Raw genomic sequence first — 111,807 nt, forward strand, 5'->3', positions numbered from 1 at the left:
CCCGAGAAATTGTATTTGCCGGCCTTGAAGTCGTCGTCGCTGATGCCTCGGGTCGAAGCCACCAGGCCACCCACATTGACCTGGGCACCCTGGCCGAACACTACGCCATTGGGGTTGACCAGAAACACCTGGCCGTTGGCATTGATCCGGCCCTGGATATCACTGGCATTGGTTCCGATCACCCGGTTCAGCGCAACCGAGCTTTTACCGGGCTGGTTGAAGGTAACCCTCTCGCCCTTTCCGACGCTGAAGTCGTTCCAGTTGGTAATCAGCTTGTCGGTATGCTGGTTGATCGACATTTCCTTGTTATTTTCGAAGACCAGAATATCGCCGGTACCGTGTACCGCAGTTCCCCCCGTCGGCAGAGCGAAAGCCGAGGACATGGCGCCCGCTCCCAGCAGGCTGACAGCCGCAACGACCATCCCCTTGCGTGCACCCGACTTGCGCCGGCGACGTGCCCCTTCATGAGCCACATTCCAGCATGCCAAGGCCTGGTTCCAAACCAGTGCATACATTTTGTTCACGGTAACGCCCTCTTCACTAAAGAACGTTCTGCAAACCATTTGCAGAACGACACCACTCCTGCTACGAGCAGGTACTAGAAATATTGCGTCGCGTTCATCCAGACCTGGGGGCGGCGCTCCGGCTTGTCCCGGGTCTTGCCGTTGTCATGCAGCGGCCAGGCGAGCGTCAGGTTGACTTGCTGCGAAGGCCCCGCCCAGCTGGCACCGATGCCGGTCGACGTGATCCGGCGGGTATTGTTTTCGGAGGTCCAGGGTTGGCGATCGACCTTGACCGTGCCGTTGTCGGCGAAGGCGCTGAGCTGCCAGCGCGGGGCCAGGGCGTAGCGCAGCTCGGCACTGGCCTGCCAGCCCTGGTCGCCGCTGCCGGCGCCCAATGAATAGCCACGCACACCGTAGGGACCGCCAAGGCCGAGCTTTTCCGAGTTGTCCAGGTTGCTGTTGGCCCATTGCGCACTCAGCCGGGTATAGAGCTGGAAACGGTCGCTCAGGCGCTGCAGGCGCGCGGCGTTGAGATTGAGCTTGGCGAACCCGCCCGAGCTGCCCGCGGTACGACCATCGCGAACCTCTTCCGCGGGGTCGCCAAAACGCAACCGGCCGCTGCCGTAGGACAGATCGAAGAAGTTCTGGCCTCCCCGGAAAAAACGGTCCTGGCTATTGCCGCTGAGGCTCAGGGTCCATAGGCCGATCCGCTTGCGGTTACTGAATTCGAACAGGTCGATATCGTCGCGTAGCCGTTTGTCTTCGTATTGCAGTTGCGCAGTGAGGTCGAAGGTGCGGCTGCGCACCAGCGGCTGGGCGACGAAAAAACTGCGGAAGCTGGCGGTACCGTGGTAGTCGAGGACCTCGAAGTCCCTGTACAGGCGGTAGCTCATTTCCGAGTACGCACCGCCGATGCGGGTCGACCAGGGCCCGACCGGTAACTGGTAGGCCGCACGGTAATAGCGCTGCGATTCGTCGCTGCGCATCGCCCGCAGGCTGAGCTGGTCGCCGAGGCGCAAGGGGTTGTTGAGGTTGAGACTGCCGCCCAGGCGGTATTCACCGGTGTAGTAACCACCGAAGTTGTCCGCCTCCAGGGTGCCGTTCAGCAACGGCCCGGGCTCGGTATCGATCACCAGGTCGGTGGTCCCGTACTCCTGGCCAGGACGCAAGGTGCCGCGAGCCTGGACCCCGGGCAGGTCGCTCAACAGCAAGAGGCTACGCTCCAGGTCCGCGTCGTATACCGCCTCGCCGCTGTTCAACGACGACAGCGGCGCCCGCACCACCTGATCCAGCGCGCGCGAACGGTTCTGCACTTCGATGCGCCCGTAACGCCCCTCCACCACAGCGATCCGCACCAGGCCGTTTTCAATGTCCTGGGGCGGCAGGAAAGCGCGGGCCAGTACATAACCCTGTTTCTGGTAGTAGTCGGTAATACGCTGCGCGGCTGCGCGCAAACCGTTCAGGTCCAGCTCCTGGCCCTGCAGGTCAGCCAGCAGCGGCTGCAGGCGCTCGGTGGTGAAAACCTGGTTGCCCTCGATGGCAAACGCCTGGACCTGCACCCGGATCCCGGAGGTGTCCGGGGCCGCCGGCGCGGCGGGTGTCTCGGCCTTGGGCAGATCCAGCTCCAGCTCCGAAGGGACTGGCTGGACCGGCTGGACCGACTCGATGTCACGCATCGCCTGACCGGCGTTAGGCACCTGCAAGGCCAGGGCGATATCGGGCACCGCCAGGGGCAGCAGCGCTGCCAGGACGAAACACGACCCGCGCCGCCCCAGCCTCATGCCTACCGGTCGCGCACCCTCGGGCGCTCGACCGCAACCGCATGACGACGCACTCGCCGCGAATCTGTCCATCGCAAAACTACTGTTGTAACCGCGCACTTCCACTCAGCGTCTCCCCGCTGTCTATCGCCACCTGGTAACGAACGACCGTCGCATTGGCGACGGCTGCCTTTTTTGTTGCGGGCAGGGCGATACGTGTCGTGCCGAAAGGCTCGAGCGTGATCCCCTGCCAACTGATCGATTGAGCCCCGCTACCCAGTTCCAACTGCGGGATGGATACGTAGTAAGGCGCCCGGCTGGTGGCCAGCAACGCCATTTGCCCGTCCGCTCCGGGGGTCTTGTCGAGGCTCCAGACCACTTGCCCGATTGCCTCGTCCGCCTTGCCGGCAAGGCCCGAAGGGCGGTACAGCAGCTTCATGCGCATGCGATAGGCCAGGCGCAGCACATTGCTGTCGCTGGTCGTCACCGGCGGCACTTCAAGGAAATTGATCCAGAACACCGACTCGCGATCGCCGGGCAAGGGTTCGCCGGTGTAACGCACCACCAGGGCACTGCGCTGTTGTGGGTCCAGCCGTGAAATAGGCGGCGACAGTACGAACGGCACCGTCAGACGGCTCGGGTCGGCGCGCGTATCCCCCCGGTCCAGCCAGGTTTGGAGGAGGATCGGCGCATCGCCGGTGTTGCCGACCCTGACCGTCAACGCCGGGGTATTGGCCGGGTAAATGAAGCGCGTACCGGTAATGGCCAGTGCCGCCTGGGCGTCGGCGCAAAGCGACATCAGCAAGCAGGCAGCCATCAGGCTCCCACAGATCCACCGAGCCATGGCCGAGGGGCAGCACAAGCCGCCTGCTTGTCGCATCAGCCGTTCCTCGCCGGAGCAGGAGCCCCGGCAGTGTCGGGAGGCAGCGGTCGGCATGGCAGGTCGAACACCTCATAGCCCTTCGCCTCAACCGCCTTGGCAGACGCTGCATCGCGCTTGGGCAAGCGGTAGTCGATCAGGCATTGCTGCCCAGGCTGGTCACCCCATTCGACGCGGATCGAGCCCTGGTCCTTTTCGCTGCGCAGCACCAGGCGGCTGCCCTGGCCGACCGCGCCCATTTCCACCCCGCTCTCGGCGTCGGTGGCGATCGCGGCAAACGGCAGGAGCGCGCCATTGGGTTGCAGGCTGTTGATCAGGAAAGAGCGCGCCTTGCGGGTCGGGTAAGACAGCATCACCACGGCTCCCGCTACTGGTGCGGTGTTGCGCGAACTGACCTGCAGCTCGACGTCGTCGGGCATGCCCTTCGGGTCGATATCCACGGTGTTGAGCTGGAAAGGCGTCAGGCTGGGCACCACCGCGTAACCGCTGCCATTCACCCGCGCACCGCTGTAGCCGACCCCTGCGCCCTTGGCATGAGGCGCGTAGACCAGGCCGCTGGTCTCGCTCAGGGTCTGGGCAAACGTCAGGCCGCCGGGGTGCAGGATCATGCCGCCGGACGCACCGATGGAGCCCTGGCGGTAATCGCTGCCCTGGGAAAAACTGGAACTTAAGGCCACCTGGGGCAAGGAATAATTGAGACTGGCGTTGTGGCTGGTTTCCCGTTGCTTGTCATCACGGGAAACGGACACGGCATAGGAGGCTTTGCCCGCGTCGTCCACTGTCCCGGAAACGCCGCTGGTCAGATGAGTTCCGGTGCTCTGGTCGTGACTGACGAAGTTATTGAGCACCGTTGCGCCCCGGGTCTCACGGCCCAGCGGGATTGTAAGGGTCAAACTCAAGGTCGTATTGCTACTGACTGCCCGACGTCCTGAATACCGGTTCTGTCCCAACGTGCGCTGTACGGCGAAGGAATAGCTATTGCCCCGCCACTGATTGCTGTAACCCGTGGAAAAGCTCAGTGCCTTGCCTTGTCTGCTCCAGTAATTGAGCGCCGAACCACTGACATAGAAATTCCCGCCAGTGGCCTTCAACTGCTGACTGATATTCACATCCAGCCGGTCACGCATTCGGGAGAAGGCTTCCACCCGTTCGCCGCTCTCGACGAAGTCCTGCAACGCGACCGCGTCATGCAGTCCCAAATAACCACGGGTCGAGTAGCGATAAGCCAGTAACGAGAAGTTGGTACCGCTATTGGGCAGGTTCTTGCTATAGGACAGACGCAGGCTCGTCCCCTTCAGACGGCCCCTTCTGGGCACGTTGGTTTTGGCCTGGGTCACATCGAAGGCAAAGCCCCCCACATCGGTATTGAGCGCGCTCCCCATCAGCACCGACATATAACTGCCCGTGACAGCACTGCCGATGTATCCGGTAATGTCGTTATCCAGACCGTGCTGGGCTGTCCCTTGCAGCACATACTGGTTACTGCCACGCAGCCCAGGATCGATGATCTGGCCAGCGGTGAAGCCATATCGAGAGTTTCCAGGGCGCAGTAACTGAACAGTCGTAGCGAAGGGCACGGTGAAGCTGCTGCTCTTGCCGTTGGCCTCGGTCACGGTGACGCTCAGGTCGCCACCGAAGCTGGCGGCCTGCAGATCGCTGATCTCGAACGGTCCAGGCGCTACCGAGGTTTCGGAGATCAGATAACCGCGCTGATAAACCGACACCTTGGCGTTCGAGCTGGCCGTACCGCGTATCACCGGCGCGTAAAAGCGTTCGGTATCGGGGAGCATCCGGTCGTCGCTGGACAGCTGTACCCCACGGAACGATACCGAGTCGAACAGAGCAGCATCGGTGGCGCTCTCCCCCACCAACAGTTGCGAGCGCCAGGCCGGCAGTTCGGTCTGGGCATAAATTTGCCCGCGCTGATAATGGCCGCCCGATTGCGGCGACCAGGTCAGGGTGCCGTTATGCCGTAAGCGCACCGAACCGGCATTGATCCCCATGTTCAGCCCGGCATAACCATTGGTCATGGTGCGGCCGCTGTTTTGCACGCTGAACAGGTTAGTGTTGTAGTTGAGTAGCCCCGCGGAAACGCCATGATCCCAGTTGGCCGGGTCGACGTAGGTTTTCGACAGGTTCTTCTGCAGGAAATATTGCGGGACCGAAAGATCGATCGTCAGCTCCTTGAGATCGATCTTCGTGGTGAGACCAGGAATGTAGCGAGCCAGGTCCGCGCAATAGGTGCCCTCCGGCATGCTTTCTGCGGAAGGTTGCGCCGAAGCCGCCTTGTCCAGATCGATACCGGCGCGAACCAGCAACGAACGCTCATAACAAGGCTGGCCCCCTTGCGGCCCATGCGTGTCGCGAAACTCGATGTTCTGCGTGGCACGCCACTGACCGTTTACCAACAGGTCGATGCGGTAATTGCCCGGAATGAGAAAGCCCTGGCGCTCAAAGCGGCTGGTATCGATGGGGGCACCTTCGGTCTGAAACAACATCTGCGAATCGAATACCACGCCCTGCCCCGCGGACTCGGCAGTGGAAGTTCCAGCCCATGTCTCAGTCGCCATGACAATAGCCGCCGTAGAAACAAGACATAGAAAAAACCGGCCTGGGCTCAAACCGTACGAAACTAACGCACAAGCAAAAACAACCAGACAACTACGCTGGACGTTCAACATATTCGATACCGGCATGCAGCCAGGTCATAGAGATGACAAAAACTGCAGGGTGATAAAAGTTACAGGGGCAACGGTTTTTCAAGTACGCGCCGCCCACCGAAGTCGTTAATGACCTCGTAATGAACAGAGGCTTTGCGATAAGTCTGAGGAGACTGTTCAGGCAATGGAAAAAAACCACTACTGAAAGGCGCAATCATTTCATCTTTAACTGCAATCCGTCGCCCATCCAGAGCAACCTCGATCTTGCCGAAAGAAACGTAATACGCCGTCGGATTGTTTACTTGGATTCCAAGGCGGTGCTCGACCTTACCTTCTTTATCCGGATGACTGGCTTGTTTGAATTGCCAATCGAGTTTATTCGCCACCAAGTCCACATCCGACTTCAAGTTCCTGGGCCGAAAGAACACTTTGATTCGGGTTCTAAATGTAAACTGCAAGACATTTTCATCGACTTCCTTGCGCGGAGGCGTTTCCAGCACATTGAGCCAGAACAAGGACTCTCGATCCTCTGCAAGCTTTTCACCGGTATAGGAAACACGCAGTGAAGCTGAACTATCCGGATCCAGACGAATCACCGCAGGGGACACCAAGAATGGAACCTTTATTTCCTCGGGGCCTTTAGTTGAATCGCCATCATCGATCCAGCTTTGGGCCAATGAAGCAGAGGCACCGGTATTACTCATTTTTATTGTAACTTCCCGAGCATCCGATGGATAAACCAGCCGAGTACCCTCGATGACTACCGACGCCTGTACGGTGCCGGAACATACACCCAGGAACATGACGCCGAGAACGAAAGAAGAAAAAATACGCGTTTTCGGCGTCATGACGTACTCCTCGGACGCTAGTCTTTACTTATACGACAGGGTATATCGAACGAAGGAGTTACCCGAACCCGCGCCAACGCTAGCCGCGGTCGCAACATAGTTCGCCTTGAACTTCAGGGTTGCCGTGTTGCCTGCAACGGTGGCTTCCTGTGGCGCGGCTTCCGACTGACCGAGCGGGATCTTCTTGCCGTTGGCATCGTCGTTGTAAACCTGGATCTGCACACCGGTGGCAGGCGCCGCGCCGATCAGTTTCAGGTTACCTGTGAGTGGATCAACGTTACCCACCTGATCGAAATCAACCACGACCTTGGTGCCATTGGCACATTGGTCGCCGGACAGCACCAACTGGAAGGGTTTGAACGGAGAAGCATCGCCAATGGCCTTGAAGATCTTAGGAGAGATGCGTCCCAGCTCAACGTTGGTGATGTTGTTTTCACCCGGTGCCTGGTTGTTGATATTGCAAGTCACGTCAGTGATGCTGCCAGAGAAGTTAACCACACCATCAGTGGCATGAGATAACGATGGAACAAGTGCCGCAAGCATCAAGCTGGAAGTTGCCAGGGATAGTAAAGATGTTCGTTTCATGTGATTTCCTTGTTCACGTTGATCGGCAAAAGAAGTGCAATCTACTTTTGATCGTCCTCCCGGCTCAGCCATGAGCAAATCACGCCAGCCATGGCAGCCCATTAGCCTCTCTCATTCAAAGTCTAAGTTGATTGATCGACAACAATAGCAGCCCCCTTGCTGCCCCACGGAGGACACCCAAAGGAAGTCATAGCTTACCGATCAACCTTCGAATTTGAACTGAGAGACGGCCGATTAACCCATCAGAAATATCTTAACAAGCCACCCATTGATTTCATCTTTACTTATGAGGCAAGAGTGTGTACTTCTTCAACGCGTTGCGTTCGGCTGAACTCTGCCAAGTACTCGCATCAGAAGTAGCCTGAGCCAGACTAACTAGCCACTCGATAAAAATGAAAGGAGTCTACCCCGCCGGCCTGCGCGGTGAGCACCGACAAAAGGCCCAACCTCAATGAGCAGAATTGAATATAGAGAGTAAAAATATAAAACCTGCACACATAATCAATATAGAGAGAGCACACTATGGGATCCATAGTAATAGTCGACGACCATCCCCTGGTCAGAGTCGCATTGAAAGTCATACTTGAACGTAACGGTCACCATATCGCCGCCGAGGCAGACAATGGCGTCGATGCCATTCAAGTTGTTCGCACATATAAACCGGACCTGGTGATACTTGACCTCGATCTACCGCAACTGGACGGGTTATCGGTACTCAGTCACTTCAAGGCAAATAACTTCCTGGTAAAAACGCTGATATTGACTTCCAGCGACTCAAAAAATTTTGCCGTACGTTGTTTGCATGGGGGCGCAGCAGGCTTCATCTGCAAGGACGAAGCGCTGGATGAGGTGGGAGATGCAGTAAAGGCGCTGTTATCGGGGCATACCTATTTTCCTGAAAGTTCGTTACTCCTGTTGCAGGAAAGCATTCACACCAACCAGATGCAAAGCATTGCCGCCTCTCAGCTGACCAATAGGGAAATCACCACATTAAGATTATTGGCGCAGGGCCTTAACAATAGGGAGATTGCAGCGACTCTGCTTATCAGTCACAAAACGGTCAGTACTTACAAAGTAAGACTCTTGAAGAAATTCAATACCACCAACCTTCTGGCCCTGATTGAAATAGCCAGGCAGAAAGGAATCATATAGGCCTCTCGCGAAACCCAGCAGCACATGGACATCTGTCCTCTCCAGAATCAGCGTCTTATCGGTTTTACGACGAGACATCGAGCACGACTCCCTTTTAGAGCAGCAGAGGAATCAGCGCTCACGAGGCAGTTCTCTCAGATTGATTGGCCCATCATCCTGTATGGCTACAAGACAGATGTCCTTGAGGTTGAGCAACGCCTGCTCGACCAGCTGCGCCCTTTCCAACAGCACCGGCCAGGTCCCTGCGACACTGACATCCCTCAACTGCTGGCAGCTGGAAATCAGCGGCTGGTACTTCAACACACAAGCTGCACCCGCCATCTTGTGGCACAGCCTGGCAATGGCTTGCCGATCGTTTTGTTCGCAGTACGCCCGCAACAGCTCGAGGTCTTTGATCTGGTAGGTCCTTACCTCGTCGATGAGCCGTCGCGCGACTTGCTCATTGTCGCCAGCAAGGTCCATGAGCCTGCCAAGCACCTCTAGCAACGACACGGCGGAACCGACCCGAATAGCGTGAAACATCTCGTCATCCATGCTTACGCCAGTGTCGAAGCCTGCCGTCTCCAGCGTTGCGCCGGCCTGTGCATTCTGCCTATTCATATCCACCTCCTTGCTCACTTGAATATGCCGCGGCCCGTTCATTGAATACAGATCAGGCTAGGCAAAACTCCCGGAAGCGAATATCAGACGTTTCTCAAAGCGCTGAACAGCGCGGCCTTATTCAGGAAGGCCCCCTAGACATTGAACTCCGGACAGTATGAAAAAAGCCCGCCAGAAAAATGCTCTGGCTTTTTTTTAACAACTGACGCTGCAACTTGCAGGTATCCAAGCGCTGGAATGACCCACCCAGCCCTTGCCGCATAAGGGTTTCAGCTCATTGAGCCGCATCAGTGTTGGGTGCATGGGACTTCGTCCTGTCAGCAGGACCTGACGATTCTAAAAAAACATTCTCGGGAGAAAGACATGGCTACCACCACAACGACCAGCGGCGACACCGCAACTTCGTTTTCCAATACGCCGCAGGCGCAGGACGACATTTTCACTACCGGCGTCATTGGCACGAGCAGCGCAACCATCACTGAAGACCTGCTGGGGATCGTGTATCTGGACGTCATGTCCAATGACCTGGGTGGCAACGCAAAGACACTCTGGTCACTCGATAACGCGACCAGCCTTTCTACTGCCACCAAGGTTCACGCTCCGGCCGATCTCCTGGTCCAGGGTCAGACGGCTAGCGAAACTTATGTGGTCACCATCAGTGATGGGCATGGCTACCCACACCTACGCGAAGCCTTCGAACCGGAGCAGCAGCGCCTGGCCCGCGGCCAGAGCGAACAACCAGCGGAGGACGCAGCATGACCTGGCTACTCACCGCCAGCGGCCGCCAGTTCGACCTGCTAAACCCAACCGCCGCGATGGTCACTCCCTACGACATCGCCCATGCACTGGCCCACCTGTGTCGCTTCAACGGCCACACCCGCCAGCACTACAGCGTCGCCCAGCACAGCTTACTAGTGGCCGACCTGTGCCCCGAGAAACACCAGCTGGCCGCCCTGCTCCACGATGCGACCGAAGCGTACATCGGCAATATGGTCCGGCCACTCAAGCAAGTAATGCCGCAGTACCGCCAGGTCGAGGAAACCATCTGGCAGGCAATCTGCGACCGCTTCAACCTCGAACCCGGCCTGCCTGACTGCGTGCTACGCGCCGATATGGTGCTGCTGGCCACTGAACGCCGCGACCTGATGCCAGCCCACCCGGAGGACGAGTGGAAATGTCTGGAAGGCATCCCCGCCATGCCCAAGCGTATCACCCCGAGTCAGCCCAAGCGGCGAGCATGCAGTTCTTCAGCCGCCTTCAGGGCGGCCTAAGGCGGCCCACAGGCCAACCGCTTTTGCCCTAAAAATGCCCTAATAAATACCCCGGAAACGAAAAAGCCCCTGTAATCATCAATGATTACAGGGGCTTAGTCTTATTCAATAATGGCGGAGAGATAGGGATTCGAACCCTAGGTACCCGCAAAGGTACAACGGATTTCGAATCCGTCCCATTCGGCCACTCTGGCATCTCTCCAACGGCGCGCATCATAACAGCACCTTTGCCCGAAGCGAAGCCCCTCGGGCAAATTTTTTCCGTGCTATCAGTCGGTTGCGTCGATTACAGCGGTACGCCCAGACGATTGGCGACTTCTTCGTAGGCTTCGATCACATCACCGAGCCCCTGACGGAAGCGGTCCTTGTCCATCTTCTTGCGGGTCTCCTTGTCCCACAGGCGGCAGCCATCCGGGCTGAACTCGTCGCCCAGGACGATCTGGCCGTGGAATACGCCGAACTCCAGCTTGAAGTCCACCAACAGCAGGCCAGCGTCGTCGAACAGCTTGCTCAGGACTTCGTTGACCTTGAGCGACAGTTCTTTCATGCGCGCCAGTTGCTCGGCGGTACCCCAACCGAAGGCCACGACGTGGGATTCGTTGATGAACGGGTCGCCCTTGGCGTCGTCCTTCAGGAACAGTTCGAAGGTATAAGGGTTGAGCTTCAGACCCTCTTCCACACCCAGGCGCTTGACCAGGCTGCCGGCGGCGTAGTTACGCACGACGCATTCGACCGGGATCATGTCCAGCTTCTTCACCAGGCACTCGTTGTCGCCCAGCAGCTTGTCGAATTGGGTCGGCACGCCGGCCTCTTCGAGCTTCTGCATGATGAAGGCGTTGAACTTGTTGTTCACCATGCCTTTGCGATCGAGCTGCTCGATACGCTTGCCGTCGAACGCCGAGGTGTCGTTGCGAAACAGCAGGACCAGGCGGTCGGCGTCGTCGGTCTTGTAAACCGATTTGGCTTTGCCACGGTAGAGTTCTTCACGTTTTTCCATGATGGGCTCCGCTTGCTAAGTAGGTGGGCTAGGCGATGTGGCGCCAGTCGAGCCCTGAATCTTGATCGGCCAGTTGCAGCCAGTCCGGGTCGCACCCGAGGGTGTCGACAAAACATTGCCGGGCCAGCTGCGGCAGGTTGTTCTTGCTGCTGAGGTGGGCCAGTACCAGATGCTGCAGGTCCTGCCAGCCCAACTCGGCCACCAGGCTTGCGGCCTGATGGTTGTTCAAATGTCCCATTTCCCCACCGACCCGCTGCTTGAGGAAATACGGGTAGTAACCTCGGGCCAGCATGTCGCGGCAGTGATTGGCCTCGATCATCAAGGCATCCAACCCGCGATAGCGGTCGATCACCGTGTCGCAGTAGGAACCCAGGTCGGTCAGCAGGCCGAAGCGCCGCTGGCCGTCACTGAACACGTACTGCACAGGTTCCAGTGCATCGTGGGCGACGCGGGTCACGTCGATACTCAAGGCACCGACCTGAAGCGTCTCGCCCCCGGCGAGAAAACCCGCGGCGTCCACCGGTTTGCGCATCCCGCGCAACGTGCCGCGACTGAGGTAGACCGGTAAATTGTAGCGCCGAGACAGCAAACCCACGCCATGCACGTGGTCGGCATGTTCGTGGGTTACCAGAATCGCACTCAGCTGCGCAGGGGCTACCCCCAGACGCAGCAGGCGCCGCTCGGTTTCGCGCAAGGAGAAACCACAATCCACCAGGACGTAGGTGTCGTCACTGGCTATCAGCGTGCCATTCCCTTGACTACCACTGCCGAGAACGGCGAAACGCATCGGATCAGCCCAGGTTGTCCTGAATCACGGTCAACACTTTGCGCGCCACTTCAGGCGGCGCAACGGTGTTGATGTCTTTCTCGACGGTGACCTGGACGTTGTCGCCCACCTTGCTCAGGCGAACCTGATAACGCTCGGCGCGGGCCTCGATTTCTTCCTTGGCCGGTGCGCTGCCGAACAACTTGCCGAAGAAGCCCGGCTCGTCGTTTTTCTTCTCGGCTTTTTCCGCCAGGTTGATGTAGTACAGGCCCAGGCTGCGGTTGATGTCTTCAACGCGCCACTCGCCCTGTTCCAGGGCGCGGCCGACGCTCGACCAGGCGCGGTCGAGGTCTTCGCCGAGATTGAGCACCACGTTGCCGCTGCCGTCCTCGGTGAGGCTGACACGGCTAGGGGTATCGAAATCACGCGCGGCCAGCAGGGAGACCGAACCGCCCTTCTCGGCGCTGCGGCTCATGCTGGCGAGCATTTCGTCGACCAGCGCGGCATCCAGGCTGGTGTTGACCGAGCGGTTGGTGAAATCGACGCTGGACGTGCTGCCGGCAGGACGCTCGGCGCTCACCACGTAGACTTCACTGGTATTGCGCTGCACGCCTGGTTCGATACGCACCCGCACGCGGGTTTCGTTATCGGCCGAACCTACGCTGCCCAGGCGCTTGGCCATGGATGCGGAGAGCTCGTCGGAACGCTGCCAGGCGGTAGTGAACTCGCCGGTTTGCGGACGTTGTTCGTCAATACGGAAACCGTTGTCCTGGAAGAACTGCATGGCCACCGGCCAGACTTCGGCCGGGGCGTGCTGGGCCATGACCCAACGCGCATCGCCGCTCTTCTGCAGGGTGTAGTCGCTGGCATCGGCCACCGAGCCCAACGGCTGCGGACGCGGCACGATGTATTCGCCCTTGACGGTGTCGTCGGCCACGTTGCGCGGAATCGGCAGCAGCGGATCGAGGCGCTTGGAGGTGCTGACATCCGACGGCAGTTGCATCGGTGCGGTCTGTTGCGCTTGCAGGTAATCGCTGCCGCGGTCACGGAAGTAGCCTTCCGGCCCCCAAATCCAACCGCAGCCACTGGTGCTGGAGATAATCAAGGCAAGTGCGGAAAGTCCGGCCAATCGCTTCATGCGTAGTACTTCCTCAATTAAACCAATACGCCGGACTGGCGCATGGCCTGCCGCAGCGGTTCGTGACAGGCAGCACTGAGCCAGGTGAGCGGCAGACGGATACCGTTCGCCATCAAGCCCATCTCGCACAGGGCCCATTTCACGGGAATAGGGTTGGATTCGATAAACAGAGTCTTGTTGAGCGGCATCAGCTTCTCGTGGATCGCCCGGGCGGTGGCGGCATCGCCACGCATCGCGGCGGCGCACATCTCGCTCATGGCTTTTGGCGCCACGTTGGCGGTCACCGAAATATTGCCCTTGCCGCCCAGCAGGATCAGTTCGACGGCGGTTGCATCGTCGCCGGAGTACACCAGGAAGTCGCTGCTCACGCCGGCCAGGATGTCCTTGGCGCGCTGCAGGTCACCGGTGGCTTCCTTGATGCCGATGATGTTCGGCACGGTCGACAGGCGGATCACGGTCTCGGCCTGCATGTCGCAAGCGGTGCGGCCCGGCACGTTATAGAGGATCTGCGGGATATCGACGGCTTCGGCGATGGCACGGAAATGCTGATACAGGCCTTCTTGCGTCGGCTTGTTGTAATAAGGGGTCACCAGCAGGCACGCGTCGGCACCGGCGATCTTCGCATTGGTGGTCAGCTCGATCGCTTCGCGCGTCGAGTTCGCGCCGGTACCGGCGATCACCGGGATACGCCCTGCAACCTGAGCGACCACGCGACGAATCACTTCGATGTGTTCGTTCACATCGAGGGTAGCCGACTCACCTGTAGTGCCGACCGCCACAATGGCGTTGGTGCCCTCTTGCAGGTGGAAGTCCACCAGTTTGCTCAGGCTGTCCCAGTCGAGACGACCCTGTGCATCCATGGGTGTGACCAGTGCCACCATACTGCCCGCAATCATGCAACCGCTCCTGCCGGAAAAAGAGAGCGGTAATGGTACTGGCGCCAAGATGCTTGCACAAGCGAAGTACCGCGCTGCGAGCATTCCCCTGAGCGATGTATTTCGCTACCCTTCAGGCTTTGATCGGTACTGCTAAGCTTGTACGCCGGGTTCCAGCCTCCCTTTTCGGCATCCGAAGCCCCAATCCTGCGTTGCCGCCCTTCGCTCTCGCCTTTTATGGAGCTCGTCGCAACCTGGCGGTTCAGGGCTTCTGAAACCGCATCCGGACGTTCACCCAGTACTCGAGCCTGCAAAAGTATCGACCGCTCATCGCTTTAGGAATGCTGCATGTCCACCCCCACAGTCCGCGAACAATTCCTTGTCATCAGTGCCCTCGGCGCCAACCCCATGGAGCTGACCAACGTCCTGTGCCGCGCCAGCCATGAAAACCGCTGCGCCGTGGTGACCTCCCGCCTGACCCGCCATGGCGAGTGCAGTGCGCTGGTCCTGGAGGTTTCCGGCAGCTGGGATGCCCTGGCGCGCCTGGAGGCCGGCCTGCCGTCGCTGGCGAAGAAATACGCCTTCACCGTCAACGTGGTGCGCAGCGCGGCCCTGGAAAACCGCCCGCAGGCCCTGCCTTATGTGGCTTACGTCAGCGCCGCCTACCGCCCGGACATCGTCAATGAACTGTGCCAGTTCTTCATCGACCACCATGTCGAGCTGGAAAACCTGACCTGCGATACCTATCAGGCCCCGCAGACCGGCGGCACCATGCTCAACGCCACCTTTACCGTGACCTTGCCGGCCGGCACCCAGATCAGCTGGCTGCGCGATCAGTTCCTGGACTTCGCCGACGCAATGAATCTCGATGCGCTGATCGAACCCTGGCGCCCACAGAACCCAATGTAAGGAAGCCTCAATGGCCGTTGCCATCGACCAACCTGTTGCCCACTTCGAAGCCCCGGCCACCAGCGGTCAGACCGTCAGCCTGGCCACGCTCAAGGGCAAGCAGGTAGTGATCTACTTCTACCCCAAGGACAGCACCCCGGGCTGCACCACCGAAGGCCAGGGATTTCGTGATCAATACGCCGCGTTCAAGGCCGCCAACACCGAGGTGTTCGGCGTCTCCCGCGATGGCCTGAAGTCCCACGAGAACTTCAAGTGCAAGCAGGAATTCCCCTTCGAGCTGATCAGCGACAAGGATGAAGCCGTCTGCCAGCTGTTCGACGTGATCAAGCTGAAGAAGCTCTACGGCAAGGAATACATGGGTGTCGATCGCAGCACCTTCCTGATCGACAAGAATGGCGTGCTGCGTCAGGAATGGCGTGGCGTGAAAGTGCCAGGCCACGTGGATGCGGTACTGGCTGCTGCGCAGGCGCTGAACAAGGCCTGAGCACGGTAACCGACTAAAAGGTAACCGACTAAAAAAGGGGGGCGGCTGATTCAGCCGTCCCCCTTTTCATTTCCAGAACAGAACCGCTCTAGAGCAAGGGCGCCACAACCGGCTCCTTGCGCGGCCAGGCATCCAGTACCGCCTTGAACAGGGTGGCCAGGGGAATCGCGAAAAACACCCCCCAGAAACCCCACAGCCCGCCAAACAACAGTACTGCACAGATGATCGCCACCGGATGCAGGTTCACTGCCTCGGAGAACAGCAGCGGCACCAGCACGTTGCCGTCCAGGGTCTGAATGATCCCGTAGACCGCCATCAGATAGATGAACTGGTCGCTCCAGCCCCACTGGAACAAGGCAATCAGCGCCACCGGCACGGTCACCACCACCGCCCCGACGTAGGGCACCACCACCGAAATCCCCACCAGCAGCGCCAGCAGGGCCGCGTAGTTCAGCCCCAGGGCCACGAAGGCGATGTAGGTCACCCCGCCGCAAATGACGATCTCGATCACCTTGCCACGAATGTAGTTGGCGATCTGCCGGTTCATTTCCTGGGCCACCCGGGTGATCAGGGCCCGCTCGCGCGGCAGATAACCGCGCACCCACTGGCTGATCATCGCCCGATCCTTGAGGAAGAAAAACACCAGGATCGGCACCAGTACCAGATAGATCATGATGTTGACCAGCAGTGGCAGGCTGGACAGCGAGAAGGTCAGCGCCCACTGGCCGAACTTGCCGATCTCGCCGCGCGCCACCTCGATCGCCTGCAGCACCTGTTCGTCGGACACCAGGTGCGGATAACGCTCCGGCAACAACAGAAGCAACGATTGCCACTTGGCGAGCATTCCCGGCAGCTCGTTGAACAAGGTAATCAATTGATGCCACAACAGCGGCACGACGACCACGATGAACACCAGCAGCAGCCCCATGAACAAGGCGAAGACCAGGCCCACCGCCGCCCCGCCAGGCAAACGCCAGCGTTCCAGCGTGAGCACCAGCCCCTGCATCAGATAGGCCAGCACCATCCCCGCCAACACCGGCGCGAGCATGCCACCCAGGGTCAGCACCGCGGTGAAGGCCAGGAACAACAGAACGGCCAGTACCACGGCCTCTTCATCAGAGAAGTAGCGCTGAATCCAGTCGCGTAACACTTTGAACATCAATGATCCTTAGACAGAGGCGCGATGATTTCCGGGGCGGTTCAGGCCTTCTTCAGCCAGTAACGATAGACCCCGGCTTCGTCTTCCTCGCGAAGCAGGGTATGACCGGCCAAACGGGCAAAGGTGCGAAAGTCGCGCTGGGAGCCGGCATCCGTGGCGATCACCTTGAGCACTGCGCCGCTGGCCAGGCGATTGAGTTCCATCTTGGCCTTGAGCAGCGGCAGCGGGCAGTTCAGTCCGCTGGCATCGAGCTCGGCGTCGTGGGCTACAGCATCAGTCATTGCGTCACTCCGGGAGGGTCGTCGAGGTACCTAGAATATCTGGTCCAAGGCCTGGTGTCCGGCTACAGTAGACTCTTTGTCGACTAAGGCTTTGTGCATGACTTTTTTGCGCCCTACCCTGCTGACGCTCGCTTGCCTGCTCGCCTCACCAGGCTTCGCCGACGACCTGCCATCACTCGGTGACGCCAGTTCTGCCATTGTCTCGCCCCAACAGGAACACCAACTGGGCCGCGCCTGGCTGGCGTTGCTGCGCAGCCAGGTTTCGCAACTCAACGACCCGCAACTCAAGGATTACGTCGAAACCAGCGTCTACAAACTGGTCGAGACCAGCCAGGTCAACGACCGGCGTCTCGAGTTCATCCTGATCAACAGCCCGCAGCTCAACGCCTTTGCCGCTCCCGGCGGGATTGTCGGGGTCAACGGTGGACTGTTCCTCAACGCCCAGACCGAAGGCGAATATGCCTCGGTGCTGGCTCACGAATTGGCGCACTTGTCGCAACGCCACTTCGCCCGTGGCGTCGAAGCCTCGCAACGCATGCAGGTGCCAATGATGGCTGCCCTGCTGGCCGGGATCGTGATCGCCGCGGCGGGCGGTGGCGACGCCGGGATCGCCGCCATTGCCGGCACCCAGGCCGCGGCCATCCAGGAACAACGGCGCTTCTCCCGACAGAACGAGCAGGAAGCCGACCGCATCGGCATCCTCAACCTGGAAAAGGCCGGTTATGACCCGCGCTCCATGCCGACCATGTTCGAACGCCTGATGCGCCAGTACCGTTTCGACGCCAAGCCGCCGGAGTTCCTGCTGACTCACCCGGTCACCGAATCGCGGATCGCCGACACCCGCAACCGCGCCGAACAGGCCAAGGCCGGGGGCAAGGAAGACAGCCTGCGTTACCAACTGATTCGCGCACGAGTACAGCTGATCTACGAAGAGTCCCCCGGCATGGGCGCCAAGCGTTTTCGCGCCCAGCTCGACGAAAACCCGAAAAACGACATCGCCCGCTACGGCCTCGCCATCGCCCAGATCAAGGGCAGCCAGTTCAATGAGGCCCGGGAAAACCTCAAGCAGCTGTTGGCCAAGCAACCTAACGACATCACTTACAACCTGGCCCAGATCGACCTGGATACCGCTACCAGCCGCTTTTCCGACGCCCAGGCTCGGGTGGATAAAATGCTTGCGCAGTATCCGGGCAACTATCCACTGAACCAGGTCCGGGTCGATCTGCTGCTCAAGCAGAATCGCCCGGCGGACGCCGAAAAGGCCCTGGAAAGCCTACTCAAGACCCGCTCCGACGATCCGGACGTCTGGTACTCGGTGGCGGAAACCCGTGGCCTGTCAGGCAATATCATCGGCCTGCATCAGGCGCGGGCCGAATACTTTGCCCTGGTCGGCGACTATCGCCAGGCGATCCAGCAGCTGGATTTCGCCAAACGTCGCGCTGGCAGCAACTTCCCCCTGTCTTCACGGATCGACGCACGTCAGCGTGAGCTTATGGACCAGGAGCAAATGGTCAAGGACATGATGCGCTGAGCCCAACCGGCGCCCACAAAAAAGCCCGCCTCTTTCGAGGCGGGCTTTTTATTGCGCGATCAATCCGCTACACGAATTACTCGGCCAGCTTGAAGGTAATGAAGCTGGCACGTCCCTGACGCAGAACCCGCATCGATACCGAACGGTTCTTCGGCAGCGCCTGGGCGATTTCAGTGAAGTTCTTGGTCGAAGTGATCGCCTGATTGTTCAGATGAGTGATCACGTCGCCCGGCTGCAGGCCGATCAGCGCGGCTGGACCATCCTGAACTTCCTTGATCACCACACCGCCCTTGAGGTCGTAGGTTTTCTTCTGCTCATCGGTCAGCTCGACCACCGCAACGCCCAGACGGTTGCTGCTGCGCTCGACACCGGACTTGCCAATGGCGTCCAGGGCCTTGTCTTCGTCCGGAATCGCACCAACGGTCAATTCGACGTTCTTGCGCTTGCCGTCACGAATCACTTCCAAATTGGCTTTCGCCCCCGCCTTGAGGGCACCGACCAGATGCGGCAGGTCCGCCGACATGATGATCGGTTGACCATTCATGCTCAGGATCACATCACCCACCTGCAAGCCGCCCTTGGCTGCCGGACCGTCGTCCTGGATCTGGGCCACCAGCGCACCGGCCGGCTTCTCCAGGCCGAAGGACTCCGCCAGGTCTTTGTTCACTTCCTGGATAACCACGCCCAGCCAGCCGCGGCTGACTTTGCCACCGGCTTTCAGCTGGTTGGAAACATCCATGGCGACATCGATCGGGATAGCGAAGGACACACCCATGAAGCCGCCGGAACGGGTGTAGATCTGCGAGTTGATACCCACCACTTCACCGGCCAGGTTGAACAGCGGACCACCGGAGTTACCCGGGTTGATCGGCACGTCGGTCTGGATGAACGGCACATAGTTTTCGTTCGGCAGGCTACGACCGATGGCGCTGACGATGCCCTGGGTCACGGTGTGGTCGAAACCAAACGGCGAGCCGATGGCCACTACCCACTGGCCAGCCTTCAGGTCCTGGGACTTGCCCAGCTTCAGCACCGGCAGGTCCTTGCCATCGATCTTCAGCAACGCCACGTCGGAGCGTGGATCGGTGCCGATCAGCTTGGCTTTCAGTTCGCTACGGTCGGCCAGGCGGACAAGGATTTCATCCGCGTCGGCAATCACATGGTTGTTGGTCAGGATGTAACCGTCCGACGAAATGATGAAGCCAGAACCCAGGGACTGGGCTTCACGCTGGCGATCGCCCCGTGGCGAACGCGGCTGCGGCGGCATGCCACGCTCGAAAAACTCGCGCAGCATCGGCGGCAGACCTTCGAGGTCCGGCATCTGGGCGGAAACCTTGCGGTCCGGGAGCTTCTGCGTGGTACTGATGTTGACCACTGCAGGCGACGCCTGCTCGACCAGTTGTGTGAAGTCAGGCAAGTCCGCCGCCTGCGCGGTAACGGCCTGACCGAGCACCAACACAGTAGCGAAAATGGAGAGATAGGATTTCAAACGTGGTATCGACATACGGCTCCCATTACAACGAGCGTGGTTAAGCGATAGGGACAAGAAATACCAGGCGACTCGCGCAGTACTTTTGTCCCGGAAACGACAAACAAGGCCAGAACCTAGTGGCTCTGACCTATAAGAAAAAACAGGGGGTTTTGCAAATGAAAATGTTCACCGAACATTTAGATATCTCGATTGCAGAGCTGGCATTGCAGACCTCTTACACAACCAACATTAACGCTCGATGAACACCTGAGGCTGTACTCACTGCGCCTTGGGCGCAGCGGCGTCGGTACGCATCGACAAAGCGATCCGTTCGGCGGTACCGATAGGTATCTCACCCACCACCGTTACCATCATCTCGCCTTCAGGCGTGGTCAGGCGTCGGGATACCGCCACGGTCGGGCCCAGTTGAGTGCGGGTGTCGGTCACCGTCGCACCATTGAGCGGTTCGAGGAACACCGAGAAGCGGGCCAGGCCATCGTCATACATCAGGCTATTGACCATGGTCTTGGTGTCAGGATCTTTACGCGCACTGCTGCTGGTCAACTCGAAGCCTGGCGGCAGCCAGTCGGAATGCCAGGCCTGCGCAGCTTTCACCGCGGAAGCCTTGTCGCTGTCCAGGGCCACGGCCTTGCATTCGGCGCTGGCCTGCAGCTCGCTGTCCTTCGGCACATCCACCGTATCCAGGCGAGTGAACTGGAAGCGCTCGAGCAACTGCCCCTTATCGTTCAACAACAGCGATTTCAGCGGCAGGCCCGTCTCGCGATCCAGATGCAATTCAAAACCATAACGGTGCTGGTCCCGCGGGGTCAGGGAAACAATGACCGCGGAACGCCCAGCCACACGCGACTTGCCGATGACGGCAAGGTCGTACCAATTCTTGAGCTTTTCTGGATCGAGTGAGTGGGCCGAAGCGTTGGGGGCGTCCCCCAGTCCAGCCACCAGCGTACCGCTGACACATTGGGTACGCCCATCAACACGCACAACCTCTTGAGCGGAACCGTCGAGCTGAATCAGTCGCTCGCGGACCTGGCCATCCTGGACGCGATGCCAGATGTTATGGGTAGAAAAACTACCATTACGCTCGTAGACGAAAGTACCCTGAAAGCTTTGCTGCTGTTCGGCTTGCCCAAGACGTTTCAACCAATCCTGAGCTTCGTCGGCGTGGGCTGGAACAATGAACCAGCCACTGAGCAGAAGCGAGAGTAGAGGGATGGCGCGCATGATCCTCCTTAACGGTTTTCCAGGCTCGCCGCACGAGCGTAAGGCAGAGCGCTTTCAGTGCCCTTCAGTGCAGCTTGTTGAGCATGCTGACGCAGGTAGCTTGGCAGACGCTGATCGTGCCAGCCTGGCTGACCTTGCAATACGCCGTTGGCCATAGGGCCAGTGGCTTCCGAACTCTCATTGTAGCCGGCCAATACAGCTGGGCCTTTTACTTGAGGAGCGGCCAGGGTTGGCTGATTCGATTGCTGTGCCAGTTCGACACCAGCGATCTCGTCCTGGTTGTACAGGCGAACACCCGCCAATACGGCAACGGTCACCGATGCGGCAACAGCCAGGCGACCCAGGCTACGCCATGGACCACGAGTGGCCTTGGCCGGTACGGCTTCGTCAGCCAGCGCAGCAGAAACAGCCGCGGCGATGTCCAGACGCGGAAGCAGCAATTCCTTGTGCATGGCCGCCCGGGCAATCTGGTAACGAGCCCAGGTCTCACGGGTTTCCACTTCGTCGACGGCATTCAATACCCGACGTAATTCCAGTTCGTCCGCTTCGTTATCCATCACCGCGGACAGCGATTCCTGCAGGGCTTCACGACTCATGGCGGTTCCTCTCTTGGCTGTCGCCGCTGTCTCAGGTTTCCTGCAACAACGGCTGCAGGGCTTTATCGATGGCTTCCCGAGCGCGGAAAATCCGGGAGCGCACGGTACCCACCGGACACTGCATGACGCTGGCAATGTCCTCGTAACTCAGACCATCGAATTCACGTAAAGTTAAAGCCGTACGCAAATCTTCTGGCAGTTGCTGAATGGTTCGATGGACGGTGCCTTCGATCTCATCCCGCAGCAATGCGCGCTCCGGCGATTCGAGATCCTTGAGGCCATGATCGCCATCGTAGAACTCCGCATCCTCGGAACTGACATCGCTATCCGGCGGCCGGCGGCCGCGCGAAACCAGATAGTTTTTCGCCGTGTTGATGGCGATACGATACAGCCACGTATAAAACGCACTGTCACCGCGGAAATTACCAAGCGCACGGTAAGCCTTGATAAAGGCTTCTTGTGCAACATCCTGGGCTTCATGGGTGTCGTGCACAAAACGCACGATCAACCCGAGAATTTTGTGCTGGTATTTCAGCACTAGCAGATCGAAAGCTCGCTTGTCGCCGCGCTGAACGCGCTCGACCAGCTGCTGATCCTCTTCCTGGGTTAGCATGAACACTCCTCGATAAGCTCGGAGGAGGCTTGCATAACTAAACGATCAGGCTTGCAAACATAGACTCGGGCTTTTCGCAAAAGTTCTCCCCCTCCAAGCAAGTTTCCTGCGGGCTCTGATTTGGCACGCACGAAAAACGCAGCGCGGGCAAGGCCGGCTGCGCGAATAATCCTGTCGTCGAATTGAGTTGCATGACCACAACACAAGTCCTGCATAAAAACCGACGCTGTCCCTTCTATCAGGCAACCTTCTATTGAGTTTGGGGCCGTATCAAAAGTTCCCAATCTTTATAGCTGTGCAGAGCGAACATTGTGTAACCATGAAGAGAAAAAGGTTGCTACATCTTCGATACAGTCGCCAGCTCCCCGATTTGACGGAAAAATCGAGCCGCCCATCACTGCCTCGCAAGACCGCCTTTCCCGCCCCCATAATTTCATAATGCCACGAAGGCACCGCTATTGTGCCGATCCCCCCCTCTATATACTAGTGGGCTGCATGGCTGCTTTGACTCGCCGATCCAGGCGTCTTGCGCCAACCCCGACCCGGGTCGCTTTTGAGCGGAATCTTCCAATGAGCCAACAGTTTCAACACGATGTTCTGGTGATAGGCAGCGGCGCTGCCGGTTTGAGCCTTGCGCTGACCTTGCCTGGTCATCTGCGCATTGCCGTATTGAGCAAGGGCGATCTAGCCAATGGCTCGACCTATTGGGCTCAGGGTGGCGTCGCGGCAGTGCTGGACGACACCGATACCGTCGAATCCCACGTCGACGACACCCTCAATGCCGGTGGCGGTCTGTGCCATGAAGACGCCGTGCGGTTTACCGTCGAACACAGCCGCGAGGCGATCCAGTGGCTGATCGACCAGGGCGTACCCTTCACCCGTGACGAGCAATCGGGCAATGAAGACGGCGGTTTCGAATTCCACCTGACCCGCGAAGGCGGCCACAGCCATCGCCGCATCATCCATGCCGCCGACGCCACCGGCGCGGCCATCTTCACCACATTGCTGGAGCAGGCCCGGCAACGCCCGAACATCGAGCTGCTGGAACAGCGGGTCGCCGTCGATCTGATTACCGAAAAACGCCTGGGACTGGAAGGCGATCGCTGCCTCGGCGCCTACGTACTCAACCGCGCCACCGGCGAGGTCGATACCTACGGTGCGCGCTTTGTCATCCTCGCTTCCGGCGGGGCCGCCAAGGTCTACCTCTATACCAGCAACCCCGATGGGGCCTGTGGCGATGGCATCGCCATGGCCTGGCGCTCGGGCTGCCGGGTGGCCAACCTGGAGTTCAACCAGTTCCACCCGACCTGCCTCTACCATCCGCAGGCCAAGAGTTTCCTGATCACCGAAGCCCTGCGCGGCGAGGGAGCACACCTGAAGCTGCCCAACGGCGAACGCTTCATGCCGCGTTTCGACCCGCGTGCCGAACTGGCGCCACGGGATATCGTCGCCCGGGCCATCGACCATGAGATGAAGCGCCTGGGTATCGATTGCGTGTACCTGGACATCAGCCACAAACCGGAAGCCTTTATCAAAAGCCACTTCCCGACCGTGTACGAGCGCTGCCTGGAATTCTCCATCGATATCACCAAACAGCCGATCCCGGTGGTACCGGCCGCGCATTACACCTGCGGCGGGGTGATGGTCGACCAGCAGGGCCGCACCGACGTTCCGGGCCTGTATGCCATTGGTGAAACCAGCTTTACCGGCCTGCACGGCGCCAACCGCATGGCCAGCAACTCGCTGTTGGAATGCTTCGTCTATGCCCGCTCCGCGGCAGCCGACATTCTCGAGCAACTGCCGCAGATCGCCATTCCGATCGCCCTGCCCGCCTGGGACGCCAGCCAGGTCACCGACTCCGACGAAGACGTGATCATTGCGCACAACTGGGACGAACTGCGGCGATTCATGTGGGACTATGTCGGCATCGTACGCACCAACAAGCGCCTGCAACGGGCTCAGCACCGGGTACGCCTGCTGCTGGACGAAATCGACGAGTTCTACAGCAACTACAAGGTCAGCCGCGATCTGATCGAGTTGCGCAACCTGGCCCAGGTCGCCGAGCTGATGATTCGTTCAGCCATGGAGCGCAAGGAAAGCCGGGGCCTGCACTACACCCTCGACTACCCGAACCTGCTGCCCGAGGCACTGGACACTATTCTGGTGCCACCCACCTACGGCGACTGAACTTGAGCCGCACGCGCAGGCGCCGATGCACATCGGCCGCCTGCGCGTCCCGCGGCACACAGACCGACCTCACCCAGCGCTCGCCCGGCAGGCGAAAACGCAACACCACCAGCAATGGCAGCGCCAGGCTGTCAGGCCGCAGCTGCACCGGCCGCCAGCCCTGCCCGGCGCACCACAACTGCCAGCCATCGGCATTACGACGCAGACCGCTGAAAGCCGAGGGATGATTCAGCAGAATCCGCCGCGGCAACGCCCAGACTCCGTGGCCCAGGCACAGCAGAACCCCGAGCAGACGGGCCCAGAGCGGAATATCGAGCATCAGCAAGGCGCCCAGCGCGAACAGCTGGGCCAGGAGATAGGCCGCCAGCAATTGCCTGGAAGGCTGCCAGCGGCATTCGAAGGCGTTACTTGGGTTGGACACGATCCAGGATCATGCGGACCATGCGTTGCAGCTCGGGATCTTCGGATTCGGAGCGTTCCATGAACCAGCCGAACATGTCCTGATCTTCGCATTCGAGCAGCCTGACGTAACAGGCACGATCAACATCGTTCAGATGCGGATAGACTTCTTTCACGAATGGCACCAGCAACACGTCCAGTTCCAGCATGCCGCGGCGGCTGTGCCAGTAGAGGCGGTTCAATTCAACATCTTCGACCATGGAGCGCTCCTCAAATAGAGCGCAAGTATACAGCCCGACGGACACCAGAACAGTCGGCTTTGGTCGGTCACTACCCATCCTTTGTGAACTACCCATTTCAAGGGCGCCCCCTTATGATGTTCGCCAGACTTTTTACCCTGCGATGACCCATGGCTGATTCCGCTTTTTTCTGCTCCCTGTCCCACGAGGGCGTTCTCGCCGTCCGCGGCCCCGATGCCAGCAAGTTCCTTCAGGGCCAGCTGACCTGCAATCTCAATTACCTCAGCGATAGCCAATCCAGCCTGGGCGCCCGTTGCACCCAGAAAGGCCGCATGCAATCGAGCTTTCGCATCCTGCTCGAAGGCGATGGCTGCCTGCTGGCCATGGCCACCGAGTTGCTGGAGCCGCAACTGGCGGACCTGAAAAAATACGCCGTGTTTTCCAAGGCCAAGCTCAGCGATGAAAGTGCCCTGTGGGCGCGCTTCGGCCTGGGCAACGCCGATACGCTGCTAGCCGGTCTCGGGCTGGAACTGCCGCCGGAAGACGGCGCGGTCGCCCGCAACGACGGCCTGATCGCCATTCGTGTTTCAGCGGACCGGACCGAGCTCTGGGCCCCCGCAGATCAAGCTGAGGCCCTGCGCGAACAGCTGGCCGCGCAACTGCCCGAAGGCGATCTCAATCAATGGTTGCTGGGCCAGATCCGTGCCGGCATCGGCCAGGTCATGCCGGCCACTCGTGAGCTGTTTATCCCGCAGATGCTCAATCTGCAGGCCATCGGCGGCGTCAGTTTCAAGAAAGGCTGCTATACCGGCCAGGAAATCGTCGCGCGCATGCAGTACCTGGGCAAACTCAAGCGCCGCCTCTACCGCCTGGCCTTGAACGCCGAAGAGTTGCCGGAACCCGGCACCCCGTTGTTCTCCCCGACCCACGGCAGCTCCATCGGTGAGGTGGTGATCGCCGCGCGCGCCGAACAAAACATTGAACTCCTGGCCGTACTGCAAGCCGAAGCTGCAGAGGATGGCAATCTCCATCTTGGCGCGCTCGAAGGTCCCGGGCTGCACCTGCTGGACCTGCCTTACCAGCTGGATCGCGATCGAGAAATCCAGCGCTGATTGCCGCAACTTCCTGCAATACCCCTAGAGAACAGAAATGAGTGAGCTGGCGGAAAAGGTCCAACAGGATTTGGTTGAGGCCATCGACAACGATGACCTGGTTCTGCCAACGCTACCGGAAGTGGCCCTGCAGATTCGCCGGGCCGCTGAAGATCCGGAAATCAGCGTCAGTACCCTGAGCAAAGTGATTGGCCGTGATACGGCGCTGTCGGCGCGCCTGATCAAAGTGGTCAACAGCCCCCTGCTGCGCGCCACCCAGGAAGTCACCGACCTGCACACCGCGATTACCCGGCTGGGGGTCAATTACAGCAGCAACCTGGCCATCGGCCTGGTCATGGAGCAGATTTTCCATGCCCGCTCGGAGGTGATCGCGCAGAAAATGCACGACGTCTGGCGCAAAAGCCTGGAAGTGGCCGGAGTCAGTTATGCCCTGTGCCGCAGCCATACCCAGTTGAAGCCCGACCAGGCCGCCCTCGGCGGGCTGGTGCACCAGATCGGCGTGCTGCCGATCCTGACCTATGCGGAAGATCACTATGAGCTGCTGTCCGACCCGGTCAGCCTCAACCACGTGATCGAGCACATCCATCCGTTGCTGGGCGACAAGCTGCTGCAGGTCTGGGAGTTTCCGGAACAGCTGGCCAAGCTGCCGGGGCAGTACCTGGACTTCCAGCGCCAGTCCGCGCGCCTGGACTACGTCGACCTGGTGCAGGTCGCCAGCCTGTATTGCCACAAGGACACCGACCACCCACTGGCGAAGATCGATATCCTCAGCGTGCCAGCCTTCAAAAAGCTCGGGATCGACCCCGAGAACAAAGTGATGTGCAGCGATCTGGCCGAGTCGCGGTCAATGTTCTATTGAATCAATACTCTACTGAATCAAGGCTCTACTGAACCTGTACCACAGCCTCTAGCCCGCGTTAAAACTCACCCGCACCTTCAGCCCCGCCTGCGCGCCATCGTGCAGGCTGATCTGCGCCAGATGGGCACGACAGATTTCGCCGACGATCGCCAGGCCCAGGCCGGAACCGGCGACATGGGGGTTGCGCCGGTAGAAGCGCTCGAATACCCGGTCGCGGTCCTCCAGGGGAATCCCCGGGCCGTCGTCCTCCACCTCCAGCACCGCCGGCGCACTGACCCGCAGGATCACGTTTCCACCCGGCCTGGTGTGGGCCAGGGCATTGTCCACCAGGTTGCTCAGCAGCTCGTTCAAGAGGGTCGGCTCGCCGCGCAGCCACACCGGCTCATCGGCTTCCAGGGCCAGGGCGACACCCCGGGCGTGGGCCAAGGGCGCCATGGCCATGCCCAACTCGCGGGCCAACTGGCTGAGATCGAGCAATTGCGCGCCGCCCTCGGCAATCGCCCGGGCGCCGTTTTCGATCCGCGCCAAGGACAACAGTTGATTGGCCAGATGGGTCAGGCGGTCGGTGCCCTGGGCGGCGCTTTCCAGGGTATTGCGCCAGGTCTCGGGCTCCGAGGCCCGCAGCCCCAGCTCCAGGCGCGCCTTGAGCGCCGCCAGGGGGGTGCGCAATTCATGGGCGGCGTCGGCAATGAACTGCGCCTGACGCTCGAACTGGCCACGCAGTCGCTCGGTGAAGTGATTGAGCGCCCGCACCAGTGGCCACAACTCGCGTTGCACCTCGACCAGCGGCAAGGGCCGCAAGTCGTCGGGCTGGCGCTCCTCCACCGCGCTGCGCAAACGCTCCAGCGGGCGCAACGCGGCGCTGACCGCGAACCACACCAGCAGCAAAGCCCCCATGGCCAGCATGCCCAGGCGCAACAGGGTATCGGCCATCAGGCTGCGTGCCATGCGGACCCGCGCCTCGTCGGTCTCCGCCACGCGAATCTCCGCCATGCCGTTCATGTTCGGCTCGCTGACCGCCTTGAGCAGGCTCACCACGCGGACGTTCTGCCCTTGATAGGTGGCATCGTAGAACCGCGCCAGCGCCGGATAATCGTCGGTGCGCGGCGTGCCCGGCGGCGGACCGGGCAGGTTTTCGTAACCGGAAATCAGCTTCTGATGGATATCGTTGACCTGGTAATAGATCCGCCCGGCACTGTCGTAGGCGAAGGTATCGAGGGCGACATAGGGCACATTGGCGCTCAGGCCACCGTCACGCTGGGACAAACCGGCGGCGATGGTCCGGGCCGAGGCCAGCAAAGTCCGATCGTAAGCCGTATCCGCCGCCTCGCGGCCGTTCCAGTAGGCACTCAGGCCGCTGGCCAGCATCAGCACCACCAGCAGCAGCGCCAGGTTCCACAGCAGGCGCCAGCGCAGGCTGCTGGGCCTATGCATCGCGGCTTTCCAACAGGTAGCCAAGCCCGCGGAAGGTGACGATGGCCACCGGCTGGCCGTCGAGTTTCTTGCGCAAGCGATGGACATAGATTTCGATGGCGTCCGGGCTGGCCTCTTCATCCAGGCCGAACACCTGGGAAGCCAATTGCTCCTTGCTCATGACCCGCCCCGGCCGGGCGATCAGCGCCTCGAGCACCGCCTGCTCACGAGAGGTCAACGTCAGCAGTTCTTCACCCAGGGTAAAGCGCCGGGTATCGAGGTCGTAGGCCAGCACCCCGCAGCGCTGCACCCGCTCACCGCCGAGCACGCTGCGCCGCAGCAGGGCCTTGACCCGTGCTTCCAGCTCGGTCAGTTCGAAGGGCTTGGCCAGGTAGTCGTCCGCCCCCAGGTTGAGGCCGTGGACCCGGTCCTTGACATCGCTGCGCGCGGTCAGCATCAGCACCGGGAGGTTCTTGCCCCGGGCACGCAGGCGCGCCAGCACTTCGAAACCATCCAGACGCGGCAGGCCCACATCGAGGATCGCCATGGCGTAATCCTCGCTGCCCAGGGCCAGGTCCGCGGCGACTCCGTCGTGCAGCACATCCACGGTCAAACCCGTGCTCTTGAGCGCCTGGGCGACACTTTCAGCCAGCTGCAGGTGGTCTTCGACGAGAAGCACGCGCATGGATTTCCTACCTCGTTCAGGGGATCGACGGCACTTTTTATTGCCGCGGAGTTTACAGCCGAGACCGCTGCTGTGAAGCCCGAAAACCGTGAAAGTCTGCTGAAAGGTTAGCGAAAGGTTGGCCCTTTAGAGTCCTGTCACGGATTGTTTCGACTTCCGTGGCTACCCCCGGTGGCCTCCCGAAAAACGCCTCGAAGCGTTTTCGCCAATAAGAACAATAACGGAGTACAACACGATGCTGTCCATGCAGCCTCAGGCCTGCCAGCCTGTTCGTTTTTCCCGTCTCAGCCACACCGCTCTCGCCAGCGCCGCCGCCCTTGCCGGTTTCTCACCGATCAGCCAGGCCGCCTTCTTCGAAGACAGCAGCGCCACCCTCGAAACCCGCAACATGTACTTCAATCGCGATTTCCGCAGCGGCACCAGTGCCCAGCAATCCAAGCGCGACGAATGGGCCCAGGGCTTCATGCTCAATCTGCAATCGGGCTACACCGACGGCACCGTAGGCTTCGGCGTCGACGCGCTGGGCATGCTCGGCATCAAGCTCGACTCCAGCCCCGACCGCACCGGCACCGGCCTGCTGCCGACCCACGACGACGGGCGCGCCGCCGACGAGTACTCCAAGGTCGGCCTGACCGGCAAAGTGAAAATCTCCGCCACCGAACTGAAGATCGGCAGCCTGATCCCGGAACTGCCGACCATCAAGCCCAACGACGGGCGCATCCTGCCCCAGACCTTCGAGGGCGGCCTGCTGACCTCCAGGGAAATCAAGAACCTGACCTTCACCGGCGGCCGCCTGGAGAAAGCCAAGGATCGCGACAGCACCGATTTCGAGGACATCGCCCTCAACAACAAGAACAGCCGCTTCGCCGGCACCGTCGCCGGCAAGCACTTCGACTTCGGCGGCCTGGACTACAAGTTCACCGACAAGATCACCGGCAGCTACCATTTCGCCCAACTCGCCGAGGTCTACAACCAGCATTTCTTCGGCCTGCTTGCCTCGCAGCCGATGGGCCCGGGCACCTTCGCCACGGACCTGCGCTTCGCCGTCAGTGACGACCAGGGCCAGGCTCGCGGCGGCAAGATCGACAACAAATCCCTCAACGGCCTGGTGAGCTACGCCCTGAACGGGCATAAACTCAGCGCCGGCTACCAGCACATGTCCGGCGACAGCGCCTTCCCCTACCTCGACGGGGCCGACCCGTACCTGGTCAACTTTGTGCAGATCAACGACTTCGCCGGCGCCGAAGAACGCTCCTGGCAAGCCCGCTACGACTACGACTTCGGCAAGCTCGGCATCCCCGGCCTGACCTTCATGACCCGCTACCTGAGCGGCGACAACATCGCCCTGAAAAACGGCGATACCGGCAAGGAATGGGAACGCAACACCGAGATCAAGTACGTGGTGCAAAGCGGCACCTTCAAGGACGTCGCGGTGCGCCTGCGCAACGCCACCTACCGCTCCAACTATTCGGCCCGCGATGCGGATGAAGTGCGCCTGCTGGTGAGCTACAGCCTGGCGCTCTGGTAATCGACCGACCTTCGGCAGGCGCTGCGCCTGCCAAGGCCCCTGGCATGCAACACACAACAACAACTCCTGTGGAGACAAGCATGAACTCATCACTGCGTAAATTGGCCCTCGCCGCCGGCTGTATGCTGTTCGCCGGTCAACTGCTCGCCGCCAGCGCCGAACCCAAGCGCCCGGAATGCATCGCCCCGGCCTCTCCCGGAGGCGGTTTCGACCTGACCTGCAAACTGGCGCAGAGCGCGCTGGTCAACGAAAAGCTGCTGACCAAGCCGATGCGCGTGACCTACATGCCCGGCGGTGTCGGCGCGGTGGCCTACAACGCGGTGGTGGCCCAGCGTCCCGCCGACGCCGGCACGCTGGTGGCCTGGTCCAGCGGTTCGCTGCTGAATCTGGCCCAGGGCAAGTTCGGCCGCTTCGATGAAAGCGCGGTGCGCTGGCTGGCCGCGGTCGGCACCAGCTATGGCGCCATCGCGGTGAAGAGCGACTCGCCGTACAAGACCCTCGACGACCTGGTCAAGGCGCTGAAGAAAGACCCGAGCTCGGTGGTGATCGGCTCCGGCGGCACCGTCGGCAGTCAGGACTGGATGCAGACCGCGCTGATCGCCAAGGCCGCCGGGATCAACCCGCGCGACCTGCGCTACGTGGCCCTGGAAGGCGGCGGCGAAATCGCCACCGCGCTGCTGGGCGGGCACATCCAGGTCGGCAGTACTGACATTTCCGACTCCATGCCGCACATCCAGAGCGGCGACATGCGCCTGCTCGCGGTGTTCTCCGACAAGCGCCTGGACGAGCCGGAAATGAAAGACATCCCGACCGCCAAGGAGCAGGGCTACGACATCGTCTGGCCAGTGGTGCGCGGATTCTACCTCGGGCCGAAGGTCAGCGACGAAGACTACGCCTGGTGGAAAGACGCCTTCGACAAGCTGCTGGCTTCCGAAGAGTTCGCCAAGCTGCGCGACCAGCGCGAACTCTTTCCGTTCGCCATGACCGGGCCGGAACTGGACGCCTACGTGAAGAAACAGGTGGCCGACTACAAGACCCTGGCCAAAGAGTTCGGCCTGATCCAGTAATCGCCCCTGTCTAGCGGCCCTGCCCCTTTCGCGGGGGCGGGGCCCAGGAGTTTCCCATGCTCTTACAACGCCTTTTCGCCTCGCTGCTGCTCCTGGTCTGCCTGGGCCTGGCACTGATGGCCTGGCCCTACCAGGCCGCCTTTTCCTACGAACCGGTCGGCCCGCGCGCCTTTCCCCTGCTGATGCTCGGCCTGATGGGCCTGGCGCTGCTGTACATGGTGTTTCGCCCGGCGCCGATCAAGCACAGCGAAGACGAGCCGCCACTGGACCGTGAAACCCTGACTAAGATCAGCATCTGCGTGGTCCTGCTGCTGATCTTCGCCGGTCTGTTCGAACCCCTGGGTTTCATTCTCAGCAGCATCCTGATCGGCATTCCGATGGCGCGCCTGTACGGCGGCCGCTGGGTGCCCAGCGCCGTGGTCACCACGCTGATGGCCATCGGTCTGTATGTGCTTTTCGACCGGGTGATGGACGTGCCACTGCCCCTGGGCCTGCTCGACGTTCTGGAGAACTGATATGGATACGCTTGGCTATTTGGGCCAGGGTTTCGGCGTCGCGCTGAGTCCCTACAACCTGGTCACCGCCCTGACCGGGACCCTGATCGGCACCGTGGTCGGCCTGCTCCCGGGCCTGGGCCCGATCAACGGCGTGGCACTGCTGATCCCGATCGCCTTCGCCCTCGGCCTGCCACCGGAGTCGGCGCTGATCCTGCTGGCGGCGGTATACCTGGGTTGCGAATACGGTGGCCGGATCAGTTCGATCCTGCTGAACATCCCGGGCGAAGCCTCCACCGTGATGACCACCCTCGACGGCTACCCGATGGCGCGCCAGGGCCTGGCCGGGGTGGCTCTGTCGCTGTCGGCCTGGAGCTCGTTCATCGGCGCCTTCATCGCCACCTGCGGCATGGTGATGTTCGCCCCGCTGCTGGCGAAATGGGCGATCGCCTTCGGCCCGGCGGAGTATTTCGTGCTGATGGTGTTCGCCATAGTCTGCCTCGGCGGTATGGCCGGCGATCGTCCGATCAAGACCTTTATCGCCGCGCTGATCGGGCTGTTCCTGTCGTCGGTCGGTATCGACGCCAACAGCGGCGTGTACCGCTTCACCGGCGATAACATCCACCTCACCGACGGCATCCAGTTCGTGGTGCTGGTACTGGGCCTGTTCTCTATCAGCGAGATCCTGTTGCTGCTGGAAAAAACCCATCGCGGCCAGGAAGCGGTGAAAGCCACCGGGCGCATGATGTTCAACTTCAAGGAAGCGGCGTCGGTGTTCGTGGTGAACATCCGTTGTGGCCTGCTGGGCTTCATCATGGGCGTCTTGCCGGGTGCCGGCGCGACCCTGGCCAGCGCCGTGGCCTACATGACCGAAAAACGCATCGCCGGCGCCAGCGGCAAGTTCGGCCAGGGCGACAAGCGCGGCCTGGCGGCACCGGAAACCGCGATCGGCGCCTCGGCCTGCGGCGCCCTGGTACCGATGCTGACCCTCGGCGTCCCGGGTTCGGGCACCACTGCGGTGATGATCGGCGCCCTGTCGCTGTACAACATCACCCCGGGCCCGCTGCTGTTCCAGCAGCAACCGGACATCGTCTGGGGCCTGATCGCCTCGTTGTTCATCGCCAACATCATGCTGGTGGTCCTCAACATCCCGATGATCCGCGTCTTCACCCGCATCCTCGCCGTGCCGAACTGGGCCCTGGTGCCGGTGATCGCAATCATCACCGGGATCGGCGTCTACGCGGTGCACGCCACCACCTTCGACCTGTTCCTGATGGTCGGCATCGGCATCTTCGGCTACATCCTGCGCAAGCTGGACTTCCCGCTGTCGCCAGTGCTGCTGGGCTTTATCCTCGGCGGGCTGATGGAGCAGAACCTGCGTCGCGCGCTGTCGATCTCCAACGGCGCGATGGAAATCCTCTGGTCCAGCCCGATCACCGTCGGCGTCTGGGTGCTGACCGTGATCATGCTGCTGATGCCGATGATCCGCATCTGGCGCAAGCGTTCGGCCCTGCAACGCGCCGTGGCCGATGTCTGAGGTCAGCTTCAAACAGTGGTGGGGCACGCCCCTGGTCGGTCTGGCCGGCGGTTACCTCGCCAGCCAGATCGGCTGGCCGCTGCCGTGGATGGTCGGCTCGTTGCTGGCGATCATCCTGGTGCGCTGCCTGACGCCCTGGCAACTGGGGGAAATTCCCGGCGGCCGCAAATGCGGGCAATGGGTGGTGGGTATCGGCATCGGCCTGCACTTCACCCCGGTGGTGATGGAACAGGTCATGAGCCACTTCGGCCTGATCTTCTTCGGTGCCCTGGTCACCAGCCTGTCCAGCGTGGTCGGGGTCTGGCTGCTGCGGCGCACCGGTGAGGACCGGGCCACCGCCTTCTTCTCCAGCATGCCGGGCGGTTCCGGCGAGATGGTCAACCTCGGCGCGCGCAACGGTGCGGTGCTCAGCCGTGTGGCGGCCGGGCAGAGCCTGCGGGTGCTGGTGGTGGTCTTGTGTGTACCGGCGGCCTTCAAGTACCTGCTCGGTGAAGGCGTGCCCCAACTGCATCCGGCCAGCGTCGATTGGCGCTGGCTGGCCATATTGTTTCCGGCGGGCGCCCTGCTCGCCTGGCTCTGGCAACGCCTGCGCCAGCCCAACCCCTGGTTGTTCGGGCCGCTGCTGGTCAGCGCCGCGGTCAGTATCGGCTGGGACCTGCACATCGGCCTGCCGGACGGCGGCAGCCAGATCGGCCAGTGGCTGATCGGCAGCGGCCTGGGCTGTCACTTCAATCGCCAGTTCTTCCGCCGCGCCCCCTCGTTCATGGGCCGCACCCTGATCGGCACGGCGCTGACCATGCTGATTGCCAGCCTCGCGGCCGTGGCCCTGAGCGCCTTGACTCATCTGGATTTGCGTTCGCTGACGTTGGGCATGATGCCCGGCGGCATCGCGGAAATGAGCCTGACGGCCGAGACCCTGCAACTGTCGGTGCCGCTGGTGACGGCGATGCAGGTGATGCGCTTGCTGTTCGTGCTGTTTCTGGCCGAGCCGCTGTTCCGGCATTGGGACAAGAAACCGGACTGAAGCCGGTCCCCTGTAGCCGCTGCCGCAGGCTGCGATCGACCTCGAAGGGGGCGCGATGTTCAGCGTCGCCGAGGTCCTTCGGACCTATCGCAGCCTGCGGCAGCGGCTACAGGGTTTTGCGTTGATTCTGTAGGAGCGAGGCTTGCCCGCGATGGCGGCCTTCCCCCATCAAACCGGCGGCAACCGCCATTCGATCGGCGTCTCGCCATTCTGCTCGAGGTACTTGTTGGTCCGGCTGAAATGCCCGCAACCGATAAAGCCGCGGTACGCCGACAGGGGCGACGGATGCACCGAAGTCAGCACCAGGTGCTTGGTGGCATCGATCAGCTTCTGCTTGCCCTGGGCGTGGGAACCCCACAGCAGGAACACCAGGTGCGGCTGGTGCTCGCTCACCACTTCGATGATCCGGTCGGTGAAATGTTGCCAGCCCCTGCCCGCGTGGGAAGCGGCGTTGGCCCGCTGCACGGTCATGGTGGTGTTGAGCATCAGCACGCCCTGGTCGGCCCAGCTCTGCAGGTAGCCGTGGTTGGGCATGTCGATGTTCAGGTCGCGCTTGAGCTCTTTATAGATATTCACCAGGGACGGCGGCGCCGGCACGCCCGGCTGCACCGAGAAGCACAGGCCGTGGGCCTGGCCGGGGCCGTGATAAGGATCCTGGCCGAGGATCACCACCTTGACCTTGTCCAGCGGGGTCGAATTCAGCGCATTGAAGATCAGCGGGCCCGGCGGGTAGATCTCCTTGCCAGCGGCATGTTCCTGACGCAGGAACTCGCGCAACTCCGCCATGTAAGGCTGGTCGAATTCGGCACGCAGCGCCTGCTTCCAGCTGGGTTCGAGTTTGATACGGTCGTCATCGGTCATGGTTGCACCCGGAAAAATCAATGGGCGCACCCTAGGAAAGCCCACCACGCTTGTCAATTGATCTGACGCAGAACCGCCACTTTCGCCTATAGCGATCATACTGAACGCTCAAATTCCCGATCGAGGTCACGATGAATCTGCACTTCGAAGAACTCACCGGCACCGACGGCGCGCGCATCGCAATTGCCAGCCTGGATGCCGAACACTCCCTCAACGCCTTGTCCCTGCCCATGATCCATCTGTTGAGCGACCGCCTGGAAGCCTGGGCCAAGGACCCGCAAGTGGTCTGTGTGCTGTTGCGCGGCAACGGCGCCAAGGCCTTCTGCGCCGGCGGCGAAGTGCGCAGCCTGGTCCAGGCCTGCCTGGCCCACCCCGGCGAAGTACCGCCGCTGGCCGCGCAGTTCTTCGCCGCGGAATACCGTCTCGACTACCGCCTGCACACCTACCCGAAACCGCTGATCTGCTGGGGCCACGGCTATGTGCTCGGTGGCGGCATGGGCCTGCTGCAGGGCGCCAGTATCCGCATCGTCACGCCAAGCAGCCGCCTGGCGATGCCGGAAATCAGCATCGGCCTGTACCCGGATGTCGGCGCCAGTTGGTTTCTCTCGCGCCTGCCGGGCAAGCTCGGGCTGTTCCTCGGCCTGACCGGCGCGCACATCAACGGCCGCGACGCCATCGACCTGGACCTGGCCGACCGCTTCCTGCGGGACGACCAGCAAGAAGCGTTGATCAACGGGCTGCTACAGCTCAACTGGCAGGAACAGACGCCGATGCAGCTCAACAGTCTGCTCAAGGCCCTGCAACAAGAGGCCGTCGAACAAATGCCCGCGGCCCAGTGGCTACCACGGCGCCAGCAGATCGACGAGTGGCTGGACGTCAGCGACGTACGCTGTGCCTGGCGAGCCATCAGCCAGTTGCACAATCACTCCGATGCCCTGCTGGCGCGGGCGGCGAAAACCCTCAGCGAAGGCTGCCCGCTGACCGCCTGCCTGGTCTGGGAGCAGATCCAGCAGGCCCGGCACCTGTCCCTGGCGCAGGTGTTCCAGATGGAATACACCCTGAGCCTGAACTGCTGCCGGCATCCCGAATTCAGCGAAGGGGTGCGGGCGCGCCTGATCGACAAGGACCACAAGCCCCGCTGGCACTGGCCGGACATCAACAGCATCCCCGACGCCGTGGTCGAGGCGCATTTCCACAAGGCCTGGGAAGGCCGTCACCCCTTGGCGGATCTGTCGGACTTCTGAAAACCAGCCATGAAAAAGCGGCGCTCCAGGCGCCGCTTGTTGGTTGTGGGTAGATCAGCGGTTGTGGTGGCGGTCACGGCGGTGATCGTCGCGACCGCGATCGCTCCAGTCTCGACCGCCACGCCGGCCGTCATGGTCGCGGCGGCCGTCATGGCGCCGATAGTCGTTGTTCCAGCCCTGGCGGTGGCCATCCCAGCCACGGTTCGGGTAGGCGCGATAAACAGCCCGCGGCGCCGACTGGTAGTAACGCGGTGCCGGCTGGTAGTACCGGGGCTGGTAGTACCGCGGCGCTGGTTGGTAATAACGCGGCGCGTAATAGCCGCGGCCGGAAGAATAATAGGAACCGCCGTAGTAGACCGGCGCCGGCGTCGTATAGACCTCAGAGCGGTAGTAAGTGGAACCTCCGTCGTAGTCGTAATAGGGAACGCAGGCAGAAAGAGCCAAACCCAGGAACGCAGTGAGAAGAATTCGACGATACATGGCGGCCTCCTGGACCGCTGATGGGCCATGCCAGCGACGCTGGCCGGCGGCAGCCAAGGATGTTCTGGCTGACGAAATATCTGACCGCGAAAACCGGGTCTGGTGCGATTTTGGTTACACCTTGATACAAGTCGCCAGGCAAGGATTTTGGATCCGAAAACGGCCGGTTTTCGCGGGCTGTATGCCATTGCTGGCGAGCGATCAAATGGCGCAGCTACCCGTCGGCGCGGCCACTAGAATGCTTGCATCGGGTCACGGCCACGGAGTCGCCCATGCCGCTTAGCTCCCCGCTGTATTCGCAACGCTGGCTGATCATCACGCTCATCGCGCTGCTGGGCGGCGGTTTTATGGTCACCTCCTTGCTCAGCTATTACGCCTCGCGAACCTCGATCCGCGACAACATCGTCAACACCGAGCTGCCGCTGACCTCCGACACCGTGTATTCGGAGATCCAGAAAGACCTGGTACGACCGATCCTGATTTCTTCGATGATGTCCCGCGACACCTTCATGCGCGACTGGGTAATGGCTGGCGAACGCGATCCCGAGCAGATGACCCGCTATCTCAACGAGGTGATGACCCACTACGGCGCCTACACCGCGTTCTTCGTCTCCAACAGCAGCCTGACCTATTACCACGCCAAGGGCGTGCTGAAGAAAATCGCTCCTGATACCCCCCGCGACGCCTGGTACTTCCGGGTCCGCGACATGGCCACCCCGTATGAAATCAACGTCGATCCGGACCAGGCCAACCAGAACAACCTGACGTTTTTCATCAACTACAAGGTCTACGACTACCAGGACAATTTCATCGGCGCCGCGGGTGTCGGCCTGAAGGTCGAGGCGGTGATCAAGCTGATCGACCGCTACCAGCAGCGTTATCAGCGCAGCGTGTATTTCGTCGATACCCAGGGCCGGATCGTCCTCACCGGGGCTGAAGGCGGCCCGCAGGGCGCTCGGGCCGGCCAGTCGCTGTTCGAACTGGAAAACCTGCGCGACCTGCGGGCCAGGATGCCCAAACCCCACAGCGGCAACTACGAATACAGCGCCGCAGACCAGCGGCACTTCCTCAATGTGCGTTTCATTCCCGAGCTGAACTGGTACCTGTTCGTCGACAAGCGCGAGGACAGCGCCCTGGGCGATATCCGCCGCTCGCTGTACCTCAACCTGCTGATCTGCCTGGCGATCACCCTGATCGTGCTGACCCTGCTCAACGGCGTGGTCAGACGTTTCCAGCGCAAGATCGAAACCCAGGCCACCCTCGACAGCCTCACCGGCCTGCCCAACCGCCGCGGCTTCGACTTGCTGGCCGCCCAGGCCATGCTCGAAGCCCAGCGCGAGCCCAAGCCGCTGACCGCCCTGCTGCTCGACCTGGACCACTTCAAACGCCTCAACGACACCTACGGCCACCTCGCCGGCGACCAGGTGTTGAGCGGCTTCGCCCGGCACCTGGCAAGCTGCCTGCGCCAGTCCGATATCGTTTGCCGCTGGGGCGGCGAAGAGTTCATCGTGCTGCTCAAGGACACCGACAGCGCCACGGCGCTGAAGATCGCCGAGAAGATCCGCCTGCTGATCGAGCAACAGCGCTATACCTACGAGGGCAAGAATATGCGGCTGACCGTCAGCATCGGCGTGACCACACTGCAGGCGGACGATACCCTGCACAGCCTGCTGTCACGCGCCGACCACGCGATGTACCGTGCCAAGCAGACCGGCCGTAACCGAACCTGCGTGGAAATGCCTCACTCCCGTTATGAATGAACCGACCCTGAACAGCCCCAGCCTCTGCCCGGCCTGCGGCGCCCGCAACGACTGCAGCCTGGCCGACCCGCGTACCGCCGACCAGGCCTGCTGGTGCTACAGCGTGAGCATCGACCCGGCGGTGCTCGAAGCCCTGCCGCCGGAGCTGCGCGATCGCGCCTGCCTGTGCCCGCGCTGTGCCCGGGTCGACGCGCAACTGCAAGCGGCCGCCCGGCCGATCCCGTAAGATGCGCAGCCTTTTGCCAGCCTGCCGATAGCCATGCGCGTTGATCGCTTCCTCAGCAACCTGCCCCGCTTCAACCGCCAGCAGGTGCGCCTGCTGCTGGTGGCAAAGCGCATCCGTATCGACGGCCAGGTGGTCAGCGATCCCCATGCCGAGGTGCGCGAGTTCAGCCGGGTCGAGCTCGACGACGAAGTGCTGCAGGCCGGCAAGCCGCCGCGCTATTTCATGCTGCACAAACCCATGGGCTGCGTCAGCGCCACCCGCGATCCCGAACACCGCACCGTGCTCGACCTGTTGGACGAACCGGACAAGCACGAGCTGCACATCGCCGGTCGCCTGGACTACAACACCACCGGTTTGCTGATCCTCACCAACGATGGCAGCTGGTCGCGGCGCCTGACCCAGCCGCAGACCAAACTGCCGAAGCGCTACTACGTCGAGACCGAACAGGACATAGGCCCGGAGTACGCCGAAACCTTCGCCCGGGGCCTGTACTTCGCTTTCGAGGACCTCACCACCCTGCCCGCCGAGCTGCAGATCCTCGGCCCCCGGTGCGCGCGGCTGAGCATCGTCGAAGGCCGCTACCACCAGGTCAAACGCATGTTCGGCCATTTCGACAACAAGGTCTTGCGCCTGCACCGCGAATGCATGGGACCGCTGGCCCTCGACGAAAAACTGGTGCCCGGCGAGTACCGGCCGCTGACCGATGAAGAAATCCGCCTGGTCTGAGCGTCTACAATTTCCGTAGCCGCTGTAAGCCATCGACGATGCCATGACCATTCAGCCGAAGTTGTCGAACAATTTACCAACGGCACTTGCGAGACGGCGTTCTCCCTGCTTGAATCAGTCCGTCGGCCGAAATGTGACCGATGAGTCACGAACATACTTCTAAGAAATCCTTTGCCGTCCGAGCCGCCTGTGCTCACCCCGCATTCCGGCAAATTGCCCGCCTATAACAACACCCGTCGACCATCTGTTACGGATCGACATGGGCTAAACAATTCCAGGCGTATGCCTACCTGTCACAAATCTCGTGCACCCTCGGTTGCGCGCATACCCGCTTGCCAGGAGTCTTATGACATGAGGCCAGAAATCGCTGTGCTGGATATACAAGGTCAGTATCGGGTTTACACGGAGTTCTATCGCGCAGATGCCGCAGAAAAGACCATCATTCTGGTCAACGGCTCAATGGCCACCACTGCCTCTTTTGCGCAGACCGTGAAGAACCTGTATCCGCAATTCAATGTGGTGCTCTACGACCAGCCCTACGCCGGCCGTTCGAAAGCCCACAACAAACACGAGAAAATGCTCACCAAGGAAGTCGAGGGGCTGATCCTGCTGGAGCTGATCGACCACTTCGCCGCCGAGCACGTGATGTCGTTCTCCTGGGGTGGCGCGCCGACGCTGCTCGCCCTGGCACAACGCCCGCGGCGCATTGAAAAGGCGGTGATCAGCTCGTTCTCGCCGGTGATCAACGAGCCGATGCGCGACTACCTCGAACGCGGTGTCGATTACCTCGGCAGCCTGGACGGCGACCGTGTCGGGCACCTGGTCAACGAGACCATCGGCAAGCACCTGCCGTCGCTGTTCAAGCGTTTCAACTATCGCCATGTCAGCACCCTGGCCGAGCATGAATACGGGCAGATGCACTTCCACATCAGCCATATCCTCAACAGCGACCGCCAGTGCTACCTGAAAGCGGCGAAGAACATCGAGGTACCGCTGCTGTTCATGAACGGTGAATGGGACGAATACACCGCCGCCAATGACGCCCGGCTGTTCGGCAACCATGTCCGGCACTCGACGTTCAGCACCATCCAGGCCGCCGGGCACTTCCTCGACATGGAACACAAGGCCGCCTGCAGGGACAGCCGTAACGCGCTGATGGGGTTCCTCAAACCGACCCAGCACACCAGTCGTCCGCGCTATCACTACCTGCAGGACCACCATGCCCTGGCTATCTGAAGTGGCGTCATCGCGAGCAACTCGTCCCCTGCCCCAGAAGCGAGCTTGCCCGCGATAGACCGCAAGCCGGTCTTCGCCCCGTTGCCGCGATGACGGCGTAGAAGCGTGCCTGCGTGCATTTCCCGCCGCTTCGCAAACACAGGCCCGGCAAAGAAAAACTTCAAATCCGCGCGCACTTCTGGTACAAAGTCAGCCGCTCCGAGCGGGTGTCGTATAATGGCATTACTCCAGCTTCCCAAGCTGATAACGAGGGTTCGATTCCCTTCACCCGCTCCACTTCATTCGAGTCCAGCGTCAGGCCCTGCCGACGAGGGATGCAGAAACAAAAAAACCGGTCCTCGAGTGACCGGTTTTTTTATGGGCGCTTTATCAACCTGCGGCCACGATGAACGAGCACGGAAATGGCAATAGCCCCGAATAGCCCCGTGCTGTCCCCCAGCGCCTCGACCGGGCTTACTCATCTTCAAAGATGCTGACCAGGCCCGCTCATCTGTACTCCTGTCGACCCTCAACGAAATCAGCTTGGCCAGTACTTCGGCAGATATCACGGTTCGAGAAGGATCCTGCAACACAGCCAGCGCTCTTATCCGCCGCGTTCCAAACTCGCTCTTTCTACACTTCAGCCTACGGAGTTCCCCTGCCAACGACCGTCGGGCGGGCCAGGTATTGAACACATTTTTTTGGTAGGTATAGTAACCACCAAACATCACAAGGAGGTGATGTGGACAGTCGGTATTTGATCGGCCAAATCGTCGCAGACGGTTGGTATCTGGTCAGGGTCAGGGGCAGTCACCACCATTTCAAGCATCCCCATAAACCGGGGCTGGTGACCGTTCCCCATCCCAAAAAGGACCTGCTGAGAAAAACCGCCATCAGTATTCTGAAACAGGCGCTGCTCATGTGAAGGCGATTCACCGCGCCCTGGAGGTTCCGCACATGCTTTACCCGATTGCAATTTCAATGGGCGATGACGAACACGCCTGGGGGGTGGAAGTCCCCGATATTCCTGGCTGTTTCTCGGCCGGCGACGACCTCGACGACGCCATGGCCATGGCCCGCGAAGCCATCGAAGGGCACTTCGAGATTCTCGCCGAAGACGGTGCCCCCATCCCGCACGCCAACAAGGTCACCCTGCACGCGGCCAACCCCCGGTACGCAGGCTGCACCTGGGCGCTGATCGACATCGATGTCACCAAGTACCTGGGCAAGGCGCAGAAGCTCAACATCACCCTGCCCGGCTACTTGCTGAGCCGCATCGACGAATACGTGCTGCATCACCCGGAAGCCAAGAGCCGCTCGGGGTTTCTCGCTTCGGCTGCACTGAAGGTTTTGCAGCAAGACTGAACACGCCGCCCTGACCGAAAAACGTGAGCGGCCAATAAAGCTGTTGGTGGCCGCTCAACGCTGGACCGGCCGGGTCGAATTCGGCCTGAGCAACTCCCTGGGTTACCCGGTGCGCGATGCCGATGGCGAGGTGTTCGGCACCGTCTGCGCGCTGCATGAAAGCGCCAGGCAATACAGCGCCGAGGAACAGGCCGCGCTGGACGCGTTCCGGCAAAAGGTCGAGGCTTTGCTCGCCCGTTCGCCGCGGTGAAACTTTAGTCGTACAGGTCGCCCACAGGCACGCGCGGACGAGTACGGCTAAGCCCAGGTCGCATCCGGCGCATCGGCAACGCTCGAAACTTCTACGATGAGCCCTCGCCTTTCACCGTAGAGACCGACCATGCGCCAGATCCTGCTCACTCCCTTGCTCGCACTTTCGTTGGCCGCCGGCAACTGCCTGGCCGCCCCGTCGTTCGATCGTCTCTACGCCTTCGGCGACAGCTATTCCGATAACGGCGCCAGCGACCGCTTGACCCGGGACATGCTCGCCCACCAGTTCAAGGACGCCCAGCAACTGCCCGGCGAGCTGTATTGGCAAGGCCGCTGGAGCAACGGCCCGACCGCCGTGGAAGTGCTTGCCAAAAGCCTGCGGTTGCCCCTAACCGACCACGCCGTTGGCGGCGCGAAAAGCGGGCAGAACAATTACTACGCCTGGATGACCGCGTACCGCGACACAGGAGTGAGCGGGCAGATCGACGACTACCTGGCCAACGCCAAAGGCCAGGCCGACCCTGGCGCGCTGTACTTCATCTTCATCAGCGCCAACGACTTTTTCGAGCATGCCGACTTCGGCCACAAGGAACCGATCGACGAACTGGCCGCCAGCAGCAGCGCCCATATCCAGAATGCCGTCAGTCGCCTGGCCAAGGCCGGCGCCAGGCATTTCCTGGTGGTCGGCAGCACCGACCTGCGCCATGCCCCGGCGGTGGTGGCCAGCGGGCAGAGCGAACAGGCACAGCGCTATCAACAGATACTTGAACGGCAACTGCCGTCGCTGCTGGTGGCCGAGAGCAAAAAGCTCGATGTACAAATCACCTACTTCGACCACATCGCCTTCAGCGATCAGCTGCGCCGCCGGCCTGCCGAGCATGGCCTGGCCCAGCTCGACCGACCGTGCCAGCCGACCTATCCCGAGGTGAAACCGGCGTGCACCCATCCAGACGAATATTTCTATTGGGATGAATGGCACCCGACCCGCAAAGTCCATGCCCTGGCGGGCGAAGCCATGGCCAAGACCCTCGGCCAGGCCCGCTAAGGCATAGCCTCGCCGGCGAGCAGCAGGCCTGCCCTAGACGCAAAGCTGCAACGGGAACCGGTTCGCCCCGCTCCAGGCCAGGAAACGTTCCTGCAGCATCGGCCTGGCGAGGAAATAACCCTGGGCTTCATCGCAACCGAACGTGTAGAGCATCTGCAGGCATTTGAAACTCTCGATGCCCTCGGCCACGGTGCGATAACCCAGCTCGCGGGCCAGGCTGATGATCGAGCGGGTGATCTTCTGGTGCTGGGTGTTGCGCTCAAGGTCGGTGATCATCGACTTGTCGAGTTTCACCACGTTGGCCGGGATCTGGTGCAGGTAGGCGAAGTTGCTGTAGCCAGTGCCGAAATCATCGATGGCCACGTCCATGCCCAGGTCGCGAATGCGCGTCAATTGCGCCAGGACATTCGGGTTGGAACGCAGCCACTCGCCCTCGGTGATCTCCACTTCGAGCCGCCGTGGGTCGATGCCATGCAGCTCACAGGCGCGGCGGATCAGCTCGGCGATATCCTGGTCCTCGAAATCCTTGGGCGACAGATTGATCGACAGCTTGCAGCTCTCGGGCAGGCCCCAGGTGCGCAACTTGCTCAACACCGTGTCGATGACCCAGCGGGTCACCTGATGAATCAGGCCGTTGCGCTCCATCACCGGAATGAACTCGGCGGGCGAGATCGGCCCCAGCCACGGATGTTCCCAGCGCAACAAGGCTTCGGCACTGACCTGGGCCCCATCGGGCAGGGCGAAGCGTGGCTGGAACATCAGGTAGATCTGGCCGCTGCGCAAGGCGTCGTTGAGGTCCGAGGCCAGGTTGAACGCGCGGCGCTGGGCATGATCGCGCCCGGCATCGTAATGCGCCCAGAAACTGCGCCCGGCCATGGCCAGCTCCAGGGCGAACATGGCCTTGCGCAAGGCATCGTCCACCGACTGGGTATCGATCTCGAACTCCACGGTTCCGGCGCAGACCGTGGGAATCATGGGAAACCCCAGCCCGGGCGGCTGGCGGCGCAGGCGACTGACCAGCGCATCGAGCAGTCTATCGAGCCCCTCGGCCGGCGCCGGCAGCAGGAAGCCGAAGCGCTTGACCGACACGTGATAGACCCGCACATGCCGCCCCAGGCACTCCTGCAAACGCAGCGCGAGAAAACGGATGATGGTCTCGAAAGGCGCCAGCCCCAGGGCCAGGGTCAGTTCGTGGGCCACTTTCATGTCCAGGGCATCGATCAGCACCAGCACGCGCTGTTCGCCAATGTGGTGCTCGACCAGGTCACGCAGGTCGCTCTGGAACTGCTCGCGATTGGCCAGGCCGCTGACCGGGTCGCGACGACGCTGGCGCTGGCGCTGCTCGACCTGCTCCATGACCATCGCCGCCATGTCCCGCAACTGCTGGCGTTCGACGATGCTCAACTGCTGCTCGACCTTGTCGATGATGCACAGGCTGCCGATGGCATAACCGGATGCGGTCAACAGCGGCGCCCCGGCGTAAAAGCGGATGCCCTGCTCGCGAGTCACCAGCGGGTTGTCCTGGAAACGCGGATCGAGCGCCGCGTTGCGCACCTCCAGCACTTCGCGGCCTTGCACCGTGAAGGCGCAGAACGACTGGCTGATCGGTGTCTGCGGCTCATCGAAACCCACCCGCGACTTGAACCACTGACGATCACGGTCCACCAGGCTGATCAAGGCGGTAGGCACCTTGAAATACTCGGCCGCCATGCGGCAGATCCGGTCGAAATTCTCGCAACTGGCGGTGTCCAGCAACTCCAGGGCATGCAGGGCGGCCAGGCGCCGCTCCTCGGCAATCGCCTTATCGGGCATACACAACCTCGGGCCGGGATAACGCGATCATCACAATAAACAACCTATTCGCAGGGAGGCTGGGGGACGCGGCAGCCATGAATGCAGTAGTGGCACTAGGACATCTCGCCCTCCAGAATGACTGACGGGCAGGCGCTTGCCAAACCCATCCGTCGGACGAACGGTATCGGCTACAAAAAAGTGCGGTTCCCAAGACCTTCGGTCTAGAGCGCTTCGAGGGTTGGCGACGTTGCTCTCAGGCACCGAAACGAGCGATCGCCGCATCGACGAAGTGCCGCAGCTTGGCGGTCATCTGCCGGTCCGGCCGGTACAGCAGATGCATGGCGCGACTCGGCGCCTCATAGCCGGGTAGCAACTGCACCAATTCCCCCGCGGCCCGCGCCGGTTCGAGAAAATCCGCCGGCCCCAGGACGATGCCGAAGCCGTCCACGGCCGCCGACAGCAGGGCCTTGCTCTCGTTCACCTGCAAGCGGCTGCGCACCTGAACCTCCTGCACCTGGCCATCGCGGCGGAACTGCCATTGGTTGTCCGCCGGCCGCGACCAGTAGGCGTACCCCAGGCACTCATGCTGTTCGAGATCGGCCGGTACCCGTGGCGTGCCCCGGGCCGCGAGGTAGGCAGGTGCCGCGCAGGCGATCAGCCGATAAGGCGCCAGCGGCCTGGCGGTGAGGCTGGAATCGGCCAGTGGTCCGATACGAAACGCTGCCTCGTAGCCCTCCTCCACCAGGTCGATGTAGCGATCGGTGAGGTGCAGGTCGATTTCCACCTGCGGATGCTCGCGCAGAAACGCCGTCACGAACGGCATGAGGCTGTAGGAACCGAAGGTCACCGGCGCGCTGATGCGCAGCTTGCCCCGGGGCGTGGCGTTCATGATCTGCGCCAGGGAATCGGCGGCCTGGGCCTCGCCGAGAATGTGCCTGCAGCGCTCGAGGTAGGCACTGCCCAACTCGGTCAGGCTTTGCCGGCGCGTGGTGCGGTTGAGCAGGCGCGCGCCCAGCCGCTGCTCCAGCGCCGCCACATGCTTGGCGACCATCTGCGGCGACAGTCCCAGGCGGGTCGCCGCACGAGCGTAGGAACCGCTTTCGGCGGCCGCGACAAAGGCCTCCATGCTGGTCAGACGATCCATCATTCAATACTCCCAGTAACAAGACCAAATACCAGACGCTTATTTATCACCATCTAGTGTCGAATCATCATAGCCGCTCGACCCTTTCAACGGAGCATGGACATGCGTATCGGCATTATCGGAGCAGGTTTTATCGGGCGCGCCGTGGCGCAACTGGCCCTGGCGGCGGGGCATGAGGTGATGCTCAGCAACTCCCGTGGCCCGCAGACCATGAGCAGCGTGGCCAGCGGCATTCGCGGCAGCCGCATCGGCAGCGTCGAAGACGCCGTGCAGTTCGGCGAGCTGGTGCTGGTGGCCATCCCGCTGGCCCACTACCGTAGCCTCCCCGCGGCCCTGCTGGCCGGCAAGACGGTGCTGGACGCCAATAACTATTACCCGTCCCGCGACGGTCATATCGAGGCCCTGGACCGCTTCGAAACCACCACCAGCCAATTGCTCGCCGAGCACCTCGAAGGCGCCAGGGTGGTGAAGGTGTTCAATGCCATCCTCGCCCAGGACCTGCTGACCGACGCCCGCCCCAGTGGCGCCCCTGATCGCCGCGCCCTGCCAATTGCCGGCGACGATCCGCAGGCCAAGGCGCAGGTCGTGCAGTTGCTCGACGAGCTGGGTTTCGACACGGTCGATGGCGGCGGCCTGGCGGACAGCTGGCGTTTCGAACGGGCCAAACCGGCCTACTGCATCCCGCTGGATAAACCGGGGCTGCGCGCGGCCCTGGCGCAGGCGCAACGAGAAGTCGAACTGCCCGAAGGCTGGTGGCGCTCCTGACGCCAAGGCATGCAGCGTTCCGCGAGCGCAAAAAAAAACGACCCGTTCGGGTCGTTTTCATAGGTTTGCCTGTGTGCCGGTTCGCCTTCGCTCAACTGGCCCAGCCACCCGCATGCAGGTGCCAGCCATCGCCGCGACGCTCCCAGAACGGGTGCACATAATGGTACCCGGGACGCAACGCCTCCCAGTGACCATGGACCGCCACATACTGTCGGCCATCCCAGTGCCAGTAAGCCCGGGACCAGACATAACCCGGGCGATGCATGGGCTCGACTTCGATGACTCGCACCGGCGGTGGTTGTGGTGCAACCACCTCGACGTATTCCACCGGCGCCGCGCGTTCGACCACCCGCCGCTCATGCACCACCCGTTCCTGCACACACCCGGAGGCCACTACGACCACCGCCACCAGAGCCGTGTAACGTAACAACATGCTGCCTCCCCGGCGCTTGACGCCGACGCGTGAACTACTGACAACGCCCCCTGCAACCACCCGGCTCCTGCCAGGCGTAAGACGTGTTTTAACAGCTCGAAACTGTCTGCTAGCTGAACCTGATAGCAGCAGGCAGATAGCGGCAGCAAGGTGGCGATAAACGGCCAGTCAGCGGCGGCAGATCAGCGTCCTCGGGCGTCGAAATCCGCCCGGGTCATCTCGAAAAACTTGCTCGGCAGCCCCTCGAACTCGCCATCGCGCACAAAACGAAAACCCAGCTTGCGCGCCACCCCCAGCGAGGCCTCGTTCAAGGCATGGGCATCGGCGACGATGCGCTCGACTCCAGCCCCGAGAAAAGCGTGCTCGACAATGCGCCCCGCCGCCTCGGACGCAACACCCCTGCCCCACGCCCGGCGCACCAGGCGCCAGCCCATTTCCAGTTCCGGGCCGACAGCCTCGTAGGGAATGAACGACACCCAGCCGAGAAACTCCTGCGGCGCGGACTTGGCAAAGATCGCCCAATAGCCGCAATGCTCACCAAAATCGCGCTCCATACGCGAACGCACGAAATCGCGGTGCTCCTCGCCACCGTCCCAGGGGCCGGGAAGGTAACGGGTGACGTGCGGATCGAGGTCCATGGCGATGCACGCCTCGAAGTGTTCGAGGGTACGCGGGCGCAGCAACAGGTTGGGGGTTTCGAAGTGAAGGTTCATCAACTGGATATCCGTATTCGCCGAGGGTAAAAACGCCGCAGTGAAAGTAGCAGGCTGGCGTCGGAATCGCCGGATATCCGTAGCAGAACGTCCCCCTGACACGCAGATACCTGTAGGAGCGAAGCTTGCTCGCGATAAAGTCGTCACAGGCGCCACTGCGTCCAAGCAGTTACCTCGTCTTGGAGGCCACCGACGCTATCGCGAGCAAGCTCGCTCCTACAGATCGCGGTTACTGCACCAACAGCGCCTGGATATCGTTGAACAGCGCGCGGGGGATCTTTACGCCGTGTTGCGCGCTGCGGGCCCTGGCTTCGAAACGCCGCTGCGACGGCAGCCGCGCGCCCTGCCCCGTGATGGCTGCGAACAGTCCTTCGGCGCGTTCCAGACCTTTCTCGTAGTCCGGCCCCAGAAACACCTGCGGATCGAACGCCAGGATCAGCTCGCCATGGCAAGGCGCGGCGCCGACGCCGGCGTCGAAGGCCATGGACTCGGCGCTGGTGAGGTCGCCGATCAGCGCGCCGGCCAGCAGTTCGATCATCGCCGCCAGGGCTGAACCCTTGTGCCCGCCGAAGGTTTGCATGGCGCCTTGCAGGGCTGCCCTGGCATCTGTGGTTGGTTGGCCCTGGGAATCGATAGCCCAGTGTTCGGGGATGGCCTTGCCTTGGCGCGCGTGCAGTTCGATATCGCCGCGGGCGATGGCGCTGGTGGCGAAGTCGAACACGAACGGCTGGCCCCCCGGCCGTGGCCAGGCGAACGCCAGGGGGTTGGTGCCGAACACCGGCTTGCTGCCGCCGGCCGGCGCCACCCAGCTGTGGCTGGGATTCATGGCGATGCCCACCAGTCCCTCGGCGGCGATGGCCTCGACCTCCGGCCACAGAGCGGAGAAGTGAAAACACCGCTTGATCGCCATGGCCGCCAGCCCCTGGCTGCGGGCCTTTTCCGCCAGCAATGGCAAGCCGGTCTGGAACGCCAGCAGGGAATAACCGTAGTGCGCATCCACCTCCAGCACGCCCGCGGAAATAGACCGCAGGCTCGGCTCGGCCAGCGGGTCGACCTTGCCCTCGCGCACGGAGCGCACACAACCCAGCAGGCGGTACACCCCGTGGGAATGGCACTCGTCGCGCTGGCCCTGGGTGATGACCTCGGCAATGGCCCGGGCATGAGCATCGGACAGGCCGTGGCGGGTCAACACCTTGAGGGACAGATCATGGACTTCGGCGAGGGAAAGAGTGACGAGATCGGACATGGGGCTTGTGCTCCGATAAAAACCGTGGGGGCCGGGAAACCCGGCCCTATGGGGTTGAGGGTGAGAACGCCGCAGGCCTGCGGCAGCGGCTACAACGGGCGCTCGCCGTTGAGACGCTGTGGAACCTGCCAGGGGTTGTCGTTGCGCAAAGCCTGCGGCAGCAGTGCTGGCGGCAAGTCCTGGTACGACACCGGGCGCAGGAAACGCTGGATCGCCAGGCTGCCCACCGAAGTGGTGCGCGTGTCCGAGGTGGCGGGGAACGGCCCGCCATGGACCATGGCATGGCCGACTTCGACCCCGGTGCCAAAACCGTTGACCAACAGGCGACCGGCCTTGCGCTCCAGCAACGGCAGCAGTTCCCGGGCTTGCGGATGGTCGTCGTCACTCAGGTGCAGGGCGATGGTCAGCTGACCTTCCAAGCTCGCCAGCAGCGCTTTCATCTGCGCGGCATCGCAGCAACGCACGATCAACGAGGCCGGACCGAAGACCTCCTCGCGCAGCGCAGCGCGGGCCATAAAGGCCTCGGCCGATGTGGCGAACAGCGCGGCACGGGCCTGATAACGCTGGCCATCGGCGCCCTGCCCCAAGGGCTCCACCTCGGCATGCCGCAGCAACCGCTCGACACCCTGGCAGTAGCTGGCGTGGATGCCTGGCGTCAGCATGGTCTGCGCCGGCGCCACCTTGAGCACGGCTACCGCCGCGGCTTCGAATGCGCGCAACGCCAGGCTGTCGACCGCGAGAAGCAAACCCGGGTTGGTACAGAACTGCCCGGCGCCCAGGGTCAGGGAACCGACAAAGGCCTGGGCGATGGCTTCGCCGCGCTCGGCCAGCGCATTGGCCAACAGCAGTACCGGGTTGATCGAACTCATCTCGGCATAGACCGGGATCGGCTCCTCGCGGGCCGCGGCGATCTTCATCAACGCCACGCCGCCGCTGCGCGAACCGGTAAAGCCCACGGCCTTGATCCGCCTGTCCGCCACCAGCCCCTGGCCGATGCCGCGGCCGGCATCGAACAGCAGCGAGAACACCCCTTCCGGCAACCCGTGGCTGTGCACCGCCTGCTGGATCGCCTGGCCTACCAGTTCCGAGGTGCCGGGGTGCGCCGAATGCGCCTTGACCACCACCGGGCAACCGGCGGCCAGTGCCGAGGCGGTGTCGCCGCCGGCCACGGAAAACGCCAGGGGAAAGTTCGAGGCGCCGAACACCGCCACCGGCCCGATGGCGATCTGGCGCAGGCGCAGATCCACCTTGGGCAAGGGTTGGCGCTCCGGCTGGGCCGGGTCGATGCGTGCCTCCAGGAAGCTGCCGTCGCGCACCACCGCCGCGAACAAACGCAGCTGGCCTACGGTGCGCCCGCGCTCGCCTTCCAGGCGGGCACGGGGCAGGCCGGTCTCGCTCATGCAGCGCTCGATCAGCTCATCACCGAGGGCGAGGATGTTGCCGGCGATGCTCTCCAGCAACGCCGCCCGTTGTTCCACGCTGGTTTCCCGATAGCGGTCGAACGCCGCTTCGGCTAGGGCGCAGGCGCGCTCCAGGTCGTTCGGGCCGGCGCCGCCAAAACCCGGCGCCAGGGCCTCGCCGGTAGCAGCGACCAGCGCATGCACTTCGCCGTGGCCACCCCGCACGCGGGATTGGCCGATCAGCAGTTGTCCTGTTACAGGCATGGGTTACCTCTCTGAATAAATGGCGTGAGCTGAATGGATGCCTGGGCCGTGCTCATTCGTCTGCCCCTTCCAGCAGCAGCTTGCTGCCTGGCACCCCGGTATTGGCGCCCCAGTAGTAGATGCACAGGGCCATGAGGGTGACGACCAGGGTGTCGTAGGGGTGAGTGAGCACACCGATCCCGCCGAAGCTGCCCAGGTAGGAAATGACCATGGTCAAGGCGTAAAAAGCGATCAGCCACAGGGACGAGCGCACCTGTTCGGTCAGGCTCAGGTGGTCGGTGGGCACCAGGCGCTTGCAGCCCAGGTAGATGACGAACATCAGGATCTGCAGGCCCAGCAACCAGGACACCGTGCTCCAGCCGGACCAGTAGACGATCAGCGCAGCGATGACGAAGGACACCGGCCCCAACAGGCCGAAGCCACTGACCCGGAACGGCCGCGGCAGGTCCGGCGCACTCTTGCGCAGCGCCGCCACGCTGATCGGGGCAATCGCATAACTGAGCACCAGGGCCGCCGACACCACATTGATCAGCGCTTCCCAGGACGGGAACGGCAAGGTCCAGAACACCGACAGGCCGAAGGTCAGCCACAGCGCCGGGCGCGGGATGCCGGACTGCTCGTCGATGCGGGTGAAGATCTTGAAGAAGGTGCCGGTCTTCGCCCAGCCGTACACCACCCGTGGCGTGGCGTTCATGTAGATGTTGCCGCAGCCGCTGGGGGAAATCACCGCGTCCGCCACCACCAGATAGGCCAGCCAGCCGACGCCCAGGGTCAGGGCGATGTCGCGGTACGGCAGGGAGAATTGCTTGCTGATGCTGCTCCAGCCGTTGGCCAGCATATCGGTGGGAATGCTGCCGAGGAACGCCAGTTGCAGCAGGCCGTAGATCAGGGTCGAGAGCAGGACCGAAAGGATCAGCGCGATGGGAATGGTGCGCTGTGGATTGCGCACTTCGCTGGCCACCGAAATGATCGGCGTCAGCCCCAGGTAGGCGAAGATGATGCCGCCGGCTGAGACCGCCATTTCGATGCCGGACAGCCCAAAGGGAGCAAAGCCCTGGACGTGGAAATTCTCTGGTTTGAAGAAGGTGAACAGCACGCCGATGACCAGCAGCGGTACCACGAACTTGAACAGGCTGATGAGGTTGTTGGACTTGGCGAAGGTCTTGACGCTGGAGTAGTTGAGCCAGAAGAACAGGCACAACAGGGCGAACTGCACCAGCCAGCCGAGAAGGGTCGGGTTGCTGTTGCCGGCATGGGTCAGGCCCGGAAACCAGGCCGCCGCGTATTGCCGCGCCGCCACCACTTCAATGGCCACCAGGCTGGAAAACGCAATCAACGTGATAAAGCCCATCAGGTAGCCCAGCAGCGGCCCGTGGGAGAACACCGGATAACGCACCACCCCGCCGGCTCGCGGCAGGGCCGCGCCCAGTTCGCAGTAGACGATGCCCAGCAGCAGGACGGCGAAACCGCCGAGCAGCCAGGAGAAGATCCCCGCCGGCCCGGCGATGGCCGAGACATGGCTGGCGGCGAACAACCAGCCGGAACCGAAGATCGCCCCCAGGCCGATGAAGGTGAGGTCAACCAGAGAGAGCTGTTTCTTGAATTTGCCTTGGCCTGACATAGGCGCGCCTTCTTATTGAGTTATTGGAGTAGGCAGATCGAATGTCGCGCCGGCCTCCTGCGAGCAGGCGGCCGACGGGGTGAAACACGGCACTGCGCGAGTGCCTGATGGTTCTTCTCGTGGACCAGACCACCCCGCGAGCCACTGCGCGGGGCGGCCTGTCGGCTGGCTTACAAACCGACGTCCGGCAACTGCGGACGCTCGGCCAGGGCCTTGGCGACTATCGCCTTGACCTCGGCCAGGGTCTCGCCCTGCAGGGCCAGGCGCGGTGGGCGGGTGATCGAGGAGCCGCGACCGACCAGTTCTTCGCAGAGCTTGATGCACTGCACCAGGTCCGGACGCGCGTCCAGGTGCAGCAGCGGCATGAACCAGCGGTACAGCGCCAGGGCCTCTTCGAAGCGTTTTTCCTTGGCCAGGCGGAACAGCGTCTCGCCCTCTTTCGGGAAGGCGTTGGACATGCCGGAGACCCAGCCTTCGGCGCCGACGGCGATGCTTTCCACCACCACGTCATCCAGGCCGGCGAACAGCACGAAGCGGTCGCCCACGGCATTGCGCAGGTCGATGAAGCGCCGGGTGTCGCCGGAGGAGTCCTTGAAGCAAACGATGTTTTCGCAGTCCTGCAGGGCGATCAGCACGTCCGGGGTGACGTCGCTTTTGTAGATCGGCGGGTTGTTGTAGACCATCACCGGCAAGTCGGTGCCGGTGGCAATGGCACGAAAGTGCGCGGCGGTTTCATGGGACTTGGCCGAATACACCAGGGCCGGCATGACCATCACCCCGTCGACCCCGACCTTGGCCGCTTCGCGCACGGTGTTGCGGGCGAACTCGGTGGTGAACTCGGCGATCCCGGCGATCACCGGCACGCGGCCGCCGGCAGCGTCCTTGGCGACCTCGATCACCGAGAGTTTTTCCGCGGTGCTCAGCGAGGTGTTTTCACCCACGGTGCCGCACACCACCAGGCCCGACACACCGTCGGCCACCAGGTTGCGCATGACGCTGTGGGTGGCGTCCAGGTCCAGGGAAAAGTCGGGTTTGAACTGGGTGCTGACGGCAGGGAACACACCGCTCCAGTGGATGGCTTTACGGCTCATGGTCTTGTCCTTATGGGTTGAGTCGGTCGGGGCCGACAGGCGTTGGAAACGAAAAACAGATTCCGCCTTTCACCGCCCTGGAGCTTGAGGTTTTTCCCGCTCAAGCAAGACGAAATCGGCACATTTGCCCAATCGCCCACATACCTTTCCTGCGCTTTTTCCCGCAGAACCATGCCCCCTGTAGCCGCTGCCGCAGGCTGCGATCGGCTGCGCAGCAGACGCAGAACCTGTATCCCCGGTCTTTCTGTCACACCGCGCCGTCCGATCTGGCGGACGCTGTGCGTCCGTGCGCAGCCTGCGGCAGCGGCTACAGGGTTGGCGGAAAACCCCACTGTGCCGATTTCGTCATCCGCCGCAGAGAAAACCCACAAGCGATGCAGCCCTTTCACGAGCCAATCTGTAGGCCTTTTCCGTCAGGTGCTGCCATGAAAAAAATAACCGTCATCGATTCACATACGGGGGGCGAGCCGACTCGCCTGGTTGTCGACGGCTTTCCCGATCTGGGCAGCGGTTCGATGGCCCAGCGGCTGGCCGTCCTGCAAGAGCGCCACGATCGCTGGCGCACGGCCTGCGTGCTGGAACCCCGGGGCAGCGACGTGCTGGTGGGGGCCCTGCTGTGCGAACCCCAGGCGGCGGATGCCTGTGCCGGGGTGATCTTCTTCAACAACAGCGGTTACCTGGGCATGTGCGGCCACGGCACCATCGGCCTGGTGCGTTCGCTGTATCACCTGGGGCGCATCGAACCCGGCGTGCACCGCATCGAAACCCCGGTGGGCACCGTCAGCGCCACCCTGCACGACGACCTCTCGGTCAGCGTGCGCAACGTGCCGGCCTACCGTTACCGCAGCGACGTCGAATTGCAACTGGCCGGCCACGGCACCGTCCGTGGCGATATCGCCTGGGGCGGCAACTGGTTCTTCCTGATCAGCGAGCATGGCCAGCGCATCGCCCTGGGTAACGTCGAAGCCCTGACCCACTACGCCTGGGCCGTGCGCGAAGCCCTGGAGGCCGCCGGCATCAGCGGCGCCGACGGTGGTGTGATCGACCATATCGAGCTGTTCGCCGACGACCCGCAGGCCGACAGCCGCAACTTCGTGCTGTGCCCCGGCAAGGCCTACGACCGCTCCCCCTGCGGCACCGGCACCAGCGCCAAGCTGGCCTGCCTGGCCGCCGACGGCAAACTCGCGCCCGGGGCGATTTGGCGCCAGGCCAGCGTGATCGGCAGCCAGTTCAGCGCCAGCTACGAGCCGGCAGGCGAGCAGGTCATCCCGACCCTTCGCGGCACCGCTCATATCAGCGCCGAAGCCACCTTGCTGATCGAAGACAGCGACCCTTTCGGCTGGGGCATCGTCTCGTGAGCCAGCCGGCCGAAGCCGACGTCCTGGTGATTGGCGGCGGCATAGTCGGGGCCGCCTGCGCCCATGAAATGGCCCGCCGCGGCCTGCGGGTGCGGGTGCTCGACAACGCCCGCGGCGGCGCCACCGGCGCGGGCATGGGCCACCTGGTGGCGATGGACGACAACCGCGCCGAACTGGCCCTGAGTCACTACTCCATCGGCCTGTGGAACCAACTGCGCGCGCAGCTGCCGGCCACCTGCGCCTACCGCAATTGCGGCACCCTGTGGCTGGCCGCGGACGCTGCGGAAATGGACCTGGCCCGGGCCAAGCAAATCAACCTGGCCCAGCACGGCGTGGCGGGCGAATTGCTCGACAGCGCGACCCTGGCTGCACTCGAACCCCTGTTGCGCAAAGGGCTTGGCGGCGCCCTGAAGATCCCCGGCGACGGCATTCTCTACGCCCCGGCCACCGCCCACTGGCTGTTGCACAACACGCCGGGGATCAGCTGCGAGCGGGCCACGGTCAGCGCCATCGCCGACCACCGCGTGGAGCTGGATGACGGCCGCGTGCTGCGTGCCGAGTACGTGGTGTTGGCCAACGGTCTGGCGGCGAGGAACCTGCTGCCGGAGCTGCCGTTACGGCCGAAGAAGGGCCACTTGCTGATCACCGATCGTTACCCCCGGCAGGTGTCCCACCAACTGGTGGAGCTGGGCTACGCCGCCAGCGCCCACGCCAGCAACGGCACCTCGGTGGCGTTCAATGTGCAGCCACGGCCGACCGGGCAATTGCTGATCGGCTCGTCCCGGCAGTTCGACAGCCTCGACCCGGCCATCGAACCCGAAGTACTGACCCCAATGCTGCAACGGGCCGTGGCCTATCTGCCGGGGCTCGCGCAATTGAACGGCATCCGCGCCTGGACCGGCTTTCGCGCCGCCACCCCGGACGGCCTGCCGATCCTTGGCCAACACCCACGCCACACAGGCCTGTGGCTGGCGGTTGGGCATGAAGGCCTGGGCGTCACCACCGCCCCCGGCAGCGGCCGGCTGCTGACCCAACTGCTGCTCGGCGAACGACCAGATATCGACGCCCAGGCCTATCGCCCCGCACGCTTCGCCGAGCTGAACGCCTCCCTGACTGGAACCGCCCCATGATCATTTACCTGGACCGTCAGGCGCTGACCGTGCGCGATGGCCTGAGCGTCGCCGCCGCCGTCGCCGCCAGCGGCGACCCACGTACCCGAACCTCCTGCAGCGGCCAGCCCCGGGCGCCCTTCTGCGGCATGGGCATCTGCCAGGAATGCCGCATGACCATCGACGGCCGGCGCCAACTGGCCTGCCAGACCTTGTGCCGCGAAGGCATGCACGTGGAGCGCACGCCATGAGTCAACAGCGCCTGAGCTGCGACATCCTTATCGTCGGCAGTGGCCCGGCCGGCCTCGCGGCGGCCCGGGCAGCGAGCCGCAGCGATCTCTCCATCGTCCTGCTCGACGACAACCCGCGCCCCGGCGGCCAGATCTGGCGCAACGGGCCGGGCGTCACGCTCGCCGGCATCGCCCGCGACGCCTTGCAGGTGCTGGAGCATCCTCGGTTGCGTTACCTGCCGGGCACCCGGGTGGTGGCCGGCGCCGGCGCCAATGCCCTGCTGCTGGAAAATGCCGAGCAGGCTTTGCTGGTCCGCTATCAGAGCCTGATCCTGTGCTGCGGCGCCCGCGAACTGCTGCTGCCCTTCCCCGGCTGGACCTTGCCCGGCGTGACGGGCGCCGGGGCTTTGCAAGCCCTGCTGAAAAACGGCCTGACGGTCGCCGGCGAGCGCGTGGTCATCGCCGGCAGCGGGCCGTTGCTGCTGGCCAGCGCCGCCACCGCGCGCCAGGCCGGCGCCCGGGTGCAGGCGGTCCTGGAACAAGCCCCGCTGGCCGCCCTGGCGACATTCGCCGCAGGGCTCTGGCGCTGGCCGGCCAAGCTCGGCCAGGCCGCCGGGCTGGCCACTGCGGCCTATCGCTGGAATACCCATGTGCTCGAGGCCCTGGGCGAAGATCGCCTGCAAGCGGTGCGTATCCAGCAAGGCGAGCAGGTTCGGGAAGTACCCTGCGAACGTCTCGCCTGCGGTTTCGGGCTGGTGCCCAACACCACCCTGGCCAGCCATCTCGGCTGCCAGCTGCAAGCCAACGCGATTGCGGTGGATCATTACCAGGGCACCAGCCTCGCCCAGGTCTACGCGGCCGGCGAATGCACCGGAGTCGGAGGTAGCGAACTGGCGAGGGTCGAAGGCGAGATCGCCGGGCTGGCCGCCAGCGGGCAGACCCGGGAGGCCACCGCGCTGATCCAGCGCCGGGCCCATTGGCAGGCGTTCGCCGAGCGAGTGAGTGAAACCTTCGCCCTGCAACCGGCGCTTCTGCGCCTGGCGCGAGCTGATACGCTGCTGTGCCGCTGCGAGGATGTGCCCTACGCCGCCGTGGCTGGCGAAGCGAGCTGGAGCGAGGCCAAACTGCACAGTCGCTGCGGCATGGGCGCCTGCCAGGGGCGAGTCTGCGCCACGGCGGCACAGGCCCTGTTCGGCTGGGCCGCGCCGACGCCACGAGCGCCCCTGGTGCCGGCGCGGATCGAAACCTTGCTGATGGAATCGCCGACACCCGGCGCGAAGTGAAACGCAGACCGTTGCCGCGAGCCGCACGCCAACGACGCCGCGCAATTCAAGGATGAGCCAGTAGACCCAAAGTCGCGGGGCGCGCCCCGTCCCACAACAAGAGCAGCCCTTGATGATCGATACCGCTCAGCTGCACCGCCTGCCCGACGCCATCGCCAGCCAGGCGCCCGAGGATATTCACGGCCTGCTGGGCAGCATGGCCCTGGTGATCCCGCTGCTCGACACCCTGCCCAACGCGGTGTTTTTCATCAAGGACCTGCAAGCCCGCTACCTCACCGCCAACCTGACCCTGGCCCAGCGCTGCGGCTTCAAGAACGTCGCGCCGCTGCTGGGCAAGACCTCGGCCGAGGTGTTTCCCGCCGTGCTCGGCCCGGTCTATACCGAGCAGGACCAGCGCGTGCTGCGCCAGGGCGTCACCATCAAGGGCCAGCTGGAACTGCACCTGTACGGCAGCCGCGAACCCGGCTGGTGCCTGACCCACAAGCTGCCGCTGCACGGGCGCGACGGACGGATCATCGGCATGGCCGGCATCTCCCTCGACCTGCAGGCCGCCCGCGACGCGCACCCGGCCTACGAACGCCTGGCCGCGGTGGACCGGCATATCCGCGAGCACTACAACGAAGCCATCCGCCTCGACGACCTGACCCATATCGCCGACCTGTCGATCGCCCAACTGGAGCGCTACTGCAAACGCATCTTCCACCTCACCCCACGGCAGATGATCCACAAGGTGCGCCTGGAACACGCCTCGCGCCTGCTGCTCGGCGAACTGCCGATCACCGACGTCGCCCTGCAATGCGGCTACACCGACCACAGCGCCTTCAGCCGCCAGTTCAAGGCGCTGACCGGCGTCAGCCCACGGCAGTTCCGGCAGAACGCCGCGCATTGAGCGAAGTGTTTGCCCACCACCTGCTCATTCGCGGTAAAAGGTCGTGTACCCGAACAAAGTGTCGAACCCCGCCTTCCGGTAGATCGACAGCCCCTCCTGGGAGGCCTCCAGCACACACAGGCTCACCCCCTGTTTTTTCGCATACGCCAGCGCGTGTCGAATCAGTGCGCTGGCATAGCCCCGGCCCTGGTATTCGGGCCGGGTGCCGATATCATCCAGACGCGCCACCGCCTGCCCCAACGACAGGGTCAGCGAACTGACGGGCCGCGACTGCTCATACAGGGTGAAATGCCTCAACGGTTGGCCGTTTTGCAGCGCCACCCGATGCCGGGCCAGGTATTGCCCCGCTCCCGCATCACCCGACTCGAAGGCACTTTCCACGGGATCGGCCCAATCCTCGAGCTGCTCATCGGTACGGCGAATGTCGAAGCTCACCGCCACATCCGGTGGCAATTCATGGACGCTCAGATCGACCCACATCGACGTGGTTCTATCGCCTTCCAACAAGTGCTGCTCCAGCAGCAGCTCACGGACCTGCGCCACCAGGTTATCGTGCACAACCACACAAAAAGGCAGCCCCGCGCGTTCAAGAAATCCGATGCCTGCAAGCACCCCCACGGCCAGGTCCGGCCCTGTTCGCTTGACGAACAGCAGGTTCAGACTGCTGGCGACGACACCCGTGCAATACGCCGCAAGACTATCGTTAAAGTGCCAGTTTTCTTGTGAAATGGCCGAGAAAAAAAGGTCCTCTGCCTGATGATAGAGAGCGACCGTACGGGACTGCGTAACGCTGGACATCGTGTTCACTCCTAAATCTGCTCGCGCCCCCTGTGTCGCGCTCTTCAATCCACGGTAACCCCGAGCACCCGGGCCCTCCAGAAAAATTCTGTTTTAGAGTGTGAAGGTGTGTGTTCGTCGATAGAGCAACCGGATCCGCCGGCGCGAAACCAGCCTGTCGCAGAGCTTCGAAAGCGCGGTGGTGTTCTACAAGTTCATCAGTGGCCAGGGCAACGGCCCCCCACTCCACGCAAGGCCACCGCCTGAATGGCGGTTACCAACACCGGCAACCCTTCGGTGCCCAGCTGTCAGAAAGTGGACAACGACTACTGGTCGTCCGAAATCCTGGCCTGCGGCAGTTCCGGCAGAATGCCGCGCATTGACCCCGCCTACCGGCCTACTCGGTCCAACCCCGGCCAAAACAGGCTGTGGCCGGCCAGAGGTCCTTTTCCCTCGCAAGGGCACAGAAGGCACCCGGATGAATTTCGTGAACGCCAGGACTTGCGATGAATTATGATGCGCGCCCTTTCGGCTCGCGTTTCAGCGCAGGCTCACAGCGCCACCCTTCGTTCGCCATCCAAGGCCAGGAACCCTGCATGCTTCACCTCAGGAGCTTCACCCGAACGCTGCATCGGCAGCAGATCGATGGCGTGACCTTCCATTTCGATCCATCCCATCGGCACGAACTGGACCCGCTGCTACGGCGTTTTCTGGCCAAGCCCGAGCAATATCCCACGCTGGATATTCCGGAAGACACGCGGGGCGTGTTCCTGCTCGAAGGCGAACGCCAATGGGTGCTCAAGCACAACCGCCTGACTCACTGGAAAAAGCAGCTGCAGAACTTCCTCGGGCTCAAGCGCAGCTTCGGCCTGCACGACCTGACCAATGAATTCATCAACCTGTCGGTGGTGTCGGGCAAATCCGCCCTCTCGCCCCAGGTCTCGGCGTTTGGCTACAAGGGGCGTTTTCCATTCCTGCGCGAAGAGTACTTGCTGGTGGGTTTCTGGGCGGACCATTGCAGCGTCGACGAGCGCCTGCTGGCCCATCCCGAGCAGGCTGAAACCCTGTTGTCGGCGATCTTCCGGCTGTTCGGCCAGATGCTCGACGACGACTTCGTGCACATGGACCCCCACCCGAAAAACATTCTGGTCGCCGCCGATGGCCGCCTGCGCCTGATCGACTTCGAGTGCTGCGCCCACTCGGTACTCGATCGCGACTTCAGCCTGGGTTTCCTGCTGGGTTACTTCTACCGCTTCTGGTTCCGGCGCTTCATCTCGCAGCAGGATTACGACCGGCTTTGCGAGGCCTACCTGAACGCGGAGCACCCCAACCTGGATCGCACCGTCTTCCAGCCGGTGTACCAGCGCTTTCGCGACCAAAACGTCTCACGCAGCACGCGCTACCGCATCCTCACCTGCGCCCGGGCACAAGCGGCGTTCCAGCGCGAAATCAGCGGCTCCTGAAGCCAGTCCACTACCCCGCTCATACCGCTCTCGACAAGCGAAGGCGGGGAGTCAGGCTGGTAGAGAATTGACTGGCGGCCGAACGGATGCAGCCCCTGACTGCAGCCAGAGGGCCAATCATAAAAAAGAATTTTCCCTCTACCGCCGCTGTCTGAATTTCAGATGCCGCCGCACAGGGGAAACGTCAATGAAATTCGCCAAATTCTCGCAGAAGCTGTCGCTGTGGGCCGGCAGTCCCGGGACCTTTCTGATTGCGCTGGCATTGATTGCGATCTGGGGCATGAGCGGGCCGGTCTTTGGTTTCAACGATACCTGGCAGCTGGTCATCAATACCTCTACCACCATCATCACCTTCCTGATGGTGTTCCTGATCCAGAACACCCAGAACCGCGATAACGACATCCTGCACTTGAAGATCGACGAACTGCTGCGCGCCACCAAGGATGCGCACAATGCGTTGCTGAGCCTGGATGGGCTGGATCTCGAGCAGTTGGAGAAGCTACGCCAGGAATACAAGGAAATCGGCGAGGGCGAGCCCTTGAAGCTGGATGAGCTACCGCCGGAGCAACAGCAGAAGCCGAGTTGAATCGATGCTGAAAATGCCAGGGAGAGACAGCGACACCGGACGCGGTGCGCCTTCAGGTTAGGCCCGAAGGCGCATCGGTGGTGGGACGGCACTCAGCCATCCAACTGATCCAGGGGCCGGCCAGCCTTGAGGGCCTTGGCCATTTGCAGGTGATTCTGCAGTTTCGGCAGGGTCTCTTCGGCGAAGGCCTTGAGTTCGGGGACCTCGGTGATTTGGGCCTGTTGCTGGACTTTGGTTCGATCTAAACACTTAACAAAAGACCATATACTCAATCTGAAACATTCAGATCTATAACCTGGAGCACTGCGTACACTCCTGGGCAAGATACAAGCCATGGAAATTGTTGCGCTGGATAGCCTTACGGCCAAACAGGCGTTCAACAGCATAGAAGAACTCCAATCGTTCTTGCCTGCCAATATCAAAGCCCAGGCTGCGTGATACCGGGCATATAAAAAATTTAACGGATTAAATTTCTGTGCACACCTCTTTCAATTCAACGGCGCGGTCAGTCTGGTCCTTTGTGGCCTTGGGGGTATTACTCATACTTTCCGAAGCCATCTACGACCTGGTATTCGCCAACCTTGCCTACTCCATCAGCGGAACGACGCTGGCCGTTACCACCACCTACGCCATCGGCTATAGCGCTGAAATACTGGTGACCTTGCTAGGCGCGGGTTTTATCGATCGTTTCAACAAATGGAAACTGTTCATTGCCACGCAACTGGTAAACATCGCGGTGTTTGCCCTGGCCGTTCTTGTCCTTCGGGTCTACGACCGCTCCGTGGAATGGGTGTGGTTTTTTGCCTTCTTCGTCGACCTGATCCATCAGTATTCACGGCTGATCCTGTTTGCCTTGATCCCGTTCCTTTTCACTGCTGGCGACATCCCCAGAATCAACGGCCTGCTCGCCACCTTCAATGGCGTCGCCAGGACCCTGGGGCCGGTCATCGGGGCCCTGGTCATTTTCAACGTCGGCTTGTCGATCTCACTGCTGGCCTCCATTGCCTTCATGCTGGCCGCGCTCGCCTTGACGATCAGCCTGAGTACCTTGAATGGGCAAACCTCGCCCCTCGATATTGCCAGCACCTCGTTTGTCCAACGTTTCCAGGAAAGTGTCACCGGCGCTTCGAGAGCCACCATCGATCTATTGCGCGCTCCACGGTGGCGGTATTTCCTCGCATCTTATGCCACCTGCCTGCTGGTGGTCAGCGTGCTGGCGCTCCTGTGGGTCCCCCTGCTTCGGGGCTTTCATGGGTTTTCCGAAGTGCAGACCGGCTACCTGTTCTCCGTTGGAGCGGCAGGTGCCATAGCCGGCGGACTCGCCTTGCGCGCCAGTGGCCAGGCCTCCCGGGTGCCGAGCACGATATTGCTGTCGCACCTGATCATGATCTCGGGGGTCTGCATCACGTTATGCCTGCGCGGCAATATCTGGCTCGCGGGCACCGGCATGTTCGTATTCCAGTTCGGTACCACGCTGTATTTCCGTACCACGGCCAGTGCCATCCAGCTCACCGTGCCCAAGGAAATCATTGGTAGCTGGTATGGCTCGATAGACTTCATCAGCCGCTTTGCCGGACTCGTGGGCATCCTGTTGGCGGGCTGGGCCTACGACAGGCTCGGGACCTACGCCATCTACTCGATACTCTTACTCTTGCTGGCACTGAGCAGCTTCAACTGGCGCGGCAGTCGCCAGGCTCGCTGGCTGGTCAATACCTGAGGCGGCACACCGCCGCTCAACCATCCAACTGATCCAGGGGCCGGCCAGCCTTGAGGGCCTTGGCCATTTGCAGGTGATTCTGCAGTTTCGGCAGGGTCTCTTCGGCGAAGGCCTTGAGTTCGGGGATCTCGGTGATTTGGGCCTGTTGCTGGATCTGCTCGATGGCTTCTTCGGTGGCCTTGACCTGGCTCTCGGCATAGGCGGCATCGAAGGTTTCGCCTTCCGGAACCTCGGGGATCAGCGCCTTGGCCTTGCTGATCACTTCTTCCCGGGGCGCTACGGGCAAGTCGAGTTTCCTGGCGATTTTCGCCAGGTGCTGGTTGGCGGTGGTGCGGTCGTTGATGACCACGATGGTGTAGTCCTTGACCGCCTTGGAAGAGGTCTTCTGGTGGGCCAGGCGACTGGCCTCGATATCTGCCATGCCCTTGGCCGAAGCCTCATCGATAAACTCCGCGGGGGACTGGGCGAACGCCGCGCTGGCACTCAGGCCGAGCAGCAGCGCGAGGCAGGTGCGGGACAGATGGGTGGCCATGAAGCTCATGGTGTCGGCCTCCTTTGATCAGTTGACGGCGCACGGCGCCTGCACAGAGTGAGAGTTTTCAGGCCATCGAAGGTTTGAAAAAGTTGCATCGGCCACGACGAACGGTTGGCAAAAAAACGGTCTGATCGGCCGTTTCTTTCAGGCCCGGGACGGGCTCCGCTGGGCGCGCTTGGCCGCGTACATCGCCTCGTCGGCGTGCTTGAACAGCTGCTTTTCGTCATGGCCGTGTTCGGGAAACAGGCCGATACCGATGCTCGGCAGAATGCTCAGTTGATGGCCATCCAGGCGCAGCGGCTCGTCGAGCGCCCGGCGAATCTTTCCGGCGACGATGCCGGCATCTTCCGCATGCTGGATACAGCCGAGCAGCACCACGAACTCATCGCCACCGATCCGCGCCACGGTGTCGCTCTCGCGCACGCAGGCCTTGAGGCGGTTGGCCACCGCCTGCAACAGCATGTCGCCGACGGCGTGGCCAAGTGTGTCGTTGACCTGCTTGAACCGGTCCAGATCGACGTAGAGCAAGGCCATGCGCCCGGACTCGCGACGGGCACGGGCCAGGGCACTGCGCAGGCGCTCGCGGAGCAATTCGCGGTTGGGCAACTGGGTCAGCTGGTCGTACTGGGCCATGTACTGCAGGCGCACATGCAGCTGCTTGCGCTCGATGGCGGTGGCGAGCTGAGCGCAGACGTATTGCAACAACTCCTTGTCCTGCTCGGTGTATTGCTCGTCGCCCGGCGCGCTCTTGACGATCAGCGCGCCGATGGTGCCTTTCTGCGAATTGAGTGGCACCCCGAGCCAGCAGGGCGAGTACGGGTCGGCGGCATCCGACAGCGGTGACAGCGGCCCATAATTGCCGGGAGTCAGCAGCAACGGCTGGCCACTGCGGATCACCTCGGCGCACAGGCTGCCGGTCAGCGTGCCCGGCTGCTCCGGGCAGCGCTCGCGGTCGTCGACGTGATAGGGAAAGCTCAGCGCCTGGCATTGCTCGTCGTACAGCGCCACGGAGAAATTCAGCGCCGGCAGCCATTCACCGATGATCCGGTGCACGCGCCGGAACAACGCCAGCAGGTCCTCGGTGGCATGGGCCGCTTCGGAAATCGCATACAGCGCCGCCTGCCGCGACTCGGCCTGCTTGCGCTCGGTGATGTCGCGGGCCACGGCGATGCGCAGCTGGTCGACCTCGGACCAGCGCGCCGACCAGAGGATATGCGCGACCTGCCCGTCCTTGCGCAGGTAACGGTTCTCGAAGTTGGGCATGGATTCGCCAGCCATGATCCGCTCGGCGGCCTGCAGCGTGCGCAGGCGGTCCGCGGGGTGCACCAGCTCGATCATGCGCCGGCCGACCAGTTCGTCCGGCGTGTAACCGAAAATCCGCTCGCAGGCGGCGCTGACGAAGACGAAACGGCCTTCCACATCCACCGCACAGACGGCGTCCAGCAGAAGGTCGATGAAACTGGCCAGGGGCGCGGAGTTGTTGGTTGCCATCAGGGAACGACACTGCCTGTGAAGATAAAGCGCCGAGTATCAATCCCTGGTTCTGGCAGCGGCGCAGGGCCGCTGCGGGTCCGTGGCTGTCGCAACCTTGCGGACAGCCTTTATGCCTTGTTCGCCAGCAATCCCGGAACGGCATGCAGCAAGGCGTTGATGGCAAACCCGATGAACATCACGCCGCAAAGCCGGGTGATCGCCAGCTCGTGGCGCTGATACAGGGTCCGCACCCGCCGCGCACCGACGATGCCAATCAGAATAGCGTATGCGCCGATACCGCCGAGGAAACTGAGGAAGATCAGCCAGGGCAGCATCGACCAGTTGAGCAGCTCGGCGCGACTGGACAGCAGTGCGGTGAACGTCGCCACGGCCACCGGGTACGCCTTGGGGTTAGTCAGGCCGAACAGGATGCCGTGCCAGAACGGCTGGCGCGCCGGGCCCTGGGGTTCCTGCCCGTTGCTGCGCTGGCTGCGGATCGCCCGCAGGCCGAGCCAGAACAGATAAAGGCCGCTGAGCACGCCGAGCACATCGAAGGCCGTGCTGCCGATCTCCCGCGCGCCGACGATGGCGATCAGCGCGGTGCTGCACCAGATCACGTCGCCCAGCAGATGCCCGCAGAGAAAGCCGGCCCCGGCCCGCCGCCCGCGCGCCGCGCCGATACCGAAGACCGCCAGCACGCCCGGTCCGGGAGTAATGCCATAGATAAAGCCCGAGGCGAGAACGGCCAGTAACAGCGAAGAGGTCATGCCACACTCCGAAGCGCCGAAGGTGGCGCGGTTTTGATCGCAGGATTCTGCCGGCTTGTGCGCCCCCGCACCACCCCACCAGGGTCGCCATAACGACAGCCAGCCGTCTTGAAGCGGCGGCGAGCGGTCATTCGTCGGTAAAGATCGTCATCCCGGCATAGGGCTGCTGCCGGCAGGCGCGCAAACGCGAGGCCAGATCGCCGACATGGGCTTCCAGCGGGTGGCCGTCGGGGTCGAGGAAATAGAACGAGGCGCCTTCGCTGCGGTTGTCGCGCCACTCCCGCACGCCAGCAGCCCGCAGGCGCTGGACGAACGCCAGGAAATGCCCGGCCTCGATGCTGAAGGCGTAATGGGTGTAGTCCGGCACTTCGGCCGAGCGGCGCGACGGGTCCAACGACAGGCACAACCACAGGCCCGGCAGCGACAGATAGGCGCCGCTGTCCCAGCTGGCATCCAGGCGCAGGCCCAGCAGGTCGCGGTAGAACCCCAGGCTGCGATTCAGGTCGGTCACGGCGAGGGTCAGATGGTTGAGGCCGGTGAGCATGTCTTGGATACCTTTGAGTCCATCGCCTCGCCAGTGGCCAGCACGACTAACAGACGAGCCAACATCAGGAGATCAGGCAACGCATCAGAATGAGCGACCTTTCAGGCCTTCCGGTACCACGTATTGCTTGCCGTCGTAACGCAGGGTGGTCACTGCCGGCTTCTCGGCACGGGATACGGAAACGCACTCTTCGCCCTTGCGAACATTGGTCGAACCACTTGACTGGGTTTTGACGATCAGGTCGGCATAACCGTGGCTGCTGCTCTTGGCCATCTGAAGGGTGCGTTTGGTCTCATGAAATTCGCCTTCACAGTTGGTGTCCCATTCTCCCCCATAGGACTCGACAACCAACGACTCCAGCACCGGACGCAGGGTGTTGCCCTCTTTGACGTAGAGTGACAGCCAGGCTTCACCGAAAGGGTTGGCCCGTGACGACCCTCGGAAAGCAGCGCGAATGCCGAATGCACGTAACTGCGGGGTGAGACTATAACGGGCAGTATCAATACTCAGCCCATTGAAGCTGATCGCGTCGGAATTGAATGATGAGGCCTGAGAATATGTGGCCAGGGCGGCGCCATCTTCACTCGCAACCAGAGCCAGGCGGAGATCATAGGTGCCTTGGTCATAGGGATTTTCAGTAGCCGAGTGCGCCTCGAGCTGCGAACTCACAGTAATGCTCACTCCAGGATAGGCTGGCCACGCCTTGCACTCCGAGTATCCCACCACGCCGTCCTTGAGTTCGGGTGAGGCACATTGGGCATGGACATGAGTCGTGCCCAGCGACAGTCCGATCATGACCCAGCAACCCAGCGCACCATATCTCGATGTCATTGCTCCGCTCCCTGCGCCCATCGACGATCACCACGTTTAAGCCACGCACTATCCCCCGCCCAATCGACTCTTTCAACCCATTCAAGCCTGACTCCCGCGCCCTCATATGAACAAGCCTGCCGGTTTTCGACTGCATGCAAACTTGGGGGCTCGATTCGCAAACGCCAGTTATGCCCCTCTGTAGGAGCGAGCTTGCTCGCGATATTCGTCAGAACAACGCGGAACATCGCCCAGATCGCTGACGCGATCGATCGCGAGCAAGCTCGCTCCTACAAGGGATGGTTCAGAACGCGCTGCGGAAGATCTCTTCGATCTGGCGCTGGTCGGCGGTGCGTGGGTTGGTCAGGCCGCAGGCGTCTTTCAGGGCGTTGGCGGCCAGGACCGGAATGTCCGTCAGCTTGGCGCCCAGGTCGCGCAAGCCGCTGGGGATCTCGACATCCCGGGCCAGGCTGCGAATGGCGCTGATGGCCGCCTGCGCGCCCTCCTCCGGGCTGAAGCCACGGATGTCCGCACCCATGGCGTGGGCCACATCGGTCAGGCGTCCGGCGCAGACCATGGCATTGAAACTCTGCACATGGGGCAGCAGCACGGCGTTGCACACACCGTGGGGCAAGTCGTAGAAACCGCCCAGCTGGTGCGCCATGGCATGCACGAAACCCAGCGACGCATTGTTGAAGGCCATGCCGGCGAGGAACTGGGCGTAGGCCATGTTTTCCCGGGCGACCAGGTCGCTGCCGTCGTGCACCGCCTGGCGCAGGTTCTGGCTGATCATGGTCATGGCTTTCAGCGCGCAGGCATCGGTGATCGGGTTGGCCGCGGTGGACACATAGGCTTCGATCGCGTGGGTCAGCGCGTCCATGCCGGTGGCGGCGGTCAGGCCCTTGGGCATGGCGACCATCAGCGCCGGGTCGTTGACCGACAGCAGCGGCGTGACGTTACGGTCGACGATGGCCATTTTCACGTGGCGCTGCTCGTCGGTGATGATGCAGAAACGGGTCATTTCACTGGCGGTGCCGGCGGTGGTGTTGATCGCGATCAGCGGCAGCTGCGGCTTGGCCGAACGGTCGACGCCCTCGTAGTCGCTGATATGCCCGCCATTGGTGGCGCACAGGGCGATGCCCTTGGCGCAGTCATGGGGCGAACCGCCGCCAAGGGAAACCACGAAGTCGCAGCCGCTCTGCTGCAATTGCGCCAGGCCCTTCTCGACGTTGCCGATGCTCGGGTTGGGCTTGGCGCCGTCGAAGATCACCGAATCGATGTCCTGCATCGCCAGCTTCTCGGCAATCATCCCGGCCACCCCGGCCTTGGCCAGGCCGGCGTCGGTGACGATCAGCGCCTTGCGAAAACCGTAGTTGCGGATCGCGACCATGGCCTCGTCGAGACAGTCGATACCCATGATGTTCACGGCGGGAATGAAAAAAGTGCTGCTCATGGCGCGTCCTCCAGGCTGGGATTGGATCAGCCGTGCCGATCCGACAAATGCGCACAGGATCGACCCATCGGTCACGCGCGTTGTTGATCTGGCTCAAGGGTCGGTCGTGATAAAGTCGGCGCCCTGTACACCTTCTGCCTTGAGACGACGAACCGCGATGATGGATTTCCAGGAATTTGATGCCGACCTTGAAGACTGGAACGCCTTGCGCGCCAGCACGCCGATCGCCGGCCTGCTGATCGGCAACGGCGCCAGCCGCGCGGTGTGGGAAGACTTCGCCTACGACTCGCTGTTCGAGAACGCCCGCAGCGTTGAAGAAAAACCCCTGAGCCCCTCCGAACTGAGCGTGTTCGACGCCCTGCAGACCCGCAGTTTCGAGCAGGTGCTGGGGGCGCTGAAGACCACCAGCCGGGTCAACAAGGCCCTGGCTGTCAGCTCCGCGGCGCCGCGCAATCGCTACTACGCGATCAAGGAAGCGCTGATCAATACCGTGCACGCGGTGCACATTCCGTGGCGCCTGGTGCAGCCGGCGACGCTGTCGCAGATCAACCAGGAACTGCGCCGCTACCGCACGGTGTTCACCAGCAACTACGACCTGCTCAACTACTGGGCGATCCAGCACGATGCCCAGGGCATCGACGACCTGTTCCAGGGCGCCGACCCGAGCTTCGACATCAGCCAGACCGCCAGCCAACAGACCCGCGTGCTGTACCTGCACGGCGGCCTGCACCTGGTGCGCAACCAGGACGGCACCGCGCGCAAGCTGGGTTCCACCGAGGGCACGCTGCTGGGCAACTTCGCCATCAACAACACCCTCAAGACCCTCGACGATGTGCCGCTGTTCGTCAGCGAAGGCCCGGTGGCGGACAAGCTCAAGACCATTCGCGGCAGCGACTACCTGTCGTTCTGCTACCAGCAATTGCTGAATCACAGCGACGCGCTGTGCATCTTCGGCCACGACCTCGGCTCCCAGGACAGCCACCTGGTGAGCGCCATCCGCCAGTCCAAAGTGCGGACCCTGGCAATCTCGATCCAGCCGCGCAGCAAGGCCTTCATCCAGAACCAGAAGCGGCGCTACGCCAAACTGTTCGAGGGGGTGGAAGTGACGCTGCGCTTCTTCGATTCGAAGAGCCATGCGCTGGGCGATCCTGCGCTGTCGGTGCCGGTCGAACGCTGAAAGATCGCGGGCAGGCGTCTGCGGAGCGCCACCTCTGTAGCCGCTGCCGAGCCTGCGAGGCTGCGATCGACCCCGAAGGGGGCGCACGGTGTTGAGATCTCTGAAGGCCTTCGGCCTTATCGCAGCCTGCGGCAGCGGCTACATCGTGTCCCTTATTCCTCGCCGCTGTGTACCACCACCAGCAACTGCGCCTGCACCTCGCCCACCGAGCGCAGGCGGTGGGGTTTCTGCGCGTTGAAGTGCAGCGCGTCGCCCCGGTTGAGGATCACCCGCTCGTTCATGAAATCCACTTCCACCTGCCCTTCGTGGACAAACAGGAACTCCTCCCCCAGGTGTTCCTTGAAGCTCTTGTCGGTGAACTCGCTGGGCGGGTAGATGATGAACGGCAGCAGGCTGCGCTCGCTGACCTGATGCGCCAGCACCGCATAACCCGGCGCCTGGTCGTTGGCCGCCAGCGACTGGCGTTCGTCGCTGCGCACCAGGCTGTAGCTGTCCAGGCTGACCTTGTCTTCGGCGAACAGCTCCTCGACGTTCACGTTCAACGCCCTGGCCAGTTTCAACGCCGCGGCGATCGAGGGCGTGTTCAGGCCGCGCTCGACTTTCGACAGGTAACTCTTGGTCATGCCGGATTTCTCGGCCAGGGCCTCCAGCGTCACGCCAAGTTTTTTTCTCAATAATTTCAAACGGATAGACATGTAGAACGGTTAACCCATCAAGGAGGCGACGATTTGTCCTTGCCAATGACACAAAGTGTCATATAGCCTCTTTAGTGTCATTTGCTTTCACCCAACGACCTTGCGAGCAGCGGGAGCTGGCAAATCCGACGTCCATTGCAACGACCAAAGGACACCGATATGGCCAAGACATTAGCACTACCCAAAGAACAACTGGTCAGGCAAGCCCTGACCCAGATGCAAAACACCCTGGCGGATAATACGTGGACCGACCGGCAAAAGCTGGCCCTGACTTGCCGCATCCTGTTCGAGAACGGTCACGACTCCGGCCTGGCCGGGCAGATCACCGCCCGTGGCCCGCAGCCGGGCACTTACTACACCCAGCAACTGGGCCTGGGTTTCGACGAGATCACCGCGGGCAACCTGCTGCTGGTCAACGAGGACCTGGAGGTGCTCGAAGGTCACGGCATGCCCAACCCGGCCAACCGTTTCCACAGTTGGGTGTACCGCGCCCGCCCCGACGTGAACTGCATCATCCACACCCACCCGACCCACGTCGCCGCGTTGTCGATGATCGAAGTGCCGCTGGAAATTTCCCACATGGACCTGTGCCCGCTGTACGACGACTGCGCCTTTCTCGAGGCCTGGCCGGGCGTGCCGGTGGGTAACGAAGAAGGCGAAATCATCTCCGCGGCCCTGGGCGACAAGCGCGCCATCCTGCTCTCGCACCACGGCCAGCTGTCCACCGGCGCCAGCATCGAGGAAGCCTGCGTGATCGCCCAACTGATCGAGCGCGCCGCCAAGCTGCAATTGCTGGCCATGGCCGCCGGCACCATCAAGCCGATCCTGCCGGAGCTCGGCCGCGAGGCCCATGACTGGATCTCCAAGCCCAAGCGTCACGCCGCCGCCTTCAACTACTACGCTCGGCAGAACCTCAAGCAACACGCCGATTGCCTGAACTGAACCCACCTCATTCGCTAAAGGAGCGTCGCCATGTCGAACGCCAACATTCACGGCATCATCGGCTACACCATCACCCCGTTCACCGCCAACGGTGAGCAACTGGACCTGGACACCCTCGGCCGTTCCATCGATCGCCTGATCGACAGCGGCGTGCAGGCCATCGCGCCCCTGGGCAGCACCGGCGAAGGCGCCTACCTGAGCGACGCCGAGTGGGACCAGGTCGCCGAGTTCAGCATCCGCCACATCGCCAGGCGCGTGCCGACCATCGTCAGCGTGTCCGACCTGACCACCGCCAAGGCCGTGCGCCGCGCGCGGTTTGCCGAGGCCAAGGGCGCCGATGCGGTGATGGTCCTGCCGACGTCCTACTGGAAGCTCAGCGAAGCTGAGATCCTCGCCCACTACCAGGCCATCGGCGACAGCGTCGGCGTGCCGATCATGCTCTACAACAACCCGGCCACCAGCGGCACCGACATGTCGGTGGAGCTGATCCTGCGGATCTTCCATGCGGTGGAAAACGTGACCATGGTCAAGGAGAGCACCGGCGACATCCAGCGCATGCATAAGCTGCAACTGCTGGGCGAAGGCCAGGTGCCGTTCTACAACGGTTGCAACCCGCTGGCCCTGGAAGCCTTCGCCGCCGGCGCCAAGGGCTGGTGCACCGCCGCGGCGAACCTGATCCCGCAGCTCAACCTGGACCTGTACCAGGCGGTGCTGGACAACGACCTGGAGCGCGCGCGCGAATTGTTCTACCGCCAGTTGCCGGTGCTCGACTTCATCCTCAAGGGCGGCCTGCCGACCACCATCAAGGCCGGGTTGAACATGATCGGTCTGCAGGTCGGCGACCCGCGCCTGCCGGTGTTCCCGCTGAATGAAGCCGGGCGCAATCAGTTGCAGGCCATGTTGAACACAGTGCGCTAAACGCCCTGCCGCCCCCCTGTAGGAGCGAGCTTGCTCGCGATGAGGCCGGTAGCTGCACCGCCTGATCCTCGAGTTCTTATCGCGAGCAAGCTCGCTCCTACAGCACAGGACAGCGCCCAACAAAAAGCCCGGCAGGTTGTCCTGTCGGGCTCTTTTGTTTCAGAGCAGAAACTAAACGGTCTTGTCCTTGATGGTGGTGGTTGGACCGTTGGTCTTGACGCTTTCGATACCGCCGTCGCGCGCCGCCTCGGACGAATAGCGCTGGCTATTGCCGATGATCTGGTGGTTCGCGGCCTTGAGGTTGAAATAAGGCTTGCCGTCCTTGGAGACTTCCTTGGCGTAGCGGGCCTCGTTGGGACTGTTGGTCTGCACCGAAGCGATGCCGTTTTCGGCAGCGCTGCGGGAGGAATACAACTCACTCGTCAAAATGGTTTCAGCATTGCCAGCCTTGAGAACGAAGCGGAACTGCCCGTCACTGCTTTTGCTTAATTCATACCATCCAGCCATGGTCCTGCTCCTGAGTGTCCAAAGATGCGAATGCACTTCGGATTAAAGCCTGTCTTTGCCGGTTTACCAGCGTTTTGGGGTGTGTTGCTGAGGCACGCAGCATCAGACAGGAAAAACCGCATCCGGTTCATGACGCGAAACTCATGCAGACAAATAGTAATAATTCTCGATATCATTCGCGACCTTTCTGCCCGGCAGCCCTTGCGAAGGATTTTCATGTCTCGCTTCAAGCCCGACCCCACCTCGGCGGACCCCGTCCGCGGGTTCTATGCGGACATCCTGCATTACCTGCGTAAACGCACGGACAACGCCAGCGATGCGGCGGACATGACCCAGGACGTCTTCACCCAATGGCTCGACTACCGCGACCGGGCCAAGGTCGAACAACCCCGCGCCTTTCTGTTCCAGATGGCGCGCAACCTGCTGCGCGATCACTGGCGCCGGCAGAAGGTCAGGCACAAGGTGCACCACGAACAACAGGCAGCAGAACCCGAGCCACTGGCCGATGAACATCACGAGCCTCTGCCCGCGGCCCAGCGCCTGCAACGCCTGGAGCGCTTGAAGAGCGTGCTCGCCGAACTCTCGCCGCGCCGCCGCGAAGCCCTTATGCTGCACCGCTTCGAAGGCCTGAGCCAGGCGCAGATCGCCGAACGCATGGGCATCTCCCTGAGCATGGTGGAAAAACACATCGCCTTTGCCCTGCTGCACTGCAAGCAGCGCCTGGAGCAGGAACACGGCAAGGAGCAAGTCCAATGACCCGCCCCCGCGACCCTCAACATGAGCACGAGCACCCGATCGACAGCATCGATGCCCAGGCGGCCAGCTGGTTCACCCGCAATCGCGACGATCGCAGCCAGGCCACCCGCGACGCCTTCAAGATCTGGTCCCGCGAACCGGCCCATGCCCGGGCCTACGCCGAGTTCGAGCGCTTGTGGGCCGACCTGGCCGAACTCGAACCACTGAACCGACCGACGCCGCTGCCAGTGCGCAAAAAGCCGCGCTGGCGCCCGGCCCTGGCGGTCGCCGCCGCGTTGGTCTGCGCGCTGCTGGCCATCGAGCTGGGCGCCCCGCCGGCGATCCATTCGCAACAGATCGCCGCGCAGAGCACGGGCATGCGCAGCTTCAACCTGCCCGATGGCAGCACCCTGTACGTCAACGCCAACACTCGCCTGCGCATCGACTTCACCGCGCAGCAGCGCAACCTCTACCTGGACCAGGGCCAGCTGTACCTGGAAGCCGCCGCCGACAAGGAACGGCCGCTGTGGGTGCATGCAGGCAACGCCCGGGTGCGGGTGGTCGGCACCGGCTTCGATGTGCGCCGCGGCGAGAAACAACTGGTGGTCAGCGTCGCCCATGGCCAGGTGGCGTTCGTTCCCGATGCGCAGAAGCCCGATTCGCTGCTGCTCGGCGCCCGCCAGCGCGGCATCTATGACTACGCCAGCGGCACCCTGCGGGAACAGGCGGTGAACGTCGCCGAGGTCGCCGACTGGCGCGGCGGCCACCTGGCCTTTCGCAATCGCAACCTGGCCAGCCTGGTGGACGAGCTGAACCTCTATCGCCGCCAGCCGGTGTTGCTGGCCGATGGCGCGCTGGGCAACTTCAAGGTCTCGGGCAACCTCGATGTGCGGGATCCGGACGCCCTGATCAAGGCCCTGCCGGCGCTGATCCCGGTGAAAACCGTGGCCCTGGCCGACGGCCGCGTGCGCATCGAAGCCCGGCGCTGAAACCCATATGCGAATATTTTGCATTCGCATATGAGGTTTTATTTTGCTGACGCGTCTTCCTCCGGTCTGCGTTGTTTACGCACACCTTTTCTGGCCTTTGTCGCCGCTCCGGGGGATTTCATGTTTCGCGCGCCTTATCACTTGCAGCTCATCTGTTCGCGTCCGACCCTGCTCGCCACCTGCCTGGCGTTCAGCCTGCAGGCCCAGGCTCAAGTCGAATCGTTCACCTTTGCCCTGCCCGCCCAACCGCTGGCGGCCTCGCTGAGCCAGGTGGCGCAGCAGGCGAAGATCCAGTTGCTGTTCGACGAAGAGTTGCTGCGCAACGTGAAGGCCCCGGCGCTGAAGGGCGATTTCAGCCCCGAGGCGGCCATCCGGCAACTGCTGGGCGGCAGCGAGTTCAGCCTGGTCAAGGTCGACCAGACCTACGTGGTGCGCCCCGCGGAAAACAGCAGCACCCGCAGTTCGGCGCTGCAGCTGGGGGCCATGAGCGTCATCGGCAGCGGCCTGGAAGTGGACTCCGCGACAGTCGGCCGCTCGACCCTGAACCAGGCCGAGATCGATCGCCACCAGGCCACCAACATTCCCAGCCTGATCGCCACCCTGCCCGGCGTCAGCCTCGGCGGCTCGCTCAAGCCCGGCGGCCAGACCATCAACATCTGGGGCCTGGGCGATGCCGAAGACGTGCCGATGAGCGTCGACGGCGCGACCAAGAGCGGCTTCGAACGCTACCAGCAGGGCTCGATCTTCATCGAGCCGGAACTGATCAAGCGCATCGAAGTGGAAAAAGGCCCGCACTCGCCCGAGACCGGCAACGGCGGTTTCGGCGGCACCGTGCACATGGAGACCAAAGACGCCCCCGACCTGCTGCAGGAAGGCCGCGACAGTGGTGCCATGCTCAAGTACGGCTACAGCAGCAACAGCCATGAGCAGGCCTACACCGGCGCGGTGTACGGACGCACCGAGGACCGGCGTTTCGATGCTCTGGCCTACTGGACCAAGCGCGACGGCGACGACATGAAGCTGGCCAGCGCCCAGCCGGACCCGCGCAACGCCTACCCGATCAACCCCAAGCGCCTGCCCAACACCGCCCAGGACCTGGACGGCGAGCTGTTCAAGCTGAACATGCAACTGACCGACGAACACCGCCTGGGCCTGAGCTACATGCGTTCCAACAGCGATATCTGGGCGCCCTTCTCGGCCAAGAGCTACCCGACGCCACCGACCCAGAACGATATCGACAAGTACGGCTACGACGGCGCCACCCGGCGCTTCCTGGCCCAGCGCAATACCGTCGACACCACCTGGCAGGCCAAGTACCAGTACACACCGCTGGACAACCCGTGGATCGACTTCGAGGCCAAGTACTCCGATTCCAAGACCGACCAGACCGACGAGCGCGGCCCGAACGCCTACTTCCAGCCCGCCTCCGGTGGCCGCAAGATCACCGTGGGTTACGAGGACAGGATCCTCTCGCTGAAAAACACCAGCCGCTTCAGCACCGGCCCGCTGGAACATGCCCTGACTAATGGCATCCAGATCCGCAAGCACACCCGCGAGGTGGAAATGTGGATGCCGGGCAAGACCTACGAGGTGCCCAAGTACAACAACGGGCATTACCAGCCGGGCTTCATGCCCCATGGCAAGGTCGACAACAACGCCTTCTATATCCAGGACGCCATCACCCTGGGCAACTTCACCCTGACCCCGTCCCTGCGCTACGACCATGTGCGCAACCGTGGGCAGAAAAACGACGCGCCGATCTACAACAGCCCCGACCCGGTGGTCGGCCACGACTATGGCGACAAGACCTACACCGGCTGGTCGCCACGGCTGTCGGCGTTCTGGACGGTCACCCCGCAATTCGCCCTGTTCGCCGACTACAGCAAGACCTGGCGCGCGCCAGTGATCGACGAGCAGTACGAAGTCCAGGCGCCGGGCACCACCCGCTCGGCCACCAGCCGCGACCTCGACCCGGAGCGCATCACCGCATTGCGCGCCGGCAATATCACCAGCTTCGCCAATGTGTTCAGCGATGCCGATAGCGTGCAGATCCGCACCACGGTGTTCCGCAACCAGATCAAAGACGAAATCATGAAGAACCTGGGGATCGGCTGCCCCGAGCAGTTGAGCGGCGGCAAGAGCATTGGCCAGGTGTGCAACCAGCCGACCATCGGGGTCTACCGCAATATCGGCGACCTGACCATCAAGGGTTTCGAGGTCGAGAGCTTCTACGATTCGACCTACCTGTTCGGCTCGCTGTCCTACTCCTGGATCACCGGCAAGCATGAAGGCGCCTACACCAACCCCTGGGGGCCGAATGTCTGGGCGCGGGACATTCCGCCGCGCAAGTGGGTCGCCACCCTGGGGGTGAAAATCCCGCAGTGGGATGCGCAAGTGGGCTGGCAGGGCCAGTGGGTACGCCAGACCGACCGCGTGCCGAGCGACGTCTACCCGAGCGGCCCGGCCAGCGCCTTGGGCGACTCCTACTGGGACCAGTACGAGAACGACCGCTACAACGTGCAGGGCCTGTTCGCCAACTGGAAACCGCAGCAGCCGTACCTCAAGGGCACGGAAGTCAACTTCACCCTGGACAACATGTTCAACCGCGATTACCGCCCGCCCCTGAGCGGCGAAAACGCCTCCAGCCTGGGGCGTAACGCCAAGATCAGCGTGACGCGGTTCTTCTGAACCGGGGCGATGCCCCTGTAATCGCTGTAACCGCTGTAACCGCTGCAATCGCTGTAACCCCTGTAGCCGCTGCCGAGCCTGCGAGGCTGCGATCGACCCGAAGGGGCGCGGCGATCTTGCGACCGTCTGAGGTCCTGCGGACCTATCGCAGCCTCGCAGGCTCGGCAGCGGCTACAGGTCGTGTTTTGTCAGGGGATGCTGGTGAGAAGCGAAGAGGTTTCGCTTTGTTTTGTAAGGTATTTCCTAGAAAATCCCCAACGCCTTTGAGCGCCTTGTACCCCTCAAACCGATCAGGCAGTCTGCCTGGGTCGCTGCAAAAACAGCGGCCCGGATGTGGAAGTTCGGTCCTGAGTAAGCATGAGCGCTCGTAAGCAGGCGTCGACGTATTTTCGTCGACGGCGCCTTTTATGGCGGTTGTGCGCGGGACACCTTCGGGTGTGCCGGGTTACTCAGTCCCGGTCTTCCACACCCACGCACAACTGCCACCCCTCATGTGGAAGTGAGCTTGGCAGTCCTAGGAACTACTGAGTGAGTGACACACATGAAAAAGCTCGTCCCCGATCCACCCCTGCAATCCCCTCGCAAACTGCGCGACCCGGAACTGGATCGCGCCAACGCCAGCCTGATCGCCACCTTGCAAGGCACTCGCCACCGCCCCTTTGGCCTGCGCGATGGCCAGGGCCATCCGCTGTTCGCCGTGCAGCCCGGCGTCAATGCCGAAGACGCGCTGATGCACGTGTCCCTGCTGCTCAAATGTGCCGAGGAGGTGTCCGATGAAATCACCGAACGCGCCAGCGGCATCGAGCGCGGGCTGATCTGGTCCATGGTGCATTCGGTGGAAATGGCCCGCGCAGTGGTGGACGCCCTGCTCGACGGCACCCGCCCAACCTCCTGATCTGAAACGGCCCCTGTAGCCGCTGCCGAGCCCCAGCGAGGCTGCGATCGGGGCACAGCCCCGTAAAACCTGACAACGCGGTATGTCTGATACGTGGCGTTGCCTGGCTTGGCGCCCGCTACGCGGGCGATCGCAGCCTCGCAGGCTCGGCAGCGGCTACAGGGTGCAGGCTACAGGGTGCGGGGTTATTTGGTGGCGCTGCGCACCACGCTGAGTTCCGGCGTGGCGCTGCGGCGCTGGCTCAGGTAGCGGGTGCAGCTGACCCGCAGGAACGAGGCGAAATTCACCACTTCGCCGCGGTAGTCCATCACTTCTTCGTAGAGCTTGGCGATCAGCTGGTTGGTGGTCATGCCATCGACCTCGGCGATTTCGCTGAGGATGTCCCAGAACTGGTTTTCCAGGCGCAGGGTGGTGACCACCCCGCAGATGCGCAGCGAGCGCGAACGGGACTCGTAGAGGATCGGGTCGGCTTTGACGTAGAGCTCGCACATGCTGGGCGCTCCTCGGTTGAAGGTAGGACGATGGCGCTGCTTCCTGACAGAAAAGCAGCGCCAGCAAGTCATCCGTTTACAGGGTGATTTGGGTGCCCAGCAGGCCGAGGAAACCGGCCAGCCAGCTGGGATGCGCCGGCCAGGCCGGGGCCGTCGCCAGATTGCCCTGGACGTGGCTGTCCGTCACGGGAATATCGATGTAGGTACCGCCGGCCAGGCGCACTTCCGGGGCACAGGCCGGGTAGGCGCTGCACTCGCGGCCTTCGAGAATGCCCGCCGCGGCCAGCAGCTGGGCGCCGTGGCAGACGGCGGCGATCGGCTTGCCGGCCTGGTCGAAGGCTTGCACCAGTTGCAGGACTTTTTCGTTCAACCGCAGGTATTCCGGGGCGCGACCGCCGGGGATCAGCAGCGCGTCGTAATCGGCGGCCTCGACCTTGGCGAAGTCAAAATTCAGGGCGAACTGATGGCCCGGTTTTTCGCTGTAGGTCTGGTCGCCTTCGAAGTCGTGGATCGCCGTGCGCACGGTCTGCCCGGCCTTTTTGTCCGGGCACACCGCATGCACGGTGTGGCCGACCATCAGCAGCGCCTGGAACGGCACCATCACTTCGTAGTCCTCGACGTAATCGCCGACCAGCATGAGGATTTTTTTCGCGGCCATGGAGATGACTCCTCTTCAAGGGAAAACAGGAGTATTCAAGGTAGTCCCTATCCGCGGGGCCGGGTAATAACCCGGTACTACGCCTGCAACGCATCCGTACATCGCGTCATCGTTCATCGCGAGCGAGCTTCGCTCCTACGGAAGCTGCCGCAGGCTGCGATCGGCACCGCAGGGGCCGCAAAACCAGGCACCGCGGTGCATCTGCACGATGGAGTGGGCCGCTCTTGCGCCGGCTGCGCCGTCGTTCGCAGCCGGCGGCAGCGGCTACAGGGTCAGCCCAGGTAGCCGTCGGCCCGCAGCAGGGTTTCCAGGCAGTGCTCGCTGATGTGGTAGAACGCCTTGAGCTCGCCGATCTTCGCCAGCAGCTGCGCCGGGTCCTGGGGCTCGGCGCGCTTGACCGCGAGGATCATCTTGTTCTTGTTGGTGTGTTCCAGGGAGATGAACTCGAAGACCTTGGTCTCGTAGCCGCAGGCTTCGAGGAACAGCGCGCGCAGGCTGTCGGTGACCATCTCCGCCTGCTGGCCCAGGTGCAGGCCGTATTGCAGCATCGGCTTGAGCAGCGCCGGGCTCTGCATCTGCGGGCGGATCTGCTTGTGGCAGCACGGCGAGCACATGATGATCGCCGCGCCGGAACGAATGCCGGTATGGATCGCGTAGTCGGTGGCGATATCGCAGGCATGCAGGGCGATCATCACGTCCAGCTCGCTCGGCGCCACGCTGCGCACATCGCCGCACTTGAACTCCAGACCCTGATGGTCGAGGCGCGCCGCCGCGGCGTTGCACAGGGTCACCATGTCTTCGCGCAGCTCCACGCCGGTCACCTGACCTTGCGCCTGCAAGGTGTTGCACAGGTAGTCGTGGATGGCGAAGGTCAGGTAGCCCTTGCCGGAGCCGAAGTCCGCCACCCGCACCGGCTGTTGCAGGTCGATCGGCGACGAACTCAGCGCATGGCTGAAGACCTCGATGAACTTGTTGATCTGCTTCCACTTGCGCGACATCGCCGGGATCAGCTCATGCTGCTTGTTGGTCACCCCCAGGTCGGTGAGGAACGGCCGGCTCAGCTCCAGGTAGCGATTCTTCTCGCGGTTGTGCTCGGCGGACGGCACTTCGCGCTGCTGCTGGGCCTTGCCCTTGAACAGCGAACTCTTGCCCTTCTTGCTGTATTCGAGCTGCACTTCATCGGTGAGCGACAGCAGGTGCGCGTTCTTGAATGACGCCGGCAGCAGCCCGGCGATCAGCGCCACGCCTTCGTCCAGGGGGAAATTCTTGGTGATGTCGCGGGTCTTGTAGCGGTAGACGAAGGACAGGCACGGCTGCTCCTTGACCGTCAGTTGCTTGATGATCAGCCGCTGCAAATCCGCCTCGGCCCCCACATGCTTGGCCAGCACCAGTTTGATAAAGGCGTTCTGCGCCAGGCTGGTTTCCAGCAGTTCGAGAAACTGGGCGTGATGATCCGGCGCGAGGCTGGCGGGGGTTGCGGTTGCGGACATGTAAAAGGTGCCTCGGGCGATGCGGGGTGTGAATCGGGGAATGGCGGGTATTTTAGGGGGGATGGCCCGCCGGGGCACGGAGTTATTTACCCGGCGGCGCAGAATTCCAGGCGATGGGGCCTCCTGTAGCCGCTGCCGAAGGCTGCGCAAGGTCCGCAGGACCTCCAGCGATCCTCAGAACGCCACGGCCTTGCGGCCGATCGCAGCCTGCGGCAGCGGCTACAGGGACGGGGACGGGGACGGGGGAAATCAGGCCAGGACCACCAGGCGGTTGGGCAGTTCGTTGCGCACATGGGTCACCGGCACATGCACCTTGAGCAGTTCGCCGCAGGCCTCGATGCAGTTGATGAAGCCTTGCAGGGTCTGCCCCTGCTTCACCTGCTGGGTGAAGGCCTGGACGATGGCGTCCCAGGTCTTGTCGTCGAGGCGCCTGGAAATGCCCTCGTCCACCAGGATCTCCACATAGCGCTCGGCTTCGCAGACGAAGATCAGCATTCCGGTGCTGCCGACGGTGTGGTGCAAGTTCTGTTCGAGAAACTGGCGGCGGGCCAGGTTCGAGGCGCGCCAGTGGCGCACCGAGCGCGGAATCAGGCGAGTGGTGATCCGCGGGATGCGAAACACCAGGCAGAGCACGATAAAGGTCACCCATTGCACCAGCAGCAACAGGTGCATGCTCATCCAGCCGGTGGCGTAATGCACCACGCCCGGCACGATCAGCGCCAGCAGGCTGGCCCAGAGCAACGGGATATAGGCGTAGTCGTCGGCGCGGGCGGCCAGCACGGTGACCAGTTCGGCATCGGTCTGCTGTTCGACCCGGGCGATCGCCTCGGCGACCTGCCGTTGTTCGTACTCACTCAGTAGTGCCATGTCTTCCCATACTCATCGATTATTGTTAGTCACCAGCCGCCTGACGATCCGCCGCCGCCAAAACTACCACCGCCGCCGCTGAAGCCCCCACCGCCTCCGCCGCCAAAACCGCCCCCGCCAAAACCTCCGGAACCGCCACGCCCGCCGCCACCGCTGGGCAGGATGCCAAGCAACTGGCAGACGAAGATCGTCACGATAAACAGCAGCACCAGGAACACCAGCGCGCCGGGATGCCGCTCGAAAAACTCACTGCCGCGCTCGCCGCCACCGTCATAGGCAGCGCTCGGTTCGTCCAGTGGATTGCCGCCCAGCACCAGCAGCATGGCCGATACGCCATCGCTGATGCCCTTGCTGAAATGGCCGGCCTTGAAGGCCGGGGTGATGACCTGGTTGATGATCACCGAACTTTGCGCGTCGGTCAGGCGATCTTCCAGGCCGTAACCGACTTCGATGCGCAGCTTGCGATCGTCGCGGGCGACGATCAACAAGGCGCCGTTGTTCTTGTCCTTCTGGCCGATGCCCCAGTAGCGCCCCAGCTGATAGCCGAAGTCCTCGATGCTGGTGCCTTGCAGGTCCGGCAGGGTCACGACCACCACCTGCTCGCCGGTGGACTGCTCGTGGGAGGCCAGCTCCTGGGTCAGTTGCTGGCGCACCGCCAGCTCGATCATCTGGGCGTTGTCCACCACCCGCCCACTCAGCGCCGGGAACTTCAGCTCGGCCTGGGCCGTTATCGCCAACACCCAGAGCAACAGCACCACACCCACTCTCAACACGCGCATTGGAACCTCATCCGTGGTAACGCCGGGGCGGATCCCGCGGTCGCTCGCACGATCCGCGGGTAGCCGCTGCTGATCAGAACTTCACTTGCGGCGCTTTGTCGGCGTCGGGGCTGGTGGCCTCGAAGGTCTCGCGCACCTGCAGGTTGCTGTACATCACGCTGTGCCACAGGCGGCCGGGGAAGGTACGGATCTCGGTGTTGTACTTCTGCACCGCGAGGATGAAATCGCGACGCGCCACGGCGATGCGGTTCTCGGTGCCTTCGAGCTGCGACTGCAGGGCCAGGAAGTTCTGGTTGGCCTTGAGGTCCGGATACCGCTCGGACACCACCATCAAACGGCTCAAGGCGCCGGTCAGCTGGTCCTGGGCCTGCTGGAACTGCTTGAGTTTTTCCGGGTTGTCCAGGGTGCTGGCATCGACCTGGATCGACGTCGCCTTGGCCCGCGCCTCGATCACCGCGGTCAGGGTCTCCTGTTCGTGCTTGGCGTAGCCCTTGACCGTTTCCACCAGGTTGGGGATCAGGTCGGCGCGACGCTGGTACTGGTTCTGGACCTGGCCCCAGGCCGCCTTGGCCTGTTCGTCGAGGGTCGGGATGTTGTTGATCCCGCAGCCGCTGAGCAGGCTGCTGAGCAGCAGCAATGCCATCACGGGCCAGCTTGAGCGAAGGCTCTGTCGTACGTTCATGGTGGTGACGCTCCTTGCAACCTAGGGGATGGAACCTGTAACCCTTTGAATCGAGTGCATCGGGCATAATCTGCCGCCACCACTGGATTGCATCGGGCCAATCGGCTAAAAGATGCCCAGCGCGAAAAAGAGTTCAGAAGTGTGCTGCATTTATCCGAACAACAATAGTCGTTCCTTTATTAGCCGCTCTCCCAATTTTCGGCCGCTCGACGCGTACTGATCGCGTCTGTTTTAGGCCCTAGAGAACAATATTCATGAAGAAGCTGTGTTTGCTGGGTTTGCTGATCAGCCTGGCCAGTCACCCTGCCCTCGCCGCCGCCACGCCGGTATCGGCCCAGGAAAAACCCTTTTCGGACGCGGTCCTGCAGAACAAGGACGCTTTCATCGACAACCTGCTCAAGCAGATGACCCTGGATGAAAAGATCGGCCAGTTGCGCCTGATCAGCATCGGTCCGGAAATGCCCCGCGAGCTGATCCGCAAGGAAATCGCCGCCGGGCGCATCGGCGGCACCTTCAACTCCATCTCCCGCCCGGAAAACCGGCCGATGCAGGACGCGGCCATGCGCAGCCGGCTGAAGATCCCGATGTTCTTCGCCTATGACGTGATCCACGGCCACCGCACGATCTTCCCGATCCCCCTGGCCCTGGCGTCGAGCTGGGACATGGACGCCATCGGCCGCTCCGGGCGCATCGCCGCCCGGGAAGCCAGCGCCGACAGCCTGGACATCACCTTCGCGCCGATGGTCGACATCTCCCGCGACCCACGCTGGGGCCGCACCTCCGAAGGCTTCGGCGAAGACACCTACCTGGTCTCGCGCATCGCCAAGGTCATGGTCAAGGCCTACCAGGGCGACAGCCCGAAGAACGCCGACAGCATCATGGCCAGCGTCAAGCACTTCGCCCTGTACGGCGCGGTGGAAGGCGGTCGCGACTACAACGTCGTCGACATGAGCCCGGTAAAGATGTACCAGGACTACCTGCCGCCCTACCGCGCCGCGATCGACGCCGGTGCCGGCGGGGTGATGGTGGCGTTGAACTCGATCAACGGCGTGCCGGCCACCTCCAACACCTGGCTGATGAACGACCTGCTGCGCAAGGAGTGGGGCTTCAAGGGCCTGGCGGTGAGCGACCACGGCGCCATCGTCGAGCTGATGCGCCATGGCGTCGCCAAGGACGGCCGCGAAGCCGCCAAGCTGGCGATCAAGGCCGGCATAGACATGAGCATGAACGACTCGCTGTACGCCAAGGAGCTGCCGGGGCTGATCAAGTCCGGCGACGTCAGCCAGCGCGACCTGGACAACGCCGTGCGCGAAGTGCTGGCCGCCAAGTACGACATGGGCCTGTTCGCCAACCCCTACCTGCGCATCGGCAAGGCCGAAGAAGACCCGGCCGACACCAACGCCGAAAGCCGCCTGCACCGCAGCGATGCCCGCGATGTGGCGCGCCGCAGCCTGGTGCTGCTGAAGAACGCCAATGAAACCCTGCCGCTGAAAAAGGCCGGCAAAATCGCCCTGGTCGGTCCGCTGGCCAAGGCGCCGATCGACATGATGGGCAGTTGGGCCGCCGCCGGCGTGCCGGCGCAATCGGTCACCCTGTTCGACGGCATGAGCCGTGCCCTGGGCGATCAGGCGCAGCTGATCTACGCCCGTGGTTCGAACATCACCGCCGACAAGGCGGTGGTCGACTACCTGAACTTCCTCAACTTCGATGCCCCGGAAGTGGTGGACGACCCACGCCCGGCCCAGCAGTTGATCGACGAAGCGGTGAAGGCCGCGCAGCAGGCTGACGTGGTGGTGGCGGCGGTGGGCGAATCGCGGGGCATGTCCCACGAATCCTCCAGCCGTACCGACCTGCACATCCCGGCCAGCCAGCGCGAGCTGATCAAGGCCCTCAAGGCCACCGGCAAGCCGCTGGTGCTGGTATTGATGAACGGCCGGCCGCTGGCGCTGCTCGACGAGAACGAACAGGCCGACGCGATCCTGGAAACCTGGTTCAGCGGCACCGAAGGCGGCAACGCCATCGCCGACGTGCTGTTCGGCGACTACAACCCGTCCGGCAAGCTGCCGATCACCTTCCCGCGTTCGGTGGGGCAGATCCCGACCTACTACAACCACCTGACCATTGGCCGGCCGTTCACCCCGGGCAAGCCAGGCAACTACACCTCGCAGTATTTCGACGACACCACCGGTCCCCTGTTTCCGTTCGGGTATGGCCTGAGCTACACCACCTTCAGCCTGTCGGACATGGCCCTGTCGTCGACCACGTTGAACAAGAGCGGCAAGCTCGACGCCAGCGTGACCCTGAAGAACACCGGCAAGCGCGACGGCGAAACCGTGGTGCAGCTGTATATCCAGGATGTCGCCGGCTCCATGATCCGCCCGATCAAGGAACTGAAAAACTTCCAGAAAGTGCAGCTCAAGGCCGGCGAACAGAAGGTGATCCACTTCAGCATCAGCGAAGACGACCTGAAGTTCTACAACGCCCAGCTCAAGTACGCCGCGGAACCGGGCGAGTTCAAGGTCGAGATCGGCCTGGACTCCCGGGACGTCAAGCAACAGAGCTTCGAACTGCTGTAACCCTCCCTGGCTCGCTCCTATCGCTCTTGTAGGAGCGAGCTTGCTCGCGAAAACCATCGCCCAGCTCCAGCCTCTCCCCAGACAGGCCAACCCACCGAGTCGGACTCGCTCCAAGTGCCTGTCCGACGGACGAGCGCTGCGCGTCCGATCGCGAGCAAGCTCGCTCCTACAGAGTCGGCACAGTCTCCGCAGAAGCGTGCTTGCTCAGGCCAAGGCGGACTCAGTCGCGGCGATTGAGCAGGTTGACCACCAGCCGGTCCACCCAGCCCCAGATCCGCTGCTTGACCCGCCGCCACAGCGGGCGGTTCTTCCAGGCTTCGAGGCTGACTTCCTGGCTCTGGTCGAAGTCGGCGAGGAAGCTTGCAACCACCGCATCGGTGAGCGGCATGTCGAGGGCTTCGAGGTTGGCCTCAAGGTTGAAGCGCAGGTTCCAGTGATCGAAATTGCACGAGCCGATGCTCACCCAATCGTCGATCAGCACCATCTTCAGGTGCAGGAAACGCGGCTGGTATTCGAAGATCTTCACCCCGGCCCGCAGCAGGCGCGGGTAATAACGATGCCCGGCATAACGCACCGACGGGTGATCGGTACGTGGCCCGGTCAGCAGCAGGCGCACGTCCACCCCGCGCCCGGCGGCGCGGCGCAATGAGCGGCGGACCTTCCAGGTCGGCAGGAAATACGGGGTCGCCAGCCAGATTCGCCGTTGCCCGCTGTTCAGCGCGCGCACCAGCGATTGCAGAATGTCCCGGTGTTGCCGGGCGTCGGCATAGGCCACCCGGCCCATGCCCTCGCCCTGGGCCGGCACCCGCGGCAGGCGTGGCAAGCCGAAGTTCGACGCCGGCTTCCAGGCGGTGCGATGGCGGTTGGCGATCCACTGCCGGTCGAACAGCATCTGCCAGTCGAGCACCAGCGGGCCACTGATCTCCACCATGACTTCATGCCAGTCGCAGCTGTCCTGCAGCGGGTTCCAGAATTCATCGGTCACCCCGGTGCCGCCGACCACCGCCAGCTCCTGATCCACCAGCAACAGTTTGCGGTGGTCGCGATACAGGTTGCGCACCCCGCGGCGCCAGCTCAGGCGATTGTAGAAGCGCAGTTCGACCCCGGCGCCCGTCAGGCGCTGGCGCAGGCCCAGGGTGAAGGCCAGGCTGCCGTAGTCGTCGAACAGGCAACGCACCCGCACCCCGCGCTCCGCGGCCTGGGTCAGGGCCTGGACCATGGCTTCGGCACAGGCGCCCGCCTCCACCAGGTACAGCTCCAGTTCCACCTGCTCACGGGCACGGGCGATCGCCACCAGCATCCGCGGGAAAAAACTCGGACCGTCGATCAGCAACTCGAAACGATTGCCTTCACGCCAGGGAAAGACCGCGCCCGCCATATCAGCGCGCCGTGAAGATCAGCACCGCACCCACCGGCACCGACAGACTGATCGCCGACAGGCCGGCCGCCTTGCGCAGGGTTTCGAGCCCCGGCACCAGGTCGAAATCGGCGGCGTTGAGCACCAGCGGCTCCAGGGTCACCACCTGGAAACGCCGATCGTCCAGGCGCGTGGCCAGCAGTTCGGCGCTGTATTCATGCTGTTTGCCGTGCAGGGTGACATTGACCGGCAAACGCAATTCGATCTGCGCGCCAGGCGCCAGGTCGTTGATCGGGCGCAGGTTGATCTGTGCGTTGATCAGGGCATCCGGATGCCGCTCGATTTCGAACAGCTCCTTGCGCATGCGCTCGTCACGCAGCGGAATCCCGCTGTTGATCGAGTCCAGCTCGACTTCCAGCTGCGCCATGCCCTTGGCGTCGACCTTGCCGTGCAGGACCAGGAAACGATGGACTTCGGAAACATTGGCGTTTTTGGTGGTGACGAACGACAGGCGCGAGGACTCGTTGTCCAGGTACCAGTTGGCCTGGGCCGGCCAGGCCGCGCAGGCCAGCAGTAAAGCGCCCAGGGCTTTGGGGAAAGAAGCGTTGAACATGGAAGACTCATGGGGTCGAGAAATCTGAGCCGAACCTTAACCGGCCCGCGTGCGCTTGCAAACAGCGACCAGCCCCGAACGGTGAATTCCGTAGCCGCTGCCCCAGGCTGCGAAAGGTCCGCAGGACCTCCTGCGCCCGCGAGAATGTCACGGCCGTGCCGGCCGATCGCAGCCTGCGGCAGCGGCTACAGGCTGCGCTCGACATCGTGGACAGTCGCCGCGAGGCTGTCCAGGTGCAAACTCAGCACCCGCTCCACCGGCGCCTGGTCCATCGGCCAGTGCAGGGCCATGCTGCCCACCAGCCGGCCCTGGTCACGAATCGGCAAGGCCACGGCGCGGATCAGGAACGGCAGCCGCACCGGGTACTCCCAATACCCCTCGGTACGCTGGCCGAAACCCTGATGCTGGGATTGCTCGCAGGCGCGGTACTGGTCCTCCTGGGGCACCCGCTCGCGAACGGCCAGGCGCTGGACCTGCTCGTGATCCAGCTCGGCCAGGCACGCCTTGCCCATCGCCGAATGGAACAGGCTCGAATAGTGGCCGACGATCTGGCAGTTATGCGGATACCGCTTGCGCAGCACCGCCGGGATCGAACTTTCCATGACCTCCAGGCGCTCGCCGTCGAAACACGACAGGTCGACCACCAGCCCGGTGCGCTCGCTCAGCGCCTGTAACCAGGGCGCGGCGCGCTCCACCAGTTGCCGCTTGAAGCGTTGCTGCTGGTCGCCGAACAGCCGCCTGGCGCACAGCCGGTAGCGCCGGTCGCTCAGGCCGCGATAGATCCAGCCCTGCTCCTGCAACGTCAGGAGCATGCGCGACACCGTGGCCTTGGGCAGCGCCGTCAGGTAGTGCAGCTCCTCCAGGCCCAGGGCCTGGTGCTGGCCCAGCAATTCGACGATCGCCAACGCCCGTTCGACCGAACGCACACTGCCGGTTTCTACCTTGCTGGCCATATGCCGACCTCCCTGATAAGCGGATGGATGAGCGTTTTACGCAGCAAGATGCGGGCCCGATAAACCCGCACACCCCGGTTCGAGGGTTACAACGGATGACCCGGCGGCCGGCGCCTGACCCACTGCGTCAGTTGTTCGTGGGCATGACCGAGCTGCAACACCGCCCGGTCGGCCTGGGCCGGGCCGATGATCTGCATGCCCATGGGCAAGCCCGCCGGATTGAAGCCGACCGGCACGCTGAGGCTCGGCAGGCCGGCCAGGGTCGGGCCGATCACCACTTCCATCCAGCGATGGTAAGTGTCCATTTCCCGCCCTCCGACAAGGCGCGGCCAAGGCACCCCTGCATCGAAAGGGAACACTTGGGCGCTGGGCAACAGCAGGAAATCGTAACGCTCGAACAAACGCTCCAGGGCCCGGTACCAGTCGCTGCGAATCTGTGAGGCCTGGTAGACATCCGCCGCGCTCAGGCGCAGCCCGCCCTCGACTTCCCACTGCGCCTCGGGTTTGAGCAACTGACGCTTCTGCGGGTCGGCATACAGCGGCCCCAGGTTGCCCTGGACCAGCCAATGCCGGTGCACCAGCCAACACTGCCACAGCGCCGCCATGGAAAACGCCGGCTGGCAGGCCTCGACCTCGCAGCCCAGCTGGCGAAAATCCCCCAGCGCCGACTCACACAACGCCAGCACACCATCGTCCATGGCCAGATAGCCGTCGTAGTCTCCCAGCCAGCCCACACGCGTGCCGCGAAAGTCCCGCTGCAAAGGCTCGTTGAAGATCGCCGGGTCGTCCTTGAGCGACAGGGGCACCCGCGGGTCGTACCCGGCCTGGGTGGCCAGCAGGCACGCGATATCGGCCACGCTGCGGCCCATCGGCCCCTCGGTGGCCAGTTGCTGGACGAACAGCTCCGGCGCCGGGCCGTGGGGCACCCGCCCCTGGGACGGGCGCAGGCCGAAGACATTGTTGAAGGCCGCCGGGTTGCGCAACGAGCCCATCATGTCGCTGCCATCGGCCACCGGCAGCATGCGCAGCGCCAGGGCCACCGCCGCCCCGCCACTGCTGCCGCCGGCATTCAACGTCGGGTCGTAGGCATTGCCGGTGGTGCCGAACACCTTGTTGTAGGTCTGCGAGCCCAGGCCAAACTCCGGCACGTTGCTCTTGCCGACGATGATCGCCCCGCTGGCCCGGACCCGCTCCACGCAAATGGCGTCATGGACCGGGATCTGTTCGGCGAACAGCGGCGAGCCCAGGGTCGTGCGCAGCCCGGCGGTGGCCGCCAGGTCCTTGATCGCCTGGGGCATGCCGTGCATCCAGCCCAGGGACTGGCCCCAGTCCAGCTGGCGGTCGCGCGCCTCGGCCTCGGCCAGCAGTACCTGGCGCTCACGCAGGGACACCAGGGCATTGACCCGGGGATTGCAGCGCTCGATCCGGTCCAGGTAGGCCGACATCACTTCGCGGCAGGAAAACCTGCGGGCGTGGATCGCCCGGGACAGCTCGACGGCACCCAGTTCGACAATGGGTCCAAGGTCTTGTATTGCGATATCCATCAAGGCTTCACCCCGAAATTCAGTGTGCTCGGTTTCTTCTCTTTGGGTGCCTCATGCAGGCAATAAGTGCCCAGCAGCGTCAACACGCAGGCAAACAATACGTAAAACGCCGGAGCCACCGGGGTGCCCAGTACCTTGCTGAGCCAGGTCACGATCAGCGGGGCAAAACCGCCGAAGACCATGACCGCCACGTTGTAAGCCACCGACACCCCGGTGGAACGCACCTGCACCGGGAACTGTTCGGCCAGCGCCGTCGGCGCCGGGCCAAAGAAACCGCCGATGGCGCTGCACAGCAGCACCTGCATCACCAGCAGCCGCTCGATCGAGGGCGCCGCGGCGACCCAGACGTACAGCGGGTACACCATGACGAAAAACGCCAGGGTGAAGGCCAGCAACACCGGGCGCCGCCCCAGCCGGTCCGACAGGGCGCCGGACAATGGAATCACCACCGTCATCAGCGCCACCGCGAACATCTGCACCAGCAACACCTGGTCCAGCGGCAAGCCGAGGTTCTTGTGGGCGAAGGTCGGCATGTTCACCAGCACCACGTAGAACGACACCGTCGCCCCGCAGGCCAGGCCCATGGACACCAGGATGCTGCGCCGGTGCTCGCGCAGCACCTGCATCAGGCCCGGGCCGTTGCCGCGCACCTGCCTGCGGGCCTCGACGAAGGCTTCCGGCTCCTCCATGTACTTGCGGATCCACAGGCCCACCGGGCCGATCAGCAAGCCGATGACGAACGGCAGGCGCCAGCCCCACAGATCGAGGTCCTCGGGCGAGAACAGATGAGTGACCAACGCCACCATCGCCGCCCCGGAGAACACCGCCAGGCATTGCCCGACCAGTTGCCAGGAACCGTACAGGCCCTTGCGGTGCGCCGGCGCGCTTTCCACCAGGAAGGCCGTGGCGCTGGCGTATTCGCCGCCGGTGGCGAAGCCCTGCAGCATGCGCGCGACCACGATCATCAGCGGCGCGCCCATGCCGATGGCCGCGTAGTTGGGGGCAAAGGCGATCAGGGCGATGGAGACTGTCATCAAGCGGATGATCAGTTGCATGGCCGCTTTGCGGCCTTTGCGGTCCGAATACATGCCCAGCAGGATGCCGCCCACCGGGCGCATGAAAAAGCCCACGCCAAAGGTGGCCAGGGCCATCAGCAGCGAGGCGTACTCGTCGTCGGAGGGAAAAAACTGCCGGGCGATGATGCTGGCCAGAAAGCCGTAGACGATGAAGTCGTACCACTCCAGGGCGTTGCCGATCACTGCGGCGACCACTTGCCGGGTACGCGAAACACTGGATTTCGAGGTGTGCATGAGCGCTGTCCTTCTATTCTTGTCGGGCCTCTCGGGTAACGAGTCGGCCCCTTATGGGAAGTGCCGGGCGCCACGGCGCCCGATTCAGCGGCAGAAGAAAGGGAAAACTCAGGCCGGCTCGAGCCAGCTCTCGGCCAGCGCGGCCCAATAGGCGGCGCCGGTCAGCAGGATGTCGTCGTTGAAGTCGTAGCCGGGGTTGTGAACCATCGGCCGGGACAGGCCGTTGCCGATGAACAGGTAGCTGCCAGGGCAGCGCTGCAGCATCCAGGCGAAGTCTTCACTGCCCATCAGCTTGCGCGTGTTGCCGTCGACCGCCTGCTCGCCCAGCAGCGCCACCCCGACCTGGCGGGCGAATTCGGTCTGCTCCGGGCTGTTGACCAGCACCGGATAGGCCGGGCGGTGTTCGATGCTGGCCGAGCAGCCGAAGCTCTGGGCCTGGGTGTGGATGATCGTCCTGACCCGTTCGAGCATCTGCTCGCGCACTGGTGCGTTCAGCGCCCGCAGGCTCAGGCGCAGCAACGCCTGTTGCGGAATCACGTTGGCCGCCTCGCCGGCCTGCAGCGCACCGACCGTCACCACCGCCGCCTCCTGGGCATCGATGTTGCGCGCCACCACGGTTTGCAAGGCCATCACCACACTGGCCGCGGCTACCAGCGGGTCGACCGTCAGATGCGGCATCGAACCGTGCCCGCCCACGCCTTCAAGAGTCACGGTGAGCAGGTCCTGGGAGGCCATCATCGGCCCTTGGCGAAACCCCAGGTGACCGGCCGGCAGCCCCGGCATGTTGTGCATGCCGAACAACGCGTCGCAGGGGAAACGCTCCAGCAGGCCGTCGGCGAGCATCGCCTCGGCGCCGCCCTGGCCTTCTTCGGCCGGCTGGAAAATCAGGGTCAGGGTGCCGTCGAACTGGCGCGTGGCCGCCAGGTAACGCGCCGCGCCGAGAAGCATGGCGGTGTGGCCGTCGTGCCCGCAGGCATGCATGCATCCGCTGTGGCGGCTGCTGTAGGCCACGCCGCTGTTCTCGATGATCGGCAAGGCGTCCATGTCGGCGCGCAGGCCAAGCCGGCGCGGGCTGTTGCCATTGCGCAGCACAGCGACCACGCCGGTCTTGCCGATACCGCTATGCACTTGGTAGCCCCACTCCTCCAGGGAACGGGCGACCAGCGCCGAGGTGCGGTTCTCCTCGAAACCGAGTTCGGGGTGGGCGTGGATGTCCTGGCGCACGGCGCGCAGGTCGCTGGCGACGTCGTCGAGCCAGGCAAAGATATGCGGGAAACGGGTCATGACGTATCTCCTCGGGCCGGGTGTAATCCCGTTCTTTTTTTCGGAGCGTCTCACGGTGCGGCAAGGCGTGATCGCGGCGTGCCCTCAGATAACCGCGAGCCGCCTGCCGCGACAATCAAATGTGGTTCCACAGGGTGGAACCTTGTGCGGGGAGCCAATCAGCATGGGGGCTGGCAGCCCCGGGAAAGGATTACCGATCTTTACGCGGCGCCGTTCAGGGCTCCAGTCGACAGCCCTGGCGTTCGCCCAGCCAGACAGCGCTGTGGCTGCGTCCCAGGCCGCTGGCGCTGACCCGCTTGTGCTCGGCATCGTCCTGCAGGCTTTTGAGTGGCAAGTACTGCTGCACATAACCTTCGCAGTACTCGGCGGCGTTGTGCATCACGTAGCGGCAGGAGCAGTACTCCTTGGCGCTGTAGGCGCTGAGGATGTCCGGGAAGGCCCGCAGGGCGACCCGCTCGCTCCAGCCCCAGCCGAGCAAGGCCAACAGCGCCAGCAACAGCAGGCTGGCAAAGGGATGGCGCACGAGCCACGGACGCCGGCTCATGGCTGCACCTGCCGGGCGAAGGCCGCCAGGGCCAGCTTGAGCAATGCATTGTGGCTATAGCTGCCGTCGCGGTCGTCGGCATAACGCACGATCACCAGCCCGGCGCTGGGGATCACGTACAGCGCCTGCCCCCAATGGCCCAGTGCCGCGAAGGTATCGGCCGGCGCATCCGGCCAGGGCGACGGGGCGCCGCCAACGGCGCGGTTGAGCCACCAATGGCCGCCGGGCACCAACTCGTCCTGATTGGCCTGATAACCGGCGAACGGCGTGCGATTGAATTCGACCCAGTCCCTGGGTAGCAACTGGCGCTCGCCCCAGCGCCCGTCGCGCAGCATCAACAGGCCGACCCGCGCCAGATCGCGGGCAGTGAGGTAGGCATAGGAGGAACCGACGAAGGTGCCGGTAGCATCGCTTTCCCACACGGCGTGGGTAATGCCCAGGGGCTCGAACAGCGCCTGCCAGGGATAGTCGGCATAACGCTGGGCGCCCAGCATGCCTTTCAGGGCCGCCGACAGCAGGTTGCTGTCACCGCTGGAATAACGAAACACCTGCCCCGGCGGGCTGAAGGCCGGGTGCTCGGCGGTAAAGCTCGCCATATCGCCGTGGCCGCGGGTGTAGAGCATGGCCACCACCGAGGACTTGAGGGGCGCGTACTCGTAATCCTCCTGCCAGTCCAGGCCCGAGGCCCAGTGCAGCAGGTCGGCCAGGCTGATGTCCGGGTGCTGGCGCAGCGCCGGCAGGAAGCGCGCGGCCTTGTCCTGCAACTGGAAACGCCCTTCGCCATAGGCCACGCCCAGCACCGCGGCCAACAGGCTTTTGCTGATGGACCAGGTCAGGTGCGGGGTATCGGCGTTGGTCGGGCCGGCATAACGCTCATAGATCAACTGGCCATCGCGGATCACCAGCAAGGCGTCGCTGCGGATGCCCAGGCGGGTCGCCTCGTTGCGGGGCGCGAAGGCATAGGCCTCCAATGCCTCAAGGGCCGGGCCGCTGGCTGCGGGGCCCTTGCTCCATTGCGCGCCGGGCCAGTTCTCGGCCCAGGCGGGTGGGAGCATCAACAGCAACGCAAGCAGCAGGGTCGAGCCTTTGAGCATGGCGGGAACTCGGGCAAGGGAACCCGCTGAGGGTAGACCAGAGAGATGACAGTTTTTGTCCGGCCGGCGGTCCTGCGGACCTATCGCGAGCAAGCTCGCTCCTACAGAAAAGCGACCCTGCTTATGTAGGAGCTTGCTCGCGATGGGCCGCACAGCGGTCCCTCCTTCTATAGAGCCAGCGCCTTGGCCAGGCGTTTGCTCCGCGCCCCCGCCGCCAGGTCCAGCACCGCCCGATCGCGCTTCCACAATTCGGCCCACAGCTCCGGGCCATCGGCAAAGGCCTGCTCAAGGGCCGGCTTGAGCCCGTCGAACTGGGCGAACAGGCCACCCAGCAACACATGCCCGCTGCTCAGCGAGGGGTTCTGCCGGCTGACTTCCGCGCAACCGGCGAGCAAGGCCAGCAATTGCAGGAGCAGGGTCTGCGGCCAGTCGTTGTCCTGGCCGACGCCATACAGCCAGGCGGTCATGGCGCTGAGTACATAGATGTCTTCCAGGGTGCGGAAGGGTTTGACATAGGCATCCCAACCGTCGCCCGCCAGCCGTTCGCACAGGGCGTTATCCAATTGCAGGCGGCCGTGGCTGATGTCCGGCATCAGCGGGATCGCCGGCAGCTTGTCGACCTTGACCCCGGGCTCGCCGGCATGGACCACCGCCAGGCTCAGGCGCGGCGACTCGCCTTGCGCCTCGCAGCGGGCGGCGATCAGCAGCCAGTCGGCGGCATCGCCGGCGGTGACGAAATCCTTGCGCCCGTTCAGGTGCAGGTCCCGCAGCCGGGTCTGCATGTCAGCCGGGCGCAGGCTGCGCTGCTCGGTGGCGCACAGCGCGCCCAGGCTCAGCGGCGCGCTGGGCCAGAGCATGCGCAAGGCCGCCTGGTAGCCCACCAGGAAGGCCAGCCCCGGGGTGGCCATCAACCGCCCACCGCGCACCGCCAGCTCGAAGGGCGTCACCGGTCCCAGTTCCTGTAACAACACGGCATAACCTTCGGCCAGGTCCGGGTGGGCGGGCAGCCGGCGACGGCTGTGCAACAGGGCTTGCCAGGGCATAAGCGGGTCCTCAGGGGCTGTCATATAAGCATCACCAAAGCTTCATGGCGATGACACCGGGGCTACATAGCCTGACTTTGCACAACAAAGTCGATCGGCTGCAACCCAAGGCGGGTCAGTGGCCCGCACGGAGATTCACAATGACTCAGATCGCCCGCATCAGCGACACCGGCAATGAACGCCGCCTGCAAGCCGAGCGCCTGGTGGGCGCCGCGGCCCTGCAAGAAGCCCAGGCCCTGCGCTTCAACGTCTTCAGCGGCGAATTCAACGCCAAACTGAAAGGCGCTGAGCTGGGTCTGGACATGGATGACTATGATGTCCACTGCAGCCACATCGGCGTACGTGACTTGAACAGCGGCCGCCTGGTCGCCACCACCCGCCTGCTCGACCACCAGGCCGCCAGCAGCCTGGGGCGTTTCTACAGCGAAGAAGAATTCAGCCTGCACGGCCTGGTCCAGCTCAAGGGCCCGATCCTCGAGATCGGCCGGACCTGCGTCGACCCGGCCTACCGCAACGGCGGCACCATCGCCGTGCTCTGGGGCGAGCTGGCCGAAGTGCTCAACCAGGGCGGCTACAGCTACTTGATGGGCTGCGCCAGCATCCCGATGCAGGACGGCGGCGTGCAGGCCCACGCGATCATGCAGCGCCTGCGCGAACGCTACCTGTGCACCGAGCACCTGCGCGCCGAACCGAAGAACCCGCTGCCGAACCTCGATATCCCGTCCAACGTCATCGCCGAGATGCCGCCGCTGCTCAAGGCCTACATGCGCCTGGGCGCGAAGATCTGCGGCGAGCCGTGCTGGGACCAGGATTTCCAGGTGGCCGACGTGTTCATCCTGCTCAAGCGCGACGAGCTGTGCCCGCGCTACGCCCGTCACTTCAAGGCGGCCGTGTGATGCGCCGGCTACGGGTCTACGGGCGCATCGCCCGGGTGCTGCTGGTGGTGGCGCTGGGCCTGAGCATGGCCTGCGTGTTCGGCGTGTTCGAGCGCCTGGGCGTCGCCCATTCCATGGTCCGGCGCCAGCGCTGGTCGCGCTTTTTCATGGCGCGCCTGAGCAATGCCCTGCCCTTCGGCGTGACGGTGCACGGCGAGGTGCCGAAGCAGCCGATGCTGTGGGTCAGCAATCACGTGTCCTGGACCGATATCCCGCTGCTCGGCGCGCTGACGCCGCTGTCGTTCCTGTCCAAGGCCGAAGTGCGCACCTGGCCGGTCGCCGGCTGGCTGGCCGCCAAGGCGGGCAGCCTGTTTATCCGCCGCGGTTCGGGCGACAGCCAGTTGATCCGCAAACAGATGACCCGCCATCTGCAGCAGACCCACCCACTGCTGATGTTCCCCGAAGGCACCACCACCGACGGCCGCAGCCTGCGCACCTTCCACGGTCGCCTGCTGGCCAGCGCCATCGACGCCGACGTGGCGTTGCAGCCGGTGGCCATTCGTTACCTGCGCGATGGTGATATCGATCCGCTGGCGCCGTTCATCGGCGACGACGACTTGCTGTCGCACCTGATGCGTTTGTTCGCCAACGATCAAGGCCGGGTGGAAATCCATCTGCTGCAGCCGATTGCCTGCCAGGGCCAGGAGCGCGCCGCGCTGGCGTTCCAGGCGCAACAGGCGGTGCAGAAGGTTCTGTTTGGCGACATCGCCCAGCCAGCCGAGCCACGGCGTGCCAGCGACCTGATCGCCGCCTGAGCCAGGAGGAGCCGGCCTGCCGGCTCCTACCGCGGCTGCATATGTTGCGCGGCGAATGCCTGCAACTGCGGGTAGAACGCCCGGAAATCCTCGCTCAACGGCTGATACAGCCGCTCCAGCTCGCCCATCGCCGCCGCCAGTTCTTCCGGGCGTGACAGGCGCCGGGCAATCCCCCGCAACACCTGCTCCAGCACCTCGAACTCGCGGTAGGAACCCAGCCAGTCATGGGCGGCCATATGCGGCGCGATCTGCGCCAGGCGCCCGGGCAGCCGGGGTTCGGCCGCCAGCACCCGATATACGTCCGAAGTGAACAACTCCAACGGCCGGTCGGCATAGAGCATCCAGTCCCGGGCCAGGCAGTGGTCGAAAAACACGTCCAGGACGATGCCGGCATAACGCCGGCGGGTCAGGGAAAAACGCGACAGCGACTCGCCCACCAACGGATGGCGGTCGGTAAAGATGTCGATGCTGCGATGCAGCTGGATCGCCGCCTCGATTTCCGGGTCGAACTGGCCCTGCAGGCGCCCTTTGACGAAGTCGCCATACAAACTGCCGAGTAATTGACCGGGGCGCTGGCCGCCGAGATGCAGATGTGCGAGATAATTCATTCGCGCAGCTTAGCACCGCGCCTCACATATCGTTATAACCCGATATACCGATTAACGCTGATCTCAGATCAAAATCATATTGGTATATCGCGAAATAGCGATTTAAAGTTCGCCTCATCGCGATATAACGTTTTACGGAAAACGAGCACCGCCATGTCCATCGACCTCGACGAAATAATAAAAGCCCTGGCGCACCCAGTACGACGAGACATCCTTATCTGGCTCAAGGACCCGAAGGTCCAGTTCCCCGATCAGACCCACAACCATGAGTACGGCATCTGCGCCGGACAGATCGACCAACGCTGCGGCCTGTCGCAGTCGACCGTCTCCGCGCACCTGGCGACCTTGCAACGGGCCGGCCTGATCAGCAGCCAGAAAGCCGGCCAATGGCACTTTTTCAAACGCAACGAAGATGTGATCCAGGCCTTCCTCGAGAAGCTGACCGCAGAACTTCGCATCAAAGACTGACAAGGACCCGACAATGCCCCTCTCGCTCCTCATCCTGGCCTTGAGCGCCTTCGCCATCGGCACCACCGAGTTCGTCATCATGGGCCTGCTGCCCGATGTGGCGAACGACCTGGGTGTGTCGATCCCCGGCGCCGGCTGGCTGGTGACCGGCTACGCCCTGGGCGTGGCGATCGGCGCGCCGTTCATGGCCCTGGCCACCGCCAGGCTGCCGCGCAAGGCCGCCCTGGTGGCGTTGATGGGGATTTTCATCGTCGGCAACCTGCTGTGTGCGCTGGCCAGTGACTACGACGTGCTGATGTTCGCCCGTGTGGTCACCGCCCTGTGCCATGGCGCCTTCTTTGGTATCGGTTCGGTGGTGGCGGCAGGCCTGGTGCCCGCCAACAAGCGTGCTTCCGCCGTGGCCCTGATGTTCACCGGCCTGACCCTGGCCAACGTGCTCGGCGTACCGCTGGGCACCGCCCTGGGCCAGCAGGCCGGCTGGCGTTCGACCTTCTGGGCGGTGACCGTGATCGGCGTGATTGCCCTGATCGGCCTGATCCGCTTCCTGCCCGCCAAGCGCGACGAAGAGAAGCTCGACATGCGTTCGGAACTGATCGCCCTCAAGGGCGCCGGGATCTGGCTGTCGCTGAGCATGACCGCGCTGTTCTCCGCCTCGGTGTTCACCCTGTTCACCTATGTCGCCCCGCTGCTGGGCGAGGTGACCGGCGTCTCGCCCCAGGGCGTGACCTGGACCCTGGTGCTGATCGGCCTGGGCCTGACCCTGGGCAATATCATCGGCGGCAAGATGGCCGACAAGAGCCTGTCGGGAACCCTGGTCGGCGTGCTGATCGCCATGGCCGTGACCAGCTCCGTGCTGACCTGGACCAGCGTCGCGCTGATCCCCACCGAAGTCACCCTGTTCCTCTGGGCCACCGCCTGCTTCGCCGCGGTGCCCGCCCTGCAGGTCAACGTGGTGACCTTCGGCAAGGCCGCGCCGAACCTGGTGTCCACGCTGAACATCGGCGCCTTCAACATCGGCAACGCCCTGGGCGCCTGGGTCGGCGGCAGCGTCATTGCCCACGGCTACGGCCTGGTCAACGTGCCGCTGGCGGCCGCCGCGCTGGCGGTCCTGGCCCTGCTGGTGACGCTGATTACCTTTCGCCAGGGCGGCAACGCCGATCTGGCTCCTGCCACCAACTGATACGTTCATCTAAAGAAGGGTGTATTTCATGACGACTATTTTCGATCCGATCAAACTCGGCGACCTCGAGCTGGCCAACCGCATCATCATGGCGCCGCTGACCCGCTGCCGCGCCGACGAGGGCCGCGTGCCGAACGCGCTGATGGCCGAGTACTACGTACAACGCGCCTCCGCCGGCCTGATCCTCAGCGAAGCCACATCGGTGACCCCGATGGGCGTCGGCTACCCGGACACCCCGGGCATCTGGTCCAACGACCAGGTGCGCGGCTGGAGCAATGTGACCAAGGCCGTTCACGGCGCGGGCGGCAAGATCTTCCTGCAGCTGTGGCACGTGGGCCGGGTTTCCCACCCGAGCTACCTGAACGGCGAAGCGCCGGTCGCGCCCAGCGCCATCCAGCCCAAGGGCCACGTCAGCCTGGTGCGTCCGCTGGCCGACTACCCGACCCCGCGCGCCCTGGAAACCGCTGAAATCGCCGACATCGTCGACGCCTACCGCGTTGGCGCCGAGAACGCCAAGGCTGCCGGCTTCGACGGCGTGGAAATCCACGGCGCCAACGGCTACCTGCTCGACCAGTTCCTGCAAAGCTCCACCAACCAGCGCACCGACCAGTACGGCGGCTCCCTGGAAAACCGCGCCCGCCTGCTGCTGGAAGTGACTGACGCCGCCATCGAAGTCTGGGGCGCCGGCCGTGTCGGCGTACACCTGGCGCCACGGGCCGACTCCCATGACATGGGCGACGACAATCTGGCCGAAACCTTCACCTATGTCGCTCGCGAGCTGGGCAAACGCGGTATCGCCTTTATCTGCTCGCGCGAGAAAGAAGGCGCCGACAGCCTTGGCCCGCAACTGAAAGAAGCCTTCGGCGGCCCCTACATCGCCAACGAACGCTTCACCAAGGACAGCGCCAATGCCTGGCTGGCCAGCGGCAAGGCCGATGCCGTGGCCTTCGGTGTGCCCTTCATCGCCAACCCGGACCTGCCGGCCCGCCTGAAGGCCGATGCACCGCTGAACGACGCGCGTCCCGAGCTGTTCTACGCCAAGGGCCCGGTCGGCTATATCGACTACCCGACGCTGTAAGACGCTTCAATAAAAAAGCCCCGGACTCGCAAGAGCCGGGGCTTTTTACTGCGTCACGCAAACATGCCTCCATAGGAGCAAGGGGATGCCTGCCAAGGTGACACAGGCGCCAGGCAATCAACCGCGTTTGCGCTGGCCCCAGGCCACGGCCAGGCCGCTGAGGCAGATCACCGCGATCCCGACTATGCCGAAGCTGTCCGGGGTGTGATCGAAGATCAGGTAGCCGTACATGCCGGCGAACAGGATCTGCCCGTAACTGAATGGCGCCAGCATCGCCGGCGCGGCATGGCGGAAAGCCTGGGTCAGCAACAGGTGGCCGAGCATGCCGCAGGTACCGAGGCCGATCATGAACAGGGCGTGCCCCAGGGTCGGCGTGCTCCAGAAGAACGGCAGCGCCGCGCTCATGATCAGGCTGTTGAGAATCCCGGTGAGGAAGTTGCTGGTGGTGGGGCTGTCGACCCCGCTGAGCTTGCGGGTGAGCAACTGGTAGAAGCCGAAACACAAGGCCGAGCACAGCGGCAGCAGGATCGCCGGGGTGAACAAGGCACCGCCCGGACGAATCACTATCAATACCCCGACGAAACCGGCCAGCACCGCCAGCCACTGGCTGCGGGTCACCCGCTCGCCCAGCAGCGGCACGGACAAGGCGGTAACCAGCAAAGGCGCGAGGAAGTTAACCGCGGTGGCCTCGGCCAGGGGGATATAACGCAGGCCGGTGGTGAAAAACAGGCTGGTGCCGATCAGGCACAAGGCGCGCAACAGTTGCAGGCCCGGGCGCTTGGTGCGCACCACGGCGGAGAAACCGCTGCGTGGCACGAACACCACCAGCATCAACAGCGTGTGCACCACATACCGGGCCCAGACCACCATAACGATGGGGTAGAACCCGGACAGGTATTTGGACAGGGTGTCATGACTGGCGAACAGCAAAACCGCCAGGCAAATCAGTGCTATACCTTTGACCGGTTGCTCGGTGCCCTTATAAGCCGCGGTACTCACACTCATTCACATACTCGCAACAATTTCCCTACAAAATACGTAGCTCGCTATCTATCAAGATAAAGTCGGCACGTATATAAAGGCATCCCGGTGAGCCGTGACGAATAAAACATCGCGTTTTATAACGCGCAAACGTTGACATCTGCCGACGTAATTCCGCATTTTGTCTCAATTACGCAGGCTGGGACTCAGGCGCAGCATGTCCAATCCGGTATCGATCCAGCGCTCCGCTTCCTTATGGAGTTCGAAACTGTCCGGCGCCAACAGCCACTGATAAAGAATGCCATCAATATAGGCGTGGATACTGATGGCCGCCCGGGCAGTATCGAGGTTCTCGGGCAGTTGTCCCCGCTTCACGGCATTGCGCAACGCCAGCTCGATATGCACGTTGCAATCCAGGCTGGCCGCGCGACGCTGGCGCCGCAAGTCGCACATTTCATCGGTGAATTCGCACTTGTGAAACAAAATCTCATTAATGCGTCGGGTTTTCGGGTCCAGGGCAATTTGATGAAACAAATGAATCAGCAGCTTGCGCATGCACCCCAGCGGATCGACTTCCTCTTCGTCTTCACTGGCCCTGGCCATTTCATTCAGCGGCTCGCGCAAGGTATCGAGCATGGCCTGCACCAGATCTGCCTTGTTGCTGAAATGCCAGTAAATAGCTCCACGCGTGACACCGGCCAAAGTCGCGATATCGGCCAGGGTGGTACGCGCCACACCGCGCTCGTAGAAGGCTTTTTCGGCCGCCTCGAGTATCTGTTTGCGGGTTTCTTGAGCTTCCTCTTTGGTACGACGGACCATGGCAGTAAACCTCGATCAGGATGTTTCAGCGATGCATGAAGCTCATCTGAATAAATATGGAACGGCATCTCGGGTGCCGTTTGCCCAACCTACAATTCGACACTTGCAACGGCTTTTGTAACCGAATGGGTACGCCGCCAAGGTATTTACAAACAACCATGAACGTAAGTATATTCCTTAGCAAGCTACTTATCCACTCAGCACTCGTTTTTTACCCTTCCACTTTTCGAGTGCGCATTTTGCGCGCCTGACCCGAGGATCTTCATGCAACTCAAGCCAGCTGTTACCGCTCTGGTCACTGCCGTCGCCCTGGCATCGCTGCTCAGCGGATGTAAAAAGGAAGAGGCGGCTCCCGCCCCACAAGCCCCTCAGGTCGGCGTAGTCACCCTGCAACCTCAAGCCTTTACCCTGACGTCCGAGCTTCCAGGACGCACCACTGCGTTCCGGATCGCCGAAGTCCGTCCTCAGGTCAACGGCATCATTCTCAAGCGTCTGTTCAAGGAAGGCGGCGACGTCAAGGAAGGTCAGCAGCTCTATCAGATCGATCCGTCGGTCTATGAGTCGACCCTCAAGAGCGCCCAGGCCAACCTGCAATCGACCAAGTCGATCTCCGATCGCTACAAGCAGCTGGTCGACGAGCAAGCCGTAAGCCGCCAGGAATACGACACCGCCGTCGCCAATCGCCTGCAATCGGAAGCCGCGCTGCAGAGCGCCCAGATCGACCTGCGCTACACCAAGGTGCTGTCGCCGATCTCCGGGCGTATCGGCCGTTCTTCGGTCACCGAAGGCGCATTGGTCAGCAACGGTCAGTCCACCGCCATGGCGACCATCCAGCAACTCGACCCGATCTACGTCGACGTCACTCAGTCGTCGGTGGAACTGCTCGAGCTGCGTCGCGAGCTGGAAAGCGGTCGCCTGCAGAAGGCCGGCGACAACGCCGCCAAGGTCAAGCTGACTCTGGAAGACGGCAGCCAGTACAAGCTCGACGGCAAGCTGGAGTTCTCCGAAGTGTCGGTCGACGAAACCACCGGTTCCGTGACCCTGCGCGCGGTGTTCCCGAACCCGGAACACACCCTGCTGCCCGGCATGTTCGTGCACGCGCAACTGCAGGCCGGCGTGAATGCCGCGGCGATCCTCGCCCCGCAACAAGGCGTGACCCGCGACCTCAAGGGCACACCGACCGCCCTGGTGGTTGGTCCGGACAACAAGGTTGAACTGCGTCAGCTCAAGGCCAGCCGCACCGTCGGCAACCAGTGGCTGATCGAGGACGGCCTGAAGGCCGGTGATCGCCTGATCACCGAAGGGCTGCAATTCGTCCGACCTGGCGTCGAAGTCAAAGCCAGCGAAGCGACCAACGTTCCAGCAAAAAACCCGGCCACTGCACAGGCAACTGACAAAGCTGCAGGCGGCAAAGGGGAGTAAACCATGTCGAAATTTTTTATCGACCGTCCGATTTTCGCCTGGGTAATCGCCCTGGTGATCATGCTGGTCGGGGCTCTATCGATCCTCAAATTGCCGATCAACCAATACCCGAGCATCGCGCCTCCAGCGATCGCCATCTCCGTGACCTACCCAGGCGCTTCCGCACAGACCGTGCAGGACACCGTGGTCCAGGTCATCGAGCAGCAGCTCAACGGTATCGACAACCTGCGTTATGTGTCCTCGGAAAGTAACTCCGACGGCAGCATGACCATTACCGCGACCTTCGAGCAGGGCACCAACTCGGACACCGCGCAGGTTCAGGTGCAGAACAAGCTGAACCTGGCCACCCCGCTGCTGCCGCAAGAAGTGCAGCAACAGGGTATCCGCGTGACCAAGGCGGTGAAGAACTTCCTGTTGGTGATCGGTGTGGTTTCCGAGGACGGCAGCATGTCCAAGGACGACCTCTCGAACTACATCGTGTCCAACATGCAGGACCCGATCTCGCGGACCGCGGGCGTGGGTGACTTCCAGGTGTTCGGTGCCCAGTACGCCATGCGTATCTGGCTCGACCCGGCCAAGCTGAACAACTTCAACCTGACTCCGGTCGACGTGAAAAACGCCGTGGCGGCGCAGAACGTCCAGGTGTCGTCCGGCCAGATCGGTGGCTTGCCAGCCCTGCCAGGCCAGCAACTGAACGCCACCATCATCGGCAAGACCCGCCTGCAGACTGCCGAGCAGTTCAAGGCCATCCTGCTGAAGGTCAACGCGGACGGCTCGCAAGTGCGTCTGGGCGATGTCGCGGATGTGGCTCTGGGCGGTGAAAACTACTCCGTCAGTGCCCAGTTCAACGGTGCCCCGGCTTCCGGCCTGGCCGTGAAACTGGCCAACGGCGCCAACGCCCTGGACACCGCCAAGGCCCTGCGCAAGACCATCAGCGACCTGGAACCGTTCTTCCCGCAAGGGATGAAAGTGGTGTTCCCGTACGACACCACCCCGGTGGTGACCGAGTCGATCAAGGGTGTGGTTGAAACCCTGGTCGAAGCGATCGTGCTGGTGTTCCTGGTGATGTTCCTGTTCCTGCAGAACTTCCGCGCCACCGTCATCACCACCATGACCGTTCCGGTGGTGTTGCTGGGTACCTTCGGTATCCTTGCGGCCGCCGGCTTCAGCATCAACACCCTGACCATGTTCGGCATGGTGCTGGCCATCGGCTTGCTGGTGGACGACGCCATCGTCGTGGTGGAAAACGTCGAGCGGGTAATGGCCGAGGAAGGCCTGTCGCCCAAGGAAGCGACCAAGAAGTCCATGGGCCAGATCCAGGGCGCCCTGGTCGGTATTGCCCTGGTGCTGTCGGCGGTACTGCTGCCAATGGCGTTCTTCAGCGGTTCCACCGGTGTGATCTACAAGCAGTTCTCGATCACCGTGGTCTCGGCCATGGCCCTGTCGGTCCTGGTTGCCCTGATCTTCACTCCGGCCCTGTGCGCCACCATGCTCAAGGCCATTCCCCACGGCGAGCACGGCGCGCCGAAAAAAGGTTTCTTCGGCTGGTTCAACCGTAACTTCGACCGCAGCGTCAAAAGCTACGAGCGTGGCGTGGGCAACATCCTGCGACACAAGGCGCCTTACCTGCTGGCCTACGTGCTGATCGTGGTCGGCATGATCTGGCTGTTCATGCGCATCCCGTCCGCGTTCCTTCCAGAAGAAGACCAGGGCGTACTGTTCGCCCAGGTACAGACCCCGGCCGGCTCCAGTTCCGAGCGGACCCAGGTGGTAGTCGATGAAATGCGCGCCTACCTGCTGGACAAGGAAAAGGACACCGTGGCCTCGGTCTTCACCGTGAACGGCTTCAACTTCGCCGGTCGTGGCCAGAGTTCGGGCATGGCGTTCATCATGCTCAAGCCGTGGGACGAACGCTCCGTGGAAAACAGCGTGTTCAACCTGGCGGCCCGGGCCCAGCAGCACTTCTTCAGCTTCCGCGATGCGATGGTGTTCGCCTTCGCCCCGCCGGCGGTACTGGAGCTGGGTAACGCCACCGGTTTCGACGTGTTCCTGCAGGACCGCGCCGGTATCGGCCACGAGAAACTGATGGAAGCGCGCAACCAGTTCCTCGGCATGGCGGCACAGAGCAAGATCCTGTCCCAGGTGCGTCCGAACGGCCTGAACGACGAGCCGCAGTACCAGCTGGAAATCGATGACGAGAAGGCCAGCGCCCTGGGCGTGACCATCTCCGACATCAACAACACCTTGTCGATTGCCCTGGGCAGTAGCTACGTCAACGACTTCATCGACCGCGGTCGGGTGAAGAAGGTGTACATCCAGGGTCAGCCTAACGCTCGCATGAGCCCCGAGGACCTGAAGAAGTGGTACGTGCGCAACAGCGCCGGGACCATGGTGCCGTTCGCCTCCTTCGCCAAGGGCACGTGGATCTACGGTTCGCCGAAACTGGCCCGTTACAACGGCGTGGAAGCGGTGGAAGTCCTGGGTGCCCCGGCGCCGGGCTACAGCACCGGTGAAGCCATGGCCGAAGTCGAAGCCATCGCCCAGAAGCTGCCGGCCGGTGTCGGTATCTCCTGGACCGGGCTGTCCTACGAGGAACGCCTGTCGGGCTCGCAAGCTCCCGCGCTGTACGCCTTGTCGCTGCTGATGGTGTTCCTGTGCCTGGCGGCGCTGTATGAAAGCTGGTCGATTCCGATCGCGGTCATGCTGGTGGTGCCGCTGGGGATCATCGGTGCGCTGATGGCGACCAGCCTGCGCGGCCTGTCCAACGACGTGTACTTCCAGGTGGGGCTGTTGGTGACCATCGGCCTGGCGGCGAAAAACGCCATTCTGATCGTCGAGTTCGCCAAGGAACTGCACGAGCAGGGCCGCAGCCTGGTGGACGCGGCGATCGAAGCCTGCCGCATGCGTCTGCGTCCGATCATCATGACCTCCCTGGCCTTCGTGCTCGGTGTGGTACCGCTGGCCATCTCCACCGGCGCAGGCTCGGGTAGCCAGCATGCGATCGGTACCGGGGTGATTGGCGGTATGCTCACCGCGACTGTCCTGGCGATATTCTGGGTGCCTTTGTTCTTCGTCACCGTGTCCAAGATGGGCCGCCGCAATGCAGACGACGCAGCGCAAATTACTGAAACTCCTGAAGAGGCTGGCCAATGAGCAAGTCGCTACTCTCCCTCGCAATCACCGCCGCCGTGCTGAGTGGTTGCTCGCTGATACCGGATTATCAGCAGCCGCAAGCGCCGGTCGCGGCGCAATACCCGCAAGGGCCGGCCTATTCGCCTGCGGAGGCTGCCAACCAGGCAGCCGCCGAACAGGGCTGGCGGCAGTTCTTCCATGACCCTGCCCTGCAGCAGCTGATCCAGACCGCGCTGGTGAACAACCGCGACCTGCGGGTCGCGGCGCTGAACATCGACGCCTACGCCGCGCAGTACCAGATCCAGCGCGCGGACCTGTTCCCGGCGATCTCGGCCAACGGCAGCGGCAGCCGTCAACGTACCCCGGCGCGGATGTCGCAGACCGGTGAAGCGGCCATCTCCAGCCAGTACTCGGCAACCCTGGGTGTCAGCGCCTATGAGCTGGACCTGTTCGGTCGCGTTCGCAGCTTGAGCGAGCAGGCCTTGCAGACCTACTTCTCCAGCGAAGAAGCCCGGCGCAGCACGCAGATCAGCCTGGTGGCCAGCGTGGCCAATGCCTACCTGACCTGGCAGGCCGACAAGGAACTGCTCAAGCTGACCCAGGACACCCTGGCGGCCTACGAGGAGAGCTACCGCCTCACCTCGCGCAGCAACGAAGTCGGCGTGGCCTCGGCCCTGGACCTGAGCCAGGCGCGGACCTCGGTGGAAAACGCCCGGGTGCAACTGGCGCGTTATACCCGCCAGGTGGCCCAGGACGAAAACAGCCTGACCCTGCTGCTGGGTACCTCGATCCCGGCCAACCTGCCGAGCCCGCAGCCGTTGTCGGCCGACCTGCTCAGCGAGTTGCCGGCCGGCCTGCCATCTGAACTGCTGCAACGCCGTCCGGACATTCTCGCCGCCGAGCACAACCTGAAAGCCGCCAACGCCAGTATTGGCGCGGCACGCGCGGCGTTCTTCCCGAGCATCAGCCTGACCGCCAATGCCGGGACCTTGAGCCCGGATATGGGCGGCCTGTTCAAGGGCGGCTCGGGCACCTGGTCGTTCGCGCCGCAGATCAATATCCCGATCTTCAACGCCGGCAGCCTGCGCGCCAGCCTGGATTACTCGAAAATCCAGAAAGACATCAACGTCGCGCAGTACGAGAAGTCCATCCAGACCGCCTTCCAGGAAGTCTCCGATGGCCTGGCCGCACGCCAGACCTACAACCAGCAGTTGCAGGCCCAGCGTGACTTCGTCAATGCCAACCAGGACTACTACCGCCTGGCCGAGCGTCGCTACCGCATCGGTGTCGACAGCAACCTGACGTTCCTCGACGCCCAGCGCTCGCTGTTCAGCGCGCAGCAAGCGTTGATCACCGACCGGCTTGCGCAGCTGACCAGCGAGGTCAACCTGTACAAGGCCCTGGGCGGCGGTTGGAACGAGCAAGGTTCGCAGAAAGTGGAAGTGAGCAAAGAGGCACCGCCACTGAAGCTGTTCTGAGTGCATGCCGCTTGAAAAAAACCCACCTTGCGGTGGGTTTTTTTATGGGCCGAAGACCGCCGTCACTTGTGTTCGTTAATCGCCCAAAACCCGCCAAGGCCAATTGAACAGGGTCGTTGATCCAACGCACCATTCCCCGCACCTGCAAAAACCAATAACAACAGGTTCGTCATCATGACCCCGCGCCCTGCCCGCTCCGGCTGATTCCGTTCCCTCCACCCTCCCGGTTTCAACCTTGTCTGCAACCTGACGTTGCCGCAGCGCCCAGCCTCACCCCTAACAATTAGAGAGCCCGATCCATGAAGCCATCCACTTACACTCCCTATTCACTGCTGCCCAGCCTGCTGGCCGTCGGCATCGCCGGCACGGCCCTGCCGGTCATGGCCGCGGAGTCCGGCTTTCTCGAAGACGCCAAGGTCAACCTGAACCTGCGCAACTTCTACATCAACCGCAACTTCACCAACCCGGGCAAGGCCCAGGGCAAGGCTGAAGAATGGACGCAGAGCTTCATCCTCGACGCCAAATCCGGCTTCACCCAAGGCACCGTCGGGTTCGGCATGGACGTACTGGGGCTGTACTCGTTGAAGCTCGATGGCGGCAAAGGCACCGGCGGTACCCAGTTATTGCCACTGGATCACGACGGGCGCCCGGCCGACCACTTCGGTCGCACGGGCGTGGCATTCAAGGCCCGCCTGTCGCAGACCGAGGTCAAGGTCGGCGAATGGATGCCGGTGCTGCCGATCCTGCGCTCGGACGACGGTCGCTCCCTGCCCCAGACCTTCCGCGGCGGCCAGATCACCTCGAAGGAAATTGACGGCCTGACCCTCTACGGCGGCCAGTTCCGCGCCAACAGCCCGCGTGACGACAGCAGCATGAGCGACATGTCGATGACCGGCAAAGCGGCCTTCACCTCCGACCGCTTCAACTTCCAGGGCGGCGAATACAGCTTCAATGACAAGCGCACCCAGGTCGGGGTGTGGAACGCCCAGCTCAAGGACATCTACAGCCAGCAATACCTCAACCTGATCCACAGCCAGCCGCTGGGCGACTGGACCCTGGGCGCCAACATCGGCTTCTTCTATGGCAAGGAGGATGGTAGCGCCCGCGCCGGCGACCTGGACAACAAGACCTGGTCGGGCCTGTTCTCGGCCAAGTACGGCGGCCACACTTTCTACGTCGGCCTGCAGAAACTCACCGGCGACAGCGCCTGGATGCGCGTCAACGGCACCAGCGGCGGCACCCTGGCCAACGACAGCTACAACGCCAGCTACGACAACGCCCAGGAAAGATCCTGGCAGCTGCGCCATGACTACAACTTCGTCGCGGTCGGCATCCCCGGCCTGACCCTGATGAACCGCTACATCAAGGGCGACAACGTGCACACCGGCACCATCACCGACGGCAAGGAATGGGGACGCGAGAGCGAACTGGCCTACACCGTGCAGAGCGGCACGCTCAAGAACCTCAACGTCAAATGGCGCAACTCGACCATGCGCCGCGACTTCAGCACCAACGAGTTCGACGAGAACCGCCTGATCATCAGCTACCCGATCAGCCTGCTGTAAGCCCACTCGCTCGCCCACACCAAAAACAAGGCCAGCCCCATTCCCCGGGGCAGGCCTTGTTTTTGTAGGAGCGAAGCTTGCTCGCGATGACCGTCAACGATGGCGCTTACTGACGGGCTGAATGCGGCACCCTCAGGTTCATCGCAAGCAAGCTCGCCCCGACAGGGAAAACGCAGCGGCGCCGAGTTGCTCGGCGCCGCGTTTCTTTATAAGTCGTGGGTTATCAGGCGCGGGATTCGACGCCCAGCTCGTCCCACACCGACTCGGCCAGGTGGAAGGTCGCGTTGGCCGCCGGAATGCCGCAGTAGATTGCGCCCTGCATGATCACTTCCTTGATCTCGGCGCGGCTCACGCCATTGTTCGCGGCGGCGCGCAGGTGCAGCTTGAGCTCTTCGTTGCGGTTCATGCCGATCAGCATGGCGATGGTGATCAGGCTGCGGGTATGGCGCGGCAGGCCCGGACGCGTCCAGATATCGCCCCAGGCGTGCCGGGTGATCATTTCCTGGAACTCCGAGTTGAACTCGGTCAGGGTACTCAGGCTGCGATCGACATGGGCATCGCCCAGCACCGCGCGACGCACTTGCATGCCTTCGGCGTAACGTTGTTTCTCGTCCACGGGGGGCTCCTTAAATACGCTGGTCGGCCAGCAAAAATGCCACGACCCGCTCGCTGAACGCAGCGCCAGCCTGGACGTTGGACAGGTGCGCCGCATGAAACTCGGCGTATTCGGCGCCGCGCACGCGCTCCTGGATGAAGTGCCCGCCCGCGGGCGGCGTGACCGCGTCTTCGGTGCCGGACACCACCAGGGTCGGCGCCTCGATAGCCGACAGTTGCTCGCGGAAATCCGCATCGCGCACCGCCGCGCAGTTGGCGGCATAACCCTGGGGCGAGGTGGCCGCCAGCATGTCGGTGATCAGCTTGGCCTGGTCCGGGTGGGCCGCGGCGAAGTCCGGGGTGAACCAGCGGGCGATCGAGGCGTCGCGCAATGCGACCATGGCCGCCTGGCCGTCACGCAGCACGGTTTCGATCCGTGGGTTCCATACCGACGGGTCGC

108 protein-coding genes, 2 tRNA genes and 3 pseudogenes (2 of these 113 running past the window's edge) are annotated in these 111,807 nt (G+C 63.0%); 51 read left to right on the top strand and 62 right to left on the bottom strand.

Annotated features, from left to right (window positions below; translation table 11 throughout):
• The 6 genes from BM019_RS05200 to BM019_RS05225 form a co-directional block, all read right to left on the bottom strand.
• Positions 1-524, bottom strand: partial view of a two-partner secretion domain-containing protein gene (locus BM019_RS05200; RefSeq protein ID WP_092417780.1) — the start only. It extends 2,518 nt beyond the left edge of the window; only the first 524 of its 3,042 coding nucleotides appear in the window; its start codon is at positions 522-524; the stop codon falls past the left edge of the window.
• A gap of 74 nt (positions 525-598) precedes the next feature.
• Positions 599-2,284 (bottom strand): ShlB/FhaC/HecB family hemolysin secretion/activation protein, encoded by a 1,686-nt coding sequence (locus BM019_RS05205; protein WP_092417781.1) that lies wholly within the window; start codon positions 2,282-2,284, stop codon positions 599-601.
• Between the two features lie 79 nt (positions 2,285-2,363).
• Complete coding sequence (locus BM019_RS05210; protein ID WP_092417782.1) at positions 2,364-3,143, bottom strand: fimbrial biogenesis chaperone; 780 nt, start codon at positions 3,141-3,143, stop codon at positions 2,364-2,366.
• Positions 3,143-5,713 (bottom strand): fimbria/pilus outer membrane usher protein, encoded by a 2,571-nt coding sequence (locus tag BM019_RS05215; RefSeq protein WP_092417783.1) that lies wholly within the window; start codon positions 5,711-5,713, stop codon positions 3,143-3,145. Before BM019_RS05215 ends, BM019_RS05210 begins: the two co-directional genes overlap by 1 nt.
• 170 nt (positions 5,714-5,883) lie before the next feature.
• The gene (locus tag BM019_RS05220; RefSeq protein WP_092417784.1) at positions 5,884-6,651 is read right to left on the bottom strand and encodes a fimbrial biogenesis chaperone; all 768 of its coding nucleotides are present in this window, start codon (positions 6,649-6,651) and stop codon (positions 5,884-5,886) included.
• Between the two features lie 24 nt (positions 6,652-6,675).
• The gene (locus BM019_RS05225) at positions 6,676-7,236 is read right to left on the bottom strand and encodes a fimbrial protein (protein ID WP_092417785.1); all 561 of its coding nucleotides are present in this window, start codon (positions 7,234-7,236) and stop codon (positions 6,676-6,678) included.
• Between the two features lie 522 nt (positions 7,237-7,758).
• Between BM019_RS05225 and BM019_RS05230 the strand changes: the two genes are divergently transcribed.
• Positions 7,759-8,388, top strand: a complete 630-nt coding sequence (locus tag BM019_RS05230; protein ID WP_092417786.1) for a response regulator transcription factor — start codon at positions 7,759-7,761, stop codon at positions 8,386-8,388.
• Positions 8,389-8,499: 111 nt separating this feature from the next.
• On the opposite strand, the gene BM019_RS05235 is transcribed toward BM019_RS05230, so the two are convergent.
• On the bottom strand, positions 8,500-8,988 hold the full coding sequence (locus tag BM019_RS05235; protein WP_092417787.1) for an Hpt domain-containing protein: 489 nt from the start codon (positions 8,986-8,988) through the stop codon (positions 8,500-8,502).
• A 363-nt stretch (positions 8,989-9,351) separates the two neighbouring features.
• On the opposite strand from BM019_RS05235, the gene BM019_RS05240 reads away from it, so the two are divergent.
• Positions 9,352-9,747 carry a hypothetical protein gene (locus tag BM019_RS05240; RefSeq protein ID WP_239691045.1) on the top strand — a complete coding sequence of 132 codons (396 nt, stop codon included), beginning with the start codon at positions 9,352-9,354 and terminating at the stop codon, positions 9,745-9,747.
• Complete coding sequence (locus tag BM019_RS05245; protein ID WP_092417788.1) at positions 9,744-10,259, top strand: phosphohydrolase; 516 nt, start codon at positions 9,744-9,746, stop codon at positions 10,257-10,259. Before BM019_RS05240 ends, BM019_RS05245 begins: the two co-directional genes overlap by 4 nt.
• A 112-nt stretch (positions 10,260-10,371) precedes the next feature.
• Here BM019_RS05245 and BM019_RS05250 read toward each other — a convergent pair.
• The 5 genes from BM019_RS05250 to dapA all read right to left on the bottom strand — a co-directional run bounded on the left by BM019_RS05250 (position 10,372) and on the right by dapA (position 14,056).
• Positions 10,372-10,461, bottom strand: a tRNA-Ser gene (locus BM019_RS05250).
• A gap of 84 nt (positions 10,462-10,545) precedes the next feature.
• Entirely contained in the window at positions 10,546-11,256 is a 711-nt protein-coding gene (purC, locus tag BM019_RS05255; protein ID WP_007930242.1) for a phosphoribosylaminoimidazolesuccinocarboxamide synthase, read from the bottom strand.
• A gap of 28 nt (positions 11,257-11,284) precedes the next feature.
• On the bottom strand, positions 11,285-12,043 hold the full coding sequence (locus tag BM019_RS05260; RefSeq protein WP_009042592.1) for an MBL fold metallo-hydrolase: 759 nt from the start codon (positions 12,041-12,043) through the stop codon (positions 11,285-11,287).
• A 4-nt stretch (positions 12,044-12,047) separates the two neighbouring features.
• Complete coding sequence (gene bamC / locus BM019_RS05265) at positions 12,048-13,160, bottom strand: outer membrane protein assembly factor BamC (protein ID WP_009042591.1); 1,113 nt, start codon at positions 13,158-13,160, stop codon at positions 12,048-12,050.
• Between the two features lie 17 nt (positions 13,161-13,177).
• Entirely contained in the window at positions 13,178-14,056 is an 879-nt protein-coding gene (gene dapA, locus BM019_RS05270) for a 4-hydroxy-tetrahydrodipicolinate synthase (RefSeq protein ID WP_009042590.1), read from the bottom strand.
• A 327-nt stretch (positions 14,057-14,383) separates the two neighbouring features.
• On the opposite strand from dapA, the gene BM019_RS05280 reads away from it, so the two are divergent.
• Positions 14,384-14,944 carry a glycine cleavage system transcriptional repressor gene (locus tag BM019_RS05280; protein WP_007930238.1) on the top strand — a complete coding sequence of 187 codons (561 nt, stop codon included), beginning with the start codon at positions 14,384-14,386 and terminating at the stop codon, positions 14,942-14,944.
• Positions 14,945-14,954: 10 nt separating this feature from the next.
• The gene (locus BM019_RS05285; RefSeq protein ID WP_092417789.1) at positions 14,955-15,428 is read left to right on the top strand and encodes a peroxiredoxin; all 474 of its coding nucleotides are present in this window, start codon (positions 14,955-14,957) and stop codon (positions 15,426-15,428) included.
• Between the two features lie 88 nt (positions 15,429-15,516).
• On the opposite strand, the gene BM019_RS05290 is transcribed toward BM019_RS05285, so the two are convergent.
• Entirely contained in the window at positions 15,517-16,587 is a 1,071-nt protein-coding gene (locus BM019_RS05290; protein ID WP_007930236.1) for an AI-2E family transporter, read from the bottom strand.
• Between the two features lie 41 nt (positions 16,588-16,628).
• Entirely contained in the window at positions 16,629-16,868 is a 240-nt protein-coding gene (locus BM019_RS05295) for a sulfurtransferase TusA family protein (RefSeq protein WP_007930235.1), read from the bottom strand.
• A 97-nt stretch (positions 16,869-16,965) separates the two neighbouring features.
• Here BM019_RS05295 and BM019_RS05300 point away from each other — a divergent pair, with 97 nt between their 5' ends.
• Positions 16,966-18,399 (top strand): M48 family metalloprotease, encoded by a 1,434-nt coding sequence (locus BM019_RS05300; RefSeq protein ID WP_009042589.1) that lies wholly within the window; start codon positions 16,966-16,968, stop codon positions 18,397-18,399.
• A gap of 76 nt (positions 18,400-18,475) precedes the next feature.
• Here the strand turns inward: BM019_RS05300 and BM019_RS05305 are convergent, their stop codons facing one another.
• The 4 genes from BM019_RS05305 to rpoE form a co-directional block, all read right to left on the bottom strand.
• The gene (locus BM019_RS05305) at positions 18,476-19,903 is read right to left on the bottom strand and encodes a DegQ family serine endoprotease (protein WP_009042588.1); all 1,428 of its coding nucleotides are present in this window, start codon (positions 19,901-19,903) and stop codon (positions 18,476-18,478) included.
• Between the two features lie 246 nt (positions 19,904-20,149).
• Positions 20,150-21,112 carry a MucB/RseB C-terminal domain-containing protein gene (locus BM019_RS05310; RefSeq protein ID WP_092417790.1) on the bottom strand — a complete coding sequence of 321 codons (963 nt, stop codon included), beginning with the start codon at positions 21,110-21,112 and terminating at the stop codon, positions 20,150-20,152.
• A gap of 8 nt (positions 21,113-21,120) precedes the next feature.
• Positions 21,121-21,708, bottom strand: a complete 588-nt coding sequence (locus tag BM019_RS05315) for a sigma-E factor negative regulatory protein (protein WP_009042586.1) — start codon at positions 21,706-21,708, stop codon at positions 21,121-21,123.
• Between the two features lie 31 nt (positions 21,709-21,739).
• Positions 21,740-22,321, bottom strand: coding sequence for an RNA polymerase sigma factor RpoE/AlgU (rpoE, locus tag BM019_RS05320; protein WP_007930230.1), 582 nt, complete (start codon positions 22,319-22,321; stop codon positions 21,740-21,742).
• Between the two features lie 570 nt (positions 22,322-22,891).
• Between rpoE and nadB the strand changes: the two genes are divergently transcribed.
• Positions 22,892-24,508 (top strand): L-aspartate oxidase, encoded by a 1,617-nt coding sequence (gene nadB / locus BM019_RS05325; protein ID WP_009042585.1) that lies wholly within the window; start codon positions 22,892-22,894, stop codon positions 24,506-24,508.
• Here the strand turns inward: nadB and BM019_RS05330 are convergent.
• Both BM019_RS05330 and BM019_RS05335 read right to left on the bottom strand, forming a co-directional pair.
• A complete protein-coding gene (locus BM019_RS05330) occupies positions 24,477-24,929 on the bottom strand; it encodes a protein YgfX (protein ID WP_092417791.1) in 453 nt (150 codons plus the stop codon). The genes nadB and BM019_RS05330 overlap by 32 nt on opposite strands.
• Positions 24,913-25,167, bottom strand: a complete 255-nt coding sequence (locus BM019_RS05335) for an FAD assembly factor SdhE (RefSeq protein ID WP_007930227.1) — start codon at positions 25,165-25,167, stop codon at positions 24,913-24,915. The genes BM019_RS05330 and BM019_RS05335 overlap by 17 nt, the downstream gene beginning before the upstream one ends.
• Before the next feature lie 149 nt (positions 25,168-25,316).
• Between BM019_RS05335 and BM019_RS05340 the strand changes: the two genes are divergently transcribed.
• Together BM019_RS05340 and BM019_RS05345 are read left to right on the top strand one after the other, a co-directional pair.
• On the top strand, positions 25,317-26,258 hold the full coding sequence (locus BM019_RS05340; RefSeq protein WP_092417792.1) for a CAF17-like 4Fe-4S cluster assembly/insertion protein YgfZ: 942 nt from the start codon (positions 25,317-25,319) through the stop codon (positions 26,256-26,258).
• 37 nt (positions 26,259-26,295) lie between these two features.
• Entirely contained in the window at positions 26,296-27,117 is an 822-nt protein-coding gene (locus BM019_RS05345; protein WP_062823349.1) for an HDOD domain-containing protein, read from the top strand.
• A 48-nt stretch (positions 27,118-27,165) separates the two neighbouring features.
• On the opposite strand, the gene BM019_RS05350 is transcribed toward BM019_RS05345, so the two are convergent.
• A complete protein-coding gene (locus BM019_RS05350) occupies positions 27,166-28,551 on the bottom strand; it encodes a sensor histidine kinase (RefSeq protein ID WP_009042581.1) in 1,386 nt (461 codons plus the stop codon).
• Entirely contained in the window at positions 28,544-29,215 is a 672-nt protein-coding gene (locus BM019_RS05355) for a response regulator (RefSeq protein ID WP_009042580.1), read from the bottom strand. Before BM019_RS05355 ends, BM019_RS05350 begins: the two co-directional genes overlap by 8 nt.
• A 235-nt stretch (positions 29,216-29,450) precedes the next feature.
• Between BM019_RS05355 and BM019_RS05360 the strand changes: the two genes are divergently transcribed.
• The 5 genes from BM019_RS05360 (at position 29,451) to BM019_RS05380 (ending at position 34,865) form a co-directional block, all read left to right on the top strand.
• Positions 29,451-30,743 (top strand): OprD family porin, encoded by a 1,293-nt coding sequence (locus BM019_RS05360; RefSeq protein ID WP_009042579.1) that lies wholly within the window; start codon positions 29,451-29,453, stop codon positions 30,741-30,743.
• A gap of 80 nt (positions 30,744-30,823) precedes the next feature.
• Complete coding sequence (locus tag BM019_RS05365) at positions 30,824-31,810, top strand: Bug family tripartite tricarboxylate transporter substrate binding protein (RefSeq protein ID WP_085530062.1); 987 nt, start codon at positions 30,824-30,826, stop codon at positions 31,808-31,810.
• 56 nt (positions 31,811-31,866) lie between these two features.
• The gene (locus BM019_RS05370; RefSeq protein ID WP_009042577.1) at positions 31,867-32,325 is read left to right on the top strand and encodes a tripartite tricarboxylate transporter TctB family protein; all 459 of its coding nucleotides are present in this window, start codon (positions 31,867-31,869) and stop codon (positions 32,323-32,325) included.
• 1 nt (position 32,326) lies between these two features.
• Entirely contained in the window at positions 32,327-33,841 is a 1,515-nt protein-coding gene (locus BM019_RS05375) for a tripartite tricarboxylate transporter permease (protein WP_009042576.1), read from the top strand.
• Positions 33,834-34,865 (top strand): AbrB family transcriptional regulator, encoded by a 1,032-nt coding sequence (locus BM019_RS05380; RefSeq protein WP_007930211.1) that lies wholly within the window; start codon positions 33,834-33,836, stop codon positions 34,863-34,865. Before BM019_RS05375 ends, BM019_RS05380 begins: the two co-directional genes overlap by 8 nt.
• A 168-nt stretch (positions 34,866-35,033) precedes the next feature.
• On the opposite strand, the gene ung is transcribed toward BM019_RS05380, so the two are convergent.
• Positions 35,034-35,726, bottom strand: coding sequence for a uracil-DNA glycosylase (gene ung, locus BM019_RS05385; protein WP_009042574.1), 693 nt, complete (start codon positions 35,724-35,726; stop codon positions 35,034-35,036).
• 131 nt (positions 35,727-35,857) lie between these two features.
• Between ung and BM019_RS05390 the strand changes: the two genes are divergently transcribed.
• The gene (locus BM019_RS05390; RefSeq protein ID WP_009042573.1) at positions 35,858-36,970 is read left to right on the top strand and encodes an enoyl-CoA hydratase/isomerase family protein; all 1,113 of its coding nucleotides are present in this window, start codon (positions 35,858-35,860) and stop codon (positions 36,968-36,970) included.
• Between the two features lie 54 nt (positions 36,971-37,024).
• Here the strand turns inward: BM019_RS05390 and BM019_RS05395 are convergent, their stop codons facing one another.
• Positions 37,025-37,450 carry a hypothetical protein gene (locus tag BM019_RS05395; RefSeq protein WP_009042572.1) on the bottom strand — a complete coding sequence of 142 codons (426 nt, stop codon included), beginning with the start codon at positions 37,448-37,450 and terminating at the stop codon, positions 37,025-37,027.
• 272 nt (positions 37,451-37,722) lie between these two features.
• Between BM019_RS05395 and BM019_RS05400 the strand changes: the two genes are divergently transcribed.
• From BM019_RS05400 to BM019_RS05440, 9 genes are all read left to right on the top strand, one after another.
• Positions 37,723-39,210, top strand: a complete 1,488-nt coding sequence (locus tag BM019_RS05400) for a sensor domain-containing diguanylate cyclase (RefSeq protein WP_092417793.1) — start codon at positions 37,723-37,725, stop codon at positions 39,208-39,210.
• 7 nt (positions 39,211-39,217) lie between these two features.
• The gene (locus tag BM019_RS05405; protein WP_274517825.1) at positions 39,218-39,436 is read left to right on the top strand and encodes a cysteine-rich CWC family protein; all 219 of its coding nucleotides are present in this window, start codon (positions 39,218-39,220) and stop codon (positions 39,434-39,436) included.
• A gap of 33 nt (positions 39,437-39,469) precedes the next feature.
• Complete coding sequence (locus tag BM019_RS05410; RefSeq protein ID WP_009042570.1) at positions 39,470-40,162, top strand: pseudouridine synthase; 693 nt, start codon at positions 39,470-39,472, stop codon at positions 40,160-40,162.
• Between the two features lie 351 nt (positions 40,163-40,513).
• Positions 40,514-41,398 carry an alpha/beta fold hydrolase gene (locus BM019_RS05415; protein WP_092417794.1) on the top strand — a complete coding sequence of 295 codons (885 nt, stop codon included), beginning with the start codon at positions 40,514-40,516 and terminating at the stop codon, positions 41,396-41,398.
• A 202-nt stretch (positions 41,399-41,600) separates the two neighbouring features.
• Positions 41,601-41,674, top strand: a tRNA-Gly gene (locus BM019_RS05420).
• A 445-nt stretch (positions 41,675-42,119) separates the two neighbouring features.
• A complete protein-coding gene (locus BM019_RS05425) occupies positions 42,120-42,302 on the top strand; it encodes a type II toxin-antitoxin system HicA family toxin (protein ID WP_053259927.1) in 183 nt (60 codons plus the stop codon).
• A 32-nt stretch (positions 42,303-42,334) separates the two neighbouring features.
• Positions 42,335-42,742, top strand: a complete 408-nt coding sequence (locus tag BM019_RS05430) for a type II toxin-antitoxin system HicB family antitoxin (RefSeq protein WP_092418007.1) — start codon at positions 42,335-42,337, stop codon at positions 42,740-42,742.
• A 46-nt stretch (positions 42,743-42,788) separates the two neighbouring features.
• Entirely contained in the window at positions 42,789-42,992 is a 204-nt protein-coding gene (locus tag BM019_RS05435) for a GAF domain-containing protein (RefSeq protein ID WP_239691046.1), read from the top strand.
• 129 nt (positions 42,993-43,121) lie between these two features.
• Positions 43,122-44,036 (top strand): SGNH/GDSL hydrolase family protein, encoded by a 915-nt coding sequence (locus tag BM019_RS05440; RefSeq protein WP_092417795.1) that lies wholly within the window; start codon positions 43,122-43,124, stop codon positions 44,034-44,036.
• Between the two features lie 33 nt (positions 44,037-44,069).
• Here BM019_RS05440 and BM019_RS05445 read toward each other — a convergent pair whose 3' ends face one another.
• Positions 44,070-45,848: a sensor domain-containing phosphodiesterase gene (locus BM019_RS05445; protein ID WP_092417796.1), complete on the bottom strand. Its 1,779-nt coding sequence runs from the start codon at positions 45,846-45,848 to the stop codon at positions 44,070-44,072.
• A 235-nt stretch (positions 45,849-46,083) separates the two neighbouring features.
• Complete coding sequence (locus BM019_RS05450) at positions 46,084-46,974, bottom strand: LysR family transcriptional regulator (RefSeq protein ID WP_092418008.1); 891 nt, start codon at positions 46,972-46,974, stop codon at positions 46,084-46,086.
• Between the two features lie 102 nt (positions 46,975-47,076).
• Here BM019_RS05450 and BM019_RS05455 point away from each other — a divergent pair, with 102 nt between their 5' ends.
• Positions 47,077-47,739: an NADPH-dependent F420 reductase gene (locus BM019_RS05455; protein ID WP_085530054.1), complete on the top strand. Its 663-nt coding sequence runs from the start codon at positions 47,077-47,079 to the stop codon at positions 47,737-47,739.
• A 91-nt stretch (positions 47,740-47,830) separates the two neighbouring features.
• On the opposite strand, the gene BM019_RS05460 is transcribed toward BM019_RS05455, so the two are convergent.
• From BM019_RS05460 to BM019_RS05485, 6 genes are all read right to left on the bottom strand, one after another.
• Positions 47,831-48,172, bottom strand: coding sequence for a YXWGXW repeat-containing protein (locus tag BM019_RS05460; protein ID WP_009042559.1), 342 nt, complete (start codon positions 48,170-48,172; stop codon positions 47,831-47,833).
• Positions 48,173-48,354: 182 nt separating this feature from the next.
• Complete coding sequence (locus BM019_RS05465; protein ID WP_092417797.1) at positions 48,355-48,885, bottom strand: GNAT family N-acetyltransferase; 531 nt, start codon at positions 48,883-48,885, stop codon at positions 48,355-48,357.
• A gap of 229 nt (positions 48,886-49,114) precedes the next feature.
• Positions 49,115-50,131 (bottom strand): Ldh family oxidoreductase, encoded by a 1,017-nt coding sequence (locus tag BM019_RS05470; RefSeq protein ID WP_092417798.1) that lies wholly within the window; start codon positions 50,129-50,131, stop codon positions 49,115-49,117.
• Between the two features lie 89 nt (positions 50,132-50,220).
• Positions 50,221-51,795, bottom strand: coding sequence for an aldehyde dehydrogenase (NADP(+)) (locus BM019_RS05475; protein WP_092417799.1), 1,575 nt, complete (start codon positions 51,793-51,795; stop codon positions 50,221-50,223).
• A gap of 52 nt (positions 51,796-51,847) precedes the next feature.
• The gene (locus tag BM019_RS05480; RefSeq protein WP_092417800.1) at positions 51,848-53,416 is read right to left on the bottom strand and encodes an APC family permease; all 1,569 of its coding nucleotides are present in this window, start codon (positions 53,414-53,416) and stop codon (positions 51,848-51,850) included.
• Between the two features lie 170 nt (positions 53,417-53,586).
• Positions 53,587-54,507 carry a dihydrodipicolinate synthase family protein gene (locus BM019_RS05485; protein ID WP_092417801.1) on the bottom strand — a complete coding sequence of 307 codons (921 nt, stop codon included), beginning with the start codon at positions 54,505-54,507 and terminating at the stop codon, positions 53,587-53,589.
• Between the two features lie 425 nt (positions 54,508-54,932).
• Between BM019_RS05485 and BM019_RS05490 the strand changes: the two genes are divergently transcribed.
• From BM019_RS05490 to BM019_RS05510, 5 genes are all read left to right on the top strand, one after another.
• Complete coding sequence (locus tag BM019_RS05490; RefSeq protein ID WP_092417802.1) at positions 54,933-55,865, top strand: 4-hydroxyproline epimerase; 933 nt, start codon at positions 54,933-54,935, stop codon at positions 55,863-55,865.
• Positions 55,862-56,995 carry an NAD(P)/FAD-dependent oxidoreductase gene (locus BM019_RS05495; RefSeq protein ID WP_092417803.1) on the top strand — a complete coding sequence of 378 codons (1,134 nt, stop codon included), beginning with the start codon at positions 55,862-55,864 and terminating at the stop codon, positions 56,993-56,995. Before BM019_RS05490 ends, BM019_RS05495 begins: the two co-directional genes overlap by 4 nt.
• A complete protein-coding gene (locus BM019_RS05500) occupies positions 56,992-57,225 on the top strand; it encodes a 2Fe-2S iron-sulfur cluster-binding protein (RefSeq protein ID WP_085530046.1) in 234 nt (77 codons plus the stop codon). Before BM019_RS05495 ends, BM019_RS05500 begins: the two co-directional genes overlap by 4 nt.
• Complete coding sequence (locus BM019_RS05505) at positions 57,222-58,487, top strand: NAD(P)/FAD-dependent oxidoreductase (protein ID WP_092417804.1); 1,266 nt, start codon at positions 57,222-57,224, stop codon at positions 58,485-58,487. Before BM019_RS05500 ends, BM019_RS05505 begins: the two co-directional genes overlap by 4 nt.
• A gap of 112 nt (positions 58,488-58,599) precedes the next feature.
• Positions 58,600-59,376: an AraC family transcriptional regulator gene (locus BM019_RS05510; RefSeq protein WP_009042549.1), complete on the top strand. Its 777-nt coding sequence runs from the start codon at positions 58,600-58,602 to the stop codon at positions 59,374-59,376.
• Positions 59,377-59,400: 24 nt separating this feature from the next.
• Here the strand turns inward: BM019_RS05510 and BM019_RS05515 are convergent, their stop codons facing one another.
• Positions 59,401-60,174, bottom strand: a complete 774-nt coding sequence (locus BM019_RS05515; RefSeq protein WP_092417805.1) for a GNAT family N-acetyltransferase — start codon at positions 60,172-60,174, stop codon at positions 59,401-59,403.
• A gap of 127 nt (positions 60,175-60,301) precedes the next feature.
• On the opposite strand from BM019_RS05515, the pseudogene BM019_RS30980 reads away from it, so the two are divergent.
• The 3 genes and pseudogenes from BM019_RS30980 to BM019_RS05530 form a co-directional block, all read left to right on the top strand.
• Positions 60,302-60,510: pseudogene (locus tag BM019_RS30980) on the top strand (AidA/PixA family protein); the annotation flags it as partial.
• A 239-nt stretch (positions 60,511-60,749) separates the two neighbouring features.
• A complete protein-coding gene (locus BM019_RS05525) occupies positions 60,750-61,616 on the top strand; it encodes a phosphotransferase (RefSeq protein WP_092418009.1) in 867 nt (288 codons plus the stop codon).
• Between the two features lie 187 nt (positions 61,617-61,803).
• Positions 61,804-62,202, top strand: a complete 399-nt coding sequence (locus BM019_RS05530) for a low affinity iron permease family protein (protein ID WP_062823429.1) — start codon at positions 61,804-61,806, stop codon at positions 62,200-62,202.
• A gap of 92 nt (positions 62,203-62,294) precedes the next feature.
• Here the strand turns inward: BM019_RS05530 and BM019_RS05535 are convergent.
• A pseudogene (locus BM019_RS05535) lies at positions 62,295-62,447 on the bottom strand (DUF4142 domain-containing protein); the annotation flags it as partial.
• 230 nt (positions 62,448-62,677) lie between these two features.
• Between BM019_RS05535 and BM019_RS05540 the strand changes: the two are divergent.
• A complete protein-coding gene (locus tag BM019_RS05540; protein WP_225970762.1) occupies positions 62,678-63,919 on the top strand; it encodes an MFS transporter in 1,242 nt (413 codons plus the stop codon).
• Between the two features lie 16 nt (positions 63,920-63,935).
• Here BM019_RS05540 and BM019_RS05545 read toward each other — a convergent pair whose 3' ends face one another.
• The 6 genes from BM019_RS05545 to yiaY form a co-directional block, all read right to left on the bottom strand.
• Positions 63,936-64,460 (bottom strand): DUF4142 domain-containing protein, encoded by a 525-nt coding sequence (locus BM019_RS05545; RefSeq protein WP_092417806.1) that lies wholly within the window; start codon positions 64,458-64,460, stop codon positions 63,936-63,938.
• A gap of 138 nt (positions 64,461-64,598) precedes the next feature.
• Complete coding sequence (locus tag BM019_RS05550) at positions 64,599-65,945, bottom strand: sensor domain-containing protein (protein WP_009042540.1); 1,347 nt, start codon at positions 65,943-65,945, stop codon at positions 64,599-64,601.
• Between the two features lie 110 nt (positions 65,946-66,055).
• The gene (locus BM019_RS05555) at positions 66,056-66,694 is read right to left on the bottom strand and encodes a LysE family translocator (RefSeq protein WP_009042539.1); all 639 of its coding nucleotides are present in this window, start codon (positions 66,692-66,694) and stop codon (positions 66,056-66,058) included.
• A 127-nt stretch (positions 66,695-66,821) separates the two neighbouring features.
• Positions 66,822-67,238, bottom strand: coding sequence for a fosfomycin resistance glutathione transferase (gene fos / locus BM019_RS05560; protein ID WP_092417807.1), 417 nt, complete (start codon positions 67,236-67,238; stop codon positions 66,822-66,824).
• An 84-nt stretch (positions 67,239-67,322) separates the two neighbouring features.
• Complete coding sequence (locus BM019_RS05565; protein WP_092417808.1) at positions 67,323-68,069, bottom strand: PA3715 family protein; 747 nt, start codon at positions 68,067-68,069, stop codon at positions 67,323-67,325.
• Between the two features lie 283 nt (positions 68,070-68,352).
• Entirely contained in the window at positions 68,353-69,501 is a 1,149-nt protein-coding gene (gene yiaY, locus BM019_RS05570; protein ID WP_092417809.1) for an L-threonine dehydrogenase, read from the bottom strand.
• A 157-nt stretch (positions 69,502-69,658) separates the two neighbouring features.
• Here yiaY and BM019_RS05575 point away from each other — a divergent pair, with 157 nt between their 5' ends.
• Complete coding sequence (locus BM019_RS05575) at positions 69,659-70,678, top strand: DUF4917 family protein (protein WP_092417810.1); 1,020 nt, start codon at positions 69,659-69,661, stop codon at positions 70,676-70,678.
• A 152-nt stretch (positions 70,679-70,830) separates the two neighbouring features.
• Here the strand turns inward: BM019_RS05575 and BM019_RS05580 are convergent, their stop codons facing one another.
• Positions 70,831-71,373, bottom strand: coding sequence for a helix-turn-helix domain-containing protein (locus BM019_RS05580; RefSeq protein WP_009042535.1), 543 nt, complete (start codon positions 71,371-71,373; stop codon positions 70,831-70,833).
• 159 nt (positions 71,374-71,532) lie between these two features.
• Between BM019_RS05580 and BM019_RS05585 the strand changes: the two genes are divergently transcribed.
• Both BM019_RS05585 and BM019_RS05590 read left to right on the top strand, forming a co-directional pair.
• Positions 71,533-72,315, top strand: a complete 783-nt coding sequence (locus BM019_RS05585; RefSeq protein WP_092417811.1) for an aldolase — start codon at positions 71,533-71,535, stop codon at positions 72,313-72,315.
• 30 nt (positions 72,316-72,345) lie between these two features.
• Positions 72,346-73,233 (top strand): dihydrodipicolinate synthase family protein, encoded by an 888-nt coding sequence (locus BM019_RS05590; RefSeq protein ID WP_092417812.1) that lies wholly within the window; start codon positions 72,346-72,348, stop codon positions 73,231-73,233.
• A gap of 171 nt (positions 73,234-73,404) precedes the next feature.
• Here the strand turns inward: BM019_RS05590 and BM019_RS05595 are convergent, their stop codons facing one another.
• Positions 73,405-73,740 (bottom strand): YegP family protein, encoded by a 336-nt coding sequence (locus BM019_RS05595; protein ID WP_009047442.1) that lies wholly within the window; start codon positions 73,738-73,740, stop codon positions 73,405-73,407.
• 216 nt (positions 73,741-73,956) lie between these two features.
• On the opposite strand from BM019_RS05595, the gene BM019_RS05600 reads away from it, so the two are divergent.
• The 4 genes from BM019_RS05600 (at position 73,957) to BM019_RS05615 (ending at position 79,047) form a co-directional block, all read left to right on the top strand.
• The gene (locus tag BM019_RS05600; RefSeq protein ID WP_092417813.1) at positions 73,957-74,496 is read left to right on the top strand and encodes an RNA polymerase sigma factor; all 540 of its coding nucleotides are present in this window, start codon (positions 73,957-73,959) and stop codon (positions 74,494-74,496) included.
• Positions 74,493-75,464 carry a FecR family protein gene (locus tag BM019_RS05605; RefSeq protein WP_092417814.1) on the top strand — a complete coding sequence of 324 codons (972 nt, stop codon included), beginning with the start codon at positions 74,493-74,495 and terminating at the stop codon, positions 75,462-75,464. Before BM019_RS05600 ends, BM019_RS05605 begins: the two co-directional genes overlap by 4 nt.
• A 120-nt stretch (positions 75,465-75,584) precedes the next feature.
• Positions 75,585-78,152 (top strand): TonB-dependent receptor, encoded by a 2,568-nt coding sequence (locus BM019_RS05610; RefSeq protein WP_092417815.1) that lies wholly within the window; start codon positions 75,585-75,587, stop codon positions 78,150-78,152.
• A 541-nt stretch (positions 78,153-78,693) separates the two neighbouring features.
• Positions 78,694-79,047, top strand: coding sequence for a DUF6124 family protein (locus BM019_RS05615; protein WP_092417816.1), 354 nt, complete (start codon positions 78,694-78,696; stop codon positions 79,045-79,047).
• A gap of 185 nt (positions 79,048-79,232) precedes the next feature.
• On the opposite strand, the gene BM019_RS05620 is transcribed toward BM019_RS05615, so the two are convergent.
• From BM019_RS05620 to BM019_RS05645, 6 genes are all read right to left on the bottom strand, one after another.
• On the bottom strand, positions 79,233-79,538 hold the full coding sequence (locus BM019_RS05620) for a ribbon-helix-helix domain-containing protein (protein WP_009042529.1): 306 nt from the start codon (positions 79,536-79,538) through the stop codon (positions 79,233-79,235).
• 76 nt (positions 79,539-79,614) lie between these two features.
• Complete coding sequence (locus BM019_RS05625) at positions 79,615-80,196, bottom strand: DJ-1/PfpI family protein (RefSeq protein ID WP_007927432.1); 582 nt, start codon at positions 80,194-80,196, stop codon at positions 79,615-79,617.
• A gap of 272 nt (positions 80,197-80,468) precedes the next feature.
• Positions 80,469-81,686 (bottom strand): class I SAM-dependent methyltransferase, encoded by a 1,218-nt coding sequence (locus BM019_RS05630; RefSeq protein WP_053259895.1) that lies wholly within the window; start codon positions 81,684-81,686, stop codon positions 80,469-80,471.
• 249 nt (positions 81,687-81,935) lie between these two features.
• Positions 81,936-82,553 (bottom strand): TPM domain-containing protein, encoded by a 618-nt coding sequence (locus BM019_RS05635; RefSeq protein WP_007927435.1) that lies wholly within the window; start codon positions 82,551-82,553, stop codon positions 81,936-81,938.
• A gap of 29 nt (positions 82,554-82,582) precedes the next feature.
• The gene (locus tag BM019_RS05640) at positions 82,583-83,332 is read right to left on the bottom strand and encodes a TPM domain-containing protein (protein ID WP_092417817.1); all 750 of its coding nucleotides are present in this window, start codon (positions 83,330-83,332) and stop codon (positions 82,583-82,585) included.
• 73 nt (positions 83,333-83,405) lie between these two features.
• Positions 83,406-84,014 carry a LemA family protein gene (locus tag BM019_RS05645; protein WP_009042525.1) on the bottom strand — a complete coding sequence of 203 codons (609 nt, stop codon included), beginning with the start codon at positions 84,012-84,014 and terminating at the stop codon, positions 83,406-83,408.
• 254 nt (positions 84,015-84,268) lie between these two features.
• Between BM019_RS05645 and bglX the strand changes: the two genes are divergently transcribed.
• Positions 84,269-86,590: a beta-glucosidase BglX gene (gene bglX, locus BM019_RS05650; protein WP_009042524.1), complete on the top strand. Its 2,322-nt coding sequence runs from the start codon at positions 84,269-84,271 to the stop codon at positions 86,588-86,590.
• Between the two features lie 220 nt (positions 86,591-86,810).
• On the opposite strand, the gene BM019_RS05655 is transcribed toward bglX, so the two are convergent.
• The 9 genes and pseudogenes from BM019_RS05655 to BM019_RS05695 form a co-directional block, all read right to left on the bottom strand.
• Positions 86,811-87,968, bottom strand: coding sequence for a phospholipase D-like domain-containing protein (locus tag BM019_RS05655; protein ID WP_062823445.1), 1,158 nt, complete (start codon positions 87,966-87,968; stop codon positions 86,811-86,813).
• A gap of 1 nt (position 87,969) precedes the next feature.
• Positions 87,970-88,560: a YceI family protein gene (locus BM019_RS05660; RefSeq protein WP_053259889.1), complete on the bottom strand. Its 591-nt coding sequence runs from the start codon at positions 88,558-88,560 to the stop codon at positions 87,970-87,972.
• 185 nt (positions 88,561-88,745) lie between these two features.
• Positions 88,746-89,513 carry an IclR family transcriptional regulator gene (locus BM019_RS05665; protein ID WP_007927441.1) on the bottom strand — a complete coding sequence of 256 codons (768 nt, stop codon included), beginning with the start codon at positions 89,511-89,513 and terminating at the stop codon, positions 88,746-88,748.
• Positions 89,514-89,599: 86 nt separating this feature from the next.
• The gene (locus tag BM019_RS05670; protein ID WP_092417818.1) at positions 89,600-91,057 is read right to left on the bottom strand and encodes an amidase; all 1,458 of its coding nucleotides are present in this window, start codon (positions 91,055-91,057) and stop codon (positions 89,600-89,602) included.
• Positions 91,057-92,367: a citrate-proton symporter gene (locus tag BM019_RS05675; RefSeq protein WP_092160507.1), complete on the bottom strand. Its 1,311-nt coding sequence runs from the start codon at positions 92,365-92,367 to the stop codon at positions 91,057-91,059. Before BM019_RS05675 ends, BM019_RS05670 begins: the two co-directional genes overlap by 1 nt.
• A gap of 74 nt (positions 92,368-92,441) precedes the next feature.
• Positions 92,442-93,651: pseudogene (locus tag BM019_RS05680) on the bottom strand (M20 aminoacylase family protein); the annotation flags it as partial.
• A 214-nt stretch (positions 93,652-93,865) separates the two neighbouring features.
• Positions 93,866-94,195, bottom strand: coding sequence for an amidase (locus BM019_RS05685; RefSeq protein WP_085530025.1), 330 nt, complete (start codon positions 94,193-94,195; stop codon positions 93,866-93,868).
• Positions 94,192-95,289: a serine hydrolase domain-containing protein gene (locus BM019_RS05690; RefSeq protein ID WP_085530024.1), complete on the bottom strand. Its 1,098-nt coding sequence runs from the start codon at positions 95,287-95,289 to the stop codon at positions 94,192-94,194. Before BM019_RS05690 ends, BM019_RS05685 begins: the two co-directional genes overlap by 4 nt.
• Positions 95,290-95,456: 167 nt before the next feature.
• Entirely contained in the window at positions 95,457-96,332 is an 876-nt protein-coding gene (locus BM019_RS05695; protein ID WP_085530023.1) for an acyl-CoA dehydrogenase family protein, read from the bottom strand.
• 140 nt (positions 96,333-96,472) lie between these two features.
• Here BM019_RS05695 and olsB point away from each other — a divergent pair, with 140 nt between their 5' ends.
• Both olsB and BM019_RS05705 read left to right on the top strand, forming a co-directional pair.
• Complete coding sequence (gene olsB / locus BM019_RS05700; RefSeq protein WP_007926556.1) at positions 96,473-97,228, top strand: L-ornithine N(alpha)-acyltransferase; 756 nt, start codon at positions 96,473-96,475, stop codon at positions 97,226-97,228.
• The gene (locus BM019_RS05705) at positions 97,228-98,022 is read left to right on the top strand and encodes a lysophospholipid acyltransferase family protein (protein ID WP_009042515.1); all 795 of its coding nucleotides are present in this window, start codon (positions 97,228-97,230) and stop codon (positions 98,020-98,022) included. Before olsB ends, BM019_RS05705 begins: the two co-directional genes overlap by 1 nt.
• A 26-nt stretch (positions 98,023-98,048) precedes the next feature.
• On the opposite strand, the gene BM019_RS05710 is transcribed toward BM019_RS05705, so the two are convergent.
• Positions 98,049-98,630 (bottom strand): acyl carrier protein phosphodiesterase, encoded by a 582-nt coding sequence (locus BM019_RS05710; protein WP_009042514.1) that lies wholly within the window; start codon positions 98,628-98,630, stop codon positions 98,049-98,051.
• A 153-nt stretch (positions 98,631-98,783) separates the two neighbouring features.
• Here BM019_RS05710 and BM019_RS05715 point away from each other — a divergent pair, with 153 nt between their 5' ends.
• From BM019_RS05715 to BM019_RS05725, 3 genes are read left to right on the top strand one after another with little or no spacing between them, the layout of a single operon-like run.
• A complete protein-coding gene (locus BM019_RS05715) occupies positions 98,784-99,098 on the top strand; it encodes an ArsR/SmtB family transcription factor (protein ID WP_007926562.1) in 315 nt (104 codons plus the stop codon).
• A gap of 13 nt (positions 99,099-99,111) precedes the next feature.
• A complete protein-coding gene (locus BM019_RS05720; protein ID WP_085530022.1) occupies positions 99,112-100,278 on the top strand; it encodes an MFS transporter in 1,167 nt (388 codons plus the stop codon).
• Positions 100,279-100,306: 28 nt separating this feature from the next.
• Complete coding sequence (locus tag BM019_RS05725; RefSeq protein WP_009042512.1) at positions 100,307-101,356, top strand: alkene reductase; 1,050 nt, start codon at positions 100,307-100,309, stop codon at positions 101,354-101,356.
• Between the two features lie 117 nt (positions 101,357-101,473).
• Here BM019_RS05725 and BM019_RS05730 read toward each other — a convergent pair whose 3' ends face one another.
• Complete coding sequence (locus BM019_RS05730) at positions 101,474-102,361, bottom strand: DMT family transporter (RefSeq protein WP_009042511.1); 888 nt, start codon at positions 102,359-102,361, stop codon at positions 101,474-101,476.
• 162 nt (positions 102,362-102,523) lie between these two features.
• Complete coding sequence (gene emhR / locus BM019_RS05735; protein ID WP_009042510.1) at positions 102,524-103,156, bottom strand: efflux system transcriptional repressor EmhR; 633 nt, start codon at positions 103,154-103,156, stop codon at positions 102,524-102,526.
• Positions 103,157-103,420: 264 nt separating this feature from the next.
• On the opposite strand from emhR, the gene emhA reads away from it, so the two are divergent.
• The 4 genes from emhA (at position 103,421) to BM019_RS05755 (ending at position 110,753) form a co-directional block, all read left to right on the top strand.
• Entirely contained in the window at positions 103,421-104,578 is a 1,158-nt protein-coding gene (gene emhA, locus BM019_RS05740) for an efflux RND transporter periplasmic adaptor subunit EmhA (RefSeq protein WP_009042509.1), read from the top strand.
• Positions 104,579-104,581: 3 nt separating this feature from the next.
• The gene (locus BM019_RS05745) at positions 104,582-107,731 is read left to right on the top strand and encodes an efflux RND transporter permease subunit (RefSeq protein ID WP_092417819.1); all 3,150 of its coding nucleotides are present in this window, start codon (positions 104,582-104,584) and stop codon (positions 107,729-107,731) included.
• On the top strand, positions 107,728-109,188 hold the full coding sequence (adeC, locus tag BM019_RS05750) for an AdeC/AdeK/OprM family multidrug efflux complex outer membrane factor (RefSeq protein ID WP_023968084.1): 1,461 nt from the start codon (positions 107,728-107,730) through the stop codon (positions 109,186-109,188). Before BM019_RS05745 ends, adeC begins: the two co-directional genes overlap by 4 nt.
• Before the next feature lie 299 nt (positions 109,189-109,487).
• Positions 109,488-110,753, top strand: coding sequence for an OprD family porin (locus BM019_RS05755; protein ID WP_092417820.1), 1,266 nt, complete (start codon positions 109,488-109,490; stop codon positions 110,751-110,753).
• A gap of 223 nt (positions 110,754-110,976) precedes the next feature.
• Here BM019_RS05755 and pcaC read toward each other — a convergent pair whose 3' ends face one another.
• Together pcaC and pcaD are read right to left on the bottom strand one after the other, a co-directional pair.
• A complete protein-coding gene (gene pcaC / locus BM019_RS05760) occupies positions 110,977-111,369 on the bottom strand; it encodes a 4-carboxymuconolactone decarboxylase (protein ID WP_092417821.1) in 393 nt (130 codons plus the stop codon).
• A 10-nt stretch (positions 111,370-111,379) separates the two neighbouring features.
• On the bottom strand, positions 111,380-111,807 hold the 3' portion of the coding sequence (gene pcaD, locus BM019_RS05765) for a 3-oxoadipate enol-lactonase (protein ID WP_092417822.1). It continues 373 nt past the right edge of the window; only the last 428 of its 801 coding nucleotides appear in the window; its start codon lies beyond the right edge, outside the window; it ends in the stop codon at positions 111,380-111,382.

It is taken from the genome of Pseudomonas sp. NFPP07 (assembly GCF_900115645.1).
Taxonomy (GTDB): Bacteria; Pseudomonadota; Gammaproteobacteria; order Pseudomonadales; family Pseudomonadaceae; genus Aquipseudomonas; species Aquipseudomonas chlororaphis.

Excerpts from the sequence above, each read along its gene's own strand:
- BM019_RS05205 (WP_092417781.1), bottom strand. The coding sequence starts at position 2,284 with ATGAGGCTGGGGCGGCGCGGGTCGTGTTTCGTCCTGGCAGCGCTGCTG.
- BM019_RS05210 (WP_092417782.1), bottom strand. The coding sequence starts at position 3,143 with ATGCGACAAGCAGGCGGCTTGTGCTGCCCCTCGGCCATGGCTCGGTGG.
- BM019_RS05215 (WP_092417783.1), bottom strand. The coding sequence starts at position 5,713 with ATGGCGACTGAGACATGGGCTGGAACTTCCACTGCCGAGTCCGCGGGG.
- BM019_RS05220 (WP_092417784.1), bottom strand. The coding sequence starts at position 6,651 with ATGACGCCGAAAACGCGTATTTTTTCTTCTTTCGTTCTCGGCGTCATG.
- BM019_RS05225 (WP_092417785.1), bottom strand. The coding sequence starts at position 7,236 with ATGAAACGAACATCTTTACTATCCCTGGCAACTTCCAGCTTGATGCTT.
- BM019_RS05230 (WP_092417786.1), top strand. The coding sequence starts at position 7,759 with ATGGGATCCATAGTAATAGTCGACGACCATCCCCTGGTCAGAGTCGCA.
- BM019_RS05235 (WP_092417787.1), bottom strand. The coding sequence starts at position 8,988 with ATGAATAGGCAGAATGCACAGGCCGGCGCAACGCTGGAGACGGCAGGC.
- BM019_RS05240 (WP_239691045.1), top strand. The coding sequence starts at position 9,352 with ATGGCTACCACCACAACGACCAGCGGCGACACCGCAACTTCGTTTTCC.
- BM019_RS05245 (WP_092417788.1), top strand. The coding sequence starts at position 9,744 with ATGACCTGGCTACTCACCGCCAGCGGCCGCCAGTTCGACCTGCTAAAC.
- purC (WP_007930242.1), bottom strand. The coding sequence starts at position 11,256 with ATGGAAAAACGTGAAGAACTCTACCGTGGCAAAGCCAAATCGGTTTAC.
- BM019_RS05260 (WP_009042592.1), bottom strand. The coding sequence starts at position 12,043 with ATGCGTTTCGCCGTTCTCGGCAGTGGTAGTCAAGGGAATGGCACGCTG.
- bamC (WP_009042591.1), bottom strand. The coding sequence starts at position 13,160 with ATGAAGCGATTGGCCGGACTTTCCGCACTTGCCTTGATTATCTCCAGC.
- dapA (WP_009042590.1), bottom strand. The coding sequence starts at position 14,056 with ATGATTGCGGGCAGTATGGTGGCACTGGTCACACCCATGGATGCACAG.
- BM019_RS05280 (WP_007930238.1), top strand. The coding sequence starts at position 14,384 with ATGTCCACCCCCACAGTCCGCGAACAATTCCTTGTCATCAGTGCCCTC.
- BM019_RS05285 (WP_092417789.1), top strand. The coding sequence starts at position 14,955 with ATGGCCGTTGCCATCGACCAACCTGTTGCCCACTTCGAAGCCCCGGCC.
- BM019_RS05290 (WP_007930236.1), bottom strand. The coding sequence starts at position 16,587 with ATGTTCAAAGTGTTACGCGACTGGATTCAGCGCTACTTCTCTGATGAA.
- BM019_RS05295 (WP_007930235.1), bottom strand. The coding sequence starts at position 16,868 with ATGACTGATGCTGTAGCCCACGACGCCGAGCTCGATGCCAGCGGACTG.
- BM019_RS05300 (WP_009042589.1), top strand. The coding sequence starts at position 16,966 with ATGACTTTTTTGCGCCCTACCCTGCTGACGCTCGCTTGCCTGCTCGCC.
- BM019_RS05305 (WP_009042588.1), bottom strand. The coding sequence starts at position 19,903 with ATGTCGATACCACGTTTGAAATCCTATCTCTCCATTTTCGCTACTGTG.
- BM019_RS05310 (WP_092417790.1), bottom strand. The coding sequence starts at position 21,112 with ATGCGCGCCATCCCTCTACTCTCGCTTCTGCTCAGTGGCTGGTTCATT.
- BM019_RS05315 (WP_009042586.1), bottom strand. The coding sequence starts at position 21,708 with ATGAGTCGTGAAGCCCTGCAGGAATCGCTGTCCGCGGTGATGGATAAC.
- rpoE (WP_007930230.1), bottom strand. The coding sequence starts at position 22,321 with ATGCTAACCCAGGAAGAGGATCAGCAGCTGGTCGAGCGCGTTCAGCGC.
- nadB (WP_009042585.1), top strand. The coding sequence starts at position 22,892 with ATGAGCCAACAGTTTCAACACGATGTTCTGGTGATAGGCAGCGGCGCT.
- BM019_RS05335 (WP_007930227.1), bottom strand. The coding sequence starts at position 25,167 with ATGGTCGAAGATGTTGAATTGAACCGCCTCTACTGGCACAGCCGCCGC.
- BM019_RS05340 (WP_092417792.1), top strand. The coding sequence starts at position 25,317 with ATGGCTGATTCCGCTTTTTTCTGCTCCCTGTCCCACGAGGGCGTTCTC.
- BM019_RS05345 (WP_062823349.1), top strand. The coding sequence starts at position 26,296 with ATGAGTGAGCTGGCGGAAAAGGTCCAACAGGATTTGGTTGAGGCCATC.
- BM019_RS05350 (WP_009042581.1), bottom strand. The coding sequence starts at position 28,551 with ATGCATAGGCCCAGCAGCCTGCGCTGGCGCCTGCTGTGGAACCTGGCG.
- BM019_RS05355 (WP_009042580.1), bottom strand. The coding sequence starts at position 29,215 with ATGCGCGTGCTTCTCGTCGAAGACCACCTGCAGCTGGCTGAAAGTGTC.
- BM019_RS05360 (WP_009042579.1), top strand. The coding sequence starts at position 29,451 with ATGCTGTCCATGCAGCCTCAGGCCTGCCAGCCTGTTCGTTTTTCCCGT.
- BM019_RS05365 (WP_085530062.1), top strand. The coding sequence starts at position 30,824 with ATGAACTCATCACTGCGTAAATTGGCCCTCGCCGCCGGCTGTATGCTG.
- BM019_RS05370 (WP_009042577.1), top strand. The coding sequence starts at position 31,867 with ATGCTCTTACAACGCCTTTTCGCCTCGCTGCTGCTCCTGGTCTGCCTG.
- BM019_RS05375 (WP_009042576.1), top strand. The coding sequence starts at position 32,327 with ATGGATACGCTTGGCTATTTGGGCCAGGGTTTCGGCGTCGCGCTGAGT.
- BM019_RS05380 (WP_007930211.1), top strand. The coding sequence starts at position 33,834 with ATGTCTGAGGTCAGCTTCAAACAGTGGTGGGGCACGCCCCTGGTCGGT.
- ung (WP_009042574.1), bottom strand. The coding sequence starts at position 35,726 with ATGACCGATGACGACCGTATCAAACTCGAACCCAGCTGGAAGCAGGCG.
- BM019_RS05390 (WP_009042573.1), top strand. The coding sequence starts at position 35,858 with ATGAATCTGCACTTCGAAGAACTCACCGGCACCGACGGCGCGCGCATC.
- BM019_RS05395 (WP_009042572.1), bottom strand. The coding sequence starts at position 37,450 with ATGTATCGTCGAATTCTTCTCACTGCGTTCCTGGGTTTGGCTCTTTCT.
- BM019_RS05400 (WP_092417793.1), top strand. The coding sequence starts at position 37,723 with ATGCCGCTTAGCTCCCCGCTGTATTCGCAACGCTGGCTGATCATCACG.
- BM019_RS05410 (WP_009042570.1), top strand. The coding sequence starts at position 39,470 with ATGCGCGTTGATCGCTTCCTCAGCAACCTGCCCCGCTTCAACCGCCAG.
- BM019_RS05415 (WP_092417794.1), top strand. The coding sequence starts at position 40,514 with ATGAGGCCAGAAATCGCTGTGCTGGATATACAAGGTCAGTATCGGGTT.
- BM019_RS05430 (WP_092418007.1), top strand. The coding sequence starts at position 42,335 with ATGCTTTACCCGATTGCAATTTCAATGGGCGATGACGAACACGCCTGG.
- BM019_RS05440 (WP_092417795.1), top strand. The coding sequence starts at position 43,122 with ATGCGCCAGATCCTGCTCACTCCCTTGCTCGCACTTTCGTTGGCCGCC.
- BM019_RS05445 (WP_092417796.1), bottom strand. The coding sequence starts at position 45,848 with ATGCCCGATAAGGCGATTGCCGAGGAGCGGCGCCTGGCCGCCCTGCAT.
- BM019_RS05450 (WP_092418008.1), bottom strand. The coding sequence starts at position 46,974 with ATGGATCGTCTGACCAGCATGGAGGCCTTTGTCGCGGCCGCCGAAAGC.
- BM019_RS05455 (WP_085530054.1), top strand. The coding sequence starts at position 47,077 with ATGCGTATCGGCATTATCGGAGCAGGTTTTATCGGGCGCGCCGTGGCG.
- BM019_RS05460 (WP_009042559.1), bottom strand. The coding sequence starts at position 48,172 with ATGTTGTTACGTTACACGGCTCTGGTGGCGGTGGTCGTAGTGGCCTCC.
- BM019_RS05465 (WP_092417797.1), bottom strand. The coding sequence starts at position 48,885 with ATGAACCTTCACTTCGAAACCCCCAACCTGTTGCTGCGCCCGCGTACC.
- BM019_RS05470 (WP_092417798.1), bottom strand. The coding sequence starts at position 50,131 with ATGTCCGATCTCGTCACTCTTTCCCTCGCCGAAGTCCATGATCTGTCC.
- BM019_RS05475 (WP_092417799.1), bottom strand. The coding sequence starts at position 51,795 with ATGCCTGTAACAGGACAACTGCTGATCGGCCAATCCCGCGTGCGGGGT.
- BM019_RS05480 (WP_092417800.1), bottom strand. The coding sequence starts at position 53,416 with ATGTCAGGCCAAGGCAAATTCAAGAAACAGCTCTCTCTGGTTGACCTC.
- BM019_RS05485 (WP_092417801.1), bottom strand. The coding sequence starts at position 54,507 with ATGAGCCGTAAAGCCATCCACTGGAGCGGTGTGTTCCCTGCCGTCAGC.
- BM019_RS05490 (WP_092417802.1), top strand. The coding sequence starts at position 54,933 with ATGAAAAAAATAACCGTCATCGATTCACATACGGGGGGCGAGCCGACT.
- BM019_RS05500 (WP_085530046.1), top strand. The coding sequence starts at position 56,992 with ATGATCATTTACCTGGACCGTCAGGCGCTGACCGTGCGCGATGGCCTG.
- BM019_RS05505 (WP_092417804.1), top strand. The coding sequence starts at position 57,222 with ATGAGTCAACAGCGCCTGAGCTGCGACATCCTTATCGTCGGCAGTGGC.
- BM019_RS05510 (WP_009042549.1), top strand. The coding sequence starts at position 58,600 with ATGATCGATACCGCTCAGCTGCACCGCCTGCCCGACGCCATCGCCAGC.
- BM019_RS05515 (WP_092417805.1), bottom strand. The coding sequence starts at position 60,174 with ATGTCCAGCGTTACGCAGTCCCGTACGGTCGCTCTCTATCATCAGGCA.
- BM019_RS05525 (WP_092418009.1), top strand. The coding sequence starts at position 60,750 with ATGCTTCACCTCAGGAGCTTCACCCGAACGCTGCATCGGCAGCAGATC.
- BM019_RS05530 (WP_062823429.1), top strand. The coding sequence starts at position 61,804 with ATGAAATTCGCCAAATTCTCGCAGAAGCTGTCGCTGTGGGCCGGCAGT.
- BM019_RS05545 (WP_092417806.1), bottom strand. The coding sequence starts at position 64,460 with ATGAGCTTCATGGCCACCCATCTGTCCCGCACCTGCCTCGCGCTGCTG.
- BM019_RS05550 (WP_009042540.1), bottom strand. The coding sequence starts at position 65,945 with ATGGCAACCAACAACTCCGCGCCCCTGGCCAGTTTCATCGACCTTCTG.
- BM019_RS05555 (WP_009042539.1), bottom strand. The coding sequence starts at position 66,694 with ATGACCTCTTCGCTGTTACTGGCCGTTCTCGCCTCGGGCTTTATCTAT.
- fos (WP_092417807.1), bottom strand. The coding sequence starts at position 67,238 with ATGCTCACCGGCCTCAACCATCTGACCCTCGCCGTGACCGACCTGAAT.
- BM019_RS05565 (WP_092417808.1), bottom strand. The coding sequence starts at position 68,069 with ATGACATCGAGATATGGTGCGCTGGGTTGCTGGGTCATGATCGGACTG.
- yiaY (WP_092417809.1), bottom strand. The coding sequence starts at position 69,501 with ATGAGCAGCACTTTTTTCATTCCCGCCGTGAACATCATGGGTATCGAC.
- BM019_RS05575 (WP_092417810.1), top strand. The coding sequence starts at position 69,659 with ATGATGGATTTCCAGGAATTTGATGCCGACCTTGAAGACTGGAACGCC.
- BM019_RS05580 (WP_009042535.1), bottom strand. The coding sequence starts at position 71,373 with ATGTCTATCCGTTTGAAATTATTGAGAAAAAAACTTGGCGTGACGCTG.
- BM019_RS05585 (WP_092417811.1), top strand. The coding sequence starts at position 71,533 with ATGGCCAAGACATTAGCACTACCCAAAGAACAACTGGTCAGGCAAGCC.
- BM019_RS05590 (WP_092417812.1), top strand. The coding sequence starts at position 72,346 with ATGTCGAACGCCAACATTCACGGCATCATCGGCTACACCATCACCCCG.
- BM019_RS05595 (WP_009047442.1), bottom strand. The coding sequence starts at position 73,740 with ATGGCTGGATGGTATGAATTAAGCAAAAGCAGTGACGGGCAGTTCCGC.
- BM019_RS05600 (WP_092417813.1), top strand. The coding sequence starts at position 73,957 with ATGTCTCGCTTCAAGCCCGACCCCACCTCGGCGGACCCCGTCCGCGGG.
- BM019_RS05605 (WP_092417814.1), top strand. The coding sequence starts at position 74,493 with ATGACCCGCCCCCGCGACCCTCAACATGAGCACGAGCACCCGATCGAC.
- BM019_RS05610 (WP_092417815.1), top strand. The coding sequence starts at position 75,585 with ATGTTTCGCGCGCCTTATCACTTGCAGCTCATCTGTTCGCGTCCGACC.
- BM019_RS05615 (WP_092417816.1), top strand. The coding sequence starts at position 78,694 with ATGAAAAAGCTCGTCCCCGATCCACCCCTGCAATCCCCTCGCAAACTG.
- BM019_RS05620 (WP_009042529.1), bottom strand. The coding sequence starts at position 79,538 with ATGTGCGAGCTCTACGTCAAAGCCGACCCGATCCTCTACGAGTCCCGT.
- BM019_RS05625 (WP_007927432.1), bottom strand. The coding sequence starts at position 80,196 with ATGGCCGCGAAAAAAATCCTCATGCTGGTCGGCGATTACGTCGAGGAC.
- BM019_RS05630 (WP_053259895.1), bottom strand. The coding sequence starts at position 81,686 with ATGTCCGCAACCGCAACCCCCGCCAGCCTCGCGCCGGATCATCACGCC.
- BM019_RS05635 (WP_007927435.1), bottom strand. The coding sequence starts at position 82,553 with ATGGCACTACTGAGTGAGTACGAACAACGGCAGGTCGCCGAGGCGATC.
- BM019_RS05640 (WP_092417817.1), bottom strand. The coding sequence starts at position 83,332 with ATGCGCGTGTTGAGAGTGGGTGTGGTGCTGTTGCTCTGGGTGTTGGCG.
- BM019_RS05645 (WP_009042525.1), bottom strand. The coding sequence starts at position 84,014 with ATGAACGTACGACAGAGCCTTCGCTCAAGCTGGCCCGTGATGGCATTG.
- bglX (WP_009042524.1), top strand. The coding sequence starts at position 84,269 with ATGAAGAAGCTGTGTTTGCTGGGTTTGCTGATCAGCCTGGCCAGTCAC.
- BM019_RS05655 (WP_062823445.1), bottom strand. The coding sequence starts at position 87,968 with ATGGCGGGCGCGGTCTTTCCCTGGCGTGAAGGCAATCGTTTCGAGTTG.
- BM019_RS05660 (WP_053259889.1), bottom strand. The coding sequence starts at position 88,560 with ATGTTCAACGCTTCTTTCCCCAAAGCCCTGGGCGCTTTACTGCTGGCC.
- BM019_RS05665 (WP_007927441.1), bottom strand. The coding sequence starts at position 89,513 with ATGGCCAGCAAGGTAGAAACCGGCAGTGTGCGTTCGGTCGAACGGGCG.
- BM019_RS05670 (WP_092417818.1), bottom strand. The coding sequence starts at position 91,057 with ATGGATATCGCAATACAAGACCTTGGACCCATTGTCGAACTGGGTGCC.
- BM019_RS05675 (WP_092160507.1), bottom strand. The coding sequence starts at position 92,367 with ATGCACACCTCGAAATCCAGTGTTTCGCGTACCCGGCAAGTGGTCGCC.
- BM019_RS05685 (WP_085530025.1), bottom strand. The coding sequence starts at position 94,195 with ATGAGCCGGCGTCCGTGGCTCGTGCGCCATCCCTTTGCCAGCCTGCTG.
- BM019_RS05690 (WP_085530024.1), bottom strand. The coding sequence starts at position 95,289 with ATGCTCAAAGGCTCGACCCTGCTGCTTGCGTTGCTGTTGATGCTCCCA.
- BM019_RS05695 (WP_085530023.1), bottom strand. The coding sequence starts at position 96,332 with ATGCCCTGGCAAGCCCTGTTGCACAGCCGTCGCCGGCTGCCCGCCCAC.
- olsB (WP_007926556.1), top strand. The coding sequence starts at position 96,473 with ATGACTCAGATCGCCCGCATCAGCGACACCGGCAATGAACGCCGCCTG.
- BM019_RS05705 (WP_009042515.1), top strand. The coding sequence starts at position 97,228 with ATGCGCCGGCTACGGGTCTACGGGCGCATCGCCCGGGTGCTGCTGGTG.
- BM019_RS05710 (WP_009042514.1), bottom strand. The coding sequence starts at position 98,630 with ATGAATTATCTCGCACATCTGCATCTCGGCGGCCAGCGCCCCGGTCAA.
- BM019_RS05715 (WP_007926562.1), top strand. The coding sequence starts at position 98,784 with ATGTCCATCGACCTCGACGAAATAATAAAAGCCCTGGCGCACCCAGTA.
- BM019_RS05720 (WP_085530022.1), top strand. The coding sequence starts at position 99,112 with ATGCCCCTCTCGCTCCTCATCCTGGCCTTGAGCGCCTTCGCCATCGGC.
- BM019_RS05725 (WP_009042512.1), top strand. The coding sequence starts at position 100,307 with ATGACGACTATTTTCGATCCGATCAAACTCGGCGACCTCGAGCTGGCC.
- BM019_RS05730 (WP_009042511.1), bottom strand. The coding sequence starts at position 102,361 with ATGAGTGTGAGTACCGCGGCTTATAAGGGCACCGAGCAACCGGTCAAA.
- emhR (WP_009042510.1), bottom strand. The coding sequence starts at position 103,156 with ATGGTCCGTCGTACCAAAGAGGAAGCTCAAGAAACCCGCAAACAGATA.
- emhA (WP_009042509.1), top strand. The coding sequence starts at position 103,421 with ATGCAACTCAAGCCAGCTGTTACCGCTCTGGTCACTGCCGTCGCCCTG.
- BM019_RS05745 (WP_092417819.1), top strand. The coding sequence starts at position 104,582 with ATGTCGAAATTTTTTATCGACCGTCCGATTTTCGCCTGGGTAATCGCC.
- adeC (WP_023968084.1), top strand. The coding sequence starts at position 107,728 with ATGAGCAAGTCGCTACTCTCCCTCGCAATCACCGCCGCCGTGCTGAGT.
- BM019_RS05755 (WP_092417820.1), top strand. The coding sequence starts at position 109,488 with ATGAAGCCATCCACTTACACTCCCTATTCACTGCTGCCCAGCCTGCTG.